We start from the raw sequence: 115,343 nt of genomic DNA, 5'->3' as shown, positions 1-115,343 counted from the left end.
AGAGCCTGACCAGTTCCTGACGGCTCATGCGCGGCCATGCGCGCACGCCGCCGACGTCCATGTGCACGAAAGGAGAGCCGGATTTCGGATAGAAGCCGACGCCGCCGACCTCCATCTTCATGCCGATCGCGCGCAGCGTTGCAAGCTTCACGTCGGGAATGAAGAAGTCCATCGCCTTGCCGAGCATATGCTGGCTCTTTTCCGCAACACCCGAATTGCGGGAACGGCCGCGCAGCATCTCGTTGGTCGCAGGTGAACGGAACCCGCAGACGACATTGATATAATCACGCGATCCGCTCTGACGGTAAACTTCCCAGATCAGGTCGAAAAGGCGCGGATCCATCTTGGTGGGCTGATTGCGCCGCCAGTCGCGCAGGAAACGATTGAGCTGCTCGAGCCCTTTTGGATCGAACTTGCCATTCCGCTTGTAAGTGATGACTGCCTTTTCGCCGGTGTGAATGAAATAGAGCTTGAGGCTGCGGGTTTCTCCGGCCGCCTGCGAAGGGGAACTGACAAATGCCGGAGTGGAGACGGCTATTGCGACCAAGGCGACTACAGTCGTCCTTGCCAATTTTTTGCATAATCCTTCGCCCAAGGAACGCCATCTCAAGCCAGATGGCCCCATCTTTCCATTCAGATTCGGCAATTCGATCCCCGTCCGACAGACTAAGTCGCGCTGTCCCAGATGACTGTCAATTGCGGTCACACGATGGCAAAAATGCCACACGTATTCAACCTCTTCTTATATAGTGAACGGTACACTAACAAGATATTTATGACGGGTAACAAATTATGATTGCCGGCTCGTTAACAGGCGCCGTTATCGGATGCCGGTCATGCGGCATCCTTTTGCGGATTGTCGGGGTCAATGCCGTAGTCCTTGAGTTTCCTATATAATGTCGATCTTCCGATGCCGAGTTTGCGGGCGACCTGGCTCATTTGGCCGCGATAGAACTTGAGTGCGAAGCGGATGAGTTCCTCTTCGACATCGGCAAGTTTGCGCACGTCGCCAGACGGATTTGTGCTTACGATCACATTTTCTGCCGACTCGTTAGCTCGCGTGAGAAGGCCCGCCATTGAGGCGGTAAAGTGGCTGTCGACAGCGGATGCGAACTGTGATTCGGCCTCTTCGAAGGAAACGTTGTCGGCTACCAAAGCCAGATGATCGGTCATCGCATAGTCCGGCATCTGAGCCGCGATCTGCGGGAAATCCGCCTCGGTGAGTTCGTCTCCCTGCGCCAGGACGACCGCGCGGAAGATTGCATTCTCAAGCTGACGGATATTGCCCGGCCAGTCATAGGCGGTCAACAGAGCCATCGCGCCGGGGCTCACCGTCAGGCGATGGCCCGATTTCTGTTCAAGAGCGAAGCGGTCGGCGAAAACCCGCACCAGATGCGGAATATCCTCCTTGCGCTTGCGTAGCGCCGGGATCGTGATCGGAAAGACATTCAGGCGGTAGTAGAGATCCTCGCGGAAATGCCCGCTCTTTACTTCCTCGATCAAATCCTTGTTGGTTGCCGAGATCAATCGCACATTGACCTTCTGTGGAAGGCGGGCGCCGACCGTCTCGATTTCACCATGCTGGACCGCGCGCAGGAGCTTCACCTGAATGTCGAGCGGCAGGTCGCCGATTTCATCGAGGAAAAGCGTGCCGCCGTCGGCCTCCATGAACTTGCCGACGTGACGCTCGGTTGCGCCGGTAAACGCGCCTTTCTCGTGACCGAACAGAATGCTTTCCACGAGATTATGCGGGATGGCGCCGCAGTTGACCGTGACGAACGGACGGTTGGAACGGTCGCCCGCCGCCTGGATGGCGCGCGCCACAAGCTCCTTCCCGACGCCGGATTCGCCCTCCAGCACGACCGGAATGTTGGATTGCGCAGCGCGCTGGGCAAGGTCGATCACGCGTATCATGGCGGGGCTTGCCGAAACGATGTCGTCGAAGCTGACTGCACCCGAGCGAGAGCGGCGGCCAGCGCGCGCTTTGGCTTCCTTGTGATCGACCCTGAGCGCATTGGTGATCGACGTGGCGATCCGCTCAGGCGAGACCGGCTTGACGACAAAATCGAAGGCGCCGGCGCGCATCGCCTGCACGACCGTCTCGATCCCGCCCTGCCCCGTCTGCACGATGACAGGAATTTCAGTACCCATGTCATGCAGCGCCTCGAGGAACTCGATGCCGTTCATTTCGGGCATCATCAGGTCGAGAACGATAACATTGATCTGGCCACTGTTGCGCTTCAGTACCTCGAGACCGATCCGACCGTTTTCGGCCTGATGGACCACGTGACCGATGCGCTCAATGGCATTTTTGAGCAGGCGTCTCTGTATGGGATCGTCTTCGACGACGAGAATCTGTCCAATGCCCTTGAACTCATTTTGACCGGTCATGTGTGCCTCACTTCATGCGAAACCTGAGGCTGGACTTTGGCAGAAAGGCTTGAACATCCAGTTTTGAGAAATAATTGCATTTTAACGATTATGGCGAACAGGGAATCCGTGCCAGACCGGCGCTTTCAACGCTAAATCGCCCCTTGCCGCCGCCTCTTCGCGCGAATAGACACGGAGGTAATGAACGTGTCAGATAAAGAAAAACAGAGGAACAACCGCCATGAGCCCGACCTCGTTCCACGCCCGTCTTAATCTCTCAGCCGGCCCTTCGGCGGCCACGACCGATCCCAAGCTCGGCGAACTGCCGGTCTGGAAGTTGCAGGATCTCTATCCTTCCGCAACCTCGACCGCCTATGTCCTCGACATGGAGAAGGCCGGCAAGGCGGCGGTCGCCTTCGAGGAGAAATGGAAGGGCAAGCTTGCGGATGCCGCAACCAAGACCGGCGAGGAAGGCATAGGGGCTGCTCTGAAGGAATATGAGGCACTGGAGGATCTGATGGGACGTATCGGCTCCTTTGCCGGCCTCACCTATTTCTCGGACACCAGCAACCCGGTCAATGGCAAGCTCTATGGCGACGCTCAGGCGAAGCTGACGGAATTCTCCTCCCATCTCCTCTTTTTCGGGCTGGAGCTGAACCGGATCGACGACGCGGTCATGGATGCCTGCATGGACCGGGATCCGCTCGCCGGCCACTACCGCCCCTGGATTGTCGACCTGCGCAAGGACAAGCCCTATCAGCTCGAAGACAAGCTGGAGCAGCTCTTCCTTGAAAAAACCATGACGAGCTCGGCCGCCTTCAACCGGCTCTTCGATGAGACGATGGCGGAGTTGCGCTTCGAGATCGACGGCGAGAAGGTGCCGCTGGAAGTGGCACTCAACATGCTGCAGGAGCGCGACGGCGAGCTGCGGCGCAAGGCCGCCCTGGCGCTGGCCGAGGTCTTCAAGACCAATATCCGCACCTTCACCCTGATCACCAACACGCTCGCCAAGGACAAGGATATATCCGATCGCTGGCGTGGCTTCGAGGATATCGCCGACAGCCGGCATCTGGCCAACCGCGTCGAGCGCGAGGTGGTCGACGCTTTGGCGTTCGCCGTCAAGGAAGCCTATCCGCGCCTTTCGCACCGCTATTATAAGATGAAGGCGAAGTGGCTCGGTATGGAGCAGATGGAGTTCTGGGATCGCAACGCGCCGCTGCCGGAAACCCCGCATACTCTGATCCCCTGGCCCGAGGCCAAGGAGACGGTGCTTTCGGCCTATCACGCCTTCGCGCCGGAAATGGCAGCGATCGCCAGGCGCTTCTTCGACGAGCAATGGATCGACGCGCCGGTGCGTCTGGGCAAGGCGCCGGGGGCTTTCGCCCATCCGACCGTCCCCTCCGCCCATCCCTATGTGCTCGTCAACTATTTGGGCAAGCCGCGCGACGTGATGACGCTTGCCCATGAGCTCGGTCACGGCGTGCACCAGGTGCTGGCCGCCGGCCAGGGCGCGCTGATGTGCCAGACGCCGCTGACGCTTGCGGAAACCGCCTCGGTCTTCGGCGAAATGCTGACCTTCCGTGCGCTGCTCGACAAGACGACCGACAAACGCGAGCGCAAGTCCATGCTCGCCCAGAAGGTCGAGGACATGATCAACACCGTCGTGCGCCAGATCGCCTTCTATGAATTCGAGCGCAAGGTCCATACCGCTCGCAAGGCCGGCGAGCTGACCTCGGACGATATGGGCGAGCTGTGGCTGTCGGTGCAATCGGAAAGCCTGGGCCCCGCGATCCGGATTTCGGAAGGCTACGAGACTTACTGGGCCTATATCCCGCACTTCATCCACTCGCCCTTCTATGTCTATGCCTATGCTTTCGGCGACTGCCTGGTAAATTCGCTCTATGCCGTCTACCAAAAGTCCGACAAGAGCTTCCAGGACAGATATTTCGAGCTTCTCAAAGCCGGCGGCACCAAGCATCATTCCGAGCTTCTGAAACCCTTCGGCCTCGACGCGACCGATCCGTCGTTCTGGGGCAAGGGCCTGTCGATGATCGAAGGGCTGATCGACGAATTGGAGGCGCTTGATAGGAGTGCTTGACGAGAGTGTGCCCCTCACCCCAGCCCTCTCCCCGCTCGCGGGGAGAGGGAGCGACCAGGCCAAACCTCGATGTCCCCTCTCCCCGCGAGCGGGGTTAGGGTGAGGGTGAGGGGCAATCCAATTGAAGTTTCACCCATGGCGAAAACCAAACCCTATATTCTCTTCCGGGACGACACGACCGGCCAAGTGATGCTCTTCGCCGATCCGGCCGAGATCATCGTCGCCCGCACGCGCGACGAGTTCTTCGACGGCATCGACCGTATGGAAGAGGCGAAAGCCAAGGGTAAATGGCTTGCGGGCTATATGTCCTATGAAGCAGGCCATCTCTTCGAAAAGAAACTGGCGCCCTTCGCCGAAGAACGGCGCGAAACGCCGCTTATGTGTTTCGGCGTCTTCGATGGACCTGCTGACGACACTCATCCGTTTGCCCAGCCGAAACAGCGCAGTGAAAACGCAGAATTCCTGACCGACCCTAAAGCGGCCTGGGATTTCGCTATATATAAAGAGCGGTTCGATCGTCTCCATTGGCACATCAGGCAGGGCGACTGCTACCAGGCGAACCTGACCATGCCGATCACCGCCCGCTGGAGCGGCGATCCCCGCGCCGCTTTCTGGAGCCTGATCGAGCGGCAGCCGGTGAAATATGGCGCATTCGTCGATCTCGGCGGTCCGGTCATCCTGTCCCGCTCACCTGAACTCTTCTTCCATACCGACGAGGATGGTTGGATCGAGACCCATCCGATGAAGGGCACGGCCAAACGCGGCGCTGATGCCGCCGAGGACGCGGCCATCATCGAAGAGATGCGCAACGACATCAAGACGCAGGCCGAAAATCGCATGATCGTTGATCTGTTGCGTAATGACATATCACGCATCACCGAGGTCGGAACGCTGGACGTGCCGAAGCTTTTCGACATCGAGACCTACCCGACCCTCCACCAGATGGTAAGCCATGTGCAGGCAAGGCTCCGGCCCGGCATTTCGATCCGGGATATCTTTGCGGCACTCTTCCCCTGCGGCTCGATCACCGGTGCGCCGAAGATGCGCGCGATGGAAATCCTGTATGATCTGGAAGACGGCCCGCGCGACGCCTATTGCGGCGCCATCGGCATGATCTCGCCGACCGGCGCGATGCGCTTCTCCGTCGCCATCCGCACGATCACGCTTTTCGATGGCGGCCACGCGGTCTTCAATGTCGGCGGTGGCATCGTCTTTGATTCGACCGCCGAGGCGGAATATGACGAATGCCTGCTGAAGGCGCGGTTCGCCGTGGGAGATCAATGGATTTCTCGCTGATAGAAACGCTGCGATGGGAGCCTGAAACGGGCTTCGTGCGCCTGCGGCTGCATCTCGCCCGCCTCAATCGCTCATCCCGCCGCCTCGGCTTCCCGCAGCCGCTTGGTGCCGAGGAGGCGCTGAACGAGGCGGTAAGAGCCGCGACCGGCCCGCTGCGCGTGCGCCTGACCTTCGATCGCCACGGCAGGACCGAGGTGACGACGGCACCCTTTTCAGCCCTGCCTCCGGATACGCTCTGGCGTGTCCGGATCGCAAAAACCCGTCTCGACTCGGCCGATCGGCTGCTGCGTGTCAAGACCACCCGCCGCAATGTCTATGAGGCCGCCCGCGCCGAATTTACGCCGCAGGACGCCGACGAGGTCATCATGCTCAATGAAAGGGGCGAGGTCTGCGAAGGCACGATCACATCGATCTTTCTCGATGACGGCTCCGGCATTCTGCGCACGCCGCCGATCTCCTGCGGCCTGCTCGCGGGCGTGCTGCGCTCCGAGCTCATTTGCCAGCGCAGGGCCCGTGTCGGCCGCATAACGCTTGCCGATCTCGACAGTGCCGATCTCTATGTCGGAAATTCCTTGCGCGGCCTGATACGCGCACAATTGCTAAAGGACTGATCTCAATGCTCATCCTCTCGCTGACTTATCTGAAGGGCAATGAAGAAGCCGACCGCCACATGGAGCCGCATATGGCTTGGCTGAAGGACGGCTATGCCAAGGGTTGGTTCCTCGCCTCCGGCCGCAAGGTGCCGCGCACCGGTGGCGTCATCCTAGCCGTCGGCGACCGAGCCGAGATCGAAGCCTATGTCGTTGCCGATCCCTTCACCATCCACGGGGTGGCCCAATACGAGATCACCGAAGTCGCCGTGACCACGACGTCCGAGGGAATGGAAATTTTGAAGCGCTAGCGCATTTCAGGAAAGGTGTATGCGGTCTTCCACCCGCATCGCGCTCAACCTCTTAGAAAGATCAGCGAATCATGGATGATCTTCATGCGCATTTGAAGGACCTCGAGGAGCGATTGTTCCAACCATCCGTGCGTGGTTCACGCCCGGCATTGGAAGGCCTGCTGTCCCCCGATTTTCGCGAGATCGGCAGATCCGGCAAGCTCTATGATTTCGATGAGGTCGTCGAAGCGCTGCTCGCCGAGCAGCCCGACGATCTCTCACGAGACATCAGTAATTTCGAGACACGGATCCTTGGCAGCGGGATCACGCTCGTCACCTATCAGTCAGAACTGAACCTGCCGGATGGCACGGTCGTCAGGTCGCTCAGAAGCTCCATCTGGCGGCTCGAGGATGACAACCGGTGGCGAATGGTGTTTCATCAGGGCACTTCCATGCGATGAAACCGGGCATGACGCTTCCGACCTACACGCCCTATGACGGCTCCGCCAAACCCTTCACCATCGGCCTGATGCCGCTCGATCCGTCGCGTTGGATCGAGCCGGACGAGGAACTCGGGCGCTATCTGACCGAGAAGCAGCACCTGCTCGCCGGGCATCGCGAGGAAATATTCGTCGCAGGAAGCGATACGGACGCCGCACAGCAGGAATGTCTGGAGCTGCTGGTCGATCACCTTTGCAACCAGCATTCGGATATCTATCAACGCCGCGGCAACATGATCGATGTGTTGGACCATCTGGTCGATCTCTCCGATCCGACGCCGCCGCTTCTCAAAGCCGGATCGCTGATTGCCGACGACCTCGTCCTGATGCGCCGCAAGGAGGCCGGCTGGCATCTCGTCGCCGGCCATGTCGCCTTTCCCTCGTCATGGTCTCTAAGGGAAAAATTCGCGCGGCCGCTGCAGGCGATCCACGCCGATGTTCCAGGCTTCAGCGAAGGAACGCGAAACGCAACGCTCATCACCCGCATCTTCGACAATCTGCAGGTGACACAACCGGTGGAGCGCCTCAACTGGTCGATCAACCGGACGGACGATCTTTTCCTGCCCGTATCGAAGCACAGCCTGCCGGAAGCCCCATCCTCCTTCTCCCTGTCCGAACGCTTCGTCCGGGTCGAGCGACAGACGCTGCGCAAGCTGCCGGTTTCCGGCGACATCGTCTTCACCATCAGGGTTTATGTCGACCCCATCGCCGCCCTCAAGCACCATCCCGAAGCATCGCGCCTTGCCGTCGCATTCGCCGATCAGATCGGGGCGCTGACCGACGATCAACTTGGCTATAAGAATTTGCACAGCCAACGGGACAGGCTGGTTTTTCTGCTTCGCGAGCTGGCGATGACAGCCTCTCCGGCATGATATTTGCCGACTTCGGGTTCAACGCCTCTTTATTGTGACGGGATTTTATGATTAGAGCCGGTCACTTTGCATTTTTGCATCCATTCATTTGAATTCCTCAGGCATTGCGCCTTCGTTCCCTCAACAGGAGAAAAGAATGACGGAACAGAACCATCCGGTATATGCCGAAATTACCGGTCCGATCGTCATGATCGGCTTTGGCTCCATCGGCCGCGGCACCCTGCCCCTGATCGAGCGCCACTTCAAATTCGACAAGAACCGCATGGTCGTCATCGATCCCCGCAGTGACGATGCGCACATCCTTGCCAAACACGGCGTCAAGCATATCCAGGCGCATGTCACCCGCGACAACTACAAGGAGTTGCTGAAGCCGCTGCTGACGGACGGCGACGGACAGGGCTTCTGTGTCAACCTTTCGGTTGACACCTCCTCGCTCGACATCATGAAGTTCTGCCGCAAGCTCAACGTTCTCTATATCGACACGGTCGTTGAGCCCTGGCTCGGTTTCTATTTCGACAAGGACATGGACAACGCTGCGCGCACCAACTACGCGCTGCGCGAAACCGTCCGCAAGGAAAAGACCAAGAATCCCGGCGGCACGACCGCGGTCTCCTGCTGCGGCGCCAATCCCGGCATGGTGTCCTGGTTCGTCAAGCAGGGCCTCGTCAACCTCGCTCGCGAAATCGGCCTGAGATTTGAGGAGCCGGCTCCGGACGACCGTGAAGGCTGGGCCAAGCTGATGAAGAAGGTCGGCGTCAAGGGCATCCACATCGCCGAGCGCGACACCCAGCGCACCAAGCATCCGAAGCCGCTGAACGTCTTTTGGAACACCTGGTCGGTCGAAGGCTTCGTCTCGGAAGGCCTGCAGCCCTCGGAGCTCGGCTGGGGCACCCACGAGAACTGGATGCCGAAGAACGGCAAGAAGCACAAGAAGGGCAACAAGGCGGCCATCTATCTGGAGCAGCCCGGTGCCAATACCCGCGTGCGCACCTGGTGCCCGACGCCCGGCGCGCAATACGGCTTCCTCGTCACCCATAACGAGTCGATCTCGATCGCCGACTACTTCACGGTTCACGACAAGGATGGCCAAGCCGTCTACCGTCCGACCTGCCACTATGCCTATCACCCTGCCAACGACGCCGTCCTCTCGCTGCATGAGATGTTCGGCAACGGCGGCACGTCACAGCCGGTCCACCATGTCCTTGACGAGGACGAGCTCGAGGACGGCATCGATGAACTCGGCGTCCTGCTCTACGGCCACGAAAAGAACGCCTACTGGTTCGGCTCGCGCCTGTCGCTGGAGGAGACCCGTCGCCTGGCACCCTATCAGAACGCGACTGGTCTGCAGGTGACCTCGGCCGTGCTCGCCGGCATGGTCTGGGCGCTGGAAAACCCGAACGCCGGCATCGTCGAGGCCGACGAGATGGACTACAAGCGCTGCCTCGACGTGCAGCTTCCCTATCTCGGACCGGTCGAAGGCCACTATACCGACTGGACGCCGCTCGCCGGCCGTCCCGGCCTCTTCCCCGAGGAGATCGATACCAAGGATCCGTGGCAGTTCAAGAACATCCTCGTCCGCTAAGGCGCAGGACCGTATCTTAAGAACTACGGATTGAAAAATGCCCGCCCCGAAAGGCGGGCATTTTTGTTACGCATCCGGGATAATTCCGCGCGCAATATCCCGAAGCCTTGCTTTCGTGGAATCTGCGCGCCATGTTTCCCGCAAACATTGCGGGTAGATACGGATCCCGAGTCGCGGAGAACAGTATGAAGATCAAAACCAGCCTCGCCCTTGCCGCCGCTGCCGTCATGGCGGCGTCCTGTATGCCACAAGCGCAGCGCCCGATGCCGTTAGCCACCCGCGCGCCCGCAAATACAGTGGAAGGCTCCTGGGCTGATCCAAACGGCATCGTCTCGACGTTCCAGGCCGGCACCTTCACCACGCGTACGACCGACAGCAACCAGCTTCTTGCCTCCGGCACCTATGTCAACGTCTCCCCGACGCTTGTCGAGATCAACATGACCTCGCTCGTGCGCAACACGCAGTCCAAGGTCAATTGCGCGCTTGTCAATCCAAGCCAGCTGAACTGCACCTCCGATGCCGGCTCGCAATTCTCGCTGAGGCGCCGCAGCTGAGGCTAAACCTCATCGGAAAAATCTGAGACGGCCCACCACCTGACCATCAGGTCCGGCTTAGCGATTCTGTCAGACTGGCGACGAGCCAGCCGCCGATTTCGAGCTGGAATTCTCGCTGCAGCCTGAAGCCCAGCCGGCCCGTTGCACTGTTGTTTCTGTCGAGTCAACGACGGAAAACCTGCTCCGGAGGACCCCCGGATTTTACGTAAACAGTTACTTAACTCTTATATGCAAACAATCTAATTCAGCAGGCAAAGTCATGTGGATGAGTTATGGCAGCCCTTAACGCATAGCTCCGCATCTTCCCGATCCCCATCGGTCCGAAATGAGCCGCGAATGCGGGGGCTTTTTTGTCGCCACCCCCTTGGAAACCTGGCCGATTGTGACAGCTTATGCACTGGTTGCCGCGCCAAGAGCGAGACAATTGGCGCAGCTTCCGAGGGGTCCAGGACGGTAGCCGGCCTTTGCCGCAAACCGGGCAGAATAGGAGAGAGAGAATGAGGCACTTTGGATTCGGTCTTTTGACCGTTTCGGCTCTGGCACTCAGCACGGGTGCGGCATTCGCCGACTACCAGCTCAACATTTTGCACATCAATGATTTTCACTCGCGCGATGAATCGATCAATCGCTTCGATTCCACCTGCTCGGCGGAAGAGGAAGGCAAGAAGGAGTGCTTCGGCGGCGCCGCTCGGCTGAAGACTGCGATCGATCAACGCCGCGACGCGCTTAAGGGCCAGAACACCATCCTCCTCGACGCCGGCGACAACTTCCAGGGCTCGCTGTTCTATACGACCTACAAGGGCGCAGCCGAGCTCGAATTCCTGAACGATATCAAGTTCGACGCAATGACCGTCGGCAACCATGAGTTCGACGATGGCGAAGAGGCGCTTGCCCCCTTCCTCGACAAGGTCCAGTTTCCGGTCGTCGCCGCCAACCTGCAGGTCGATGACCAATCGAAACTCGGCGATCACATCAAGCCTTCCGTCGTTCTCGATGTCGGCGGAGAGAAGATCGGCATCATCGGGGCTGTCACGACAGAGACGCCGGAACTCGCCTCACCCGGCCCGCATGTCAAGTTCAACGATGACGTCGCGACGGTCACTGCCGAGGCGCAGCGCCTGAAGGGCGAGGGCGTCAACAAGATCATCGCGCTCACCCATGTCGGCTATCCGCGCGACATCGACGCGATCGCCAAGATCCCCGATGTCGACGTGGTCGTCGGCGGCCATTCGCATACGCTTCTGTCGAATACCGATCCAAAGGCAGCCGGCCCCTATCCGACGATGGTCGACAATCCCGGCGGCTACAAGGTGCCGGTCGTGCAGGCCGCCTCCTATGGGAAATATCTCGGGGATCTCATGGTAACCTTCGACGACAATGGCGTCGTCAAGGAGGCGAAGGGGGATCCGATCCTGCTCGACGCCTCGGTCCAGCCCGATCCCGCCATCGCCGCCCGGATCCAGGAGATGGCCAAGCCTATCGACGAATTGCGCCAGAAGGTGATCGGCTCCACCGAGGCGCCGATCGAGGGCGCGCGCGAGGAATGCCGCGCCCGTGAGTGCACGATGGGCAATCTGGTCGCCGATGCCATGCTCGACCGCGCCAAGAACCAGGGCGTCACCGTCGCCATCCAGAATGGCGGCGGCCTGCGCGCCTCGATCGATGGCGGCGATGTTTCCATGGGCGAGGTTCTGACGGTCTTGCCGTTTCAGAACACGCTTGCGACCTTCCAGCTTGACGGGACCGATATCATCAAGGCTATCGAAAACGGTCTGAGCCAGATCGAGCAGGGCGCCGGCCGTTTCCCGCAGGTGGCTGGCCTCAAATATAGTTTCGATAAGTCCAAACCGGCAGGCAGCCGGGTCGTTTCCGTCGAGGTCAAGGAGGGTGACAGCTTCGTCCCGCTCGATCCCGCCAAGACCTACGGCGTCGTTACCAACAACTACATGCGTGCTGGCGGCGACGGCTACAGCATCTTTTCAACCGCCGGCAAGAACGCCTATGACTATGGCCCGGATCTCGCGGATGTGACCGCGGACTATCTGACCGCCCACAATCCCTACAAACCCTATACCGACGGCCGTGTGACGGAGGTCGCTGCCGCCGGTGCGGCACCGATGCAGACGGCACAGGCACCTGCGCCCGCAGCGCCGCAACCGTCCGAGCCTGCCGCACCTGCTCCCGCAACACCGCAGGCCCAGCCCTCTCCGGCACCTGCCGCGCCGGAAGCGACACCTCCGGCTGCCCCTGCGCCAGCGCCGTCACAGGCCCAACCGGCGCCAAGCCCTGAACCCGCTCCTGCCCCCGCAACACCTGCGGCCCCCGCAGCACCTTCGACCCCCACAACACCCGCGACCCACGTAGTGGCCGCCGGCGACACCTTCTGGGCTCTCGCCAAGCAATTCTATGGCGACGCCACGCTTTGGAGAAAGATCGCCGAGGCTAACGGCAGCCCGAATCCGCGGCACCTGAGGGTCGGCCGCGAACTGCAGATCCCCGCAAAGTAGAGACAATTTATCCGCTTTAGATGACCGGTCCGGGCTTCCCCGGGCCGGCTTTTGTTTTTATACCGATGGATAGATCCGCATAACCAGACAAGGGATGTGCGGACATTTGAGAGCGTTGGGGCATTCGATGACCACAGATAATTCCGCCAGGCCGGCGGACCATCCTTCCGTCAAGACCGGCAAGGTCGGCGTCCTTCTCGTCAATCTCGGCACGCCCGATGGCACTGACTACCAGTCGATGCGACGCTATCTGCGCGAATTCCTGACCGACCGGCGCGTCATCGAATGGTCGCGATGGAAATGGTACCCGATCCTCTTCGGCATCGTGCTGAATACGCGCCCCCAAAAAGTGGGAAAGGCCTATGAGGTAATCTGGAACAAGGAAAAGAACGAGAGCTTCCTGCGCACCTATACCCGCAATCAGTCCAACCTGATGGCAGAGCGACTGAAGGACCTGCCGAGCGTGAAGGTCGATTGGGCGATGCGCTATGGCCAGCCATCGATCGCCTCGCGCATCCAGGCGCTGAAGGACCAAGGCTGCGACCGGATCCTGCTCTTCCCGCTCTATCCGCAATATGCTGCCGCGACGACGGCAACCGTTAATGACAAGGCCTTCGAGAAGCTGATGGCCATGCGCTGGCAACCGGCCCTGCGCACAGTGCCCGACTACCATGACGATCCGACCTATATCGAAGCGCTTGCCAAGTCGGTTACGAAGCATCTTTCGACGCTCGACTGGCAGCCGGACATGCTGCTTGCCTCCTTCCATGGCATCCCGTTATCCTATTCCGAGCAGGGCGATCCCTATTACGACCAGTGCCAGAAGACCGGGCGCCTGCTGCGCGAAAGACTGGGATTGCCCGAAGACAAATTCATGATCACCTTCCAGTCCCGCTTCGGGCCGGAGGAATGGCTGCAGCCCTATACCGACAAGACGGTGGAGAAGCTGGCACAGGACGGCGTCAAGCGCATCGCCGTCATCAACCCCGGCTTCGTCTCCGACTGCCTCGAGACGCTGGAGGAGATCGCCGAGCAGGCCGCTCACTCGTTCCTCCACAATGGCGGCGAGAAATTCACGCATATCCCCTGTCTCAACGACGGCGAAGACGGTATGAATGTCCTGGAAAAGGCCGCGCGACGGGAACTGATGGGCTGGGTCTAATGCATGTCGCGCAAAAGTGTGCAGCGGTTTTGCGGCAACGACATGCATAAAAACAACAAACTAAAGCCCGGTTTGATCATGCAGCCTACTGAAGTCGCCGGTGTATTGACAGTTCAAGACAAGGTCACTGAAGACATGCATATCCGAAGGGCTGTATCCACCGACGCAGAGGAGCTGTGTACTCTCCTGAACGAGATCATCCGGGTCGGTGGGACAACCGCGATCGAGACGCCACTTTCGGCTACCGAATTCGCCGATTGGTTCATTGATGGGGAGTTTGCTCTTGCTTGTCATGTTGCCGAGCACAATCAGTTGCTTGTCGGCTTTCAATCCCTGAGCTCATACGGCGATCTGCCCAAGGGACTCGCCGACATCGCGACCTTTGCCCGCATGCACCCAAAGACACGAGGCGTGGGCAGCGCTCTTTTTCCCGCCACGCTGGCCGCAGCGGAAAAACTCGGGCTCGAATTTATCAATGCGACCATTCGTGCCGACAACGTCAGTGGTCTTGCCTATTACGCGAAGATGGGCTTTGAGCCCTATGACAGACTGGTTCAGGTTCCACTTTTGGATGGAACACCCGTCGATAGAATCAAGAAGCGCTTTAGAGTAGGCGCCAAGCGAGGTTGATCCTAGACTCCCCGCTTGTTGCCCCAGAGCATGACATGGAGCTGCGGCAGGACGCGGGCCTCGAACCATCGGTCCTCAGTCACCCTGTCGACCAGCCAGAGCATCCGCTCCATCACCCCGTCGAGATCGATGTAGGAGTCCTCCTCGTCAGGCGACGGCGGCGTATGATTTCCCGGCTGCAAATAGACCGGCAGCTGCGGATAGCGCGCCGATGCCGCTTTAGCATAGGCATAGTCGGCCTCGTCGAAGACGACGATCTTCAGCACGGTCTGCGGCCTGCCGTCAGACATTCTCAGACAGGCGTCGAAAGCGGCCCAATCCGTCTCCATTGCGCTTGAGGGCGGCTTTGGGCTTAGAACCAGCACGTCGAGATCGGCGAACCACTCCCTCGCGATCGACCCTTGCGTCTCGAGCGCGAAGCGATAGCCCTCCGCATGGCCTCGCTCGATCAGCTCGCCAAAGGGCTGGATCGCCGGATTGCCGCCTGAGAGTGACACCATCACGGGCTTTCCGCCCGAGAGCCGGATGATCTCGGCAAAGACCTGCTCGGTGGACATTGCGCACCATTCGTCGCGGAAGCGGCTGTCGACCGCGTGCAGGCTGTCACACCAAGAGCAGCGGTAATCACAGCCGCCGCTGCGCACGAAAACGGTCGGCAAGCCGATCAGGACGCCCTCGCCCTGGATTGTGGGTCCGAAGATCTCGCTGACGCGGATCTCGGCCGGGCGCGCGCCGCTCATGGCCGGTATTCCGCCCATGTCTTCGCCGTTTCGCTGACGCGCACGGCTGAGGTCTCGGGAAACCGGACACTGCACCAATCGTAGAAATGCTTCGCCAGACATTCTGCCGTTACGCGGTCGTGGCCCAGCACCTCGTTCAGATGGCGATGATCGAAGCTGTCGTCGATGTAGCGCTTGAGGGCGCTGAGCTCCTCGTAATCGCGCACGAAACCATGTTCATTCAGCTCCCGCGCGGAAAGCTCGACCTCGACGATGTAGTTATGCCCGTGCAGCCGCGAGCATTGATGCCCGGGCGGCAGGCTCGTCAATTGATGCGAGGCCGAAAAGTGGAATTCCTTGGTGATACGGTACATTACCTGACCTCCTGCGCGACAAAGCCGCTGGTCGCGGTTCTCCAGAAATCCGAATCCTCGTAATCCGTCGGGTCCTTGATGCCGGCGAGATGAAAGGCCTCGCGCCGCTCGACGCAGGTTCCGCAGCGCCCGCAATGACGAGCCCCACCCTTGTAGCAGGACCATGTCTCGGCAAAGGGCGTGTTGTTCTTCGCTCCGTCTCTGACGATGTCGGCCTTGGAGACATTGACGTAGGGGGCGTAGAGGGTGACGTCAGCATATCCCGCCAGCGCGTGGTTCTGCATGACCTGGAAGGCATCGATGAAGCCAGGTCGACAGTCGGGATAGATGAAATGGTCGCCGCCATGGACGGCGGTCGCGACCGCATCGGCCTTTTGCGCGGCGGCAAGGCCGAAGGCAATGGCAAGCATGATGGCGTTGCGGTTCGGAACCACCGTCGCCTTCATTGTTTCCTCTGCATAGTGCCCCTCAGGCACATCGACGTTGTCAGTCAGTGCCGAGCCGCTCAAGTGACGGCCGATCTCACGGATGTCGATGATCTGGTGCGGTACGCCGAGACGCTTTGCGCAGGCGGCGGCGAAATCGAGTTCCTTCCTGTGGCGCTGTCCGTAATCGAACGACAGAAGTCCGAGAAGCTCGTGCTCGGCTGCGACCTTATGGGCGAGCGAAACCGAATCCAATCCGCCGGAGCAGATAACGATCGTCTTCATGATAGGTGTCCTTGTTTTGACCGGGTAGGCTGCGACCGGATGCTTAATGCGCGCTATCTAGGCCAAAGATTGCCTGTTGTGAATAAAAATCTTGCCCCTTGTCGCTTTGTTCTGAAGCGCTTCGATCGGCCTTGCCGATAACGTTGTCGTGCTTCCTTCAAATCCTCTGGCAAATCCTCTGGCTTCTTGCCGCGTCTTGGCTAAGGTGAGGCGAAATTGCACGTTTTAAGGGAGCGAATTTTTATGCCGTTGGGCGGTTTTGATATTGTCGTGTTCATACTGGTTATTTTCGTCATCCTCGTGCTCTTCGCCGGGGTCAAGACCATACCGCAGGGTTACCGCTATACAATCGAGCGCTTCGGCCGTTACACCCGTACGCTGGAGCCCGGGCTCAACCTCATCGTTCCCTTCATCGAGCGTATCGGCGCCCGCATGAATATGATGGAGCAGGTGCTAGACGTGCCGACGCAGGAGGTCATCACAAAGGACAACGCCTCGGTCTCGGCCGACGCGGTAGCCTTCTATCAGATCCTGAATGCCGCCCAGGCCGCCTATCAGGTCTCCAATCTCGAGAATGCGATCCTCAACCTCACCATGACCAACATCCGCTCGGTCATGGGCTCGATGGATCTCGACGAGCTGCTGTCCAACCGCGATGCCATCAACGACCGCCTGCTGCGTGTCGTGGACGACGCCGTTCATCCCTGGGGCATCAAGGTCACCCGCATCGAGATCAAGGATATCCAGCCGCCCAAGGATCTGGTCGACGCCATGGCCCGACAGATGAAGGCGGAACGCGAAAAGCGCGCTCAGGTCCTGGAAGCTGAAGGTGCCCGCAATGCGCAGATCCTGCGAGCCGAAGGCGCCAAGCAATCGGCAATCCTGCAGGCAGAAGGCCAGCGCGAGGCGGCGTTCCGCGATGCCGAAGCGCGCGAGCGCCTGGCAGAAGCCGAAGCCAAGGCGACCCGTATGGTGTCCGAAGCGATCGCCTCGGGCGATGTCCAGGCCATCAACTATTTCGTCGCCCAGAAATATACCGAGGCGCTGGCTTCGATCGGCTCGGCCTCCAACGCCAAAGTGGTGCTGATGCCGATGGAAGCCTCCTCCATTCTCGGCTCGCTCGGCGGCATCGGCGCGATCGCGCGCGAAGTCTTCGGCGACAACAGCGGCAACGGCCAGTCGCCCGGCCCCCGTCCGCGGCCGGCGCCTCGCTCGACGCCGGCGGTCAATCCCTTAAACGCCGATCGCGAGAGCTAAGCGATGCTCGAACGTCTGATCATCGAGCTCGGACCCTGGAGTTGGTGGGTCCTGGGATTTGTGCTGCTGGCCGCCGAGATGATCGTGCCCGGCTTCTTCCTCGTCTGGATCGGACTTGCCGCCCTTGTCGTCGGCATCCTCTCGCTGCTGCTCTGGGCAAGCAGTTTCTGGGTCTGGGAGGTGCAGCTTCTCATCTTCGCGCTACTCGCAATCGCCGTGACGCTGCTTGGGCGACGCTTCACCATGAGCCACGCCGAAACCGACGAGCCGTTCCTCAATCAGCGCACCGAAAGCCTCGTCGGCCGTACCTCGACACTGCAGGAACCGATCCGGGAGGGCCGCGGTCGAATCCGCCTCGACGACACCTATTGGCCGGTCATGGGACCGGACCTGCCGGCAGGAACGCGCGTCAAGGTCGTCACCGGCAAAAGCGGGATCCTTTCGGTCGAGCCGGCCTGAGAGGCCTATTAGAGCAATTCCAGGAAAAGTGCGCAGCGGTTTTCCGTTCGGAATTGCGTGGAATAAAAGGTTAGAGAGCCAAGCACTCAAACGAACGCGCAAAGCAACGGGTCTCGGGGCTTGTTGTCTGGCGTTGACGCTCCCCCAACCTCCCCTCTTCCCTGTGCTTGTCACAGGGATCCAGCCGCGCCGTGTCCACGGCGCGAATGACTCTCTTCTTCACAATCCCGGCCGGGAAGATTGCGTGTTACGCCGGTATAGAGCGTGCCGCTCCGTTTCGAAGCATATAGATGTAAACCCTTCACGGTTGCATGAGTGGCGGAGGATTGGGCTTCAGGCAATCGGTATGAAGGAGTCTTTTCGCCGTGCGGACGCACGGCGGCTGGATCCCTGTGACGAGCCAGGGAAGAGGGACGTTCGGGAGGCTTTCCAGCCAAACAATTGCCACATGCAGCTTTAAGCCACGCCGATACGCAGAAGATCGTGGAAATGGACGACGCCGATCGGCCGCCGATCCTCGTCTATGACAAGCAGGGCCGAGATATTGTGCTGGTTCAGAAGGGCCATCGCGCTCGTGGTCAGCGTCGTGCTCTGAACGGTTCGCGGATTGCGCGTCATGATGTCGTCGACGGTCAGCTCCGCAAGGTTGCGGGCGAGATTACGGGCGATATCGCCGTCGGTGATGATCCCGCAAAGGCAGCCGTCGTCATCGATAATGCCGACACAGCCGAAGCGCTTTTGCGACAGCATCCGCACGGCATCGGTCATGGACGTTCCAAGCGGAACCAGGGGGACGCTGTCGCCCTTGTGCATGATATCGGTCACATGCATCAGGCTCGCGCCTAGTTTGCCGCCCGGATGGAAGACATGGAAATCGCTGACGGTAAAGCCACGCGCTTCCAACAGCGCGAGGGCAAGAGCATCGCCCATCGCAAGCTGCATCAGTGCCGAGGTGGTCGGCGCCAATCCGTGCGGGCAGGCCTCCTGTTCGTCGGGCATGAGGAGGACGATGTCGGCCTCGCGGGCAAGCGACGATTGCGCGTTCGCGGTCATGGCGATCAGCGGAATAGAGAAGCGGCGCGTATAGGAAATGATACTGCGAAGCTCCGCACTTTCGCCGCCTTTGGAGAGCGCGATCACCGCGTCGTCCTTGGCGATCATGCCGAGATCGCCGTGATTGGCCTCGGCGGCGTGAACGAAGAAGGCGGGCGTGCCGGTCGAGGCGAAGGTGGCCGCCATCTTCGTGCCGATATGGCCGCTCTTGCCGACGCCGGTCACGATGACACGGCCGGCGATACCGCCTATGAGTTCGACGGCTTGTCTAAAGGGTTCCGCAAGGCCGTTTGCAAGCGCCAGTTCGAGCGCCTCCAGACCCCTCTTTTCCGTTTCGATGGTACGCATGGCCGACCCGACCACGTCGACTTCAATCAATTTCAGCGCTCTCTTAATCATGCCCGAGGGTTATCGCGTTTCGCGACTTAAGTCCATCGGCGAATCTTGGGAGGGCCAGAAGTCCTGCGCATCCAGCATCTTTCGCGCTTTTTTCAACGAAGCGTTAACCACATCGCTTTACCGTTAGGTAAGAACTTCAGGGCATGCCAGGCACGGATTTCAATGCACGATAAGGTGGAAAAGAGAAGCGCGACATCGCTCCGCAACGGGGCGATGCGTGCCGTGCCGGCCCTGATGACGGCCGGTGTCTTCGTCTGCTCCACCGTGGCCTATGGCCAGTCGGCCGCAATTCGGCAGCCCCTGCCCGCGTCCGGACAAATGGCGACCCAGCCTGCGGATACGGACGACGCCCTCGACGCCTTCACGCCGTCTGTCGGGACGACAACCGGCACGACCACGACCGCTGCTCCCGCCGATGCCGGGAATGACAGCGCAACCAACACCCCGGATCCCAGGGCAAATGCCGGCCTGCGTCTGGACGGCGCCGAGGTGGATCCTCAGGCGACCGGCTCGGTTCTCGACGAGGATATGCGCCGGCTCAATCTGCGCGAAGCCCCGGTGGACGAACAGACACCGCGGCGGCCGGAAAGAGGCGAGCCGCGGACCGACGGCATCAGGCTGGGCTCATTCATCCTGCGCCCGACCGTAAGCCAGACGGTCAACGTCGAGAAGGAAAAGGGCGGCGGGACGAACGACAACAGGACCTTTCTCGAAACGGGAACGCACACCACGCTGACCTCCGACTGGTCGCTGCACCAGCTGACGGTGACGGCAGACGGCGTCTGGCAACGCAATGTCAGCGGCACGGGATCCGAACAGCCGACTTTCAGTCTCGATGGCGACCTCAGGCTCGATCTCCCCCGCGACACGACCGCCCATATCACCGGCGGCTATAAGTTCTACCGCGAGGATACGGATGATCCGAACGCGATCTCCGGCGCCGACAGGCAATCGGATGTGCAGCGTTTTTCCGGCGGTCTTTCCGTTGGCCGCGATCTGGGCCTGCTGCGCGGTTCGGCCGGTATCGACTTGAGCCGCACCGTCTATTCGGATGCCGAACTTGCCGACGGCACCACGGTTTCGCTCAGCGATCGCAACCAGACCGCTGGAACCTTGCGCGGGCGTATCGGCTACGAACTATCGCCGGCGCTCATTCCTTTCGTGGAAGCCTCGGTGGGCCGCGACTTCTATGACGAGGAACGGGACGCAGCCGGCTTCGCCCGTTCTTCCTACAGCTACGGCGCCAAAGCCGGCATGGAAGTCGATCTCGGCGAAAAGCTGCGCGGCGAACTCGGCGTCGGCTATGAGCAGGTGAATTTCCAAGACGACCGTCTCTCATCGATCGGCACGGCGACCATCGACGGCAGCCTCTTTTGGTCACCGCATAGGGGAACCGACGTGAACATCGGTCTTTCCACCAGCGTCGAGCCCTCGACCACGCCCGACGTCAGCGGCTACGTCGCCTATCAGCTCACCAGCACGGTTACCCACGAGCTGCGCGATAATCTCGTCGCCAGCCTGACCGGCAGCACCATTCTGCGCGATTATCCCTCCGATGGCAGCAGCAGCGACGAGACCGTCTACGCCGCCGGCGCCGGGCTCACCTGGCGCGTCAACCGCTATCTCGATATGATCAGCAATGTCGGCTATGAGCTGACGAAAAGAGACCAGGGCGGCGACACGCGCCAATGGCGTGCCGGCCTCGGATTGCAATTGAAGCGCTAAAGCATGTCGCGCAAAAGTGTGCAGCGGTTTGCGGCAACGACATGCATCAAAATAATAGTCTTTCGGGAGGCTGCCTGTGTTGATGGGCGGGATAGAACTTCCATGAAGGGTGACGCGAGGCTGGCACACAGGGCAAATCCCGCCAATCCATGATCTCAATGGTGGTTGTCTGGCGCGGACGCTTCCCCACACTCCCTCATCAAGTCAGTTTATGCTGGGTGAGAGCCGCCCGTGCTCCGATTACAGCTTGGTCTCTTGGAAACGGCAGAACCTTTATCGAGCCACCCGTATTTCAGAGGCAGTTGTTTGACGGGAAAGCCTCCCCGACCTCCCTCTTCCCTGTGCTCGTCACAGGGATCCAGCCGCCGTGCGTCGGCACGGCGAAAAGACTCCTGCGGGTGCCAATTGTACGAAGACTCATCTTCCGCCACTCTTCAACATGAAGAGTTACGTCTACATCCTTGCCTCGAAGAAGCGAGTCATTCGCGCCGTGGACACGGCGCGGCTGGATCCCTGTGACGGGCACAGGGAAGAGGACAGAGAGAGCCGGGCGATTTACTTCAGGGCAGCAAGAAGCGCCTTGAACCCATCCTCGATGGTCGGCCGGATATCATCGCGGGCAAGCGCAAAAGCGACGTTCGCTAGGATGAAGCCGTCCTTGGAGCCGCAGTCATAGGTCTGACCGCGGAAGTGATAACCTGCGAAAGGCTGCTTCTGTAGGAGCTTCAGCATCCCGTCGGTCAACTGGATCTCATTGCCGGCGCCGCGCTCCTGGTTTTCCAGGATCGAGAAGATTTCCGGCTGGAGAATATAGCGGCCGTTGATGAAGAAGTTCGACGGCGCAGTGCCTCTGGCGGGCTTCTCGACCATTCCTGTGATGCGAAAGCCGTCACCGATACCCTCGCCAACCCCAACAATGCCGTATTTATGCGTCTGTTCTGGATCGCATTCCTCGACGGAGACGATATTGCCGCCGCTATGTTCGTAGAGTTCGATCATGCCCTTCATGCACCCTTTTTCGCCGCGCATGATCATGTCAGGCAGAAGCAGGGCGAACGGCTCGTCGCCGACGATTTCGCGCGCGCACCAGACGGCGTGGCCAAGGCCGAGCGGCTCCTGCTGGCGCGTGAAGCTCGCGGTCCCCGCCTTGGGCAGGAGGCCGGAGAGAAGAGTGAGCTCGGCATTCTTGTTTCGCAGGCGAAGCGTCTGTTCCAACTCGTACTGGATGTCGAAATAATCCTCGATCACGTGCTTGGCTCGCCCGGTCACGAAGACGAAATGCTCAATGCCGGCTTCCATCGCCTCGTCGACCACGTACTGGATGACAGGCTTGTCGACGACCGTCAGCATTTCTTTTGGTACCGCCTTGGTCGCCGGCAAGAAACGGGTACCAAGTCCAGCAACGGGAAATACTGCCTTGCGAACTTTCTTCTGCTGACTCACTCATACCTCCTGGGAAAAGCAATCAATTCAAGCAAATCCATTTTGCGTCACTAGTATAGATTTGCTAGTCTTTTGGAAAGGGTGACAGTCGCGGAACCCATGGTAAAGAATTTGTTGACTTCGTTCCTGTAGCGTCAGGCGTTGCTGGCCCAGAATGGGCCACCGAATCGAAATCCACGAACGATGGACCAGGCTTCGAATGACCCAGAACCGCAAAAAATCTCTTCGCAGTCTTGCGCTGGCGCTCATGGTGGGTGCCACCGCAGGATTCATTCCCTTTAACGCGAATGCCGATGCCGGGTTCCAGAAATGGATCGCCGGTTTCTATCAGACAGCCGCCCAAAGCGGCATCAGCAAAGCAACCTATAATAGAGCTTTCGCCGGCGTAACCGAACCGGATCCGACCGTCCTGGAAAAGGCCGCCTACCAGCCCGAGTTTACCGCGAAGATCTGGGACTATGTCGATTCGCGCGTCAATCCTTATACAGCTGACATCGGTCGCCAGATGGCGGCCAAGCATGCGACGACACTGAGGGCGCTGGAACGCCGATTCGGCGTGGACAAGAACATTCTTCTGGCCATCTGGTCGATGGAATCCAATTATGGCGCAGTCCTCGCAAAGGACGACCGGCTGCACTATGTGCCTCGGGCGCTTGCGACCCTCGCCTATGCCGACCAGAAGCGCAGCAATTTTGCCCGCAAGCAGCTCATTGCTGCACTGAAAATTCTTCAGAACGGCGATATTTCTCCTGCCGGAATGACCGGATCCTGGGCGGGCGCCATGGGACACACACAGTTCATTCCGACGAGCTATCTCCTCTATGCCGTCGATGCCGACGGCAATGGCCACCGCGATATCTGGAATTCCGTCCCCGATGCATTGGCAACCTCCGCCAACCTTCTGGCGAAGAACGGCTGGCAGGCTGGGAAGACCTGGGGTTACGAAGTCGCTGTTCCCGCCGGTGCAGCTGCTCAGGAAGGCAAGACCCGCACGCTGGCGCAATGGTCCGCCCTTGGTTTTCGGCGGCCGAACGGCACCAGTTTCCGCAATGGTGCCGATCGCGCGCAACTGATCCTGCCTGCCGGCCCGAACGGCCCTGGCTTCCTGATGACGAAAAACTTCTTCACCATCAAGCGCTACAACGCCTCCACCAGCTACGCGCTGGCAGTCGGCCTGCTCGCCGACGAGATTGCCGGCTATGGTGGCCTGAAACAGGGCTGGCCGCGCCCCGTCGGAACGCTCGACATTAAGGAGAAATTCGAACTGCAGACGCGTCTCAAGACGCTCGGCTACTATGACGGGGTCGTCGACGGCAATTTCGGCTCCGGATCGAAGGCGGCGATTGCCGCCGTGCAGGCTCGCATCGGCATGGATCCCGACGGAGAACCTTCAAAGAACCTGCTGAACGCGCTCCGCAAATAGGAACGGAACCGCGTGGGATGCCTTCTGCTGCATGGTTCTTTCGGGACCGACTACGGACCATGCAGCAATTCTGGTGTCAGAGCGATTTTTGCTCGCCTTAAAGACGCATGTAATTGAGTGGACGAAACCTTCCCTGTTGTGAGAAGTTGCAGTGGAACGGGAATCGGAAAATGGCATTCGGGCAAACAGGAAAAAGAGTCTCGCGGCTGCGACTGCTGCTCACGAGCCTTATTGTTCTGTCCGTTGCGGTGCCGGTCGTCGCGCCACCTGCGGAAGCCCAGGAAAGGTATTACCAACGGCGTGGGCTGCTGGGATTCCTGTTCGGCTGGCGCGCGCCGCAACGTGAATATATCCCTGTCGAACCTGAGCCGCCGCCTGCGCGCCGCAGGGCCGTACGGCCGCCGCCGCGCAGCAAACAGCGAGCCGCCGCGCCCAAACCGCCGCAGCGGGCAGCCGTGGTGGCGCCCCGCCCGGAACAGCCGGCCGTGCAGAAACTGCAGAATGCCAGAAAGATCCTGGTCGTCGGCGATTTCCTCGCGGGCGGTCTTGGCGACGGTCTCGCTGCGGCATTCGAAAAATCGCCTGGCGTATCCATCGAGACGCGCAGCAACGTGGCTTCCGGTTTGGTACGCGACGACTATTACAATTGGCAGGCGCAGCTTCCCAAATTCATGGACGAGGTGAAGCCGTCAATCGTCGTCGTCGCAATCGGCGCTAACGATCGGCAACAGGTCGTCGCCAATGGCGTCAAGGTGAAGTTCCGCACCGATGAATGGTTCGCGGAATATCAGTCACGGGTGCTGAATTTCGATAAAATCGTAACTGACCGCAACGTGCCTCTACTCTGGGTCGGCCTGCCCGCCTTCGAGCCGCCCGAGATGACGGCGGATGCCGTGCAGATGAACCAGATCTACCGCAAACAGGTCGAAAAGGCCGGCGGCGAGTTCATCGATGTCTGGGATGGCTTCGTCGACGAGAATGGCAAGTTTGTCACCACCGGATCAGATATCAATGGGCAGCAAGTGCGGCTGCGCACCGCCGACGGCATCAACATGACAGACGCCGGTCGGCGCAAGCTCGCCTTCTATGTCGAAAAGTCGGCACGGCGCCTACTCGGCGATCAGGCAAGTCCGGATATCGCCCGCCTCGATCCAGGCAATCTCCCTGACCTCCTCCATCTGCCGCCATCGGAGATGGACGCTATCGTGCGAACGCAACCGATCAATATTTCCGATCCCAATCTCGACGGCGGAACCGAACTTCTTGGCGCAAAGCCCATGCCGACGACCGCCGGCAAATCGCCGCGGGATCTCTTGGTCGAAAGCGGCAAGATGGCCCCAGCGCCTGCGGGACGCGTCGATGACTACCGCCTGCAACGCACGTCAGCCGCGCCCTGAGGACGCCGCATTTAGCAAATGCCGCTATAATAGCTCCTTGGCCCGAATGCGGCAGCGCCTTGGATAATTAGGCGATACAGCAATCAAAGAGACGGGCGAATATAGATACCGCTGAATCGTCCATCAGCCGCAAGCGTGAAGCTCCATTCCAGATGGCCCTTGTCGAAGCGCACATCATAGACATCCCAACCTCCCGCCGTGACCCCCTTGAAGGATATTTCCTGGAGCGTTCCCATGCGCTCTAGATCGGCCTGAATCATTGCGGCTTGCTCGCGCGCGGCCGCGGCGAGCGGGGGCGTCATTTGGTCATAGTCGGGTTCACCGCGCTGGTGCTGGTCGATAATCTGCTGCAACAGGGCCCTGCTGTTTTTCATCGGCCGCTTGTCCTTAACCCGTTCGGCAAGCGCCTCCTCCAGCGCCACCATCGCACTCTCTTCGACGCGCGGCGCGGCCTGTTCATGGCCGTTCTGGTGCAGCACGAGGCCGGACACGGCGCCGTTCCCATCACGGCTAAACGTGAGCTGCGCCTGAACGGCCTTGTAGAAGAAGCGGTCGACGTCTTCGGGAAAAATTTCAAGCTCCGCCTGGCCCGTCAGGCGCGAAAAGAGCCGACCATCCCTCAGGGTGATGACATAGGCGAGCGTATCCAGAAGGTAGTAACCGGCATAATCGGCATACAGGGCAGGATTGATCTTCTGCTCTGTCCGGGGTCTTGCCTGCTCGTAGCGGCGCCATGCGATGGTATCGGATGAGGCATCGGTCATGTTCGTGTCCTTTGCGAGTTTCAGGAGTTCGTCGATCGAGAGGAGTTCTCCTGCGGCAATCTTCGCCCTCAAGGCTTCAACGATGGCGAGGCTGCGCTGAGTACGTCCGAGTTGTTCCTGTAGAGCGAGGTTCTGCATGGCGAGCATGCGGTCGAGATCGGCGGCTTGCCCGGCCAACAGTCGGGCGATGTGCTGCAGGCTGAGGCCCAACCGCTTCAATGCCAGAATCTCGTTCAGCCGCGCGACTTCATTGGCTCCATAGAGCCGCCAATTCTTTCCCGTCCTGCGAGGGCGGATGAGGCCGGTTTGCTCATAGAGTCGGAGCGCTCGGACAGTGAGACCAATGCGCTCGGCACATTGCGAGGCGGTCAACCACGTCTCTTCCTTAATATCATTCCGCATGAAGCCTCCTACGGTGTCACAACCTCTTCTAAGGTATGACGGAGCCTTTTCTGCCGGCCCTTGGTATGCCAGGCCCAGCCGAAGAGTGTTCGAGCGTAATTTTGTGATCGAGCTTAATACCTCAACTTCGCAAACGCGTCCGAGAGCGAGCGCGCCGCTTTGACGCAACACTTCGGTTAGATGCTCAGTTTCTGCTACTCGTGGCAGGGGGTTCGCGATCATACCGACACCTGAGTGTTCTCATGGGCATAAAGTCAGTAAAGGCGTGTCGATTCCGTCAGCCCGCTTTTCGCTTTGCGACTGATTTTCGCGTCGTTGCGGAATAAGTACTTTCGCGACAGGCGCACTCTCCGCTCTTGGTGCGCAAGGTAGCTGTGAAGGTCAGATCGTCATTAATGGCATTTGCAACACAATTCTTGAACTCTGCAGAATGTGCGCTCTGCTGTCGCAGAAGGCTGACAAAAGGCTCGCCAGCGCGAAGCCCTCTGCCAGCAATAATATCGAATATCGCCTTCCCTTATCGCGGCAGAACCGTCGAGCCCATCAGGGCTTCGTCGATCGCGCGGGCTGCCTGGCGGCCTTCACGGATCGCCCAGACCACCAGCGACTGGCCGCGACGTACGTCGCCCGCCGTCCAGAGCTTGTCGACGGAGGTCTTGTAGTCGCTGTCATTGGCGACGACATTGGTCGAGCCGCGCCTGTCGGTGTTAAGCGCGAGCTTGCCCTCCAATTCCTTCAGCACGCTATCGCCGAAGGGGCCGCGGAAGCCGATGGCGATGAAGGCGAGATCGGCCTTGATGATGAAATCCGTGCCGGCGATCGGCTTGCGGCGCTCGTCGACCTCGCAGCATTTGACGCCGGTAAGCTGGCCGTCCTCGCCGATGAATTCGAGCGTTGCAACTTGGAATTCGCGCACGGCTCCTTCTGCCTGAGACGAGGACGTGCGCATCTTCGTGGCCCAGAAGGGCCAGACGGCGAGCTTGTCTTCCTTTTCCGGCGGCTGTGGACGGATGTCGAGCTGGGTGACCTTTACGGCCCCCTGACGGAAGGCCGTGCCGACGCAGTCGGATGCCGTGTCGCCGCCGCCGACGACGACGACATGCTTGCCGCCGGCAAGGATCGGATCCGAAGGCCAGCCGACGCTGTCGACATTCTCGCGGCCAACGCGACGGTTCTGCTGCACGAGATAGGGCATGGCGTCATGGACGCCGGAAAGCTCCGTGCCCGGAATGCCGGCCTCGCGCGGTGTTTCCGAGCCGCCGCAATAAAGAACGGCATCATAATCGGCAAGAAGCTTCTCGACTTCGATGTCGACGCCGACATTGACGCCGCAATGGAAGGTTACGCCCTCGCCCCGCATCTGCTCGATGCGGCGGTCGATGAAGTTCTTCTCCATCTTGAAATCCGGAATGCCGTAGCGCAGCAGGCCGCCCGGCTTGGACTCGCGCTCATAGACATCGACCTCGTATCCGGCGCGGCCGAGCTGCTGGGCTGCCGCCATCCCGGCGGGACCGGACCCGATGACCGCAACCTTCTTGCCGGTCTTGATCGTCGCCGGCTGCGGCCGGATGAAGCCCAGCTCGTAGGCCTTGTCGGCAATCGCCTGCTCGACGGTCTTGATGGCAACAGGTGCATCCTCGAGGTTCAGCGTGCAGGCCTCCTCGCAGGGTGCGGGGCAGACACGGCCGGTGAATTCCGGGAAGTTGTTGGTCGAATGCAGGTTATGGATCGCCGCTTCCCAGTTGTTGCTGTAGACGAGGTCGTTCCAGTCCGGAATCTGGTTGTGCACCGGGCAGCCGGTCGGGCCGTGGCAATAGGGAATGCCACAGTCCATGCAGCGCGCGGCCTGTTTCTGCACTTCCTGGTCCGACATCGGGATCGTGAATTCACGGAAATGACGGATACGATCCGAAGCCGGTTGATACTTCGCAACCTGGCGGTCGATTTCCAGAAATCCTGTAACCTTACCCACTTTGATTTCCTCACTCTAAGTAGGAGAGCCTTGGCTCTCGTGCCGGCCGGCAAGCCCCGTTGCCTCGTGCGGCACTGTAATTTAATTCCGATTCCGCTTTTCGACAGATGCGGCCGCATGGCGGCGACCGCGATCAGGAGCGAAACCTGCGATGGAAGAAGGTCGGCGGCGGATCACTCCGCCGCAATCCCCATACGGCTCCGCTCCATTTCCTCGAGCGCACGACGGTACTCGACCGGCATGACCTTGCGGAATTTCGGGCGATAATCCGCCCAATGATCGAGTATCTGCTTGGCGCGGCTGGAGCCCGTATAATGCAGATGATTGGAGATCAGCTGGTAGAGGCGCTCCTCGTCATGGCGCGTCATGTCGCCCGAGACGTCGACACGTCCCTTGTGCATGAGGTCGCCGCCATGATGATGCAGCTTCTCCAGCATGTCGTCCTCTTCCGGAACCGGCTCGAGCTCGACCATTGCCATGTTGCAGCGCTTCGCAAAATCGCCCTGCTCATCGAGAACATAGGCGACACCGCCCGACATGCCAGCCGCGAAATTGCGGCCCGTTCCGCCGAGCACCACGACAACGCCGCCGGTCATGTATTCGCAGCCATGATCACCGACACCCTCGACGACGGCGATCGCCCCCGAGTTGCGCACGGCGAAGCGCTCGCCGGCCACGCCACGGAAATAGCATTCACCCTCGGTCGCACCGTAAAGCACGGTATTGCCGACGATGATCGATTCCTCCGCGACGATCCTGGAATTTTCCGGCGGACGGATGATGATCTTGCCGCCTGAAAGGCCCTTGCCGACATAGTCGTTGCCGTCGCCGATCAGGTTGAACGTCACGCCGCGCGCCAGGAATGCACCGAAGCTCTGCCCCGCCGTGCCCTTCAGCGTGACATTGATCGTATCTTCCTTGAGTCCGCGATGATTGAAGCGCTTGGCGACCTCGCCCGAAAGCATCGCGCCTGCCGAACGGTCGACGTTCCTGATGCCGATCTCGAAGGCGACCGGCGTCTTGGAGGTCAAAGCGGCCTCAGCCTTCTCGATCAATTTGCGGTCGAGAATATCGTCGATCGGATGCTTCTGGCGGGTCGTCCAATAGGTCTCTTCTTTCGGCGCCTCTATCTTGTGGAAGATGCGCGCGAAATCGAGGCCCTTGGCCTTCCAGTGCGCGAGCATCTCGTCCTTTTCCAGGAGCTCCGAGGCGCCGATGATGTCATCGAGCCTGGTAAAGCCGAGCGAGGCGAGGATTTCGCGCACTTCGTTGGCGACGAAGAAGAAGTAGTTGATGACATGTTCCGGCGTGCCCTTGAAGCGCTTGCGCAGGACGGGATCCTGCGTCGCGACCCCCACCGGACAGGTGTTGAGGTGGCATTTGCGCATCATGACGCAGCCGGCCGCAATCAGCGGCGCGGTCGCGAAGCCGAACTCGTCGGCGCCGAGCAGCGCCCCGACGATGACGTCTCGGCCCGTCTTGAGACCACCGTCCACCTGCAGCGCGACGCGCGAACGCAGGCCGTTCAGCACCAGCGTCTGCTGGGTTTCGGCAAGGCCGATCTCCCAGGGCGAACCGGCGTGCTTCAGCGAGGTGAGCGGCGACGCACCCGTACCGCCATCGAAGCCGGCCACGGTGATGTGGTCCGCGCGCGCCTTGGCGACGCCGGCGGCGACCGTGCCGACGCCGACTTCCGAGACGAGCTTGACCGAAACGTCCGAGGTCGGGTTGACGTTCTTCAGATCGTAGATGAGCTGCGCCAGGTCCTCGATCGAATAGATGTCATGATGCGGCGGCGGCGAGATTAGGCCGACGCCCGGCGTCGAATGCCGGGTCTTGGCGACGGTCGCATCGACCTTGTGACCGGGCAGCTGGCCGCCCTCGCCGGGCTTGGCGCCCTGCGCCACCTTGATCTGCAGCACGTCTGCATTAACAAGATATTCGGTCGTCACCCCGAAGCGGCCAGAAGCGATCTGCTTGATCGCCGAGCGTTCCGGGTTCATCGAGCCGTCCGACAGCGGCATGTAACGGTCGGATTCCTCGCCGCCTTCGCCGGTGTTGGACTTGCCCCCGATCCGGTTCATGGCAATCGCCAGCGTCGTGTGCGCCTCGCGGCTGATCGAGCCGAAGGACATGGCGCCGGTCGAGAAACGCCGAACGATATCGGCTGCGGGCTCGACATCGTCGACCGGGACCGGCTTGCGGCCGAGTGCTTCGGCGCTCTTGATCCTGAAGAGGCCGCGGATCGTGTTCATCCGGAGAGCCGAGGCATTCACCATCTCGGAAAATTCACGGTAGCGATCCTCGGCATTGCCGCGAACGGCATGCTGGAGGGCTGCAACCGCATCCGGCGTCCATGCATGGCTTTCGCCGCGCATGCGATAGGCGTATTCGCCGCCAATATCGAGCGTGCTGGCAAGCAGCGGATCGCGGCCGAAGGCGGCCTTGTGGCGGGCAACCGTTTCCTGCGCGATCGCCTCGAGATCAATGCCCTCGATGGAGGTTGCCGTGCCGAAGAAGTATTTCTCCACCAGCTCCGACTGCAGGCCGACCGCATCGAAGATCTGCGCGCCGCAATAGGACTGGTAGGTCGAAATACCCATTTTCGACATGACCTTGAGGATGCCTTTGCCGACCGCCTTGATATAGCGGTAGACGACTTCGGTGGCGTCCACTTCCTTCGGGAATTCGCCGCGCGCATGCATGTCGAGCAGCGTGTCGAAGGCAAGATAGGGGTTGATCGCCTCGGCGCCGTAACCCGCCAGCAGGCAGAAATGATGCACTTCGCGCGGCTCGCCGGTTTCGACGACGAGACCGACGGAGGTGCGCAACCCCTTGCGGATCAGGTGATGGTGCACGGCCGCCGTCGCGAGCAGCGCCGGGATCGCGATGCGATCCGGCCCGATCTGCCGGTCGGAGAGCACGATGATGTTGTAGCCGCCCTTGACGGCAGCCTCGGCGCGCTCGCAGAGCCTGTCGAGCATTTCGGGCATGCCCTCCGCACCCCGCTCCACGTCATAGGTAAAGTCGAGCGTCTTGGTATCGAAGCGATCTTCCGTATGGCCGATCGAGCGGATCTTTTCGAGATCGCCATTGGTCAGGATCGGCTGGCGTACTTCCAGTCGCTTGGCGTTCGCCATGCCCTCATGATCGAGGATGTTCGGCCGCGGCCCGATGAAGGAGACGAGGCTCATCACCAGCTCTTCGCGGATCGGATCGATCGGCGGGTTCGTCACCTGCGCGAAGTTCTGCTTGAAATAGGTGTAGAGCAGCTTCGGCTTGTCCGACATGGCCGAGATCGGCGTGTCGGTGCCCATGGAGCCGATCGCCTCCTGGCCGGTCGTCGCCATTGGCGACATGAGGATCTTGGTATCCTCGAGCGTATAGCCGAAGGCCTGCTGGCGATCGAGCAGCGACACGTCGCGGCGCAGCGCCCGCGGCTCCACCGGCTTCAGCTCTTCGAGGATGAGCTGGGTGCGATCGAGCCACTTGCGATAGGGATGCTTCGTCGCAAGCTCGGACTTCACCTCGTCGTCGGAGATGATGCGCCCCTTTTCCATGTCGATCAGCAGCATCTTGCCCGGCTGCAGCCGCCACTTTTGGACGATCTTCTCCTCCTCGACCGGCAGAACGCCGGCTTCGGACGCCATGATGACGCGGTCGTCGCTGGTGACGAGATAACGCGCCGGGCGCAGGCCGTTGCGGTCGAGCGTGGCGCCGATCTGCTTGCCGTCGGTGAAGGCGACCGCCGCCGGTCCGTCCCACGGCTCCATCAGGGCGGCATGATATTCGTAGAAGGCCTTGCGCTCGGCGGCCATCGACTGGTTGCCGGCCCAGGCTTCGGGGATCAGCATCATCACGGCATGGGCCATGGAATAACCGCCGCGCACGAGGAATTCGAGCGCGTTGTCGAAGCAGGCCGTATCCGACTGGCCTTCGTAGGAGATCGGCCAGAGCTTGGAGATGTCTTCGCCGAAGAGCGGCGAGGAGACCGAAGCCTGGCGCGCAGCCATCCAGTTGACGTTTCCGCGCAGCGTGTTGATTTCACCGTTATGGGCGACCATGCGATAGGGATGCGCAAGCTTCCAGGATGGGAAGGTGTTGGTCGAGAAGCGCTGGTGGACGAGCGCCACGGCGGTTTCGAAGCGCGGATCGGACAGGTCCTTGTAGTAGGCACCGACCTGATAGGCCAGGAACATGCCCTTGTAGACCACCGTCGCGCTCGAAAGCGACACCGGATAGAAGTTGCTCTCCTCGCCGTCGAATTCGTCATAGATCCGGTTGGAGATCACCTTGCGCAGCGTGAACAGGCGGCGCTCGAACTCGTCGTTCGTTGCGGCTTCGCGGCCGGCACCGATGAAGACCTGCACGTGATGCGGTTCGGTGGCAGCGATGTCAGGCGCCTTGGAAAGCGAGGAATTGTCGACCGGCACGTCACGGAAGCCGAGAAAGACCTGACCTTCTTCGGCGATGACGTCCTTGATCACCTTCTTGAAGTGCTCGATCTGCTTTTCGTCGCGCGGCATGAAGATGTGGCCGACGCCGTATTCGCCAGTCTTCGGCAGGGTGACGCCCTGCGCCGCCATCTCCTCGCGGAAGAAACGGTCCGGGATCTGCACGAGAATGCCCGCGCCGTCACCCATCAGCGGATCGGCGCCGACGGCGCCGCGATGCGTCAGGTTCTCGAGGATAAACAGGCCATCGCGCACGATCTGGTGCGACTTCTGGCCCTTCATATGCGCGACAAAGCCGACACCGCAGGCGTCGTGCTCGTTGCGAGGATCGTAGAGGCCCTGTTTTCGCGGCAGACCGGAGGCGGATTTGAGCGTATTGGCCGTTGCGCGCACGTCTGCTGCGGCAAACCGGTCAAAGCCCAAGGATGGCGTATTCTTCGTCATCGTCTTCCCTCCTGTCAAAACCCGCCTGGCGGGCGCTTCTTCGTCCCGCGCCGCCCCAATGCCGGGCCCGGCGCGCGACTGCGCTGTTGCATTGTGAAGATCCGGTCGCCGACCTTTGCCCGTCGAAAGCAAATCGTCGCGTTCCGCGCCTGCCACTTGCTCCGCACCTTGCCCTCTCGGGCGTGCTCGGAGAAACTATAGCGTCAAACCCTGCTGTCGTCAGGGCTTTTGGCGCCTCTTCGGTGCTTGACACCAAAATAGGACAGCAACCCTGTCCTAATTCAACAGTTCTATGACAGAAAGCGAGCGGCTTCGCAAGAGCGTTAACGCAAAATATCGCGGCTCCACGACGGAAGATTGCGGCATTTTCAAAAACAGCGAAAGAAAGTTTCACCGCAGCGCAGCATTTTGTTTATTGATTGCGTTATTCAATTTTTGTGATGTTTCCCGGGCACTGCTGCCCTTGATCCGCCCGGGCATTGCCTTAATCTCCCGCCGGCCTTTGAAACCCCTCCATCCTTTCAGGTATTTTCCATGTTCTTTGCTTCCGATAACTGGGCCGGTGCCCACAAATCCATTGCCGAGCGTCTCGTGACGGAGGCGACGGGCTTTGCTGCCGCCTATGGCACCAGCGACCTCGACCGGAAGATCGAGGCGCGTTTTGCCGAGATCTTCGAGCGCGACGTCGCCGTCTTCTTCGTCGCGACCGGAACGGCGGCCAATTCGCTCTCGCTCGCGAGTGTCCAGCGGCCGGGCGGCATCGCCTTCTGCCATTCGGAAGCCCATGTGATCGAGGACGAATGCGGAGCGCCGGATTTCTTCAGCGGCATGCGCCTGGCGCCCGTCGATGGCCCGGCCGGCAAGATGAGTGCCGCAGGTCTCGCCGAGAAGATCGCCCGCTTTCCGCAGGATGCCGTGCATCATGGACGCGCCGCCGCGGTCACGATCACCCAGGCGACCGAAATCGGCACCGTCTATTCGCTCGCCGAGATCGATGCCATTTCGGCGACAGCAAAGAAGAATGGTCTGCCGCTGCACATGGACGGCGCACGCTTTGCCAATGCGCTTGTCGCGCTTGATGCGACGCCCGCCGAGATGACCTGGAAACGCGGCGTCGACATCCTGTCCTTCGGCGGCACCAAGAATGGTTGCTGGTGTGCGGAAGCGATCGTCTTCTTCAATCCGGAGCAGGCGAAGGACATGCCCTTCCTGCGCAAGCGCGTCGCCCATCTGTTCTCGAAGTCGCGCTTCATTGCCGCACAGTTCGACGGCTATTTCGAAAACGGCCTCTGGCTGGACCTTGCCCGCCATTCCAACGCGATGGCCGACCGATTGCGCGCAGGCATCGAAGCCGCACCCGCCGCAAAACTCGCCTGGCCGACCGCCTCCAACGAAGTCTTCGCTGTCATTTCCAAAGCCGCTGCGAAGACGGCCGAGGAAAAAGGCGCGAAATTCTACGAATGGCCCATCCCCGTCGCCGCCAGGGATCTCGTCACCGAAAGCGAGACGCTCATCCGCCTCGTCACCAGCTTTGCAACGACCGAGGCCGACGTCGCAGGCTTCCTGGAGTGCCTGACACAGGCCTGAACTTCAGGCGGACCGCAAGCTTCTCACCTTACGAAGGATATCCTCTGAAAGCGCGCTGACCAGAGCCTGGTCGGCGCCCTTGCGGGGAACCAGCACGAACTCGACATCTTCGAGAGCCGGGAGCCTCCCCGGCGCGATTTCCTTGAGGCCGGCCGGCGCCATGCTGCGCGGCTGGACGAGCACGCCCATGCCGGCCCGTGCCGCTGCTGTGAGACCGCTGAGGCTGCCGCAGGTACAGACGATCCGCCACGCCACCTGATGTCGCCCCAGCGCTTCGAGCGCGATGCTGCGCGTGACGCTCGGCGGCGGAAAGGCAATCAGCGGCAGCGGCGCCAGAGACAGGACATGATCCGGATCCCGCGCCAGCCAGATCAGCGGTTCGCGATAGACCAGGCGGCCACGCGCATCGCCCAGCCGCCGCTTGGCAAGCACCAGATCGATCTCGCCGCGATCCTGCATCTCGTAGAGCTCGCCGCTAAGCGCAACGGTGAGCTCGAGATCGACGGAGGGATGCGACCGCACGAACTCCTCCAGCACAGCCGGTAGCTGGCTGGTGACGAAATCCTCCGAAACGCCAAGGCGCAGGTTCCCACGCAGGCTTGTGCCTGTGAAGAGAGAGCGGACCTGTCCCTCGATGGAAAGCATGGCCCGCGCATGGCTGAGCAGCGCCTCGCCGTCACTCGTCAGCACGACCTTGTGCGTGTCGCGGGCAAGCAGCCGCCGTCCGAGCGACGCCTCCAGCCGCTGGATATGCTGGCTGACGGTCGACTGCCCGAGACCAAGCCTTTCGGCGGCAAGCGTGAAGCTGCCCGTCTGCTCCACCGCTACGAAACTGCGCAACTGCGTGAGGTCCAGCACCGCCTTATCCTTTTACGTGATAACTGTTATTTCTTGCATCCTGTATCGCGATAGGGCAAACCACAAGAGAATTTTTTAGCATCCGGACAAAATCACATGCGCCGCTTTCTACCAGACACGTTCACGATCCTGCTCGTCTGCACGGTCATTCTGGCTTCGATCCTGCCGGTTCAGGGCGTCGCCGCCGATTACTTTGGCGTAGCCACGGATATCGCAATCGGCCTGCTCTTTTTTCTCCATGGCGCGCGCCTCTCGCGCGATGTGGTCGTGGCCGGGTTTCTGCACTGGCGGCTCCATGTCGTCATCCTGCTCACCACCTTCGCCCTCTTCCCGGTGCTCGGCCTGGCGCTCGGCTTTCTGTCACCCGCGATCCTGCCGCAGCCGCTCTATCTCGGCATTCTGTTCCTTTGCGTGCTGCCTTCCACGGTGCAGTCTTCGATCGCCTTCACCTCGATTGCAGGCGGCAATGTCCCGGCCGCGATCTGCTCGGCCTCGGCATCAAACATTTTCGGCATGTTCCTGACGCCGCTCCTCGTTGGTGTGCTCTTCTCTGTCGGCGGCCATGGCGGCTTTTCTTGGGACGCACTCGAACAGATCCTGCTGCAGCTTCTGGCGCCGTTCATCGTCGGCCAGATCCTGCAGCCCTGGATCGGCGACTGGATCCGCTCCAGGAAGAAGATCCTTGCGCCGGTTGACCGCGGCTCGATCCTGATGGTCGTCTATCTCGCCTTCAGCACGGCCGTCGTCGAAGGCCTCTGGCATACCTTCTCCATCGCCGATATCGCCGTCGTCATCGTGGCTGACATGGTTCTTCTCGCAGCCGTGCTGTGCATCACCATGTTCGGCAGTCGCTGGTTGGGCTTCAATAAGGCCGACGAGATCACCATCACCTTCTGCGGCTCGAAAAAGAGCCTTGCGAGCGGCGTGCCGATGGCGAACGTCATCTTCGCCGGCCAGAGCATCGGCGCCATCGTCCTGCCGCTCATGCTTTTCCATCAGATCCAGCTCATGGCCTGCGCCGTCATCGCCCAGAAATATGCGGCCGCGGCCGCGCGGCGCCAGGCGACGAAAAAGGAAATCGAACAGGCCACAAGCCCGGCTTAAAATCCAAACTAAAAAGGCGGCGCCCCAACGGAGCGCCGCCTGTCTTTACGATATCCTGGGAGGATTAGTTCTTGATGTGAGCCTCGATGGCCTTCGGAGCCTCGACCGGCTCGGCGGCAATCGCGATCTTGCGCGGCTTCATGGCTTCGGGAATGTTGCGCAGAAGATCAATGTGCAACAGGCCGTTCTTCAGCGAAGCAGCGGTGACTTCGACATGATCGGCGAGCTGGAAGCGGCGCTCGAAAGTGCGCTTGGCGATACCGCGATAGAGGAATTCGCTACCTTCCGCATTCTCATCGCGCTTTTCACCCTTGACCGACAGGACATGGGCATGAGCTTCGATTGCAAGCTCGGTTTCGTCGAAACCGGCAACAGCCATGGTGATGCGATAGGTGTTCTCACCGATGCGCTCGATATTGTAGGGCGGATAGGTCTGCCCCTGGTCCGGCTGAGCCAGGCTGTCGAGCATGGTGAAAAGGCGGTCGAAACCGACCGTGGAACGATAGAGGGGAGAGAAGTCTACGTGACGCATGTTGTCCTCCTTGGGAAGCGACGTTTGCGATAAAAGCCCTGAGACCCCATTCTGGCGGCCTCCGGACGGTTCAGCGGACCCTTTCGGCATCCGCTCAACTGAGATGGTAACGATCTTTGCCGAGTTCAAGACCGATCGGATTTCGCTACCCGGCGCGAAAGATGAACGCAGGATGAACGAACGGTTTGGCAATGGTTCAGCCTGTTTACGGTAAAACTTTAGCTATCGGATGAGAAATCGCCGATGACTGAAGCGTATCGTCCCTTCTTCTTCAGTCCGGAGCGGCTAACCGCTCCATCCCTGGCCGGCTTGCGGTTCCCTCTACAATCCGCAGCGCCGGCCTTTTTTTGCCGGCGGACGCCGGCCTCTTGCAAACGGCGATCATCCATCCCAAGTTTTTGATTGTTGCTTTTCAATCCGCTTGCGCTATCCGTTGAGAAGAAGCTTTCCGGCAGCGAGCGCGACGCCACATGGATCCGATCCTTTTTTCCACGCCCGACAATCCGGCCCCCGAGAACCGTGTCGAAGGCTTCGTCGAGACACATGACGGCCTGAAGCTGCGCTATGGCGTTTTCCGTTCGAGCGAGCCTGTCGCCAAGGGAACTGTCGTCCTGCTGCAAGGGCGCAACGAATATATAGAGAAATATTTCGAGACAATCCGCGATCTGAACGCGAGAGGCTTGTGGGTGGCCACCTTCGACCTGCGCGGCCAGGGCGGATCCTCCCGTCTTTTGAAGAATCCGGCGGTTGGCCATGTCCGCCGTTTCTCCGATTACGAGCGGGATCTTAGCACCTTTCTTGAAAAGATCGTTCTGCCCGACACCCGCCTCCCCTTTTACCTGCTCGGCCATTCCACCGGCGGTCTCATAGCGCTTTCGGCGGCACCTCGCCTTTCGACCCGCATCGAACGCATGGTGCTTTCCGCGCCCTTCGTCGGCCTGACGGGACAGGGAGCCTCGTCGGGCGTCATCCGTTCCCTCGCCGGCACGGCCTGCAGGCTCGGGCTGGGCTCCTTTCCCCTGAGAAGCCGCTTGCCGGAACTGCCCTTCGCGGAAAATCCGCTGACATCGGACGAAGCCCGTTTCAACCGAAATGTCGCGATGATGCAGATCCACCCGGAACTCGGCCTTGGAGCCCCGACCGCACGCTGGCTTTACGAAGCTTTTAAAACCATCGATCGCGTCACGAAACCGGAGCATCTCTTCTCGATCACGATCCCCACGGTTCTGATTGCCCCGGTTCGCGACGGCGTAGTTCCCTACGTCGCACAGGAACGCCTGTCCCGCTATTTCCGGGCCGCCCAGCTCGTCCCTGTCACCGGCGCGCGTCATGAGATATTTCAGGAAAGGGATCTCTATCGAGGAGCCGCACTTGCCGCCCTTCACGCCTTCATACCCGGCAGCGACGCCGAGAAGGAGGTCGAAGTGACCAGTCTTGGAATATAGGGAGTCCGTTTGCACAGGGCGAAGGGGTTTATTCTTGCTCGGTCATCCCCTCGCCCCGCCTGCGGGGAGAGGGCTGGGGTGAGGGGCAACTCTCAGCGAATCCGATAGCTTCCGATCGCAATTCAAATGCCGCGGACGGCCCATTCGCCCTCCCCAAAAGCTCACAGCTACCGCGATAGAATCGCAAGCGCCTCTTCATGCACGGCGCGGCTGCCGGCCGCGATGATCGAGCCGCCCATTTCCGGCCGGCCGCCATCCCAGGTCGTTATGATACCGCCAGCCTGCTCGATGACAGGTATGATGCCGCCGACGTCATAGGGTTTCAGCGAATTCTCGATGACGAGGTCGACATGACCGGCGGCAAGCAGCGCATAGGCGTAGCAGTCGATGCCGTAGCGGAAGAGCCGCACCTGCGTCTCGACCGCGCGATACTTCCTGATCTCGTCTTCGCCGAAGATGTGCGGCGAGGTCGTGAACAGGATCGCGTCGGAGAGACGTCCGCAATCGCGCACCATCAGCCGCCGCTCGCCTTCAGGGCCGGAATAGAGGGAGCCGTTGCCGTCGGCGAAATAGCGCTCTCCCGTGAAGGGCTGGTCTATCATGCCCATGATCGCGCGACCCGCCTTCTGCAGGCCGATCAGCGTTCCCCAGACCGGCAGGCCGGAGATGAAGGCGCGGGTGCCGTCGATCGGATCGATGACCCACACATATTCCCGATCGAGACCGATATCGCCATGCTCCTCGCCGAGGATGCCGTGATCGGGATATTCCCGTTCGATCAGGGCCCTGATCGCCTCTTCCGCGGCCCGGTCGCCTTCCGTCACCGGGTCGAAACCGCCCGCCAGCTTGTTGACGACATCGACGCCGGTGCGAAAACGCGGCAGCGTCTCGGCCTTGGCGACCTCGGCAAGACGATTGAAGAATGCGCGGTCTGGAAGCATGGCGGATCCGGTCGATTGTCGGGAGCGGCAAAGTCATAGCGGAAATTCGGTTGCTTGCAAATGCGCGAGGCTCCTGCCTTTTTCTTTTGCAACGCAATAAAATGCTTGACATTTGTGCATTGCAATAATAGCATCCTCATACAGTCTTTTGACTGTAAATACCCTCCTTGGGTGTTTCCTCCCTAGACTCAGCCGCTCTCCGGAGCGGTTTTTTTTGAAATATGCGGCAATCGCCTATTCGGCTGCCAGCGCCCTGCCGCCGGCGAATTCTTCCACATAATCGGCCATCTGCTGAATGAAGGACGTCATGGCGTTGGCGACCGTGTGAAAATCCGGCCGCTTCTGCAATGTTACCTCGTCCACATAGATCGCGCGGTTGATCTCGATCTGCAGCGCATGCAGGCCGCGGGCGGGCCGGCCATAATGCTCGGTGATGAAGCCGCCGGCATAGGGCTTGTTGCGGATGGCGGCAAAGCCCATCTCCTCAAGGAAATGGATCGCGGCCCGGGAAAGCTCGGCCGAGGCGCTGGTTCCGTAGCGATCGCCGATGATGAAGTCCGGCCGCACGTTGCTGCCGGTAATGCGGATGTTACCAGGCATGGAATGGCAATCGATGAGCACGCCGAAGCCGAACTGCACATGGGTGCGGGCGATCAGCCGCCTGAGCGTTGCGTGATAGGGCTTGTAGATCAACTCGATCCTGTCCAGCGCCTCCTGCACGGGAACGCGGCGCATATAGATCTCCATATTCTCCGCAACGATGCGCGGGATCGTGCCGAGCCCGCCTGCTACGCGAAGCGAATTGATGTTGGCAAAGGGCGGCAGCACGCCGTCGAACATGCGCGGGTCGAGCTCGTAAGGCTCGCGGTTGACGTCGAGATAGGCGCGCGGAAAATTGGCGAACAGAAGTGGCGCCCCAAGCTCGCTCGCCGCCGAAAACAGCTCGTCGACATAATGATCTTCCGAACGCCGGATGGCGGCCCCTTCGAGCCGTGACTGAGCGATGAATTCGGGGGGATAGATGCGACCGCTGTGAGGGGAATTGTAGACGAAGGGAATTGTTTGGGAAACCGGTTCGCGAACCTCAAAGAGCTCGTATTCGCGCATGTGCGGAGACATCTTACCTCTTTACCATGTCGGCAAGTTTACTGCGTCGCCCATGTTGCCAGTTGCTCGCACACAAGTCCATACTATCTGTGGATGGAAACACGCAGCCAATTCCTGGCGAATTCACGGGTTGTTTACTGGGCCGCCTCTAGTGTAAACGGCCGGTAGCTCCGACGGAAATCTTTGTACAACGGGCCGATAATGACTCAGAAAATACTTCTTGCCGAAGACGACAACGACATGCGCCGCTTCCTGGTGAAGGCGCTGGAGAAAGCCGGTTACAAGGTTTCGTCCTTTGACAATGGAGCCAGCGCCTATGACCGGCTGCGGGAGGAACCCTTCTCGTTGCTTCTGACGGACATCGTCATGCCCGAGATGGACGGCATCGAACTTGCGCGCCGCGCGACCGAACTCGATCCGGACCTGAAGGTGATGTTCATCACCGGTTTTGCGGCCGTCGCACTCAACCCCGATTCGAAGGCGCCGAAGGATGCCAAGGTGCTTTCCAAGCCTTTCCACCTGCGCGATCTGGTCGACGAGGTCAACAAACTCCTTGCCGCATAGGGTCTCCGGCGGCATCGTCACAAAACCGAAAAAAGCCTATTGACGGCACAACGGGTTTTGTGGTCTATGCGCCGCCATCGGATGGGCGTGTAGCTCAGCGGGAGAGCACTACGTTGACATCGTAGGGGTCACAAGTTCGATCCTTGTCACGCCCACCATCCTTTCAAGGGCTTAGCGGAACTCGCTGAGCCCTTTGTCATTTCCGGTATCGCGCTGTGCCAAATTCGGGCACCTGGCACCAAGCTCGCGGTCTTGGCACTCCCCGTCGCCACGATGGTTCCGCGTAACACGAAGAAACCACCATGGCGACGGATATTGCGATGCGGGGAATCTCAGCGCCGCCTATGCCGAAGCATCAACGGACGTAGAAGGTCAGGCTGCCGTCGGCGGCCTGTTCTGCGTTGACGACATTGCGGACGCTGACGCCTTGTTGGCTGAGCTCACGGGCGAGCGGCCGGTTGGCGTCGATCGAGGCCTGGATCCCGTCGATTGCCCACATCGAGCGCTCCGGCGCAGAAGCTGGGGCGTTCGTGTCGCCATCCAGGCTGGCGTAGTCGTGGATCGGCTTGATGTTGAAGGCGCTACCCTGGAAGGTTCTGAGCGTTTGCTCGATGTCAGGTGTGGTATTCATGCCAAGGCTCTGCGCCCGGCTGACGCCGGCAAGAGCAAGCGAGGAGAGAGCTGCGGCGATGGCAATTTTAGCAGTGCGGTTCATGATGCTATCCTTTCGTCTCTTGTGACGGTCGGCTGCCATTGCAGGGGGATCGTCTAAGGTTGCGAAAATGGAATTGGCGCACTCCCATGGCGAGTCCAATGGAGTAAACCACTGAAAAGACATCAAAAATTGTTCATGAATCCGGCCTTTGAATTGCCGTTTTCAAGGCATCCGTCAAAGCGCGTTTCACGATCAGGCTCGCAGGCGGCGAGGCTTTTCGCTATCCTATTGCAAATACTTCCGATTTTGGGTCGGGGCAGCGGTAAAGATCTACCGCTAAGAAGGTGTTCCGGGTGCGGTTTGCATGTGCAGAAAGGTCCCGCCTACCCGCCATGGATCATACCAAGGGAAGACTGCTCACCACAATTTTATCTTCGAGATCCGCTTCTGCTGGATCCAGAGAATATTTGAGCGTCTCCAAATTCCAAGTGTCTGTCAGTCCGAACAAATCGGTCCGCCACGCGTTAGCCGGATAACTAAAAAGGCCCCCGTCTGCCGCATCGGTATTGAGGAGCAAACGACACCCATGGATCTCATCATTGCCGACATGTTTCCGGAATCGCGCATCCACTACCCCGTGATCTTCGCTCGCCTTGTCGGCGCGATCGTATTCGGCGGGCTGATCGGCTTCGAGCGGGAGGCCGGGAAGCATTCCGCCGGTCTTCGCACCCATATTCTGGTCAGCCTGGCCGCGGCCCTTTTCGGCATCATCTCGATCGAGGCCGTGCACATGTCGGACTTCGCCAATGTTCAGCAGGTTCGCATCGATCCGATGCGTGTCATCGAGGCTGTGACCGCCGGCGTGGCTTTCCTGGCAGCCGGGATGATCGTCTTCGCCAAGGGGCAGGTTAAGGGGCTGACGACGGGCGCAGGCATGTGGCTTTCCGGCGCGATCGGCCTTGCCATGGGCTTTGGTTACTGGCCCGTCGCGCTGTTCACAACAATTGTCGCCCTCTGCGTTCTTTTCGCGCTCGGCTGGATCGAAAGCAGATTCGGCAAGGAGCACCAGGACACCAATCCTCCCGGCGATTGAAGGGCATTGCCGGTTAAGACGAAAAAGCCGTCACGGCTTACCGGCCTGACGGCTTTTCCTGCATGGCGCTATGCGGGAATTCGATGGGCAATCGCCGGCATCAAGCCGACGCGCGGCCTTGCGGCTCCTGGTCTCTCAATTCTTCATATGTATGTGTGGATTGTTGCGACGAATTTCCCCGCCCTTCGGATGGGAGTTCCGCCTTTGCGGCCTCCTTGAGAGCAAGCCATTCGTTCTCGTGCCGGATGGACAACTCCGGGGACACAAAATCAATAGTCTTCATTCCTCACCCGTTTTTGCTGACGTCATTTGGACCGGGCAGGAAACTCTCTCACCCTGGCGTTGGTTCCACCGCTTGCGAGATTTTTCGGCAGGAGAGATCAGCGCCCTGGCTTGGCTGTGGGTTTCGCATCCTGCTTCCCGGCGCTCGTTCCGCATGGTCCGCCCCTGGATAAGTCGCTGCCATCCACATGGGCCGGCACATGGATATCGTCGGTTACGACCGACGGCAGTGTCAGTTCGACATTATGCGGCGGCAGAACCTGAACCTGGCGCATACGATTGGGACGCGCCCTTTTCATGCGATCAGCCATTTCGGTCCGTTTGTCGGGTGTGTAATTGGTCTGCATGGTCGCCCTCCTTCTTGCCTCTACCTTGGCATAACCGACGGAAGGTCATTTTGTTCCGGATCACCAGCACCGGCCCCTCGGCCTCTTGACTGAAAAGGCAAGTTCATTACCTATGAAAATGTTTCGCGCGCCCTCACAGCGGCGGGCCTTTGGTCGTCGATCTTTGGCCTGGGGTTCTGAAGTCACTGTGGAATTTGGGTGGGCGCATAGGCTTTTACGAAAATCGGGCCGATTTTCGGGCCTTGCGCAACATCGGGCCGCGCGGAAGAAACTTTGGTGCCGGGCCCCTCTGGCGAGAGTTTTTACGGCGCTCTCGTGATGTCGGTACCGCCTGCAAATGAGCCGGCGGATTTTCTTTCTATGAAAAAGCTGACCATGCCTTGCGTGCATGCCCTTTGTGGTATGCCGTTTTTATCCACTTCACCCGTCCCTTCGACATCCATTTTTTCAACCACGGTTTCCGGCTGTGAGGTGCAGCCATGAAACAACCGATCAGTCATAAGTCGAGCCTCGGTTATTTCCGTTGGGCCTTCATTGTTACAGCTCTCGGTCTCATCCTCGGTGCCCTGCTCGGCTGGCAGTCGACCGGCACGATCGGCGGCATGGCGACCGTCTTCTTCATCTGCACGGTCCTGGCCGTGCTGGAGATTTCGCTTTCCTTCGACAATGCCATCGTCAATGCCAACAAGCTGAAGGAAATGACGCCGGTCTGGCAGCATCGCTTCCTGACATGGGGCATCGTCATCGCTGTCTTCGGCATGCGTATCGTCTTCCCGCTGGCGATCGTCGCGATCGCAGCCAATATCGGGCCGATCGAGGCGCTGGTGCTGGCGGCCCGGGAGCCCGGCGAATATGCCCGCATCATGAACGAGGCACACCTGCCGATCGCCGCTTTCGGCGGCACCTTCCTGATGATGGTTGGCCTGACCTACTTCTTCAATCATGAAAAAGAGGTCCATTGGATCGTCTCGCTGGAGAAGATGATGGCGCGCTCCGCCACCATCAAGGGCATCGAGATCGCCTTCGTGCTTCTCCTTGTGCTCCTGTTCTCCTCGTTGCTCGAAGGGGAAGAAGCGACAGTCTTCGTCCATAGCGCCATCTATGGCCTTGTGACCTTTCTTCTGGTGGAAGTCGTCGGCGGGCTGCTCGATGCCTCACAGAAGGCGATGAACGCCGCCGCCCGGGGCGGTCTCGGTGCCTTCATCTATCTCGAGGTACTCGACGCAAGCTTTTCCTTCGACGGCGTCATCGGCGCCTTCGCGCTGACGCAGAACCTTTTCATCATCGCCATCGGCCTCGGCATCGGTGCCATGTATGTCCGTTCCATGACGATCATGCTGGTGGAAAAGGGTACGCTCACCGAATATCGCTATCTGGAGCACGGCGCCTTCTACGCCATCCTGATCCTGTCGGTGATCATGTATGTGCAGACACTCGTGCATATTCCGGAGGTCATTACCGGCCTCGGCGGCGCCGCGCTTATCGGCGTCTCCCTCTGGTCCTCGATCCGCTACAACAGGCGGGAGCAGGCGGAAGAAAGGCACACTGTCGAGCACAAAAGAGCCGAAGCCTGAAGCTTGGGCACAAAACGGGCATCTCGGTGCCCGTCAATTGAGTTCACCCTTCCGCGTGACGACAAAAATAAAGCCCGGCTGTCTGAACTGACCCCCGAAAGTTGGACATCAACTTCGGGGGTCAGTTCAAGCAGCGGGCTTTTTCGTGTGAATGTCTCAGCCTCGGATCAACGACCGTAATGCTCGAAGGACTTGGGATCGATCCCGAGCGTCTCCAGATCGCTGGCGCGCGGCCGGCGCTTGCCTTCGACGGCTGCGCTGACGGCACTTGCGGCACCGATCACGGCAAAAGCGCGACCAAGGAAACCGGCGCTGATCGACTTGCGGAAGGTAGACATCGTCTCTCTCACTTCGTTTCATTATTTACAAGTAAGATGTGATGCACCGCAGCATTTTTCACAAGGAGCGGAATCTCACTCCAGCTATGCAAAAACAAGAGGCCGGCGCGCATCTCTGCGGCCGACCTGCACAAGTTTGGGTCATTTCCTGGTTTTTATTCTTAATCTTAGTCCTCGTTCGCAGCGAGCTGCGAAAGCACTTCACCCCTGCCCCTGATCCTCAGGATGAGCGGAATCAGGAAGGCGGCTGCGGCCACGATCAGGAGGCCGGCTGCGATCGGTGACATGACGAGGGTCGTCACGTCCCCCTGGCTGATCGCCAGCGCCCGCCGCAATTGCTGCTCCGCAAGCGGCCCGAGAATGAGACCGACGACCGTCGGCGCGATCGGATAGCCGAAGAGCCGCATGATGTATCCGAGCAGACCGAAGACGAGCAGCATGCCGAGCTCGAAGACCGACGGATTGGCGCCGATCGTGCCAAGCGTGGCAAAGAGCAGGATGCCGGCATAGAGCCAGGGTTTCGGGATCGTCAGCAGCCGTACCCAGAGCCCGATCAGCGGCAGGTTCAGGACAAGCAGCATCGCATTGGCAATCAGCAGGCTGGCGATGAGCCCCCAGACGAGCTGCGGATTGGTGGCAAAGAGCAGCGGGCCGGGCTGCAGCCCATATTGCTGGAAACCAGCGAGCATGATCGCCGCCGTCGCCGTGGTCGGCAGGCCGAGCGTCAAGAGCGGCACGAGCGTGCCGGCCGCCGATGCATTGTTGGCCGCTTCCGGTCCGGCCACGCCCTCGATCGCGCCCTGCCCGAATTCCTCCGGATATTTGGTGAGACGCTTCTCGGTGGCATAGGAAAGGAAAGTGCCGATTTCGGCGCCGCCGGCAGGCATGGCGCCGATCGGAAAGCCGATCACCGTACCGCGCAGCCAGGCCTTCCAAGACCTGCCCCAGTCCTGGGCGTTCATCCACAGCGATCCCTTGATCGTCTCGACCTTGTCTTCGCCGCGATTGCCCTGCGCGGCGATATAGAGCGTCTCGCCGATTGCGAACATGGCAACGGCGAGCGTCGTCACTTCGACCCCGTCGAGCAGATCCGGTATGCCGAAAGTAAGCCGCGCCTGCCCGGTCAGCTGGTCGATGCCGACCATCGCGAGTGCAAAGCCGATGAAGAGTGAGGTGAGCCCGCGCAGCGCCGAATCGCCGAATGCTGACGAAACGGTGACGAAGGCGAGAACCATCAGCGCGAAATATTCGCGCGGGCCGAAGACCAGCGCCAGCTTGACGATATAGGGGGCGATGAAGGCAAGGCCGAGGGTGGCAATCAGGCCGGCGACGAAGGAGCCGATCGCAGCCGTTGCGAGCGCCGGCCCGCCGCGTCCCGCCCGCGCCATCTTGTTGCCTTCGAGAGCCGTGACGATCGAGGAGCTTTCGCCAGGCGTATTCAGAAGAATGGACGTCGTCGAGCCGCCATACATGCCGCCGTAATAGATGCCGGCGAACATGATGAGCGATCCGCCCGGATCGAGCTTGTAGGTGGCCGGCAGCAGCAGCGCCACCGTCAAGGCCGGGCCGATGCCCGGCAGCACGCCGACGGCGGTTCCAAGTGTCACGCCGATCAGGGCATAGAGCAGGTTCATCGGCTGCATGGCGACCAGGATGCCCTGGAACAGGAATTCGAATGTGCTCATAGGTCTGTCGTCCTAAGGCAATTCCAGGAAAAGTGCGCAGCGGCTTTCCGTTCGGAATTGCGTAAAAACAAAGAAGCGGTTCTGCGATTCCGTGAAACGCTGGACCGCTCTAGAAGAACAGCTGTTCGAGCGGACCGGCCGGCAGGGTGAGCTGCAGCAACTGCGAGAAGATGGTCCAGACGAAAAAGCTGAAGACGATGCCAGCCGGCAGCGAGAGCCAGAGCTTTCGATAGCCGAAAGCGCGCGCGGTCAGTGCAAAGAGCACGCCAGTGGCGATCGAGAAGCCGGCAAGCCTCAGGAGCAGCATCTGGCCGGCAAGCCCGGCGATGACCCAGATGACCGGTGCGATTTCCTGATGTTCACGCTCGGGAAAATCTCCCCGCCAGGCTTCGACCGCAGTCCAGATGCCGAGACCGAAGAGACCGAGTGCGACCACCTCCGGCACGGTGGCAGGGCCGATACGGTCATATTGCGCGATCGCCTTGAGATGCAGAACGTCCCAAAGCATCACGCCGGCGAGAACGAACAGGAAAACGGCGATGATCAGCGCCGCCCAGTCAGGGCGGCGCTTCGTTGCCTGGGGTAGATTACCCCCGCTCATTGAACCAGTCCGATTTCTTTAAGAATGCCCGCGGTAGCCGCGACATCCTTGTCGAGCTGCGCCTTGAAGGCGTCGCCGGTGAGGAAGGTATCGGCCCAGCCCTTGGTCTTCAGGGTCTCCTGCCAGGTTGCCGACTTATGCAGCTTTTCGATGTCGGCATTGATGGCGGCGACCTGCTCGGCCGAGAGGCCCGGTGCGGCAGCAACCATACGCCAGTTCTGGACGACGACATCGGTACCGGCTTCCTTCAGCGTCGGCGCATCGACGCCGTCGATACGCTTCTCGCTGGATACGGCGAGCAGACGGAGCTGCCCGGCCTTCACCTGCGATTCGAATTCGCTGTAGCTGGAGATACCGGCGGTGACCTGGCTGCCAAGGATGGCGGCAAGTGCTTCGCCACCGCCCGAGAAGGCGACGTAGTTGATCTTCGTCGGGTCGACGCCCGATGCCTTGGCGATCAGGCCGGCGGTAATATGGTCGGTGCCGCCTGCCGAGCCGCCGCCCCAGGAGACCGCGCCCGGATCCTTCTTCAGCGCTGCGACGAGATCGGCCATCGTCTTGATGTCCGACGAGGCCGGAACGACGATCGCTTCATATTCGCCGGTCAGCCGTGCGATCGGCGTGACGTCGTTCAGCGTGACCGCCGACTTGTTGGTCAAAAGCGCGCCGACCATGACGTAACCGCCGACGATCAGGGCATTCGGATTGCCCTTCGACTGATTGACGAATTGAGCAAGGCCGATGGAGCCGCCGGCGCCCGGCACGTTCTGAACCTGTACGTTGCCGGCAATGCCTTCCTGCTGGAGGCTTGCCTGCATCGAACGGGCCGTCTGGTCCCAACCGCCGCCTGGGGCCGCCGGAGCGATGATGGTGTAATCTGCAGCATAGGCCGGCAATGCGATCGCGGCCGCAAAGAGAGTTGCGAGGAAAATATGTCTCACGAGGTGTCCTCCGTAGGGATGCAGCACGAAAAGCCGCGTGTTGTTCCGGGTCAGGAGGAAACGAATGCTCCTCTCGAGAGCGATGCTCCCGGCGGGCAACCAAATCCTCCCGGCTCTTCAAGTCTTCGCCTCCACGAAGATGAAGTGCCCAAAGGCACCACAACAAGCTGACATTTAGCTGACATGTGGCCGATATCCAGCCAGGTCGGGCACTTTTTTGCCACAATTTGGGACTTGCGACCTGCATGTCGCGCTAAAGTGCGGAGCGGTCTTGCGGCAATGACATGCATGAAACAACAGGTCTACTGCGTTCGCAGCACCTCATTCCAATGGGCAATCAGCCGTGCACGCTTGACCTGGTCGAGATAGACCATCAGGCCGGGGCTGACCGGGACGGGGCGAAGCTGCGCGCCGAGCAATTCCTGCAGCGTATTTGCCGTGTTCTCGCCGGCCACTTCCGGGCTGACGGCAGGGATCTGCAGCTCCCGGGCCATGATCGTCTGACCTTCCTTCGACATGAAGAAGGCAAGATAGCGCCGTCCGAGATCCGGAGACGCGGCCGCCTGCGGCACGAGGCCGATCCGCGACATCACCACCGTATAGTCCTTCGGCAGAACGATACCGACATCAGGATGCCGCGACGCCCAGTCGGCCGCATAGGAGCCGAGGATATTGTAGCCGAGCACGAAGCGACCGTCGGCGACACGCTCCAGGATGGCGGAGCTGGTCGAATAAAGCTTGACGCCCGCAGCCCCCATGGCGCCCACGACCGACCAGATATCACCGAATTGTTCCTGGTCGCGGGCCATGAACAGAAAGCCGACGCCCGAACGCTCGATGTCGTATGTGCCGATCCGCCCATAGACATCGTTGCCCTTGCGCTTCAGGTACTGGACAAATTCCGCCCGCGAGCTCGGCGGTGGTTCTTTTGCAAAGCTCGGCTTGTGATAGACGAAGACGGCAGGTTCGAAAGTGAGTGCATAGGCGGTATCGCGCCAGTTTGCCCATTTCGGCCATGTTCCGCTCATCGGCAGGTTGCTGACCTGCGCATAGCCGTCGTTGGAGAGCTTCACTTGCAGGTCCATCGCCGAGGAGAAGGCGAAGTCCGCCGTCCTCTCTCCCGCATCGGTCTCATGTACGATCCGGTCATAGATCTCGCCGGTCAGCATGTCCTCGTATTTGACCGCCACATCCGGATTGGCCTCCTGAAACCCCTTGATCATCGGCTGTGCCAGTGGTTCATCCAGCGAGGAATAGACGGTCAGCACCGGCGCATCCGAATTGCCGGATTTCGCGGGATGGAAGACCACGTCTGCCGTCGCGGACAACGGCCAGAAAAGCAGCGGCAGTATGAAAACACTCCTCATGCGAGGGAGAATGCATCAGCCCCAAAGATTGGGCAAGCGCGATGCGGGCGTTCGCCGGCTCGCGTAAATACGGGCGGCGCGGTACGATCGTGCAGGGAAAAATCGCTGATCTCTGGCGCTTTTCGTCGGTTCGAGGCATTCTCACTAGTCCAGATGCGTGCTCATGGCAAAGGGAGGATCGCCGATGCGCTGTTTTTCCGTACTTGGACCCTCGCAGACCGGAAAATCCACACTTGTGGACAAGCTGGCCTCGCTGGAAGGCGTGCCGAAGAAATCGGCCTCTCCGTATGGTTTCAACCTGACTGAGTTCGAGTTTGGAAACGAGGCCTGGTGCGCGCTGGACACGCCGGGCGCCAACGAGGCCCTGGCGCATGCACAGGACGCGCTGCTCGCCAGCGATGCCTGCATCCTCTGTGTTTCACCGGTCCCCGAAGAGGCGGTGCTCGCAGCACCCTATCTGCGGGCGATCGAAGCCTCGGAAACACCATGCATCCTCTTCGTCAACCGGATGGACGAGCCGCGAGGGCGGCTGCGCGATGTGATCGCTTCGCTCCAGGATTATTCCAACCACGCCCTTGTGCTGCGGCAGATACCGATCCGTGAGGGCGACAAGATCGTCGGCAGCTGCGACCTGATTTCGGAGCGTGCCTGGCGCTATCGGGAAGGCCAGACATCGTCGTTGATCGAGCTTCCCGAAAACGCCGTCGAGCGCGAACACGAGGCGCGGTCGGAACTGCTGGAACAGCTTTCCGAATATGACGATTGGCTTCTGGAGGAACTGATCGAGGACCGTGCACCGGCAAGCGACGCCATCTATGCCATTTCCTCCCGGGTTCTGAGGGAGAACAGGATAATTCCGGTTCTTTTCGGCTCCGCAAGCCACAGCAATGGCATACTGCGAGTGATGAAGGCACTCCGCCATGAGGCACCACCGGTCGACGCGCTTCGAAAACGCCTCGCCGCTGCCGGGGGCGTTGACGACGGCACATTGGCCGCCGTCAGTTTTCATGCCCATCATCGCCAGAATGTCGGCAAGACTGTCTTCGTCCGTGCGCTTGCGAACGGACTGAAGCAAGGCTCCTCGCTGGGGGGCGGCGGATTGGGCTCCGTGCAGGAACTCGGAACCGGCAAATCTCCATCCTCGGGCACGCTTGCAGCCGGGTCGGTCTTCGCCGCGGTCAAATCGGACCACCTGTCCATTCCGTCTGTGCTCACATCCGCCGCAGTCATGGCGGCACCCGATTGGACGACGCCGCCGACCCCCATGCTGGAAAGAATCCTCGTGCCGGGCAGCGAGCGCGACGAGACCAAGCTGTCGGCCACACTCGCGAAACTTGCCGATACGGATCACGGCCTGAGGGTGATGCAGGAGGAGGGAACCGGTGCTCAGTTGATCTGCGCCCAGGGACCGCTGCATCTGCGTGATCTCTGCAGGACTTTGTCCGATGTCTTTCGTGTCGAGGTCACCGACCGATCGCCGAGCCCGATCTACCGGGAGACCATATCGAAGCCCGCGAACGTCCACTATCGCCATCGCAAGCAGACCGGCGGCGCCGGCCAGTTTGCGGATGTGCATCTGATCGTCCGCCCCAACGAACGCGGTGAGGGTTTCTCCTTTGCCGAAACCGTCAAGGGCGGCGCCGTTCCGCGCAATTTCATACCGGCGGTCGAGGCGGGCGCCCGCGAGGCGATGGAGAAAGGTCCGCTCGGCTTTCCAGTGATCGATGTCGATGTCACGCTGACTGACGGCCAATATCATTCCGTCGACAGTTCGGAATACGCGTTCCGGACCGCGGGAAAAATGGGCGTGCGGCAGGCGCTTTCGGAAGCATCCACCGTGCTGATGCAGCCGATCATCCGGGTCGAGATCCACATTCCCTCCGTCTATTCGGGCAACCTTGTGCCGATCATTTCGTCCTTGAAGGGCCAGGTTCTCGGTTTCGACCGAGACGAAACCGCGAAGGGTTGGGACATTTTCCGTGCGCTTGTCCCAGGAAGCGCCTTCGACGAGCTTGCCCGCTCGCTGCGTTCGGCGACACAGGGGATCGGCTATTTTTCCAGATCTTTCGACCATTTCGAGGAGCTCTACGGCAAGGAGGCGGATGCGGTCATAGGCGCCTATGGCTCACGCGCGGGCTGAACGACGCCACCGGTCTGATCTCGTGAGGAGGGTTTCATGAGCGAGCCGACGAGTACCGTCGTATCCAAGGTCATCGACGCATCCCCTGAAGCGATCTACGGAGCGTTCCTGGACCACGACGCTCTTGCGGTCTGGCTGCCTCCCGATTCGATGAAAGGCATCGTCCATTCCTTCGAAGGGCATGAAGGAGGAGCCTTCCGGATGTCCCTGATCTATCCGGAGGACGAGCAATCGTGGCAGGGCAAGAGCTCCGAACGCACCGACACGTTTCAGGGTCGTTTTGTGAAGCTGACCCCCAATGAGCGGATCGTCTGGGCGACGGAATTCGAATCCGAGGATCCATCCTTCTCCGGCGAGATGACCATAACTACGACCCTGGAGCCGGCGGACAACGGCACCAAGGTCACTATGACCTGCGAAAACATTCCTCGCGGCGTGCGACCGGAAGACAACGAGACTGGTTGCCGGTCGACGCTGGAGAAACTCGCAGCCTTCCTCCGCGGATGATGCGACATCCCTCTTTCATTTTTTGATTGAGGGATGGATTCAGATTCACGTGGATTCAACCTGAAATCATTCGACTCTAGCCAAAAAGGATGATGAGACACCCGTCCCTCCTATATGTTAGCATATTGTAATATTTAGGAGGGTGCGATGTTGCAGTTGCGTCGTGCCGCAATTGTCGCGCTCTGTCTTACGCTTTGCGGTCCGATCCCGGCAATGGCTGCCGAACAGGTCGGCCAGGCGGTTCTCATCAAGACCGAGGTTACCGGCGCAAGCGGTCCGATTGTGGTCAAGGGTCCGGTCCATCGGGACGAGAGAATCAAGACGTCTCAGTCTGGACTTGGTCAGTTCCTGTTCAGGGACGGCACCAAGCTCGCGGTGGGATGGGGCTCGTCCGTGGTCATCGACAAGTTCGTCTTTGATGACTCCAACTCCCTGCAAAAACTCTCCATCAAGGCGGCCAAAGGAACCTTCCGCTGGGTCAGCGGGAACTCCAGATCCTCGGCTTACGAGATCCTGACGCCGGCCGGGACGATCGGTGTTCGCGGAACCGCCTTCGATTTCTATGTCGGCCCCGACGGGACCACCGCCATTGTCCTGCTCGGCGGAGCAGCGCAGTTCTGCGGCCCAGGTGGGTGCCGTCAGTTGACGCGGCGCTGCGACTGTGTCGTCGCTAGGCCTAACGGCGCCATGACGAATACCCGCCGGGTTGACCGCACCGTCCTCAGTACCATTGGCGGCCCGCGTACGCTGCCATTTCTGGCAGGCGGCCAACGCCTTGGAGGAGGACTGGGTCTACTCGGGTCCGGCTGCAGCCTTGCGGCCCTGCAGGATCGACCCGACCGCTTCCTGCGGCAGCGCACGTTGCAAACCGAGCCCGACCCGACAAGGCCCGAAACGCCAGCTCCGCCCAGCAGGCCTGAAACGCCGAACAACCCCGACAGGCCAGGAAACCCAGGCAAGCCGGACAAGCCCGGGCACGATCATGGACATGGCATGCCCGACAGGCCCGACAAGCCTGGACACGATCATGGCAACGGCAAGCCCGACAGGCCGGACAAGTCCGGACACGATCATGGCCACGGCAACCCCGACAGGCCGGACAAGTCCGGACACGATCATGGATACGGCAAACCCGACAGATCGAACAATCCTGGCGGACATTATGGTCGTCATGACAGGGATGATCATGACAGAGGTCATCGCGACAGGGACCAGCGCGACAGGGATCGCGATGACGGGGATCGCCATGACAGAGGTTTTAACAGCAAGGGGCCTCACGACAGAGATAGATCTTAGAGCAATGCCCTACTGCATGTTTCCTTAAATCGGAACCGATTTAAGGATAAAAACATGCAGCAATTCAAAGTGCTACAGCGACCTTTGTGCGTCTGAAAAGACGCACGGCGCTATAGAGCTTGACGAATGCGGAGCGCAAGCGACGAGAATGCTTATTCGGCCGAACCTAGGTCCCTTGCCACGTGCTCCTCGGCGAAATGATCCGATCGGCGGGAAATCCGGTTGTAGAATTCAGAAAGACCGGCTGTCAGTCCTCCAGCCCTGAGCTTTGCTGCACTGAGGAGCTTGCGGCTCGCCGGCGAGCGCAGACGTAGCGCTTCTATGAGCCGCCGGTGAATGGTCTGCAGTTCGGCGAATTCGGCAGATGCCGCAAGGCGCTCGTCACCGACGACGGCAAAGAGTTTCGTACGCGTGCTCTTACCTTTGAGAGGCAAGGCTCCCGCCTCGAGCAGGGCACAGCCCGGCAGCAGACCGGCCGTGGTTTCGGAGACAAGAATATCGAAGCCGACATTCTTGCAGGACGACTCGATCCTCGCCGCTATGTTGACGGCGTCGCCGACGGCCGAATAGTTGAAGCGCGTCTCTGCCCCCATATTACCGACGTAGGCGACGCCCGTATGGATGCCTATTCCAATCCCGACCTTTTCCTCCTTGCCAAATCCGAAAGCATCCGTGGCATTGAGCCGGGCAAGCGTCTCGCGCATGCCTAAAGCTGCATCGACGGCCTTGCGGCCATGGTCTGTGACATCGACCGGGGCATTCCAGAAAGCCATGATCGAATCGCCGATGAACTTGTCGAGCGTTCCTTCGTTCGCGATCACATGGCGGCTCAGCGCATCGAGAAGCGTGTTCAGAAAACCGACAACTTCCGTGGGCGTCAGCCGTTCGCTGATCTCGGTGAAGTTTCTGACGTCGACGAACATCGTCGTCAATTCGCGGTCATCGCCGCCGAGGCGCAGGGCGTCCCGTGTATGCTCGATGCGATAGAGAAGCGACGGCGAAAGGTAATGGCCGAAGGCGCGCCGCACTTCCCTGCGTTCGCGATCGGTCACCAGGAAGCGGAAGGCCGTCGCGGCGAAATGGGTGATCGATCCGGCGACGATCGGGGCCAGCGGATCGAAAAGAAGTCCTGCGTAAAGGAATGCGAGCCATGAGGCGATAAGGGCAAGCACCGTGATCATGAGCCCGCAGACGAGCGCAATCGCCGGCGTGAGGAACGTAGTCAGGAGGACGAGCAAACTCCCCGCCACCGCGATGGACAGGATCTCCAAACCGTCCGCCCAGTCCGGACGGGAGAGGAACCGGCCCGATAATATCTGCTCGACGGTCTGCGCATGCAACGAGACGCCGGGGACGTTCTGGCCGAGCGCGGTGGTGCGGATGTCCTGCAACCCGGCAGCCGACGTTCCGACGAAGACGATGCTGCCCTCGATGGCTGCCCGCGTCTCTGCGGATGGGCCTGCGGGCGCAAGCACCTGCCTGGCGGAAACATATCTTTCGGCCCGGTCACGGCTCACGTAAAGCCAGAGTTCGCCGGCCGCCGTCACGGGGACGACGAACTCTCCGATCTTGACCAGGGTAATGGTGTCAGGCACGTCGGTCACGCCTGCCAGAACATAGGTGGACGCGCCCTGCGCCACCCGCAACGCCTCGATCGCGAGATTGGGATAAAGCTGCTCGCCGTCACTCAGGAAAAGCGGAACGGTGCGCACGACCGCCGAGGGATCGCCGGGATTAAGGCTGATATGCCCGATGCCGGCGGCATTGGCCTCAAGCTGCGGCCGCAACGGGGTCGCAGCACCGAGATGCGGCGGTGCGCCGACCGGGCTTTCACTCGTGAAAGCAAAGCCGGCCTTAACGGGCGGGCGATAGTTTCCCTCGTTCGACAGACCGAAGCCGAGGATCACGGGCTTGTCGGCGATCGCGCGCGCAAAGATCTCGTCATTGTCCGGCAGCTTCTCGAGAAGCGAAGGGTCGACCCCCGCAACGTCGCGCACGACATTGCGGGGCGACAGGCGATCGGGCTCCGCGAAAAGAATATCGAATGCGATCGCCGAGGCTCCCATCTCCGAAAGCCTGTCGACCATCGCGGCAATCCGATCTCTTGGCCACGGCCACTGTCCGAACTCGCGCAGCGAGGCCTCGTCGATGTCGACGACGCGGACGGGCACGTTTTCGAACGTGCGCGGCGCGATACGCTGATACTCATCAAAGGTCACGTCGCGCGCCTGTTTCAGGAGCGGTGGATCACTAGCGCGCAGGATCGTAAGCGCCGCTACGATCGCCAGGCCGATAATGACGCCAACTAGCTGCGCGCGTGTCATGAAAGCACTGCCAAATCCCTTTTGCTGAACGTCCGCACGGCAAGGATCGGCCCGAAGAATCTCCTCCCCATCCGCTGACCCTGCCGGGAGGGGTATGCTGCATTTTTCCTGTCTCTAATGCAATCGGAACGTCAGATCCGATAGCAGCATCTGCCTCCCAAACACAATTCTCGCCGATGTCCGTTTCATCCACACCTGCCGGGCCGTGACTTCCTTTTCCCGGCCCTGTAATCTCACGCAAAAAAGGGGAAACATCCGTGCGCATCCTTCTGGTCGAAGACAATATCGCGCTGGCCGACGGGCTGTCTGCGATCCTTCGCGGCACCGGCCATGCCGTCGACGTCGTCCATGACGGCGCCTCGGCCAATGCCGTTATCGCCGCCGAGAACTTCGATCTGGTGATCCTCGATCTCAATCTGCCTGAGATGGACGGGCTCGATGTCCTGCGCACGATGCGCGCGAGGCAGAACCAGGCCGCCGTCCTGATTCTGACGGCCCGTGGCACGCCGGAGGAACGCGTCAAAGGACTTGATCTTGGAGCCGACGACTATCTGATCAAGCCCTTCGACATCGCCGAATTCGAGGCGCGCGTCCGCGTACTGCTTCGTCGCCAGGCGGGGCTACGCTCGGCGACCGTAAGCTTCGGCGCCATCTCTCTCGACCTGAAGTCCCGGACCTTTGCGGCCGGCGCAATACCGCTCGACATACCCGCCCGCGAGCTCGGCCTGCTTGAAATCCTCTTCATGCGCGCCGGCAAGGTCGTCGCCAAGGAGGCAATCATGCAGTCGCTGACCGCCTTCGACGACGATCTCTCCAGCAACGCCATCGAACAATATGTCAGCCGTCTGAGGAAACGCCTCTCGCCTCATGGCCTGACGGTCAAGACCGCCCGCGGCATCGGCTATTATCTCGACAAGCTGCCCGAGGGATCATGAAGGCCACCTATTCGCTTCGGCGCCGGCTGCTCTTCTGGCTGCTCGTCTCCACCGCCGTCATCGGCACGCTCGCGCTCGCCGATACCTGGCGCGAAGCGGTCCAGACATCGAACATCGTCTCGGACCGGGTGCTTGCCGGCTCGGCTCTGGCGATCGCTGAGCGCGTCGTCGTCGCCGAGGATGGCTCGCTCGAAGTCGACATCCCCTATGTCGCCCTGGAAATGCTGACATCGGCCGCACAGGACCGCGTCTTCTACCGCGTCGATGGTCCGCCGGGCCAGTTCATTACCGGCTATCAGGCTCTGCCTGTGCTTCAGGTAACCCGCGGCGACGCCGCTTCCTTCGCCGACGGCAGCTTCCGCGGCGAGCCGATCCGCATCGCCACTCTGGGACGCTCGGCCTCCACCGGCATTCGCTCCGTGCCCTTCGTGGTCACCGTTGCGGAGACCACCATCGCCAGAAGGCAGCTCGCCCGGGCGATCCTCTTCCGCTCCGCTTTGCGCCTTTCCATCATGATTGCGGGCGCCGCCCTCATTGTCTGGATCGCCGTCACCGTGGCGCTTCGCCCCCTCTATCGGCTCGGCGATGCCATTGCCGAGCGCAGCCCGGACGATCTGCATCCGATCGAGCAGGCGGTGCCGAGCGAGGTCCAACCGCTCGTCGATACGATCAACGGCTTCATGGTGCGCCTGCAATCGGCCCTCGATGCGCTCCGGAACTTCACCGGCAATGCCAGTCACCAGTTGCGCACGCCGCTTGCGATCATCCGCACGCAACTTGCCCTTTCCACCCGTGCCGCAACGCTTGCCGAAGCGCAGGAATCCGCCGTCAAGGGCGATCAGGCCGTCGCCCACGCCGAACGCATCCTGGCCCAGCTTCTCCTGATGGCGAAGATCGACGCCGCAACATCAAGGGAAGCGTTGACCGCTTCTGCGATCGACCTCGCAACCATCGCCCAGGAGATCACCGGCGAGCAGATTCCCGCGGCTGCCGAAGCGGGCATCGACCTCGGCTTCGAGGCGGAAAGCGCCGCACCTGTTCGCGCCGAACCGCTGCTGATCGGCGAGCTTCTCCGCAATCTGATCGGCAACGCCATCGCCTATGCCGGCAAGGGCGCCGAGGTCACCGTCCGCATCGTGCATGCGCCGGATGCGATCCGTCTCGAGGTCGAGGACAACGGTCCCGGCATTCCCGAGGAAAAGCTTCAGATCGTGCGCGGGCGCTTCTTGCGGGGCAATGATTCCGGTGCGCCGGGCGCCGGCCTCGGCCTGCCGATCGTCGAAGAAATCGCCAATCTTTTCAATGCGCGACTGACGCTTGCGCCGGGCAGCGGCGGCAAGGGACTGAAAGCCTCCGTCACTTTCGCGAGGGCTGTCCAGGCCTGAAAACGCGCCGGCCTTTCAGCCTTGCTTTCTTTCGCTGCATTGCACACTATCGCGGCTGGGAACAGCAACAAGCCGCACGAATATGCGAGCTCGGCAAAAAACAAAGCAAAAGCAAACATGTCGATCAAAGCCAGCATCTATCATCTGACGCACTACAAATATGACAATCCGGTCCGCCTCGGCCCACAGATCATCCGCCTGAAACCGGCGCCGCATTCGAAGACGAGGGTCCTCAGCCATTCGCTGAAGGTCACGCCTTCCAACCATTTCGTGAACCTGCAACAGGATCCCTACGGCAATTACCTCGCCCGTTTCGTTTTCCCGGACCCGGTGACGGAATTCCGGATCGAGGTCGATCTCGTCGCCGATATGACGGTCTACAACCCCTTCGACTTCTTCGTCGAGGAAGAGGCGACCAGATGGCCTTTCGACTATCCGGAAACGATCCGCGAAGATCTCTCCATCTACATGGTGCCGGAGGAGCCTGGGCCGCGCCTCAAGGCCTTCCTCGAAACGCTCGACCGTTCCGAACAGCCGACCGTCGACATGATCGTCGGCCTGAACATGCGCCTGCAGCGGCAGATCGGTTATGTCATCCGCATGGAGACCGGCGTCCAGACACCGGAAGAGACGCTGGAAGCCGCCAAGGGTTCCTGCCGCGACACGAGCTGGCTGCTCGTTCAGATTCTTCGCCATCTCGGGCTCGCCGCCCGCTTCGTCTCCGGCTATTTGATCCAGTTGACGCCCGATCTGAAGGCGCTCGACGGCCCGTCGGGGACCGAATTCGATTTCACCGACCTGCACGCCTGGGCGGAAGTCTATCTTCCGGGCGCCGGCTGGGTCGGCCTCGATCCGACCTCGGGACTACTGACCGGAGAGAGCCATATCCCGCTCGCCGCCACGCCGCACTATCGCAATGCCGCGCCGATCTCCGGCGACTTCTACGGCGAAGCGAAGACCGAATTCGCCTTCGACATGAAGGTTGCCCGCGTCGCCGAGCATCCGCGCATTACGAAACCTTTCTCCGACGACTCCTGGGAAGAGCTGAATGCGCTCGGCGAAGAGATCGACCGCATCCTCAAGGCGGGCGATGTGCGCCTCACCATGGGCGGCGAGCCGACCTTCGTCTCGATCGACGATTTCGAGTCCGACGAATGGAATACCGCCGCCGTCGGCCCGACGAAGCGAGATAAGGCCGATACGCTGATACGCCGTCTCAGGGAACGTTTCGCCCCGAACGGTTTCCTGCATTATGGCCAGGGCAAATGGTATCCCGGCGAGAGCCTGCCGCGCTGGACCTTCTCGCTCTATTGGCGCAAGGACGGCCTTCCAATCTGGTCCGACGCGACGCTGGTCGCCGAGGAAGGCCGCAGCTACGATATCACCGAGGATGATGCCTGCCGCCTGCTGACCGCGATCGCAGGCGAGCTGGATCTTGCAGCGGATTACGTCACCCCCGCCTTCGAGGATCCTGCCGAATGGCTGGTCAAGGAGGCGAACCTGCCGGAAAATGTCGACCCGTCGAATTCGAAACTGGAGGATCCCGAAGAGCGCAGCCGCATGGCCCGCGTCTTCGAGCGTGGCCTGACCCGGCCGACGGGCTATGTTCTGCCGGTGCAGCCCTGGAACTCGCGCGCCGGCGGGCGTCGCTGGATCAGCGAGAAGTGGCGTACCCGCCGCGGCCGGATCTTGCTCGTCCCAGGCGACAGCCCCGCGGGCTATCGCCTGCCGCTCAAGGCTCTGGCGTGGATCGCCCCGGCGCAATATCCCTACATCAATCCGGTAGACCCGACGGTTCCGCGAGAAGCCCTGCCCGATTACCGGCCCGACGACCGGGAAGAGAGAGGGCGGCCCCTGCAGGCCGTGCATTTCCAGCCCGTTACAGGCCGGCAGCCGGTGATGCCGCAATCGACCGACGAGATCGACGGCTATGTCAGAACGGCCATGAGCGTCGAGACGCGCGATGGCCGCCTCTGCGTCTTCATGCCGCCGACGGTCAGCATCGAGGACTATCTCGACCTCATCGCCTCGGTTGAACGCGCCGCCGTCACTCTTGGCCTTCCCGTTCACATCGAAGGCTATCCGCCGCCACAGGACGAGCGCATCAACGTCATCCGCGTCGCTCCGGATCCCGGCGTGATCGAAGTCAACGTGCATCCGGCCGCAAGCTGGGGGGAAGCCGTCGAGATCACCACCGCTCTCTATGAGGAGGCCCGCCAGAGCCGGCTCGGCGCCGATAAATTCATGATCGACGGTCGCCATACCGGCACCGGCGGCGGCAATCATGTCGTTGTCGGCGGCCGCAACACCATGGATAGCCCGTTCCTGCGCCGTCCGGACCTGCTGAAGAGCCTGATCCTGCACTGGCAGCGCCACCCTTCGCTCTCCTATCTCTTCTCGGGCCTCTTCATCGGACCGACCAGCCAGGCACCGCGCATCGACGAAGCCCGTCACGACAGTCTCTACGAACTGGAGATCGCGCTCGCCCAGATCCCCGAGGCCGGCCGCGGCGTCCAGCCCCTGCCCTGGCTGGTCGACCGGCTGCTGCGCAATCTCCTGATCGATGTCACCGGCAACACCCACCGTGCCGAAATCTGCATCGACAAGCTCTTCTCGCCTGATGGCCCGACCGGCCGCCTCGGCCTCATCGAATTCCGCGGCTTCGAAATGCCGCCCGATGCCCGCATGAGCCTCGCGCAGCAGCTGCTGGTTCGGGCGCTGATCGCTAGATTCTGGAAAGATCCCATAGATGGCAAATTCGTGCGCTGGGGTACAAGCCTGCACGACCGCTTCATGCTGCCGCATTTCGTCTGGCAGGATTTCCTCGACGTCCTCGACGATCTCCGCCGGAACGGCTTCGATCTGAAGCCCGAATGGTTCGCGGCCCAGCTCGAATTCCGCTTCCCCTTCTGCGGCGAGGTCGAATACGAGGGCAACAGGCTGGAGCTGCGCCAGGCGCTGGAGCCCTGGCACGTGCTGGGCGAGGAAGGCGTGATCGGCGGCACGGTGCGCTACGTCGATTCCTCCGTCGAGCGCCTGCAGGTGCGGATGGAGACGAACAATGCATCGCGCTACACGGTGAGCTGCAATGGCCGGACAGTACCGCTGACGCCGACCGGCACCTCAGGTGTTTCCGTCGCCGGCGTTCGCTTCAAGGCATGGCAACCGGCAGCCGGCCTGCATCCGGTGCTGCCAGTCAACACGCCTTTGACATTTGATATTTATGATACATGGTCGAAGCGTTCGATTGGCGGCTGCATCTACCATGTTGCCCACCCGGGCGGGCGCAACTATGACACTTTCCCGGTCAACGGCAACGAGGCGGAAGCGCGGCGGCTTGCGCGATTCGAGCCTTGGGGGCATACGGCCGGCGGCTATATTCCGCGCGCCGAGACGGGTTCACCGGAATTTCCGCTGACGCTGGATTTGCGGCGCCCTTCGGGAGTTTAATGCATGTCGCGCAAAAGTGTGCAGCGGTTTTGCGGCAACGACATGCACGAAACAACCGGGCTCCGCCCGGATTGGGATTTAGATATTGATGGGCAAGAAACCCGCGACCGAGCGAAGGAGTGAAAAGAGGACCGGCATCGGAAACGATGCGGCCTTCGGCTATTCCGCGCTACCCGGCGTCGCCGACGAAATGGTGGACAACAAGGGCGCCGTGCGGCCGGCCTGGCAGAAATTCCTCGCCGCGCTGAGCGAATTGCCGGCGGGGGAGCTTGCCGAGCGCTTTGCCCGCGCCGACCGCTATCTGCGCGATGCAGGCGTCTTTTATCGAGCCTATGGCGGCAAGCGCACCGACACGCGCGAATGGCCGATCTCACACATTCCCGTCCTGATCGACGAGCGCGAATGGCAGGCGCTTTCAGCCGGTCTCGTCCAGCGCGCCAATGTTCTCGAAGCCATCGTCGCTGATGTCTATGGCGACAATCGTCTCGTCGCGGAAGGCCGTCTGCCGCCTTCCCTCATTGCCGCCAACCCTGAATTCCAGCGCCCGCTGGTCGGCCTCAAACCGGCAGGAGGTCATTATCTGCACTTCTGCGCCTTCGAGATCGGCCGCGGTCCGGACGGCAACTGGTGGGTGCTCGCAGACCGCACGCAGGCCCCCTCCGGCGCCGGATTCGCGCTCGAAAATCGCGTGGCGACGACCAGGGCCTTTTCCGACATCTATGCCGAGACGCCCGTCCACCGGCTCGCCTCCTTTTTCGGCGCCTTCCGCGATGCGCTGCAGGGCATGAAGCATATCGGCGACGATCGCATCGCGGTGCTGACACCGGGGCCTGCCAACGAGACCTACTACGAACATGCCTATATCGCCCGCTATCTCGGCTTTATGCTGCTCGAAGGCGAGGATCTTGCCGTCGTCAACGGTCGCGTCATGGTGCGCACCGTCGCCGGCCTGAAGCCCATTAGCGTTCTGTGGCGCCGTCTCGACTCGGCCTATGCCGATCCGCTCGAACTCAACCAGAATTCGCATATCGGCACACCCGGTCTGGTCGAGGCCCTGCGCGCCCAGTCCGTCACCATCGTCAACGCGCTCGGCACCGGCATCCTTGAAACCCGCGCGCTGCTCGCCTTCATGCCGGCCATCTGCCGGCAATTGCTTGGCGAGGATCTGCGTCTGCCGTCGATCGCGACCTGGTGGTGCGGCCAGAAGGACGAGCGCGAACACGTCGCCCGCAACATCGAGAAGATGGTGATCGGGCCAGCCTATTCCCGCGCCCCCTTCTTTGACGACAACGGAGAATCCGTGCTCGGCACGACGCTGCGTTCCACCGCCCGCGACTCGATCTCGGAATGGCTTGCGACCGATGGGCAGAAACTCGTCGGCCAGGAGGTCGTCACACTTTCGACGACACCCGCCTGGATCGACGGAAAGCTCCGTCCGAGACCGATGAGCCTGCGTGTCTTCGCCGCCCGCACCCATAACGGCTGGCAGATCATGCCGGGGGGCTTTGCCCGCATCGGCAGCGGTGACGATGTCGCTGCCATCGCCATGCAGGCCGGCGGTTCGGCAGCCGACGTCTGGATCGTCAGCGACAGGCCGGTGGAGCGCCACACGCTGCTGCCCGCCGAGGAAACCTTCACCCGCAACATGCCGGGCAGCCTGCCGAGCCGCGCAGCCGACAATCTGTTCTGGCTCGGCCGCTATATCGAACGTGCCGAAGGGGCGCTGCGTATCCTGCGCGCCTGGCATGGCCGCTACGCGGAGGCCGCCGATCCGAGCCAGCCGCTTCTTGCCGAATTCACCCGTTACCTCGCTGCCGTCGACATCGACACGGCCGAGCCGGTTCCGGAAACGCTGCTGCGCAACATCGACAGCGCCGTCTATTCCGCCAGCAACATCCGCGATCGGTTCTCTCCGGATGGCTGGCTGGCGCTGAACGACCTTGCCAAGACGGCGCGGCGCTTCCACGAAGCCGTGACGTCCGGCGACGATGCCAGCCATGCGATGACGATCCTGCTGCGCAAGCTTGCGGGCTTTGCTGGCCTCGTTCACGAGAACATGTACCGCTTCACCGGCTGGCGTTTCCTCTCGCTCGGCCGGCACATCGAACGCGGCCTGCACATGACCCGGCTACTTGGCCAGATGTCCGGTCCGGACGCCCCGGACGGCGCCCTCGATATGCTGCTCGAGATCGGCGACAGCGTCATGACCCATCGCCGCCGCTACAACGTCAATACCGCGCGACTGACCGTCACCGACCTGCTTGCGCTCGATCCGCTCAATCCGCGTTCGATCCTGTTCCAGATGAACGAGATTCATCGCGAAGTGGAGCAATTGCCGAACGCCTTCGTCAACGGCCAGATGTCACCCTTCTATCGCGAGGCCATGCGCCTGCATTCCGGGCTTGCCGTGATGACGCCGGAAGGCATGAGCCGGGAAATCTATCATCGACTGGAGCGCGAGCTGGAAAATCTCTCCGACCTCCTCGCCCAGACCTATCTCGGATAGACGATGCTCTACGATCTCTCGCTTCACATGGGCTACATCTACGACACGCCGGCCTCCGGTGCGCGCCACGTCATGCGTGTCCTGCCGCTGTCGCTCGCCGATCGGCAGCGGCTGATCGCGGGTTCGATCACGGTGTCGCCATCGCCCGACGAGCAGGCGAATTTCACCGATTTCTTCCGGCATCCGGCGACATCCTTCCTGCTGCGCACGCCCCATGAGACGCTCGACATCCGCATGCAGGCGCGCGTGCAAGTGGAAAGCCAACCGATCACGGCGGATTTCTCGCCGCTTCTTTCGCGCCTGCCGGACGAGATCGCCGGCATCTGGTCGATTGCCCCGGATTCGCCGCATCATTTCCTCGGCGACAGCCCGCGTCTCGGTCAGAACCGCGAGATCGCCGACTATGCCCGCCAATCGGTAGCGCCGGCGATGACGGTGATGCAGATCGCCCATGCCATCTGCGCCCGCATCCATCGCGACTTCACGTATGATGGCGAGGCTACGGCCGTCGACACCACGCCGCTGGAGGCCTTTCAGCTGAAACGCGGCGTCTGCCAAGATTTCGTTCACGTGATGATCGTTGCACTGCGCAGCCTTGGCATTCCCGCGGGCTATGTCAGCGGCTTCATCAGGACGATCCCGCCGCCGGGCAAGGAACGCCTCGAGGGCGCCGACGCCATGCATGCCTGGGTGCGTGTCTGGTGCGGTGAGATGGCAGGATGGATCGAGCTCGATCCGACCAACAATATCCCCGCCGGGACGGATCACATCGTCGTCGCCTACGGCCGGGATTATTCCGATGTCGCGCCCGTCATCGGGGTGCTGAAGAGCTATGGCGGCCACAGGACCGTTCAGGCGGTCGATGTCATCCCGCTGAAATGATCCCAAAACTGGAAAGAAGCGGCTTTTCACTAGAATTTTAGCAGCGCAGGACACCGGAAGCTTAAGGATTTTCCGGCATTTGTTCACCGAATACTCTCGCTTCCAGGTGAACATGATGAACACGCAACTGGCCAAGGATCTCAACCTATTCCGTCTGCTGCGCGACCGCGGCGGCAATTTCGGCATCATAACCGCTCTGCTCCTGCCGGTCGCACTCGGAGCCGGCGGCGTCGCCATCGACCTTGCCAACATCGCCATGTCGCAGCGTCAGTTACAGGAAGCCTCCGATGCCGCCGCTCTCGCCGCCGCCAGTGCGCTGGCATCCGGCAAGGTGGCAAATACAACCGAGGCGCAGGCACTCGCCAAGGACTTCGTCGCTGGCCAGATGGCGAACTATTTGAGCGGTAACGAGGCCGCCGCGAGCTCCATTCGCGATGCGACATCCGTCGACATCAAGACGACCACAACTGGCACCAACGGAAAGACCTATTCGATTACGGTCAATGCATCCTATCCGATGCAGGTCAGCCCCTTCCTGCGAGTTTTCGGCTACAACACCGTCGACATCGCCTCGAGGAGCGGAACTCTGAGCGACAATGGGCAAGGCTCGGAGTCGATGCAGAATGCCCTGTCGATGTATCTCGTGCTGGACCGCTCCGGATCGATGTCCTGGATTACCGACGAGAAAAAGCTCGACTCGCGGGGCAGGGAAACAAGTTGCCCGAACTATACCGAAGAAAACTGGAGCAAATATCCTAAGCTCGCGTCGAGCACGCCGTGCTACATAAAAAAAATCGAAGCTCTCAAAGCTGCAGCGGGAAGCCTGTTCGCCCAACTTGATGCAGCCAATACCACCAACTACTTGGTAAGAACCGGGGCGGTTTCCTATACGCATGAGATGCAGTCGCCGAAAAATCTGGACTGGGGAACGGCAGGCGCAAAAAGTTACGTTCAAGCTCTGCCCGACCTGCCGACTGGGGGAACGGACTCCAGTAACGCGATGAGCACTGCCTATGCGAAATTGACCGATCCCTCCGAGAAGATCGCGCAGGAAGGCAAGGGGAACGGTAAATTCGACAAGTATATCGTCTTCATGACTGACGGCAAAAATACCGGCAACAGCGCTTCCCATCGACCGGATCTGGACACGGCGACGCTCAAGACATGCAAGAGCGCGAGAGATGCAGGGATCACCATCTATTCGGTAGCCTTCATGGCTCCGCAAGAAGGACAGGATCTTCTGCGCAAATGCGCAGACAATGCCGCGAATTACTACGAAGCTGACGACATGGCGGCACTCATTTCCGCCTTCAAATCCATCGGCCAGAAGGCCGCGCAGCAGACCATTCGCCTGACTCAATAATTCTCGCGCTGCTGCTAAATCACGCAACTGCTGCAACAAAAAGCCGTTTCGGAACAAACCGAAGCGGCTTTTCGTTTATAGCAATCCCGGCATCAGAGCGGGAATGGCGATTGAAATCAAGTCCTTTCACATGGCCGAAGGCCAGGTCCTGCTATTATTTTTGCTAGTCCAAATCCCTTGTTGCAAGTGCGTCATAACGGTGCATAAACTGACGATACGGCTCCGCGTGCCAAGTCGATTGAAGAAGTCGCAACATACTGACACGAAAGCAAAATTGGCGAGATCTTGACCATGAACACTCTTTCGAAGCCGAATATTCCCGCCCCCGCGCCCCGCAGTTCCAGACCGGAAATCCTGGCGGAAGAAATTATCGAACGTCTGACCTACCGCATCGGCAAGGACGCCAAGGTGGCCAAGCCGCACGACTGGCTGACGGCCACGATCCTGGTCATTCGCGACCGCATCATCGACAAATGGATGGAGTCGACGCGCAAGGTTTACGAGACCGGCGCCAAGCGCGTCTATTACATGTCGCTCGAATTCCTTATCGGCCGGCTGATGCGCGATGCCGTCTCCAACCTCGGCCTGATGGAAGAGGTCAGGGATGCTCTAGGATCGCTCGGCGTCGATATCAACGTCATCGCCGGACTGGAGCCGGATGCCGCGCTCGGTAATGGCGGCCTTGGACGCCTCGCCGCCTGCTTCATGGAATCGATGGCGACGGTCGACGTTCCGGCCTACGGCTACGGCATTCGCTATGTCCACGGCCTCTTCCGCCAGCAGATGGCGGACGGCTGGCAGGTCGAGCTGCCAGAGACCTGGCTCGCCCATGGCAATCCCTGGGAATTCGAGCGCCGGGAAAGCGCCTATGAAATCGGCTTCGGCGGCTCGGTCGAGTTCGTAACCGCCCATGACGAGCAGCCGCGCTATGTCTGGAAGCCCGCCGAGCGCGTCATCGCCGCCGCCTTCGACACGCCCGTGGTCGGCTGGCGCGGCAAGCGCGTCAATACCCTGCGGCTTTGGTCGGCCCAGCCGATCGACCCGATCCTGCTTGCGGCTTTCAACGCAGGCGACCATATCGGCGCGCTGCGCGAGAGCAACAAGGCTGAAAGCCTGACCCGCGTGCTCTACCCGGCCGATGCCACGCCGGCCGGCCAGGAGCTGCGGCTGCGCCAGGAATATTTCTTCTCCTCGGCCTCACTGCAGGACATCCTGCGCCGCCACCTGCAGCAATATGAAGATTTCACCTCGCTGCCGGACAAGGTCGCCATCCAGCTCAACGATACCCATCCGGCTGTTTCCGTCGCCGAATTGACGCGCCTTCTCTGCGATGTCCACGGGCTGGATTTCGATCAGGCCTGGGACATCACCCGCCGGACCTTCTCCTACACCAACCACACGCTCCTGCCGGAAGCGCTGGAGAGCTGGCCGGTGCCGCTTTTCGAGCGCCTGCTGCCACGCCATATGCAGATCATCTATGCGATCAACGCCAAGATCCTGGTCGAAGCGCGCCGCGAGCGGAGCTTCTCGGATACTGAAATCCGATCGATCTCGCTGATCGACGAAAGCGGTGAGCGGCGCGTGCGCATGGGCAATCTTGCCTTTGTCGGCTCCCATTCGATCAACGGTGTCTCGGCGCTCCACACGGATCTGATGAAGGTCACCGTCTTTGCCGACCTGCACAAGCTTTATCCTGATCGCATCAACAACAAGACCAACGGTATCACGCCGCGCCGCTGGCTGATGCAGTGCAATCCCGGCCTCACCAGCCTCATTCGCGAGACGATCGGCGACGAGTTCCTCGACAATGCCGAAGCGCTGAAGCCACTTGACCTACATGCGACCGATCCGGCGTTCCAGCAGAAATTCGCTGCGGTGAAGCGGGCGAACAAGGTGGCGCTTTCCAATCTCGTGGCAAGCCGCATGGGTGTGAAGCTCGATCCATCGGCAATGTTCGATATCCAGATCAAGCGCATCCACGAATACAAGCGCCAACTCCTGAATATCATCGAGGCTGTCGCACTCTATGATCAGATACGCTCCCATCCGGAACTGGACTGGGTGCCGCGCGTAAAGCTCTTCGCAGGCAAGGCGGCACCGAGCTATCACAACGCCAAGCTGATCATCAAACTGATCAATGATGTCGCCCGAACCATCAATCACGACCCATCCGTACGCGGTCTCCTGAAGGTGGTCTTCGTACCGAACTACAACGTCTCACTCGCCGAGATGATGGTGCCCGCGGCCGATCTTTCCGAACAGATCTCGACGGCTGGCATGGAAGCGTCCGGCACCGGCAACATGAAATTCGCACTCAACGGCGCGCTCACGATCGGCACGCTCGATGGCGCGAACGTGGAAATGCGGGACTGGGTTGGCGAAGAAAACATCGTCATTTTCGGCCTTCGAGCGGATGAAGTCGCCAAGGCCCGCAGCGATGGTCACAATCCGCGCGCCATCATCGAAGGCTCTCGTGAACTGTCGCAGGCGCTTGCCGCGATCGGCTCCGGCGTCTTCTCGCCCGACGATCGTAACCGCTACGCGGATCTCATCGAAGGCATCTACAGCCATGACTGGTTCATGGTCGCCGGCGATTTCGATGCCTATGCACAGGCCCAACGCAGGGTCGACGAGCTCTGGACCAATCAATCCTCCTGGTATGCGAAGACGATCTGCAACACGGCCAGAATGGGTTGGTTCTCCTCCGACCGCACCATCCGGCAATATGCCGACGAAATCTGGAGAGCCGGATGAAAAAGCCGAAGTCAGCCACTGAAGGCGCCCCTTCAGGGGAAATTTCGGCAGACGAAATTGCGGCAATTCTGAATGGCTCGCATTCCGATCCCTTTGCCGTTCTTGGGGTCCACGAGGCTTCCGAGGGATTCGTTGCCCGCTGCTTCATCCCCGGAGCCGAAGCGGTCACCGCGCTGACGCTTGATGGAACGCTTGTGGGCGAACTTGAATTGCTTGATCCCGAGGGTTTCTTTGCCGGCCCCATCTCGATCAGCAGGCGCCAACCGCTGCGCTATCGTGCCCGTCGCGGCGACGCCGAATGGGCGGTGACCGATCCCTACAGCTTCGGTCCGGTGCTCGGACCGATGGATGACTACTACGCCCGCGAGGGCTCTCATCTGCGCCTGTTCGACAAGATGGGTGCGCATCCGATCAAGCACGAAGGCGCCCAAGGCTTTCACTTCGCCGTCTGGGCACCGAATGCGCAGCGTGTTTCCATTGTCGGCGATTTCAACAACTGGGACGGTCGGCGTCATTCGATGCGCTTCCGGACCGATTCCGGGATCTGGGAAATCTTCGCGCCTGATGTCCCGGTCGGGACGCCCTATAAATATGAAATCCGCGGCCACGACGGCATACTCCTGCCGTTGAAGGCCGACCCCTTCGCCCGCCGCAGCGAACTGCGCCCGAAGACCGCCTCCGTGACGGCAGCCGAACTCCTGCCCGATTGGGAGGACGAGGAGCACCGGAAACACTGGTCGGAAGCCGATAAGCGCCGCCAGCCCATCTCGATCTACGAGGTCCATGCGGGCTCCTGGCAGCGCCGCGATGACGGATCGATGCTGAGCTGGGACGAGCTCGCCTCGCGCCTCATCCCCTATTGCGTCGACATGGGGTTCACCCATATCGAATTCCTGCCGATCACCGAGCATCCCTATGACCCCTCCTGGGGCTACCAGACGACGGGTCTCTACGCGCCGACGGCTCGTTTCGGCGAGCCGGAGGGCTTCGCCCGCTTCGTGAATGGCTGCCATAAGGTCGGGATCGGCGTCATTCTCGACTGGGTGCCGGCCCATTTCCCGACCGACGAACACGGGCTGCGCTGGTTCGACGGCACGGCACTTTATGAGCACGAGGATCCGCGCAAGGGTTTCCATCCAGACTGGAACACGGCGATCTACAACTTCGGCCGCACCGAGGTCCTCTCCTATCTCCTTAACAATGCGCTCTATTGGGCTGAGAAATACCACCTCGACGGATTGCGCGTCGACGCCGTCGCCTCGATGCTCTATCTCGATTATTCCCGCAAGCACGGCGAATGGGTCGCCAATGAATATGGCGGCAATGAAAACCTCGAGGCGGTTCGTTTCCTGCAGGCGGTGAATACCCGTCTGTACGGTATCCACAAGGAGGTCATGACCTTCGCCGAGGAATCGACATCCTGGCCGAAGGTCTCGCATCCGGTCCATGAGGGCGGTCTCGGCTTCGGCTTCAAGTGGAACATGGGTTTCATGCACGACACGCTGAGTTATCTCAAGCGTGATCCCGTGCATCGCAAGCATCATCACAACGAGATCACCTTCGGGCTGATCTATGCCTTCGCGGAAAATTTCGTCCTGCCGCTCTCCCATGACGAGGTTGTCCACGGCAAGGGATCGCTGATTGCCAAGATGGCTGGCGACGATTGGCAGAAATTCGCCAATCTGCGTGCCTATTACGCCTTCATGTGGGGCTATCCCGGCAAGAAGCTGCTCTTCATGGGCCAGGAATTCGCCCAATGGAGCGAATGGAGCGAGTCCAGGTCGCTGGACTGGAACCTGCTGCAGTATCGAATGCATGAGGGCATGCGCCGGCTCGTGCGCGATCTCAACTTCACCTACCGCAGCAAGCCGGCGCTGCACGCGCTCGACTGCGAAGGCGAAGGCTTCGAATGGCTCGTCGTCGACGATTACGAAAACTCCGTCTTTGCCTGGCTGCGCAAGGCACCGGACCAGAAGCCGGTTGCCGTGATCACCAATTTCACACCCGTCTATCGTGATGATTATTCGCTCCGGCTGCCCTTTGAGGGCCGCTGGCGCGAGATACTCAATACCGACGCAGACATCTATGGCGGCAGCGGCAAGGGCAACGGCGGACGCGTACAGGCGGTGAATGCAGGGGGTAAAATCGCAGCGACGATAACGTTGCCGCCGCTTGCCACGATCATGCTGGAACCGGAGTTCTAATCTGTAAGGGGAGGAATAAAATGGTAGAAAAACGCGTTCAACCGCTTGCCCGTGATGCCATGGCCTACGTTCTCGCCGGCGGCAGGGGGAGCCGCCTGAAGGAACTGACCGACCGGCGCGCCAAACCTGCAGTCTATTTCGGCGGCAAGGCCAGAATCATCGATTTCGCCCTGTCCAACGCACTCAACTCCGGTATCCGCCGCATCGGTGTCGCCACGCAATACAAGGCGCATTCACTCATTCGCCATCTGCAGCGCGGCTGGAACTTCTTCCGGCCAGAGCGTAATGAGAGTTTCGACATCCTGCCGGCAAGCCAGCGCGTTTCGGAAACGCAATGGTACGAAGGAACGGCTGACGCTGTTTACCAGAACATCGACATCATCGAGCCCTATGGCCCGGAATACATGGTCATCCTCGCCGGCGACCATGTCTACAAGATGGACTATGAATGGATGCTGCAGCAGCATGTCGATTCCGGCGCCGACGTCACGATCGGCTGCCTGGAAGTGCCGCGCATGGAGGCAACCGGCTTCGGCGTCATGCATGTCGACGACAAGGACCGCATCATCGACTTCGTCGAAAAACCGGCAGATCCGCCGGGCATTCCGGACAAGCCGGAATTCGCGTTGGCGTCGATGGGCATCTATGTCTTTCATACCCGCTTTCTGCTCGACTGCCTGCGCCGCGATGCGGCCGATCCCAATTCGAGCCGCGACTTCGGCAAGGATATCATTCCCTACATCGTCAGGAACGGTAAGGCGGTCGCCCATCGCTTCGGCCAGTCCTGCGTCCGCTCCGATTTCGAGCGTGAGCCCTATTGGCGCGATGTCGGCACGGTCGATGCCTACTGGCAGGCCAATATCGACCTGACCGACGTCGTCCCCGATTTCGACATCTATGACAAGTCCTGGCCGATCTGGACCTATGCGGAGATCACACCGCCCGCCAAGTTCGTCCATGACGATGAGGACCGCCGCGGCTCGGCCGTCTCTTCAGTCGTCGCCGGTGATTGCATCATTTCCGGCGCAAGTCTTTATAGAAGCCTTTTGTTTACGGGCGTCCGCGCTAATTCCTATTCCCGGCTCGAGGGCGCTGTCATCCTGCCGGAAGTCAAGATCGGCCGGCGCGCTCAGCTTAAGAATGTGGTGATCGATCACGGCGTCACCATCCCCGAAGGCCTGGTGGTCGGAGAGGATCCCGAGCTCGATGCCAAACGCTTCCGCCGCACTGAAAATGGTATTTGCCTGATTACGCAGACGATGATCGACAAATTGGATACTTAAAATATGAAAGTTCTTTCGGTTTCGTCCGAAGTCTTCCCCCTGATAAAGACAGGGGGCCTAGCCGATGTGGCCGGCGCCCTGCCCGTTGCTCTTAATCCCTATAATATCGAAACGAAGACGCTCATGCCGGGATATCCGCGCGTGCTGCAGGCGCTGCGCAACCCTGTCCCCCGTCTCTTTTTCGATGATCTGCTCGGCGCGCCGGCAACCGTCCTCGAGGCTGAACACGAAGGGCTCGACCTGCTCGTCCTCGACGCGCCGAGCTATTACGACAGACCCGGCGGCCCCTATGTCGACGCACTTGGAAAGGATTACCCCGACAATTGGCGCCGCTTTGCGGCGCTTTCCCTAGCAGGCGCTGAAATCGCCGCCGGCCTGCTGCCGGGCTGGCGGCCGGATCTCGTGCACGTGCACGACTGGCAGACAGCAATGGTGCCGGTCTACATGCGCTACTACCCGACCCCGGAACTGCCGAGCGTGCTGACCATTCACAACATCTCCTTCCAGGGGCAGTTCGGCGCCGACATCTTCCCGGGACTGCGCCTGCCGCCGCATGCCTTCTCGGTGGAAGGCATCGAATATTACGGCGATGTCGGCTTTCTCAAGGGCGGCCTGCAGACATCTCATGTGTTGACCACCGTCAGTCCGTCCTATGCCGAGGAAATCCAGACATCCGCCTTCGGCATGGGGCTCGAAGGCGTGATCGCGAACCGAATCGACAGCCTCTACGGCATCGTCAATGGCATCGATGCCGACATCTGGAATCCCGCCACGGATCAGCACATCCACAACTACAACGGAGGCGCGCTCAGGAACCGGACGCAAAACCGCAAGGATCTGTCCAATCACTTCCACCTGGACGACGACGCAGCGCCGATATTCTGCGTGATCAGCCGCCTGACCTGGCAGAAGGGCATGGACCTCCTAGCCGCAATCGTGGGTGATATCGTTGCCATGGGCGGCAAGCTCGCGATCCTTGGCTCCGGCGACGCCGCCCTGGAGGGCGCCCTGCTTTCCGCCGCTGCGCATCATCCCGGTCGGATCGGGGTTTCGGTCGGCTATAACGAGCCTTTGTCTCATTTGATGCAGGCCGGTTCGGACGCCATCATCATCCCCTCTCGCTTCGAACCCTGCGGGCTGACGCAGCTTTACGGCCTCCGATATGGATGCGTGCCGATCGTCGCCCGCACCGGGGGATTGAACGACACCGTCATTGATGCGAATCACGCGGCCCTTTCGGCAAAGGTGGCGACGGGTATACAATTTGCTCCGGTCACGCAAGAAGCTTTGCTACAGGCCGTTCGCCGTGCAATGCGCCTTTTCGAAGATCAAAAGCTCTGGACCCAGATGCAAAAGCAGGGCATGAAAACGGATGTCTCCTGGGAGAAGAGCGCCGAACGTTATGCCGCCCTCTATTCAAGCCTCGTCTCGAAAGGCATGTGATATCATGATCAAGTCCATCCCAACCAAACCCTATCAGGATCAGAAACCGGGCACTTCGGGCCTCAGGAAGAAGGTTCCGGTATTCCAGCAGGAAAATTACGCCGAGAATTTCATCCAGTCGATCTTCGATTCGCTGGAAGGCTACCAGGGCAAGTGCCTGGTGATCGGTGGTGACGGTCGCTACTACAATCGGGAAGTCATCCAGAAGGCCGTCAAGATGGCCGCGGCCAATGGTTTCGGCAAGGTGATGGTCGGTAGAGGCGGCATTCTCTCGACGCCGGCCGCCTCCCATATCATCCGCAAGTACAAGGCGTTCGGCGGCATCATCCTGTCGGCCAGCCACAATCCCGGCGGCCCCACCGAAGACTTCGGCATCAAGTACAATATCGGCAATGGCGGCCCGGCGCCGGAAAAAATCACCGACGCGATCTTCGCCCGCTCAAAGGTGATCGACAGCTACAAGATCGCCGACTTCCCGGATGTCAACCTCGATCGCATCGGCAAGGAAGAGCTGCCGGGCGGCATGATCCTTTCGGTCATCGATTCGGTCGAGGACTACGCCGCGCTGATGGAAGAACTCTTCGACTTCAGCGCCATCCGCAATCTGATCAGCCTCGGCTTCCGCATCTGTTTCGACGCCATGAGCGCCGTCACCGGCCCCTACGCCAAGGAAATCTTCGAGAACCGCCTTGGCGCCCCTTCCGGTTCCGTGCGCAATTTCATGCCGCTGCCGGATTTCGGCGGCCATCATCCAGATCCCAATCTTGTCCATGCCAAGGAACTCTACGACGAGATGATGGGCGACGATGCCCCGGATTTCGGCGCTGCTTCGGACGGTGACGGCGACCGCAACCTGATTATCGGCAAGGGGATCTACGTGACCCCGTCGGACAGCCTGGCAATCCTTGCGGCCAACGCCAACCTCGCGCCCGGCTATTCCAGCGGCATCGCCGGTATCGCCCGCTCCATGCCGACGAGCGGTGCGGCCGACCGCGTCGCCGAAAAACGCGGCGTTGCGCTTTATGAGACGCCGACGGGCTGGAAGTTCTTCGGCAATCTCCTCGATGCCGGCCTTGCCACCATCTGCGGCGAGGAGAGCGCCGGCACCGGCTCCAACCATGTCCGCGAGAAGGATGGGCTCTGGGCCGTGCTGCTCTGGCTCAACATCCTGGCCATGCGCGGCGAGAGCGTTGCCGACATCGTCAGCCAGCACTGGGCCGCCTATGGCCGCAACTATTATTCCCGTCACGACTACGAGGGTGTCGATACCGATGCTGCAAACGGTCTGATCGCGGCGCTCCGCGCGAAGCTGCCGAGCCTGCCGGGTACCCGTTTCGGTGATCTCACCGTCGCGACCGCCGACGATTTCGCCTATCATGATCCGGTCGACAAATCGGTAAGCGAGCATCAGGGGGTCCGCGTCCTGTTTGAAGGCGGCTCACGTGTCGTCTTCCGCCTTTCCGGCACGGGGACCAGCGGCGCGACGCTGCGCGTCTACATCGAACGATACGAACCGGATTCCACCCGCCATAATCTCGACACGCAGGAAGCGCTCGCCGATCTGATCGCCGCCGCGGAAACGATCGCCGAAATCCGTAGCCGCACCGGCCGTGATGCGCCGACGGTCATAACCTGACCCGGATGCACATGGGAAGGAGCGGGTTGGGACAGGGCGGAGCCACTATTTTTGACACCGGCGTTGATTTCGCCGTGTGGTCGCAGCATGCCACCCAGATCGACCTGTGCCTGTTTGATGAAGCCGGAGACACGGAATACTGCCGCCTGCAGATGGAGCGGGACGACGAACATGTCTACCGGCTCTTCGTCGATGGACTGAAGGAAGGGGCCCGCTACGGCTACCGCGCCGACGGAATCTATGCACCCGATAATGGGTTGTGGTTCGACCCGTCGAAGCTGCTGGTCGACCCCTATGCCAAAGCGTTGGACAGGCCCTTCCGCTACGACCGCCGGCTCGGCATCCATGGAGAAGAGACGGCGGATCTGGTCCCGAAGGCGATCGTCACGCGCGATGCGCCGCTGAAAATCCAAGGCTCGCTCTTCAAGCCCGGTGGCTTTATCTACGAAGTGGCCGTCAGGCCCTTCACCATGCTCCATCCCCATGTGCCGGAGGAAAAACGTGGCACGGTCGCGGCTCTTGCCCATTCGGCCGTTATCGCTCATCTGAAGCATATCGGCGTCGATGCCGTAGAGCTGATGCCGATCATCGCCTGGATCGACGAGCGTCATCTGCCGCCTCTCGGCCTCACCAATGGCTGGGGCTACAATCCGATCGCTTTCATGGCGCTGGATCCGCGCATCGTGCCGGGCGGAATGGCGGAGCTTCGCGACACCGTCGCCGCATTCCACGCCGAAGGCATAGCCGTCATCCTTGATCTCGTTTTCAACCATACCGGCGAAAGCGACCGCTACGGCAGCACCCTCTCCCTACGTGGCCTCGACAATCTCTCCTTCTACCGCCATCAACCCGGCCGCCCGGGAGAGCTCGTCAACGATACCGGCACCGGCAATACGGTTGACTGCGACCACCCCTATATCCGCCGGCTCATCCTCGACAGCCTGCGCCACTTCGTTCTGAATGCCGGCGTCGACGGCTTCCGCTTCGATCTGGCGCCGGTCATCGGCCGTAGAGAGAACGGTTTCGATCCTGACAGCGCGACGCTGCGCGCCATGCTCTCCGACGATATTCTCACCGGCCGCATCATGATCGCCGAGCCTTGGGATATCGGTCCGGGCGGCTATCAGCTTGGCAATTTTCCTTCGCCCTTTCTGGAATGGAACGATCGGGTCCGCGATGATGTTCGCCGATATTGGCGCGGCGACGACTACGGGACCGGACGTCTCGCCACCGCGCTCGCCGGCTCGTCGGACACCTTTTCCAGGCATGGCGCGCAGCAGACCCGCAGCGTCAATTTTCTTGCCGCCCATGACGGCTTCACGCTGAAGGACGTGGTTTCCTACTCCCACAAGCACAACGAGGCCAATGGTGAGGAAAATCGCGACGGACACAATGAAAACTTCACCTGGAACAACGGTGCGGAAGGCCCGACCAGCGATCAGGCCATTTTGAACAAACGGCGAAGTGACGTCATGGCACTGCTTTCCACCCTTTTTGCCACGCGCGGCACGATCATGCTGACAGCCGGCGACGAGGGCGGGCGCACGCAGCGCGGCAACAATAACGCCTATTGCCAGGACAACGACATCACCTGGCTGGATTGGACGGCACTCGACAGAGATCTCGTCGCGCATACGGCATTTCTCTCCGCCGTTCGCCGGCGTTTCTCCGTCTTTTCCGAACTCGGGTTCTTTTCCGGCAATGGCGACATTGAATGGCTCTCGCCCGAAGGCGCGGCGATGACGGTCAGCGAATGGGAAACGCCGTCCCTTTCAGCGCTTGCCATGGTCACGGCAACCGAGGATAGGGATACAGGACGTCGGACGCGTCTCGCCATCCTGTTCAACAGGGCCGATAGGGAACAAGCCTTCAAGCTGCCGCCGTCCAAAACGGCGGGATGGCATCTGCTCGACGCCGCAAAACCCGGAAAGGTTGCTGAGCCGGCCGTTGTGCCGGCCCGCTCCGTCCATTTCCTCATTGAAAATTAATCTTCACCTTCCAACTGTTCCTTTCCTTGTCGCATTCGTCACAAATGCCATGTAAGGCATTGATAGCGACGACTTTTTCAAGAGGGAATCATGGCTGGGGAGATTTCGCTTTCGGATGTGAAGAACCTGGTCGGAACGGAAACCGGCTTGTCCGACTGGATTACTGTCGATCAAACGATGATCGATGCCTTCGCACATGCAACCGACGATCATCAATTCATCCATGTCGACCCCGAGCGCGCCAAGGCGGAATCTCCTTTCGGCGGCACCATCGCCCATGGCTTCCTGACACTCTCGCTGCTGTCGGCGATGAACTACAACGGTCTGCCGAAGATCCGCGAACAGACGATGGGCATCAATTACGGTTTCGACAAGGTCCGCTTCATGTCACCGGTAAAAGCCGGCGCGCGCGTGCGCGGACACTTCATGCTCACGGACGCCCGTTTCCGCGGCGCGGGCATGATGATGCTGACCTACGAAGTCTCGATCGAAATCGAAGGCGAGAAGAAACCGGCTCTCACCGCGACCTGGATTACGATCACGCAATTTGATCCGAAGGATCGCCCCGAGGGGGAATGAGGTCGAGAAGTGTCCCTCATCGATAACGAACAGACGAAGCTCCTCGCCAATGCACTTGATCGCGCTTCGACAGCCTGCTTCACGGTTGGAATTGCCACCCCGATAGCTGGTCTGGTTTATAATATCGGCAATTTCGCAACCCTGTCTGGATTGCAGGTGGGAATTTATATTCTGACTTAGCTTTTAGTCGCCCTTTTCCTACATTATTTGGCGAGACGTACTCTCAAAAGGCTGATCCCATGAACTCATGGTTTTTCGTCTCGGTGGTGCTTCCGGCAATCGTAGCCGCAATCGGCTATCTTGCTGTGCTCTTGCATGAGCGCGAATTGCGTAAACACCGCATCAAACCTGGCAAATAGACAAGCGGGCAGCCTACAGAGCGACTCGACCGCCGATATCGCCCGAAATCGTTGGCACGCCTGATCACCTGCCTTGCGGCAGCAGTTCGTTTATTCCTTCCAACAGCTCTGCAGCATGCCGCGCCGGTCGAGCGAGATGAACCTGGCGCGTTGCTGCTTGCTTCGGAGATAGGGTGCCGAGAACACCGCACTCTTCGGCGCCGAGACTGAAAGCAGGAATGATCTGGCTCGCGAGATTTGGCGAGGCCGCCGTGTCACGCCAAAAGCAAGAACGATCAGTGCGCCGCGTCCTGCGCGGCCTCGGCAAGCAGGCTGAAGGCATAGTCCGAGAAGGACCGCCAGCATTCGACCCGGAACGTGTCATCCTCCGTCCTGAGCAGCACGATCTCCACTTTGCCGAAGACGGTGCGTGAGCAGGCACCGATGGGAAAGACCTCCAGCGAAAGATCCTGCGGGCAGCCGGCCGAAAGCGTTGCTTCCGCACCGGGACCGGAGACGATGATCGCCGTGTTGCGATGGGAAACATCCGTCGCCGAATGCAGCGCGCCGCAACTTGCAAGCATCGCCATCAAGTCGGCGCCCGATTCGTCTATCACCAGCCATTCGTCCGGACCGAGCCAGAGGGCCGAGCGCCCATCGGATCTGCCAGATGTCTTCGGCGTAGCCGGCAATGTCAAGCCGAGCGTTGTCGAAAGGGCGGCGATCGACCCTTCGGGCGCTCTGAGCGAGACCCGGCTCGCCGGGGCGGCGGGCGTGAGGCGCACTGCGACCGAGCCGCCGTGACGGCCCGAAAGCGGCAGAATGCGAATTGCCGAATCAGCCATTGATGCGGCCTCCTTCCTTGTCAAAGAACACGGTGTCAGTCACCTCGACCGCGATCGTCTTGTCGGGCATCGGCACATAGAGCGTCCGGCCAACGCGCGCTCTGCCGTCTGCAATCAGCGCAAAGGCGATCGAACGGCCGAGATTTTCCGACCAATAGGATGACGTGACATGGCCAAGCATGGTCATCGGTTTCGGCTCGCTCGGACTTACGACAATCTGCGCCCCCTCCTCCAGGACCACGTTCGGCTCGCGGGTGACGAGGCCGACGAGTTGCTTGCGCCCCTCCCTGATGAGATCAGGTCGCTTGAGGCCGCGAATGCCGACGAAGTCGGCCTTTTTCTTCGAGACCGCCCAGGAGAGACCGGCATCGTCAGGCGTGACTGTGCCATCCGTATCCTGGCCGACAATGATATAGCCCTTCTCAGCGCGCAGCACATGCATCGTCTCGGTGCCGTAGGCGCAGGCGCCGAGTGGTTCGGCACGCGCCCAAACGGCTTCCCAGACGGACTGGCCATAATCAGCGGGCACGTTGATCTCAAAGCCTATCTCGCCGGTGAAGGAAACACGGAAAAGCCGCGCCGGCACGCCGCAAACCTTGCATTCCGCCACACTCATATGGGGGAAGGACTCATTGGAAATATCCAGTCCCTCAACCAGCGGCGCGACGATCTCGCGCGCCTTCGGCCCCTGAACGGCGATCACCGCCCATTGTTCGGTCGCCGAGGTCAGCCATACCTTCAGATGCGGAAATTCCGTCTGCAGATAGTCTTCCATATGGTTGAGCACACGCGGCGCGCCGCCGGTCGTGGTCGTCACATGGAAGCGATCTTCCGCCAGGCGTCCGACGACGCCGTCGTCATAGACGAATCCATCCTCGCGTAGCATGATACCATAGCGGCAGCGCCCGGGCTTCAGTGTGTCCCAGGCGTTCGTGTAGATCAGATTGAGGAATTCGGCGGCATCCGGCCCGACCACCTCGATCTTGCCGAGCGTGGACGCATCGAAAACCCCGGCAGCCTCGCGCACGGTCCGGCATTCGCGGTTGACCGCCTGATGCATGGTTTCGCCGGCCCTTGGATAGAACCAGGCACGCTTCCAGTTGCCGACATCCTCGAAGACCGCGCCATGCGCCTCTTCCCAAGGATGGATCGGCGTCTTGCGCGCAGGATCAAAGAGCTCGCCGCGCGAATGACTGATCAGCGTGCCGTAAGTTACCGGCGTGTAGGGCGCGCGGAAGGTCGTGAGCCCCACATGCGGAATCTCGCGCCCGAGCATATCGGCGGCGATGGCAAGCCCGTGCATGTTGGAAAGCTTGCCCTGGTCGGACGCCATGCCGTTCGTCGTGAAGCGCTTGATATGTTCGATCGAGTGCATGCCCTCTCGCACGGCAAGCCGGATATCCTTGGCGCAGACATCATGCTGGAAATCGACAAAGGCCTTGGAATTCACCTCTGGCCCTGCGCCTTCACCGCTGCCGATCATGCCCCCGGTCCAGGTGAAAGCCTGTTCACCGGAAAGCGCTATCTTACTGCCCGCGGCCTTTCCGACGGCCTGCGCCGTCAGTTCGCCGGCGGCAAGTGATTCCTCTATCGTCTCCTGCAACCCATCCGTACCATTGCAAGCCCCGACGGAGAGGCAATCCTGCACATAGGTTCCGGGCAGGAAGCGCTGGCTCTCGGCATCGAACTTCACCTTGCCGCGCGATTGCGAGAAGAGATGCACCGACGGCGTCCAGCCCGCCGAAACGAGCATCGCGTCGACCGCGATCTTGCGCGCCGAACCGCCGCCGTTGCGGACAACACTCATCGAGGAGATCCGCAGCCGGCCGGCGGTGTTGATCACCGAATGACCGGCGAGCACCTCGATCCCAAGCGAGCGGGCTTCTGCAAAGACCGCCTCGCCCGGCTTCTGGCGGCAATCAACGATCGCGGCAATCGCCACACCCGCCCTCTTCAGATCGAAAGCGGCCTCATAGGCCGAGTCATGAGCGGTATAGACGCCGACCTTGGCGCCGACGGCAACGCCATAATGATTGAGATACATCCGCGCGGCCGAGGCGAGCATGATGCCTGGGCGGTCATTGTTCGGGAACACCATATGGCGCTCGATAGCACCGGTCGCGAGAATCACCCGTTTGGCGCGGACCTGCCACAGCCGTTCGCGCGGGAGATCGCGGCCGGGCCTTGCCAGATGATCGGTGACGCGCTCGGCGAGTCCGATAAAATTGTGATTGTAGTAGCCGAAGGCGGTCGTGCGGATCAGCACCTGCACATTGGTCATCGCCTTCAGCCTGGTGACCGTCTTCTGAACCCAGTCATAGCCATCGATGCCGTCGATCCTCACGCCGGCGTCAAAGCGTAGCGCGCCGCCCGCCTCCGATTGCTCATCGCAGAGGATGACCTTGGCGCCTGCTTCGGCTGCTGCGAGTGCCGCGCAGAGGCCGGAAATGCCGGCGCCGACGACAAGCACGTCACAATGGGCGAAACGGCTGGCATAATGGTCGGGATCGTCCTCCGTCGGAGCTACGCCGAGACCGGCGGCCCGGCGGATGAAGGGTTCGTAGACATGTTTCCACGCCTTTCTCGGCCACATGAAGGTCTTGTAGTAGAAGCCGGCGGCGAAAAAGGGCGAGAGCAGATCGTTGACGCTGCCGGCATCGAAAGCGAGCGTCGGCCAACGGTTCTGCGATTTTACGATCATGCCATCGAAGACCTCCTGCACGGTCGCGCGCACATTCGGCTGCTTGCGCGCGGAATCGCGGGAAATATCGAGCAGCGCATTCGGCTCTTCGGCACCGGCGGAAAGGATTCCGCGCGGCCGGTGATACTTGAACGAACGGCCGACAAGGTGAATGCCGTTGGCAAGCAGTGCTGAGGCGACGGTATCGCCCTCGAGCGCCGTATAGCTCTTGCCGTCAAAGGTGAACCGGGCGGTCCGGGCGGGCGTCAGGCGTCCCTTGCCGGCGATACGATTTGCGCCGCTCATTGCGCCTCTCCTTCCAGAGCCTCATAGGTCTCGATTTCGGCGCTCGTCACGGGACTGGGATTGAGATCGGGTTTCGGCTCGCCCGCCTTGTATGTCGAAAGAAATTTGTCACTGACTGTATCGCGCGCGGCGTTGAAGAAGCGTCCGCAGCCGTGGATATGGCGCCAGCGCTCGAAGATTAGCCCCTTGGGGTTGTCGCGCAGGAAGAAGAATTCCTCAAACGCCTCATCCGAGATCGAAGCGATGTCCGCGGGCCGCACAATGTGAGCGTCCCCGGCATTGCGGAATTCGAGCTCGGAGCGCTCTTCCTGGCAGTATGGGCAATAGATCAGCAGCATGTCTTACCCGTCTTGGAACTCTGATCCGGTGACATCCGTCCCGGAAGGTTGATCATGAGGAGAACGGCCGCAAGCATCAGTGCGCCACCGCCGCAGCCGCTGCCTCGTCGATCAGACGGCCGGTCCGGAAGCGCTCCAGCGTCAGACCCGCATTGAATTTGTGCGGCTCGTCGCGGGCGATCAGATGCGCGAAGAGATTTGCCGAACCCGGCGTTGCCTTGAAGCCGCCCGTTCCCCAGCCGCAATTGACATAGAGGCCCGGAACCGGTGTTTTCGACTGGATCGCCGAACGGTCCGGCGTATTGTCGACGATGCCGCCCCAGGAGCGCATCATCTTGACGCGCCGGAACATCGGGAAGAGTTCGCAGATGGCATCGAGCGTATGCGTGATGATCTGCAGCCCTCCGGTCTGGGAATAGGAATTGTATTGATCCGTTCCGGCGCCGATAACGAGTTCGCCCTTGTCGGACTGCGAGATATAGGCATGCACCGTGTTCGACATGACGACGCAGGGAAAGATCGGCTTCAGCGGCTCGGAAACGAGCGCCTGCAACGGGCTCGATTGCAGCGGCACGCGCACACCCGCCATCTGCATGATGACGCTGGTGTGGCCGGCGGCCGACACGCCGATCTTTTTCGCGCCGATGAAGCCGCGCGTGGTGTCGACGCCGGTCACACGCCCGTCCGGCCCGCGGCGGATGCCCGTCACCTCACAATTCTGGATGATATGCACGCCGCGGTCCGAGGCTGCCCGGGCAAAACCCCAGGCGACGGCGTCGTGCCGTGCCGTGCCGCCGCGCCGCTGCAGGGCCGCGCCGTTGATCGGGTATCGTGCCGTTTTTGAAATGTCGAGCGGCGGGCAATAGGCTTTCGCCTGTTCCGGCGTCAGCCACTCATTGTCGATGCCGTAGAGCCGGTTGGCGTGAATGTGCCGCTTCAGCGACTGCTGGTCGTGAATATTGTGCGAGAGCATCATCACGCCGCGCGGCGAATACATGACATTGTAGTTGAGATCCTGTGACAGCCCTTCCCAGAGCTTCATGGAATGCTCATAGATGTGCATGCTCTCTTCATAGAGATAGTTCGACCGGATGATGGTCGTGTTTCGGCCGGTATTGCCACCGCCGAGCCAGCCCCTTTCCAGGACGGCGACATTGGTGATGCCGTGTTCCTTGGCAAGGTAATAGGCAGCACCCAGCCCGTGCCCGCCGGCCCCGACAATGATGACATCATATTCTTTCCGGGGTTCGGGCGAGGTCCATTGGAGCTCCCAGCCCTTATGGCCACGCATGGCCTCGCGGACCACAGCAAAGACCGAGTATTTGCGCATTCGCCTTCAACTCCTCAAGGAAAGCCTCATCGGATGGGGCAATACAAATCGCAAATCGATTTCCGACACAACGTTTCTTTTGCGACGCATTGAAGCGCGTCTTTCGACACTGAATAGATAGACGGCGGCGAGCGCACTTTTCTCCCCCAAAGGCAAACTCCGATATGGACTTTGACGAGCCGATCTGTTATCCCGCTCTACCAATCGCAAGGTCACAGGCCTCGCGAACGTTATTCTTTTCGCCTCTGACCGCTTGTTTCCGGAGGCGAGGACAACTCAAAACCAAAGGAACGGGATTCACGTGCAGGTACTAGTCCGCGATAACAATGTCGACCAGGCTCTCCGCGCTCTCAAGAAGAAGATGCAGCGCGAAGGTATTTTCCGCGAAATGAAGATGCGCGACTACTATGAAAAGCCGTCGCAGAAGCGTGCGCGCGAAAAGGCGGAAGCTGTTCGACGTGTTCGCAAGCTGGCTCGCAAGCGCGCACAGCGCGAAGGCCTGGTTGCACGCTAATCGCGATCCGTCGTTTTTTCGACGTTTTCGGATGTATGTCTGGCGGGGGCGAGTCGTTCGCCGCCGCCTTTTTTGATTTGCCGCGCAGCTTGGCGGGTGGCGAAATCAGACATGATGCATGGGGAAGCAAGCCCGAATGGCCGTCACGACATTTCAATCCACGCACTCTTCGAACATGACCCCTTATCGTGCGAAGAGCCGCATTGCCGTTCTTCCGGTTCTGGCCGTACTTACCGCCTTCAGTCTGGCGGGATGCCAGAGCAATACGACCGATGCCGTGATCCGCATCGACAAGGCTCAGGGCTCGGAAGAGAATATTGCGTCCCTGACCTCGGTCATTAACGCCAATCCGCAGAATCCCGAAGGCTACAACGTCCGCGGCTCGGCTTATGGCCGCGCCGGTGAGTTCAGCCGCGCACTTGCGGATTTCAATCAGGCGATTCAACTCAATCCGCGCTTCTATCAGGCCTATGCCAACCGTGCCCTCGTCTATCGCAACATGGGCAAGCAGAACGAAGCCGTCGCCGACTACAATGCAGCACTGCAGATCAATCCGAACTACGATGTTGCCTATATCGGCCGCGGCAATGTCTATCGCCTTGCCGGCCGCGACAACGATGCCTTCAACGATTTCAGCAAGGCTATCCAACTCGGAACGACGGATGGCCGCGCCTATCACAATCGCGGCCTGCTCTATCAGAAGCGCAACCAGCAGGCGCAGGCGATCGACGACTTCTCCAAGGCGATCTCCCTCTCGCCGAATTCGCCCGAACCCTATAACGGCCGCGGTATCTCCTATATCGCCACGAACGACGATGAGAACGCCTTCGCTGACTTCAATCACGCGATCGAGCTGAACGACAAGATTGCCGAATCCTGGGCCAACCAGGCGCTCGTCTATGAACGGCGCGGCGACATGGCAAAGGCTGCGCGCTCCTATGCGCATGCCGTCGGCCTTGATCCGAAATATCAGCCGGCAAAGGACGGCCTCGCCCGCACGCGCGGCGCCGCTCCGACCACCAATACTGCCAGCGTCAACGCCGGCTGACCGGGAAAGGCGGACACCGACCGTGTCCGTCCAACGGGAACTCTCCGGTCATCGGCATTTCGTTCGACCTGCGATCACAAGCCGCGATCCACCGCCTGCAAGGGCAGACATGCAACAATGACTATGAATTGGCGGCGCGTGAAATTTTCAGATATTGCAAGTGTTTGCAGCGATCCCTAACATATCTGACATCAATAGCAGGCTATCTTGAGTTATGTGGGGGCGTTCGGCATGACGGCGAAAACTCTTCCTCTTGGCTTTGTTGATGCCGGCGAAAGCCGGCTGCCGCGGCCGCATTCCGTCTGTCGCGCACACTGAAGGTGCGGATGAAAAGACTGCGGCTATTTCCCAAGGCGCCGATCGGCGCATATCTGATCGCGATGGCTGTTGCCATCGCGCTGCCGATCTTTGCCTTCGTTGCCCTGCTCCTGCTGCAGCTCGAGAACAACCAGCGCGATGCGCTGAAAGGGGACACGGTGCAGGATGCCGTAGCACTTGCCCGCGGCGTCGACAGGCAGCTCCAGGACATGGCGACGACGCTGCGCCTGCTTTCCACGTCTCCCGAACTGGAGCAGGGAGACATGGCCGGCTTTCATGCGCGAACGGAAACGGTGCTGAGATCGGATTCACTCTTTGTCCTCCTGGTCGATGAGGACGGCAATCAGAAGCTGAACACAAGGCTTCCTTATGGAAGCCCGCTCGGCAAGATGGCGAACATTCCCGCACTGCAGTCGGCATTGAAGTCGGGCAGGATCGAAGCTTCCGACGTCTTTGTCGACACCATCGGCAAGAGGTGGGTTTTCAACGTCGCGCTTCCGATGGGTTCGTCTCCCGCCGGTGCTGCGCTGATCGTGACCCAGGACGCACAGCAGCTCAGTTCGATCGTCGCGAACGAGAACCTGGCACCGGGATGGTCCGCGGCGATTCTCGACAGCTCCGGCCACGTGGTGGCCGCAAGCGGCCCCGCGACGATGGAGCAGGGTGCCCCTTTTAACCCGCAAATCCTCCCACATCTGATCGCCTCGCGCGGTGTCTTCGAAGATCAGAAGATCCTGCCCCAGGGTTTGCTGGCCTATGCTCAAATCCCCGGCTGGTCGTGGAAGACGGTCGTCTGGGGACCGGTTGCTTCCGCCCAGGCATCGATCATGAGCACATGGCGCTTCCTGATCTATGGCGGTCTTGCGCTGCTGGCCATCGCGATCTTCGCCGCCTATATCGTCGCCCGACAGGTGCGCTCGACCATCCGCAGCATCGCCGACATGGCCGACCGGCTCGGCCAGGGCGAGATTGTCGCACCGATCGAAACGAGCGTTATCGAGGCCAACCAGGTGGCGGTGGCGCTTTCCAATGCGTCATTCGATCGAAGCCAGACTGAAGATCGCCTGCATTTCGTCATGCACGAACTCGTGCATCGGACAAAGAACCTTTTGACCCTCGCCCAGGCCATGACCCGTCAGCTCGGTAAGCAGGCCGAAACCGTCGATCAGTTTCAGGCTGCCGTCACCGATCGCCTTGAAGGACTGGCGCGCTCCATCGAGATTCTGACCCGTGAACAGTGGGCTGGCGCCTCGCTCTGTCGCGTCATAGACATCCATCTCGCAGCCTTTCCGGAATCGGCCGAACAGATAGAAATCGAAGGTCGCGATTTCCTGCTCAAGCCGGAGGCAGTCCAAAATCTCGGACTGGCGCTGCACGAATTGGCAACGAATTCGATCAAATACGGCGCCCTCTCCGTGTCCGAAGGACGTGTCCGCATCACCTGGCAGGATGTTCAGGAAGACGGCAGCGAACCGATGATCCGATTGAGTTGGACGGAAAGCAACGGACCACTGGTCGAGACGCCGTCGCGCACCGGTTTTGGTACCACCGTCATCAAGACCCATGCGGCCGCCGCCTTCAGCGGAACCGTGCAGATCGACTTTCTGCCGGAAGGACTCGTATGGATTCTGACGGCGCCACGCAGCGCGCTCGGGAAAAAGTAGCCCGGAAAGTTGTTGAAATTCCTCTTTTTCGGCATGTCTCAGCCTCGTTCGGCAGGCGTTCTTCGATCGCGCGCCGGAACATTCAAAGAGGGCGCCCGTTTCCGATAGAGACACCAAAGGAGGAAAGATCATGCTGAAACACTCGATGATCGCGGCGACCGTCGCGGCCGCAGCAGCGTGGGCTTCGCCGGCGGGCGCGGACAATTACGTGGCCCTTGGTCGGCTTGTCTGCGGATCGGAAGGCGGCACCGGGTTCGTCTTCACCTCTCAGAAGAACCTTACCTGCACCTATACGCCGGCAGGCGGCGGACCGGTCGCTATCTATGCCGGCAAGGTCGAAAAGTTCGGTCTCGATATCGGTCAGACGGGCAAGAGCGTCATGATATGGCAGGTTCTCGCCAAGACTGGAACGCCGGTCAGCGAATATGCGCTCGCCGGAGAATATTTCGGTGTCGGTGCCGATGCCAGCTTCGCGGCCGGCGCCGGTGCCAAGGTGATCGCAGGCGGCACCAACAAGGCCTTCATGCTGCAGCCGCTCAATGTACAGATACAGGAAGGCCTCAACATCGCCGTCGGCGTCGACAAGATGACGCTGGCACCGGGCGAAATCTGATCCGATCGTGACGCCTGCGGATCGATGGAAGCATTCGATCGGTAAGCCTCAAAAGAAATCCGTCCCGGCCAACGGCCGGGACGTAAGGAATGTGGCTCTGGAGCGAGACGCTTAATCCGCCATCGCCTTGACGATTTCCTCGGTCATCTTCTTGGCGTCGCCAAGCAGCATCATCGTGCCATCCTTGTAGAAGAGCGTATTGTCGATGCCGGCATAGCCGGAACCGAGCGAACGCTTGACGAAGAGGCAGGTCTTTGCCCTGTCGACGTCGAGGATTGGCATGCCGTAGATCGGCGAGGTCTTGTCGTCACGTGCCGCAGGATTGGTGACGTCGTTGGCGCCGATGACATAGGCGACGTCGGCCTGCGCGAACTCCGAATTGATGTCCTCGAGCTCGAAGACCTCGTCATAGGGCACGTTCGCCTCGGCGAGCAGCACGTTCATATGACCCGGCATGCGGCCCGCCACGGGATGGATCGCATATTTCACCTCGACGCCGTGCGCCTTCAGCCTGTCGGCCATCTCGCGCACCGCATGCTGCGCCTGCGCCACCGCCATGCCGTACCCTGGCACGATGACCACCTTCGAGGCATTGGCCATCAGATAGGCGGCGTCCTCCGCCGAACCGAGCTTGACCGTGCGGTCGACATGATCGGCAGGCCCGGAAGAGATCTCGCCGCCAAAGCCGCCAAGAATGACCGAAATGAAGGATCGGTTCATCCCCTTGCACATGATGTAGGAGAGAATGGCACCCGAAGAGCCGACCAGCGCGCCGGTGATGATCAGCGCCAGATTGCCGAGCGTAAAGCCGATGCCTGCGGCCGCCCAGCCGGAGTAGGAATTCAGCATCGACACGACGACCGGCATGTCCGCGCCGCCGATCGGGACGATCAACAGGACACCGAGAGCAAGCGCAAGCACCACGACGGCCCAGAAGTCGAAGTGGCTTTCTGTCACCGCGAGCCCGGCGATGAAAAGCACGATCAGCGCCAGCAGGGCGATATTGATGAAGTGCCGGTAGGGCAGCAGGATCGGCTTGCCGGACATGCGCCCGTCGAGCTTCAGGAAGGCGATGATCGAACCGGTGAAGGTCAGGGCGCCGATCGCGACCCCGATGGCCATTTCTATGCGCGCTTCGGTGTGGATCGATCCGTTCTGACCGATGCCGAAGGAGGCCGGCGCATAGAGTGCGGCCGCCGCGACCAGCACGGCAGCAAGGCCGACCAGAGAATGAAATCCGGCGACGAGCTGCGGCATGGAGGTCATCGGGATGACGCGGGCGATATAGGCCCCCGCCCCGCCTCCGATGGCGAGCCCGAGGATGATCAGCACGAGGCCGCCGAAAGAGGGCGTTCCCAGCATCAGGGTCGTGGCGATGGCGATGGCCATGCCGATCATGCCGTAGAGATTGCCCCTGCGGCTGGTGGCCGGATGCGACAATCCACGCAACGCCAGGATGAAAAGCACGCCTGAAACAAGATAAAGGAAAGCAGCGATATTGGTCATGATGCGGCCGTTCTCACTTTTCCTTCTTCCGGTACATCGCCAGCATGCGCTGGGTGACGAGGAAGCCGCCGAAGATGTTGACCGAGACGAGCACGAGCGCGAAGAAGCCGAAGCCGGTGGCGATCCCGCTTGCCGAAATGCCGACGGCGAGGAGCGCGCCGACCACGATGACGGAGGAAATCGCGTTGGTGACCGCCATCAGTGGCGTATGCAAAGCTGGCGTCACCGACCAGACGACGTAATAGCCGACGAAGATCGACAGCACGAAGATTGCAAGCTGAAATACGAAGGGATCGATCGCGCCGGCCGTCGCCGCACCCGCGGCTTCCGGTGCCTGTGCTGCAGCGCTCATGACGGCCGTCACCGCCTGATCGAGCTGTTGCAGCGCTTTGTCCATTGCCTCACTTGCCATCAGTTATCCCCCTTCTTCGCACCGCCAAAGGCCGGATGCACGACATTGCCCGCGTGGGTAAGCATCGTCGCCTTGATCAACTCATCCTCGAGATTGAGGGCGAGTGCTTTCGTCTCCTTGTTCACCATCGTCTCCAGGAAGGTGACGAGGTTCTTGGCGTAGAGCAACGAAGCGCTCGCGGCAACGCGACCCGGCAGATTGGCGTAACCGATGACCTTGACACCATCGACATCGGCAATTTTGCCGGCTTTGACGCCCTCGATATTGCCGCCGCGCTCGACGGCAAGATCGACCGCAACCGCTCCCGGCTTCATTGATCTCAGCATCTCGCGGGAGACGAGCCTCGGCGCCGGCCGGCCCGGAATGAGCGCCGTCGTGATGACGATGTCCTGCTTGGAGATGTGCTCGGCGACCAGCGCCGCCTGCTTCGCCTGGTATTCCCTGGACATTTCCTTGGCGTACCCGCCGGCCGTCTCGGCAGCCCTGAACTCCTCGTCCTCGACGGCGATGAACTTGGCGCCCAGCGAGGCAACCTGCTCCTTGGCGGCGGGTCGCACATCGGTCGCCGAAACCGCCGCCCCGAGGCGACGGGCGGTTGCGATCGCCTGCAGGCCGGCAACGCCGGCGCCCATGACGAAGACCTTTGCTGCGGGAACAGTGCCGGCGGCCGTCATCATCATCGGCATGGCGCGGTCATAGGCTTCGGCAGCCTCGATTACCGCTTGGTACCCTGCGAGATTTGCCTGCGAAGAAAGAACATCCATGGACTGCGCGCGCGTGATGCGCGGCATCAGTTCCATCGCGAAGCTCGACAATCCCGCCTGGGCCATGGCGGCGATGGCATCGTCATTGCCGTAGGGATCCATGGTGGCAATGACGATCGCGCCATTCTTATAGTGAGCGATCTCGGCCTCCGTCGGACGGCGCACCTTGAGGATCGCATCGGCGGATGCCAAATCCTCGGTCGCACCGATCCGAGCTCCCGCAGCCTCGTATTCCGTGTCCGGAATGCGCGACAGCTTACCCGCACCCGCCTCAACGACGACCTCGAGGCCGAGGCCTCTCATTTTCCTGACGGTTTCCACGGAAGCGGCAACGCGCGTCTCGTCGGCGACCGTTTCCTTCGCGATAAAAACAATATTACCCAACTGCCCCTCCCTGGGTCAGACAAAAACCACGACGGGAATATTCCCGGAATGGCGCCCGCTTGTGGGATTACTGTCCGTTTCCCAAGCGGAAACGGCTAAAGCGGGAAGCCGAAAAGTGTGCGCGGCTTTCGGCTGACATCCCGCTCTAACTTTTGATTAGTGACGGATTCAGATTTGAGGTCGAATCGACCTGAAATCACCCCGCTCTAGCGCAGCAGGAAGAAGCCAATGATGGAAAAGACGATGAAGAGAAGTAAGCCGCCTAAAAAGCCGGCGCCGCCAAAAAAGCCCGCCGTCATGGCAAGGAGCAGCGCGGCAAGGATTGCTGACCCGTATTTGGCGCCGTTGATGAACATGTTATAGGTCTTTTCATGTTCCCTGTAGTCCATCGGCGCGCCGGTCTCGACGGGTCCGGTAGGCGGATGTTCGGCCATAGATCTGTCTCCCCTGAATTACCCTCGGCCGATCGCGGCAATACCGCCCGGCCACCCTGAATCCCTACGGAAAACCTTCGATCCCCGAAGGCGATTTCCATAGTGCACGACTTACACAAAGCGGCGCAAAAGCGCAATGCACGACGATGCCGCAGCTCTCGACGGCCAGTGATCGGCCGCCCCAAGCGGCGCCATTGCACCAGGAACTCATCCGGCTTCTCAACGGCAGGAAGGCCAAGCCGGATGCCGGCGCCCATACGCTTCCGAGCTGTGAGGCCGACACGAGACTGATTCGGACCGGCGCCTACCGACGGATCCGAAGAATGGTTGCTCGCGTGTCCAGAAAACAGCTTGCGCGAGAATTCCTGTAGCGCTACAGCGCTAACCTCGCTGGGGTCACTTCATGAAATATATGATTATATTAGCATTATTCGCTATTTTGTTTATTACTACCTATAATTTCCTTGGGCTCGATATAAAGTATATCGTCTATGTGATCCTTCTTGTCCTCGTGTGCATCTTGGGCATGTTCGTCCGCTCGGCCTGGCGCGAAGACGACTGATCTTGATCTTCGCCCGCGAGTGTCGTGGATACGGCATTGAAGTGACATCACTTGGACGCAGGAATATGCTCTTAAATTATAGAGTTCGATGGTCCTCTGCGTGTCCGATTGAAAGCTCACAGCTAAGCAATTTCAGGAAAAGTGCGAAGCGGTTTTCCGTCCGGAGTTGCGTAAAAACAAAAAGTTAGAGCGGTTTAGCGTTTCCATGAAAGCTGAAACGCTTTAGGTCTAAAGAGGTAGCTCTACACCGAGGCTACCGGCCGGAACAAAACGCGCAGTCGGAACGATCGTCAGTGGCGGCAATGTATCGTTCTGCTTACGGGAGAACATCAGGCGCCGCTCGCTGGCATTGGAGATGAAGAAGGGAAAGCGCGTAAGAAGCGTGCGGCCGACCTCTTTCGTATTGGTTGCCATCAGCGTCAATTCGATATTGTATTTGCCGCGATTCTTCTGCGGCGGCACGAGCACCTGCGCGTAGAAAACGCGCCGGTAGAAGGCGGCATGCTGGGGGCTGACGAGTTGCAGCACCCGGTCAGAATCGAAATAGGCCGCTGCCATGATAGCGATCCTGAGCGTCAGGTAGGGAATCGCAGGCATTTCCCGCATGATTTCAGGATCGGCGGCAAAGCGCACCGGATCGATCAGCGACAGGCCGGCATCGAGCAAGGCATCGATCTCGTTCGGAAATATGGAGCGGGTCGAGCTGACGCGATGGTCGGGCGTTATATTGTGGATGCGCACCGTACTGATCAGCCGTTCGTCATAGTAGACGCCGAAGACATAGGCATGGTCATCGAAATCGATATCATCGATAAGCTTGGACCCGCTGAGCGGCAGAATATCGGCGAGTTTGTAGGCCTTGTATCGGATGCGCGCGACATCCTCCATATCCTCGCCACTCTCGATCCGTCGATATTCCACATGGTCGAGCACTGACATTAATTTGTCTGAAAAGCTGCTTTGTAAATTTTCTGAATAACTCATACCCGCCGTCCGTTACGGTTAATGAATTATTAATGCGTCGCCCATTTGGGGTAGGCAATATTTCTTGAGGACTTTACTCAAAAACCTTCTGTTAAGGTTAATGGCATGCCGTTGTGCGTTTCAAAGCACTCGCTGGCAGCAGCTTTGCGGCAACGGCATGCATGAAACAACAGCCTGAAGCCTGTCGCGTGAATCCGTTTTACGCGACAGGCTTCAGGGCGACATTCCTGCGCCGGCGTGGAGGCTGCTTCTTGCTCAAGGTTTCCGCCATCTCCAGGATTTTCTGAGACGCGACCGGCGGCGAAAAGACGTAACCCTGAATGTAATCGGCGCAGTCATATTTGTTGATCAGCGCCAGTTGGTCCTGCGTTTCCACGCCCTCGACGACGATCTGCAGGCCGAGTTCGCGCGAGAGGTTCACCGTGCCGCGCAGCAGCTTGAACCGGCGCGCATCCTCGACGATGTCACGGACGAAGGACCGGTCGATCTTGACGATGTCGACGGGCAGCGAATCGAGATAGCTGAGACTGGAGAATCCTGTCCCGAAATCGTCGATGGCGATGGTGATACCCCGGGAACGCAAATCTGCCAGGATCGCACGGACCGCGACGAATTCATCGACTAGGCAGCTTTCCGTCACCTCGAGATGCAGCCGCGACGGCTCCAGTCCGGAAACCTCGAGCGCGGCGACCACCGTGGCGACGATGTCGGGATTGCGCAGGTCTTGCGCCGACAGGTTCACCGAAACTGCCAGCGGCAGGGGCCATGTGGCGCAGTCCCGGCATGCCTTGTTGATCATGAAACGGGTGATGCCGGAAACGATGCCCATTTCCTCGGCGATCGGAATGAAGACATTTGGCGGTATTGTTCCCTTCTGGGGATGCGTCCAGCGTGAAAGTGCCTCGCAGCATTCGATGCGCGATCCGTCCGGCTTGAACATCGGCTGATAAACTGGATGCAGGCCACCGTTCTCTACGGCGTCGCGCAGATCGTCCTTGAGCTTCTGGCGTTCGACATAGCGCGCATCCATCTCCGCCTCGAAAGCGGTGCAGCTTCCCCTCATGCGCGACTTTGCCTCGAACAGTGCAAGGTCCGCCTTGATCTGCCATTCTTCCAGGCGCGCCTCGCCGGCGTCGTCGATCAAATAACCGCAGCTGAAGGAAACTCTGAAGGTATTGCCGTCGACCGCGTAGCTGCCGGCCATGCCTCCGTGAACGGCGCGCATCCTTTCATCAAGGGCCGCCTCGCCTTCCGCCGGGAAAAACAGGACGAACTGGTCACCCATGAGCCTTGCGATGAGCACGCCGTCACCGGCCTGTCCTTTGAGCCGGTCTGCGATCTTGACGAGAAGGCGATCTCCCGTGATGTGGCCCTTCATGTCGTTGACATGCTTGAAGCCGTCGATATCGAGAACCATGAACCCGATTGAGTCACCGCCGGCGCGCGTGGCCAAGCTCTCCTTTACCAGCTCGGCGAAATACTCTCGGTTCGGCAGACCGGTCAGGGCATCGTATCGCGCCATGTGCAAAATCTTGCGCTCCGCATCAATGCGGCTCGTCACGTCCTCGAAGATAAGGACGACGGAGCCGTCCGCGCGCCGATTGGCGGAAAACTCCAGGAAGAGATCGTCCCTGAACTGGATAAGCGAACGCGAAAGCGTACCATCCACCAACTGTGTCAGCTGCCGTTGGATGAGGCCGGAATCATGAATGAAGGCATGGCGCGCGCCATAACGCAGGACGACATCGAGATCGCAGTCCTTCAACCGGTCCTGATCGGATAGATCCAGGAGCTCGCAGGCCCGCCGGTTCACGACCACGATCCGGTTGTTGGCATCGAGCATGAATAGGCCATGCGTCATATTGTTGAGTGCGGTGTCGAACCGGTCGGCGATAATGCCGATCTCCCGGGACACGAGCACCTTGTTGTAGAGGAACTCCCGCACGCCATTTGCCATCGTCCGCGTCGTCAGCACGAAAGGCACGAGCAGGACCGAAAGCAGCGTCATGTAGAAGTCGCCGAGCAGCAGACAGCCGAGGATGATCGGCACACTCGCCGAAATCGTCTGGAGATTGACTGCGATGGGCGAACCGAAATTGCGGCCGACAACCGAGACCATGGAGGCCATCGTCACCGAAATGCAGACGAGCTCGGCGAACGGATCCTGAAGGACAAAGATCGCATAGCCGCTTCCGATGCCGAGAACGCTCGTGGTCGCGACACCGCCGTAGAGATAACGCCGTTCCCACCGCGCGATCTCTTGGCGTTCCATCGTCTCCTTGTCAGCGACGTCGAACCGGTGGAACCAGTAGATCCGATAGCCGCAGATGGCGCAGAAGACGGCCGTAAGATAAAGATAGAAGAACGCACCCGATTTTGAGTAAACCGCTATATAGGTAATGATATGGACGATCATTCCCGTAAAGAGAGTCTTACGGTTACCATATAGAGAACTCACGAACGACAGATAGACGTCTGTCGGAACCGTGCTAGAGTTCGGCGGCTTCATCCATCGTTTCCCTTGTGCGGGCAGTACGATAAAAGAAACTCTTTAAAAATTGATTTCTTGATTCCTATACATTCGGCCGAATTTTCTAGAATTTTCCCGTAATCCTGAGGTATTTATTGCGCTTTTTGCATCTTTTCGCTGCAAAAAAGAACGAAGCCATTTCAGCGTGCATCACCGATGGCCGTGCCACCGTCGACAACAGAGAGGCGAATAAGACTAAGATCGTAGAAGGCCGATTCATTCTTCCAATTTCGGGGACGCTGTTCTACATCCTCTGCAAGGGGAACAAAAAATAAAATAAGGGGAGGAGAATGCCGGTTTTTTTGACCGTCAGCCGGCTGATCGACTCGATCAGCCAATTCGTGGGTAAGCTTTCCGAATATATGGTCTTGCTCTGCTGTCTGATCAGCGCCGGAAACGCAATCGTCCGCTATTCCTTTAATTACAGTTCGAACGGCTGGCTTGAGATCCAATGGTATCTCTTCGCCTTCGTCGTCGTCCTGGGCGCCTCGCACGCGCTCCGGATGAACGAGCATGTTCGCGTCGATCTGGTCTATGGTTCGGTTTCCGAAAAAGCCAGGATCTGGATCGACATCATTGGCCTCCTTGTCTTCCTGCTTCCCGCCTGTATCTATCTGACCTGGCTTTGCTGGCCCTATTTCATCACTTCCTTCCATCAGCATGAAATGTCGGGCAATGCCGGCGGCCTCATCCGCTGGCCGGTAAAGCTCATCCTCGTCCTCGGCTTCGCGCTGCTTTCGCTTCAAGGTGTCTCCGAACTGATCAAGCGCATCGCTGCCCTGACCGGCCATATCGAGCTGAACACGAATTACGAAAAGCCTCTGCAGTAAGCCGGCGGGGAGGATCTGCCTTTGTTTGACTTCGGTATCATTCCGCCGGCGATGTTCCTGGGCATGGTCATTTTCATGCTCTACGGATTTCCGGTCGCCTTCTCTCTTGCGGCCGTCGGGCTGTTCTTCGGCCTCATCGGCATTGCCACAGGCCATTTCAGCGAGGTTTTCCTGCAGGCGCTGCCGCTCAGGATCTTCGGTATCGTCTCGAACGATCTCCTGCTAGCCATCCCCTTTTTCACCTTCATGGGCGCCATACTCGAACGTTGCGGACTTGCCGAGGATCTGCTCGAAGGCACCGGCAAGCTCTTTGGGGCCGTTCCCGGAGGCCTCGCCTATGCGGTGATCCTCGTCGGCGCCGTACTCGGTGCCATCACCGGAACGGTTGCGGCGTCCGTCATCACCATGGGCGTGATTTCATTGCCCATCATGTTGCGCTACGGTTACAGTCCCCGTCTTGCCACCGGCGTCATTGCGGCGTCCGGAACGATTACCCAGCTCATTCCGCCGTCACTTGTCCTCGTCGTGCTCGCCGACCAGCTCGGGCGTTCGGTTGGCGACATGTATCTCGGCGCTATCGGCCCGTCGATCATCCAGGTCGCGATCTTCCTGCTCTACGTGCTGGGGCTTTCGATCATGAAGCCGGGCTCGATGCCGCCGCTGCCGAAGGAGGTGCGCGGCGAATTAAGCATGGTCCTGCTGATGAAGGTTCTGGCCGGGATAATTCCCTCCATCGTTCTCATCTTCCTCGTTCTTGGCACCATCTTCATGGGCCTTGCCACGCCGACGGAAGCCGGAGCGCTTGGCGTCGTCGGTGCCATGCTGCTCGCCGCCCTGCACGGGCGCCTGACCTGGCCGCTCGTCCGCGAGGCGATGCGTTCGACAACGCACATTACATCGATGGTAGTGATGATCCTGATTGGCTCGACCTGTTTCAGCCTGGTCTTCCAGGGCATGGATGGTTCGCGCTGGATCGAGCACATGCTGTCCGGTATTCCCGGCGGCCCCGTCGGGTTCCTGATCTTCGTCAATATCTTCATCTTCGTCCTGGCCTTCTTTCTCGATTTCTTCGAGATCGCCTTCATCGTCATTCCGATGCTGGTGCCGGTCGCTTCCAATCTCGGCATCGACCTGATCTGGTTCGGCGTTTTGATCTGTGTGAACATGCAGACGAGCTTCATGCATCCGCCCTTCGGCTTTGCACTCTTCTATCTGCGCAGCATCGCCAGCCGCGACGTGAGGACCTCCGATATCTACATGGGCGCCCTTCCCTGGGTCGCCATGCAGCTTCTGCTGGTTGCGATCGTGATCTTCTGGCCGCAATCGGTAACCTACTGGCTTGACAGGGGTCCGAAGGTGGATCCGAACTCCATCAAGATCGAAGTCCCCGGCTTCGGCAACGGGCTTTCCTTGCCGCCGCCTGGTGGCAGCGCCGCGCCTCAGATCCCCGGCTTGACGCTGCCTTCACTGAACGGCCTGCCAGGCCCGGCGCCGGCTCCAAACGCTGCGCCGCCCGATCTCAGTCAGCCACCAGCGACCAGGTGACGGAAAACAAAAAGCCCTGGACCGAAATCTAATGCATGTCGCGCAAGAGTGTGCAGCGGTCTTGCGGCAACGACATGCATGAAAAAATAACCCTAAAGCCTTCGACAGGCTTTAGGGCTCTCCTTTTACGATTGGACCGCGAAGAGTTAGATCTTGCCCGCGCGCTGCTGGATCATCATGAAGGTATCGAACGTATATTCCGAAAGCTGCATCCAGAGGTAGGCATCGCGCTTGAAGGCCGTCTGATCCTCGTAGATCTTCTTGAAATAGGGGTTCGTGCCGGAAATCTCGCCATAAATGCCAAGAGAAGTCTGGAAGCAGGCCTCCATGATTTCCTGGCTGAAGGGTCTGAGCGTCGCTCCCTCGGCGACCAATTGCTTCAGCGCCTGCGGGTTCCTCATGTCGTACTTCGCCATCATGTTCGTGTTGGCGTAGGTGCAGGCATCGGCAAAAATGGACTGATAGTGCTTCGGCAGGCTGTTCCATTTTTCCAGATTGACGAAGGCGTGAATCGCCGGGCCGCCTTCCCACCAGCCCGGGTAATAGTAATAGCGCGCGACCTTGTGCAGGCCGAGCTTCAGATCGTCATAGGGCCCGACCCATTCCGATGCGTCGATCGTGCCTTTTTCCAGTGCCGGATAGATATCGCCGCCGGCAATCTGCTGCGGGATGACGCCGAGTTTTTCGACCACCCGCCCCGCGAGGCCGGCGATGCGCATCTTCACGCCCTTGAGGTCGTCCAGCGTATTGATTTCCTTGCGGAACCAGCCGCCCATCTGCGCGCCGGTATTTCCGGCGGGCAGGCCGTACATGCCCTGTGTGGCATAGAATTCGTTCATCAGGCTGATGCCGTTGCCCTCGAAGAACCAGGCGTTGGTCAGCCGCGCATTGAGACCGAAGGGGATAGCCGTTCCGATCGCATAGGTCGGATCCTTGCCGACGAAATAATAGGAACAGGTATGGCAGCATTCCACGGTTCCGGCGCTGACGGCATCGGCAGCCTGCAGGCCCGGCACGATTTCACCCGCGGCGAAGGGCTGGATGGTAAAATTGCCCTCGGTCGCCACTGAAACACGTTGCGCGATGTCCTCGGCGCCGCCAAAGATCGTATCCAGGCTTTTTGGAAAAGAAGAGGTCATGCGCCACGTGATCTTTGGATTCTGCTGCGCAATCGCCGGTGCCGCCAAAGCCGAGGCGGTTACGACGCCTGCCCCCGCAGTCCCTGCTTTTTTTATAAATGAACGACGATCCATCAAAAACCTCCCGCATAGATGGCACTGCGTGGTGCTTGATCCCTCACCCTACCCGCAGCATCGACGCTCGAAGGTAATCACGGTGAGAAGATGCTTTCAAGCTTTAGTCCATTATTCTTTGGCATCAATAAGGTGCCCTGGGGGTGAGGAAGTCTGCCATGTGAAATTCGACCTTTCGACGTTCCGCAGGCTGGGGTAGAAGAACTCTAATGACTTGCGCCGGAAGCACAAATGGCGCAAGGCCGTGGAAACCGCCGGAGCCGAAACCCACTTGGATTCGACCCCGAGGCTCCTGAACGGTATGATCTCACATAAGCCTTCACCGGAGTTTTTCATGACGAAGCCGATCGTCGCAGTTCCCGCTGATATCCGCACCTTGGACCGCGCGGATTGGCACGCGGTCCAGCATCAATATGTCCGCGCTGCACTGAACGCCGCCGGCGTAATGGCCTTCATCATCCCCGCCTTCGAAACCGGATACGATGCGGATGCTATCCTCGACCGGGTCGACGGGCTGCTCGTTTCCGGCTCGGCGAGCAACGTGCATCCCTCGCTCTACGGCAAGCAGGCGACGGAAGCCGATGGCCCCTTCGATCCGGCGCGCGACGCCACGAGCCTGCCGCTCATCCGCCGCGCCCTCGACCGGGCGATCCCGCTTCTTGCGATCTGCCGTGGTCTCCAGGAACTGAATGTAGCGCTCGGCGGAACGCTTGCCAGTGAGATCCATGAACAGCCGGGCATCTGGGACCACCGCAAGCCGGCCGATGTCGATCGTGATGGCATGTATGCCATCCGCCAGAGCGTATTCGTCAAGGAGGGCTCCTGCATCGCCCGCCTCATCGGCTCCGGCGAAGTGCGGGTCAATTCACTGCACCGACAGGCGATCGCCGAGACCGCCCCGCGCCTGCAGGTGGAAGCGCTTGCCGAAGATGGCACGATCGAGGCCGTTTCCGTCATCGATGCCAAGGCCTTCGCCGTCGGGGTCCAGTGGCATCCGGAATATTGGGCGGAGACCGACCAGCCGTCCCGCAAGCTGTTTGGCGCCTTCGGTGACGCCGTACGCGCCTATGCCGATGGCCGGTCGCCCGCCGCTTTTGCTTCAAGCCTGTGAGGGCGTCTCCGGGACGGGCGTCAGCGGGTGCCCTTCACCAAACCATGAGGTGATGTTGTCTACCACAAGATCCGCCATCGCGTTGCGCGTCGGCACCGACGCCGAGGCGACGTGCGGCAGCAGCGTAACATTCTGGAAGCGCATCAGCGCTGCCGGCACGTTGGGCTCGTCATAGAAGACATCGAGGCCCGCGCCGCCGAGGGTCCCGGCCTCGATAGCTGCAATCAGTGCTTCTTCATCGACTGTCCATCCCCGCCCGACATTGATGAGAATGCCTTGCGGTCCGAGGGCGGAAAGGATTTCGGCATCGATGGTCTTGTGGGTCTGCGGCGTCTTCGGCACGATCGCAATCAGTGTGTCGACGGCTTCGGCCATGGCCCGGAGACTCGGGAAATAGTCATAGCTGACGCCTTCGTGACGCGAGCGGGTATGATAGCTGATCTTGACTTTGAAGGGTTCGAGGCGCCTGGCAATCTCCTGGCCGATGCGGCCCAGGCCATAAAGCCCGACATGCCGGCCTTTCAGCGAAAAGGGCGAAAGCGCAAAGGCGCCCTCGCGGACCCAACGCCCTTCCCGAAGCCAGGTTTCGGCGGCCGGAAACTGGCGAGCTGCATTCAGCAAGAGCGCGATGGCTGTATCGGCCACCTCATCGTTCAGGACGTCTGGCGTATTGGTGACGACGATATTCCTGGACGCGGCGTGACCCACATCGATATTGTCATAGCCGACGCCGAAACTGGCGATGATTTCGAGATTCGGGAGGGCATCCATTGCGGCGCCGGAAAAGCTGCCGGAAACCGCGACACCGCGTATGCGCCCGGCCGTCTCCGCATCGAGGTCCTCGCTTCGCTCTGCCGTGATCAGTTCGACGCGGCTTTTTAGTCTCTCCAGGACACGATTGTGCATCTTCCCCGGGACGAGGACGGCGGCTTGTGGCACGGACATGATCTTTCCTTTGTTAGCGCGGACGATAGGGCGTGGTCGATTGACGGATCCGCATTTCCGGCTTGATGAGATGGATGCCGTCGGGCTCGTGACTGCCCGCCAGTCTATCGAGAAGAGCGCGCGCCGCAAGCCGGCCCACTTCCGCCTGACCGTTCCAGACGGTGGTGAGCGCCGGGGTTGCGATGGACGCCTCCTCGAGATCATCATAGCCGGTAACGGAAATGTCTCTGCCGGGCAGCAAGCCCGCGCGGGCGATGCCGTTCATCAGGCCGATGGCGACAAGATCGTTCCAGCAGACGGCAGCGGTCGGCTTCTGCGGCAGCGACAGAAAATGAACAGCGGCCTCGAACCCGCCCTGCTTCGAGCGCGGACCGGGAATGCGCAGATTGGGATCGACCTCGATGCCGGCTTTGCGCAATGCATTTACATAGCCCTGGTAACGGTCGCGGCCAGTGGAAGTCTGGTCGGTACCTCCGATCATCGCGATGGTTCGATGACCGAGACCGATGAGGTGATTGGTGGCGAGCGAAATGCCATAGCTGTCATCGCCGCGATAGGTCGGCAGGTCCATTGCCTCCATGGAGCGGGCAACAAGGATAGCCGGCATGCCGTTTTCCTCGGCGAGCTGCACATCTTCCGGCGGCGTGCCGATAGCCGGCGACATGATGACGCCGTCTCCCCCGAGCTGAAGAAGCGTTTCGATGAAGGTCCGCTGCTTGTCGACCGAATCGTAATGATTGGAAAGAATGAAAGTGTGACGACTCCTGTCGAGCTCGCTCTCTATCGCCTTGAGGATTTCGCCGTAAAACGGATTCATGATGTCGTGCACGACAACGCCGATGATGCCTGAACGCGAGGTTCTGAGGCTGGCCGCGCGGCGATTGTAGATATAGCCGAGCGCACGTGCCTGTTCCTTGATCTTTTCCCGCGTCATGCCGGCAACGAGCGGGCTGTCGCGTAAGGCCAGAGAAACGGTCGCCGTTGAAATTCCAAGCGTTTCGGCGATGGTCGAAAGCTTTATCTTTTGAGCCACGTGTCCCTCCGCAGGCAACTCATTCGACGTCAGCTCATTCCCGATGGAATAAAGAGCAAACTTTAAAAAGTTTAATTAAAAGATTTAACCGCTTTGCGCAATTCTCCTTTTCGAGAGAATTTCAAATTTCCTCCGCCTCGATGTCGGCAGCCGCCTGCAGGTTTCCGTCGATAGCCTTGAGGAGCCGGACGAGTGTGCGGATCTCCTTGTCGGAGAAGCCTTGCGTCGCCATCTGGTCGCAGGAGGCCGCCGACGTCGTGATGCGGTCGATGGTGTTACGTCCGACCTCCGTCAGATAGACCTTGGTCAGGCGGGCGTCATCGGCATCGGGCCGACGTTCCAGGAAGCCTTGCGCCTCCATGCGACCGATCGTCCGCGTCATCGTCGGCGCCTTCACGCCAAGGCGTTGCGCAAGCGCACCGGCAGTCATCCCGTCGGTCTCCGCGAGTGCGGCAATTACCCCGTCCTGGCCCGCATAAAGCCCGCTATCGAGAAGATTGCGCGAAAGTACGGTGCGCATCGAACGTGCAGCTTGAACGAGCGCGGGCGAAAGATCCTCAAGTTTATAGTCGGCCTGATCTTTCTTCTTACCCGACTTATGCTTCTTGCCTTCCTTATGCTTCTTGCCCATCTCCACCCCATCGATCTTTCGGCCGCGCCCAGGCCACGCTATGACATTGCGCAGGATCACGACATAAACAAGAGGCAACCATCAGATGGCACGGCCTTACGCTGATTTCAAAGACAACGACCCCGCACTTTCGCCCGCCGAGCGGAAGGATTGGATCGCCGTCCTGCCGCTCGGCGCCTATGAACAGCATGGACCGCACCTGCCTTTCGAAACTGATACACTGATTGCCGCAGGCATAGTTGAACGTTTGAAGGATGACCTGCCGGGCGACCTGCCCGTTACCTTCCTTGCCGTGCAACCCGTCGGCTATTCGGTCGAACACATGGATATCGAAGGCACGGCAACCCTCTCCTTCGAAGAGGCGGTTCATCGCTGGCTGGACGTGGCGCGGGAATTGAACAGGCAAGGCATTCGCAAGCTGGTGCTGCTGAACGCCCATGGTGGCAACTCGCCGCTGATGACGATCGTCGCCACCGAGGCGCGCGTGCGCCTCAATATGCTGGTGGTGGCGACCAGTTGGACACGTTTCGGCGTGCCGGAGGGCATCATCTCTCCCGAGGAAAAGGCGATCGACATCCACGGCGGCGATATCGAGACCTCGGTGATGCTGGCCCTGCATCCCGATCTGGTGGATATGGACCGCGCCGCAAACTTCCCTTCGCGCCAGACGCAGTACATGCAACGCTTCAGATATCTGCGCGCTTACGGTCCGCACGCCTTCGGATGGAAAATGTCCGACCTGAGCGATCAAGGCGTCGCCGGCAATGCAGCCGCAGCAACCGCTGAAAAGGGCGACGCGCTGATCGCGCATGCCGTCAAGGGGCTCGCCGAACTGCTTGAGGACGTGAATGCGTTCGACCTCAAATCCTTGACTTGAGTGCCGGCAATGGAGCTTCTCTGTGAGAGAGCCCAGGAGGCAATTGCCGCCGACGCAATGTGATCTTATAACATACAAATTCCTTTGAACTGGCCGCGCCAAGCGCCTATATGAAACCGACCGATTTCAAGTCCCCGACTTCTTAACCCTCGGGGCAAACCCCATTTTCGAGGTTCTCATGACCGAAACAGCCATGCAAAAGCCAATCCCCGTCACTGTGCTCACCGGCTATCTCGGCGCCGGCAAGACGACGCTCCTGAACCGTATATTGTCCGAAAACCACGGCAAGAAATATGCGGTCATCGTCAATGAATTCGGCGAGATCGGCATCGACAACGACCTGATCGTCGAGTCGGACGAGGAAATCTACGAGATGAACAACGGCTGCGTCTGCTGCACGGTGCGCGGCGACCTGATCCGCGTGGTCGAGGGCCTGATGCGCCGTCCCGGCCGCTTCGACGGCATCATCGTCGAGACCACCGGCCTTGCCGATCCGGTCCCCGTCGCTCAGACCTTCTTCATGGATGACGATGTTCGTTCGAAAACGGAGCTCGACGCCGTCGTCGCACTCGTCGATGCCAAGCATCTGCCGCTGCGCCTGAAGGACAGCCGCGAAGCGGAAGATCAGATTGCCTTCGCCGATGTCGTCGTCATCAACAAGATCGACCTCGTCTCCGCCGAAGAACTGGCGCAGATCGAGGACATCGTCCACGCCATCAATCCCGCCGCCCGCGTCTACAAGACCAGCCGCTCCGGCGTCGACCTCGCCCGTGTGCTTGACCAGGGCGCCTTCAATCTCGAACGTGCCCTTGAGAACGACCCGCAATTCCTGGAACATGGTCACGAGGACCATGTCTGCGGTCCGAATTGCGATCACGATCACCACCATCATGATCATGATCACCACGACCACGACCATGATCACCACCATCACCACGGCCATAACCACGGTATGTCGCCGATCCATGACGTTACCGTCCAGTCCGTTTCGCTGCGGGGCGGCGAGATGAACCCGGAACGCTTTTTCCCCTGGATCCAGAGGATCACGCAGACGCAGGGCCCGAACATTCTGCGCCTGAAGGGCATTATCGCATTCAAGGGCGATGCGGAGCGTTACGTCGTCCAGGGCGTGCACATGATCGTCGAAGGCGATCACCAGCGTCCGTGGAAGGACGGCGAAAAGCATGAGACGCGCCTTGTCTTCATCGGCCGCGAGCTCGACCGCGAAAAGCTGGAAGCCTCCTTCAAGGCCTGCGAGGCGGCTGCCTGATGCCGACTGTCGCGCCGCTTGATCTCGACGGCCACGTCCTGGCCGTCGAATTTTTAGGTGACGTCCCCTTCTTTGCCAGTGCGAGTGGCTCCATCCACCGTCTCGAAGGCGGCGATAAGATCTCTGAAGCCCATCAGGGCATGCTGACTTGCATCCGCGATCCCTATAGCGATAGCCTGATTTCCGGCGGCGAGGACGGCAAGGTCATCCGCACCGCCGCCGACGGCAGCGTCAGCGAACTGGCGCATGCCCCGCGCAAATGGATCGGCCAGGTCGCCGCCGGTCCGCAGGGCGCGGTCGCCTACGCTCATGGCAAGAGCACGCTGGTGCGTTTGGCTGACGGCACGACGAAGGAATTCGCGGAGGAGCGCACGGTCGAGGGAATTGCCTTTGCGCCGAAGGGATTGCGGATCGCCGTCGCACGTTACAACGGCGTATCGCTGCATTGGGTCGGCATGAGCGCCAAGCCCGTCGATCTCGAATGGAAGGGAGCCCATACCGGCGTCACCTTCTCACCCGACGGCCAGTTTCTCGTCACCACCATGCAGGAGAACGCGCTGCACGGCTGGAAGCTCGATGCCAAGCCCGGCTCCGAGACGCGACATATGCGCATGACCGGCTATCCGGCCAAGGTCAAATCGCTCTCCTGGTCGGTCAAGGGCAAATGGCTCGCCTCCTCGGGCGCGCCGGCCGCCATCGTCTGGCCCTTCCAGGGCAAGGACGGTCCGATGGGCAAGGCACCGCTCGAACTCGGCACGCGCGCCAATATCATGGCGACCTCGGTGAAGTTTCATCCGGCGGAGGATATTCTGGCGATCGGCTTCATCGACGGCATGATTCTCGCCGTCCGCCTCGCCGATAGCAAGGAAGCCCTGTTGCGCCGCCCCGGCAAGGGCGCGATCACCGGCATGAGCTGGAGCAAGTCGGGCAAGCTGCTTGCCTTCGCTTCCGAAGCCGGCGACTGCGGGGTCATCGATATATCGGGCTGATTCAACACGCCATCCGCGCGGAGAATTCTCCGCGCGGGCTGAAGTTGCGGCAGCCTCCTGACGGATGATATGGTATTGGCTGCGACAAGGTGCCCTGCGTGGCATAAGGTAGCAAGCGAATTGCCCTCCGTTGCCGGCATCCAGGCTGAGACCCGAATTTTCGAATTCTTTTAAAGTACTTAACCCGGCTGTGGCTGGACCTCAGCCCGGCTGTTTCGCTCGTCCGCATTCACGCAGGCGACACATGGCCTTGCTACCCGGTGGCTGTTCCGACCCCGCCCGCTTCACTTCAGAAGCCTGTTTTCGCGCGGTCGTCACTTCTCGTAAAAAGGATATGACAATGGTTCGATACTCGCGTCGTACCGCCTTTGCCGCTGGCAGCGCATTGACCCTGATTTCCCTCTGTTCCACCGCGACCGCCGACACGGCGGTCGCGAATACGGCAACGCCGATTAAGCACCTGGTCGTCATCTTCCAGGAGAACGTCTCCTTCGACCATTATTTTGCGACCTATCCGAAGGCTGCGAACATCGAAGGCGAGCCGCAGTTCACTGCCGCCCCCAATACCCCGACGGATATCAACACGCTCGCCAATGCCGGGCTCCTCGACAACAACCCCAACAAGACCAATACGGCCAACGGCGCCGACGCGGCCGCCCCCTTCCGCCTCGACCGCACGCAGGCCGCCACCCAGTCACAGAACCACGGCTACACCGCCGAACAGGCCGCCTACAACAATCTCGCCATGGACCTTTTCCCCGCCAATACCGGCCGCGCCACTAAGGGTGGTGCTGGCGCCTTCGGCACCAAGGGGCAGGTCATGGGCTATTATGACGGCAACACAGTCACCGCGCTCTGGAACTACGCCCAGCACTTCGCGCTCAACGACAAATCCTTCTCAACCAATTTCGGCCCGTCGACGCCCGGCGCGATCAATCTCATTTCCGGCCAGACCAATGGCGTCATCCTGCCCCCCGGCTACACGCTGGAAAAGGACGGCACCTATTCCAAGGGCCGGATCGTTCCCGACGGCAATGGCGGTTGGACAGCCATCAGTGACTTCGATCCGACCGGCGATATCTGTTCGGCCGGCCAGACGGCATTGATGTACGGCAAGAACATCGGCGATCTGCTGAATGCGCACGGCATAAGCTGGGGCTTCTTCGAAGGCGGATTCGATCTGACTGCCACCAATGCCGACGGTACAACGGGGTGCAAACGCGCCACGACCTCGGGCGTGACGAAGATGAACAGCGCCGACTACATCCCGCATCATCAGCCGTTCCAGTACTATGCCTCGACGGCAAATCCGCAGCACACCCGGCCTTCCTCTGTCGATGCCATCGGCACGAGCAACGACGGCGGTGCCAATCACCAGTACGACATGTCCGATTTCTACGCAGCACTCAAGAACGGCAACATGCCGGCGGTCAGCTTCCTGAAGGCTCCGGCCTATCAGGATGGACATGCCGGTTATTCGGATCCTCTCGACGAGCAGGAATTCGTCACCGAGGCCGTCAACGCGGTCGAGAACTCTCCGGAATGGAAGGATACCGCTGTTGTCATTCTCTATGACGATTCCGATGGCTGGTACGATCACGCCCATGCCGTGATCAATCCGTCCAATATTCCGGTCAAGGGCTATGACGTATTGAATGGTGAAACCTGCAGCAACGGCACACCTTTGCCAGGGATCACCGGTCAGCCGGCCCAGGGCCGTTGCGGCTACGGCACGCGCCAGCCGCTGCTGGTCATCTCGCCCTATGCCAAGGCCAATCACGTCGACCATACATTGACCGACCAGACCTCGGTCATCCGCTTCATCGAGGACAACTGGATGGGCGGCGAGCGCATCGGCGGCGGCTCCTTCGATGCCGTTGCCGGCACCCTCAACAGCATGTTCGACTGGTCGAAGGGTGAAACGCCGAAGCTGATCCTCGATCCGAAGACCGGCCAGCCGGCCTGATCCGGAGAGGGGATGGCCATGCCCAGGAAATCCCATCGGCACGTCATTCCCCTGGCGGCACTCGCGAGCCTTTCGCTCGTGGGTGCGTCCATTGGCATGGCAAGCCAGGAGCTGAAGCCCAGGATAAAGTCCGAGACGACAGCGCCGTTGAGCGCGGTCGCCGCGCTCGGGCGGAAAATGTTTTACGATCCGGCGCTGTCGGGAAGTGGCCGAATGTCCTGCGGCACTTGCCACGATCCCGGCAATCACTACGCGCCGGCTAACGATTTAGCCGTGCAGCTTGGCGGCCCGGATCTCGACCAGCCGGGCCTGCGTGCGACGCCAAGCCTCACCTACAAGATGGCGACTCCGGCCTTTTCAGTCGGCGCCGAAAGTGCCGCCGACGAAGCGGCCGAGGCCGCGCCGATGACCGAAGCCTCGGGGGCTTCGCTTGCCAGCGTAGCCGTTGCCGCCGTCGGCCCCATGACGGCGCAGGCCGGCGTCAAGGCCAATTCGGCGGCGCCCGACCTCGTACCGATGGGTGGCATGTTCTGGGACGGTCGAGCCGATTCGCTTGAGGAACAGGCGATTCAACCCATGATCTCGCCCTTCGAGATGGCCAATGCAAATGCGGCCGCCATCTATCAGAAACTCAAGGAGCACTACGGCAAGGACCTATCCGATCTCTTCGGTCCGGCTATTCTGCAGGATCGGGAGATGACGGTTGCCGAGGCAAGCTTCGCCCTTGCCCGCTACCAGATCGAGGATCCCTCCTTCCATCCCTATAGCAGCAAGTACGATGCCTATCTTCGCGGCGAGGTAACGCTTTCCGATGCAGAGATGCGCGGCCTGAAGCTCTTTGACGATCCGAAGAAGGGCAACTGCGCTTCCTGCCATCTTGACCAGGTCACGCAGGACGGCCGGCTTCCGGATTTTACCGATTTCGAATTCGAGGCGCTTGGCGTACCGCGAAATCCCGCCATACCGACCAATGCCGACCCACATTACGTCGACCTCGGCATCTGTAGTCCGCTGCGCCACGACGATTATTCCGCCCAGCCGGGCAATTGCGGCCTGTTCAAGACGCCGACGCTGCGCAATGTCGCGACACGCCGGGTTTTCTTTCACAACGGTGTCTACCGCACGCTGGAGGATGTGCTTCGCTTCTATGTCAGGCGCGACACCAATCCGGAAGAGATCTATCCGAGAGGCGCCGATGGCAGCCCGCGGAAGTTCGATGATCTGCCGGAGCAATACAGAATGAATGTTGATGTCATCGATGCACCATTCGACCGCAAGCCCGGTCAGCCGCCCGCGCTGAACGACGCGGAAATGGAGGATGTTATCACCTTCCTGAAGACGCTGACCGACGGCTACGATACCGAGACGCGAAAAGCATCGAAATAATGCATGTCGCGCAAAAGTGTGCAGCGGTTTTGCGGCAACGACATGCATGAAAAACAATGAGCTGAAGCCTGTCGCGTGAATCTCATTTCACGCGTCAGGCTTTAGCGAAAGGTGGCTGTGCGTTACGCCGCCTTTTCCGTTTGATAGTAGATCTCGACGCGGTTGCGGCCTTCGCGTTTCGACCTATAGAGGGCCTCGTCCGCCTTGTGCATGATGGCCGCGAGGCCCTCGGCACCGGCATCCCCTTCGGCAACGCCGATGCTGAGCGTAGGCCGCACCTTGAGGCTTGCCGCGGCGATCCTCTCCTCGAAGGATTTCCTGATCCCCTCTGCCGTAGCGGCGGCTTCTTCCAGGCTGACATTCTTCAGGACGGCAACGAACTCGTCGCCACCCTGGCGTGCCAGAATGTCGCCTACTCCGAGCTGCCCTCTCGCCAGTTCGGCAAAGACGCGCAGAATCCGGTCGCCGGCAGCATGCCCATGCGTATCGTTTAGGGCCTTGAAGCGGTCGACGTCGATCAGGATCACGACAAGCTTTCCGGAAGCGCCATGGCCGGCGGCATGTTCCTCGAGCATCTGCTGCAGTCCCATCCGGTTCATGACACCCGTCAAGGGATCATGATGTGCCAGTTCGAGCAGCATGTTGCGTCCCCGTTCCGAGGCCATGAGTACGATGGTGATGCCGCGGAGCGCGACGAAGACCGCGGCTGTTATTGCCATCCATTGGTGCAGACCGCCGGCATTATCGAGAATATCATTGCCACCGAGATTACCTATGGCAGCCAGGAACGCTCGGCCGGCAAACATGACGGCCGTCGGCGCGAAAAGTCCGACGAGGATCCAGGCAGAAACCAGCTTCTCGCGCTTGGCAAGGCGTACACCCTCCAGCATCACCGCAATATCGCAGCAGGCGAAAATGCCGGAGAGATAGGCAATGCGGGTCAGGTAGGCGGAAGGATCGTTCAGGGTGAAGACGATCGGCAGAGAGCCGACGAAGGCAACCAGCCCATAGGGCGCGAGGCTTACCCTGGTGCCGGAAAAGACACGGATGGCAATCAGCAGTGCGATATAGCCGCAAAGTGTCGCTATATTGCCGAGCTCGACCGAGACCACATCCGGGCCGATGCCGCGCATGGCAATTGCGAGCGAGCCAAGCCCGAGCAGGAGGTTGCTGATGCCCCACCATTTCGGCCAGCGCTCGAAGCGGCCGGTCGCATAGGCCAAAAGCTGCAGGGCGCCGAGCACAAGGCACGTGACCGCGCAAACAAGATAAATCGTCCGCATATCCAGGATCATCGCGCTTCGGCCCCCGCCATCATCAACAGGTGAAGGATAGCAGCGCTCTATTGGGGTTCCGTTCCGGATTTAGCGAAAATTTGAACGATCACGCGATCATCCGGCAATTGCCGAATCGATTCAGGCCTGAACCGCGGTGATGATGTCGGCAAGCACGCCATGGAGGGCGTCGCGATAGCCCGTGCGGGCGGAGGGCGCATTCTCCTCGGACGTCATCACCACGGTGAGGTCCAGGGCCGGAACGATATAGAGCATCTGCCCGCCATATCCCCAGGCATAGTGCACCTCTTGTCCGCCGATCTCGCGCTCGAACCATCCATAGCCATAGCCGTCTCCCGAAAAGCGGGAATTGGTGCGGGACTGCCATGAAAGCCTGATCCATTCCGGCGAGACGACCTGACGGCCGTCCGACGTCCTGCCGTCATTGCGATAGAGTTCGCCGAAGGCAAGCAACGAGCGGGCACTCATGGCCATCTGATTGCCGCCGAGATAGATGCCCTGCGGATCGCGCTCCCAGGCACCGATGCGAAAGCCATCGATCGGGCCGAGCCATTCGCGGGCGAGTGCGAGCGTGGATTTGCCGCTGACCTTGGTGAGTATGGCGGAGAGCAGATGGGTTGAAGCCGTCGAATAGAGCATCTGCCCACCCGGCACATCATCGAAGGGTTGGGAGAGAGCGAAGCGCACCCAGTTGCGGCTGGAAACCCAGCGACCATAATTCGGGCCCGACATGCGGCCCAGGCCCGCCTGCATGGACAAGAGATTGCCGATGGTGATGTCTGAGAGGCGTGGGTCGGGCGAGGCTGGCAGATCGGCTTTCAACAGGGGAGCGATCTTCTGATCCGGTCCTTCGAGCAAGCCCTTGTCGATGGCGATCCCCACGAGGGCGGAGATGATCGACTTGGAGGCCGATTTGATATTGGTCGATTCCGACGCGGTATGACCGCGATAGCCATGCTCCGCGATGATCTTGCCGTCCTGGGCGGCAAGCACGGTCTTCAAAGGCTTCAAATCGTCGCGACCGCCGAGATTTTCGAGAAGCGGTGCAAGATCGACCGGCTGCACCGGCTCTTGCGCAAAAGCCGGAAAGGAGAAAATCAGCAAGGAAAGGACTGCGACAGCAAGCTTCGTCATGGCTCGAAGCTAGCGCGAGCAAGCGATGAAATCATCCGCGCAGCGACAGCCTCACGTTGAAGTGACCTCGGCTTTACCGCATTCGAACGCGAAAGGCCGCTCCCGTAAAGCGATTCCAGAAAAAGTGAGAAGCGGTTCTGCGCTTCCATCAAGAGCAGAACCGCTTCGGATGCGGGAGGGCGGTTGCCAGCTCAGGCTGCGCTGCGTGCAGAGGCGCCGGCCAGCATCCGTCCCGTGGGAACAAGGATGCCGGCCGCGCCGTGCAGCCAGCCGTCCTTCAGCTCAAGCGCCAGGAAGCGCGAACGTTCGAAGGGGCCAGGCATGACCAGATGATGAGCCTTTTCGGCAAAGAATCCGAAACGCTCGTAATAGGCTGCGTCGCCGACGAGAAGAATGGCGCCGTGACCACGCTGTCTGGCCTCCAGGATGGCGGCGCGCATCAGCGCCGAGCCGATCCCCTTGCCGCCATGGCTGGGATCGACGGCAAGCGGGCCGAGCAGCAGCGCATCGACCGGGTTGCCGTCGCGGTTTATGCCGGCCTCGACGTTCCAGAGCCGGACCGTGCCGATGACGTGACCCTTGCGATCGCGGGCGACGAACGCGAGCCCATCGGCCGGGATACGGCCGCGGCGGATTTTCTCCGAGGACTTCTTACGGCGATCCGGCCCCATGGCACGGTCGAGCAGGTTTTCGCGCGCGACGACGTCGCCGGCGTTCTCAAAGTCGATAGTAAATGTGGCAGGCGCAAAAAATGCGCGAACAGAATCAAGAACAGCGGCCATCTTGGCCTCCCGTGCCCAATACCGTTATCAGCGGTGGTTCAAAGGAAATTGTGAAATTGCCGCCCCGGCTGGCTACGGGGCTGGCGAGAGCAACCTTAGATGACGTAGGCCTTCAGCGGCTCGAAGCCGTTGAATGCGACCGCCGAATAGGTCGTCGTGTAGGCGCCGGTGCCTTCGATCAGAACCTCGTCGCCGATGGTCAGCGAGACCGGCAGCGGATAGAGGTTCTTTTCATAGAGCACGTCGGCCGAATCGCAGGTCGGGCCGGCGATGACGCAAGGCTCCATCTCGTCGCCGTCGCGCTCCGTGCGGATCGGGTAGCGGATGGCCTCGTCCATGGTTTCGGCAAGACCGCCGAACTTGCCGATGTCGAGGAAGACCCAACGCGCGTCGTCATTGTCCGATTTCTTGGAAATCAGGACGACCTCAGCCTTGATGACGCCGGCGTTGCCCACCATGCCGCGGCCCGGCTCGATGATCGTCTGCGGAATCTGGTTGCCGAAATGGGCGCGCAGGCTCTGGTAGATCGACTTGCCGTAGGCTTCGGCGGACGGAACGTCGCGCAGGTACTTCGTCGGGAAGCCGCCGCCCATGTTGACCATCTGCAGATGAATGCCCTGCTTGGCGAGCGAAACGAAGACCCGCTTGGCATCGGCAAGCGCCGAATCCCAGGCATCGACTTTCGTCATCTGCGAACCGACGTGGAACGAGACGCCGTAGGACTGCAGACCGAGCTGGTGGGCGTAGACGAGAACGTCAACGGCCATCTGCGGAACGCAGCCGAACTTGCGCGACAGCGGCCATTCCGCGCCTTCGCCATCGGTGAGCACTCGGCAGAAAACACGGGCGCCCGGAGCGGCACGGGAAATCTTTTCGACTTCCTCATGGCTGTCGACTGCGAAGAGGCTGACGCCGAGCGCGTGGGCTCGGGCGATATCGCGTTCCTTCTTGATCGTGTTGCCGTAGGAAATGCGCGCTGCCGTCGCACCCGCTTCAAGCGCCATTTCGATTTCTGCGACGGAGGCGCAGTCGAAATTGGAGCCGAGGCCGGCGAGCAGCTTCAGGACTTCCGGGGCCGGATTGGCCTTGACGGCATAGTAGATCGCGCTGTCCGGCATCGCATGACGGAAGGCGTTGAAGTTGTCGCGCACGACGTCGAGATCGACGACGAGGCAGGGACCGTCCGGACGTCGGGATGCGAGAAAATCGCGAATACGCTGGGTGGTCATGTCAATTCCCTCTTGCAGTTCCAAAGCTCCGGGCGACCGGAGGACAAAGGGCATGCGATAGCCTGCTCAGGAACCAGCCGGTGGAGACCCCGGAACCTTGCAAGCGCTCGATGCGCGAATGGTGAACCAACGCCACGAAATGGCATAAGTTCGGCTTTGTCTGCCATGGATTGGAGGGACATATCCCAACCGCACTTCCGGCAATGAAGGTGTGCCTCTTCAGTAACCCCGGCTGTTGGAGAGCCGGCAGACACCAGAAAGGCCCGCACCGTCGTTGCTTCAAGATGTCCTCGCATTTCCCGGTTGGCCGGAATAGCGACTGGAGCGGTTAGTTCCAGGTACCTTACCGATGATC

Annotated in this window: 92 protein-coding genes, 1 tRNA gene and 2 pseudogenes (1 of these 95 cut by a window edge); 52 read left to right on the top strand and 43 right to left on the bottom strand. The window is 60.4% G+C overall.

Features of this window, described 5'->3' with window-relative positions; all coding sequences use genetic code 11:
- The 3 genes and pseudogenes from AAE029_RS12370 to AAE029_RS12360 all read right to left on the bottom strand — a co-directional run.
- Positions 1–646, bottom strand: partial view of a DUF882 domain-containing protein gene (locus tag AAE029_RS12370; RefSeq protein ID WP_371073136.1) — the start only. 1,211 nt of this gene lie to the left of the window's left edge; the window shows 646 of its 1,857 coding nt (coding positions 1–646); the start codon lies at positions 644–646; the stop codon falls past the left edge of the window.
- Between the two features lie 188 nt (positions 647–834).
- Positions 835–1,047: pseudogene (locus AAE029_RS12365) on the bottom strand (helix-turn-helix domain-containing protein); the annotation flags it as partial.
- 89 nt (positions 1,048–1,136) lie between these two features.
- A pseudogene (locus tag AAE029_RS12360) lies at positions 1,137–2,391 on the bottom strand (sigma-54-dependent transcriptional regulator); the annotation flags it as partial.
- Positions 2,392–2,611: 220 nt separating this feature from the next.
- Between AAE029_RS12360 and AAE029_RS12355 the strand changes: the two are divergent.
- The 11 genes from AAE029_RS12355 (at position 2,612) to AAE029_RS12305 (ending at position 14,451) form a co-directional block, all read left to right on the top strand.
- The gene (locus AAE029_RS12355; protein WP_371073135.1) at positions 2,612–4,468 is read left to right on the top strand and encodes a M3 family oligoendopeptidase; all 1,857 of its coding nucleotides are present in this window, start codon (positions 2,612–2,614) and stop codon (positions 4,466–4,468) included.
- Between the two features lie 135 nt (positions 4,469–4,603).
- Positions 4,604–5,764, top strand: coding sequence for an aminodeoxychorismate synthase component I (locus AAE029_RS12350; protein ID WP_371073134.1), 1,161 nt, complete (start codon positions 4,604–4,606; stop codon positions 5,762–5,764).
- Entirely contained in the window at positions 5,749–6,375 is a 627-nt protein-coding gene (locus AAE029_RS12345; protein ID WP_371073133.1) for an aminotransferase class IV family protein, read from the top strand. Before AAE029_RS12350 ends, AAE029_RS12345 begins: the two co-directional genes overlap by 16 nt.
- A 5-nt stretch (positions 6,376–6,380) precedes the next feature.
- On the top strand, positions 6,381–6,665 hold the full coding sequence (locus AAE029_RS12340) for a YciI family protein (RefSeq protein ID WP_371073132.1): 285 nt from the start codon (positions 6,381–6,383) through the stop codon (positions 6,663–6,665).
- 71 nt (positions 6,666–6,736) lie between these two features.
- Entirely contained in the window at positions 6,737–7,105 is a 369-nt protein-coding gene (locus AAE029_RS12335; RefSeq protein ID WP_371073131.1) for a DUF4440 domain-containing protein, read from the top strand.
- Between the two features lie 8 nt (positions 7,106–7,113).
- Positions 7,114–8,016, top strand: a complete 903-nt coding sequence (locus AAE029_RS12330) for a DUF3445 domain-containing protein (protein WP_371073130.1) — start codon at positions 7,114–7,116, stop codon at positions 8,014–8,016.
- A gap of 136 nt (positions 8,017–8,152) precedes the next feature.
- On the top strand, positions 8,153–9,598 hold the full coding sequence (locus AAE029_RS12325) for a homospermidine synthase (RefSeq protein ID WP_371073129.1): 1,446 nt from the start codon (positions 8,153–8,155) through the stop codon (positions 9,596–9,598).
- Between the two features lie 185 nt (positions 9,599–9,783).
- Entirely contained in the window at positions 9,784–10,152 is a 369-nt protein-coding gene (gene omp10 / locus AAE029_RS12320) for an outer membrane lipoprotein Omp10 (RefSeq protein ID WP_371073128.1), read from the top strand.
- Between the two features lie 497 nt (positions 10,153–10,649).
- Positions 10,650–12,659, top strand: coding sequence for a 5'-nucleotidase C-terminal domain-containing protein (locus AAE029_RS12315; RefSeq protein ID WP_371073127.1), 2,010 nt, complete (start codon positions 10,650–10,652; stop codon positions 12,657–12,659).
- 127 nt (positions 12,660–12,786) lie between these two features.
- Positions 12,787–13,821: a ferrochelatase gene (gene hemH / locus AAE029_RS12310; protein ID WP_371073126.1), complete on the top strand. Its 1,035-nt coding sequence runs from the start codon at positions 12,787–12,789 to the stop codon at positions 13,819–13,821.
- Between the two features lie 135 nt (positions 13,822–13,956).
- Complete coding sequence (locus tag AAE029_RS12305; protein WP_371073175.1) at positions 13,957–14,451, top strand: N-acetyltransferase family protein; 495 nt, start codon at positions 13,957–13,959, stop codon at positions 14,449–14,451.
- 2 nt (positions 14,452–14,453) lie between these two features.
- Here AAE029_RS12305 and queE read toward each other — a convergent pair whose 3' ends face one another.
- From queE to queC, 3 genes are read right to left on the bottom strand one after another with little or no spacing between them, the layout of a single operon-like run.
- On the bottom strand, positions 14,454–15,191 hold the full coding sequence (gene queE / locus AAE029_RS12300) for a 7-carboxy-7-deazaguanine synthase QueE (protein WP_371073125.1): 738 nt from the start codon (positions 15,189–15,191) through the stop codon (positions 14,454–14,456).
- A complete protein-coding gene (queD, locus tag AAE029_RS12295) occupies positions 15,188–15,544 on the bottom strand; it encodes a 6-carboxytetrahydropterin synthase QueD (protein WP_371073124.1) in 357 nt (118 codons plus the stop codon). The genes queE and queD overlap by 4 nt, the downstream gene beginning before the upstream one ends.
- On the bottom strand, positions 15,544–16,254 hold the full coding sequence (gene queC / locus AAE029_RS12290; RefSeq protein ID WP_371073123.1) for a 7-cyano-7-deazaguanine synthase QueC: 711 nt from the start codon (positions 16,252–16,254) through the stop codon (positions 15,544–15,546). Before queC ends, queD begins: the two co-directional genes overlap by 1 nt.
- Positions 16,255–16,497: 243 nt before the next feature.
- Between queC and AAE029_RS12285 the strand changes: the two genes are divergently transcribed.
- Both AAE029_RS12285 and AAE029_RS12280 read left to right on the top strand, forming a co-directional pair.
- Positions 16,498–17,511 carry an SPFH domain-containing protein gene (locus tag AAE029_RS12285; RefSeq protein ID WP_371073122.1) on the top strand — a complete coding sequence of 338 codons (1,014 nt, stop codon included), beginning with the start codon at positions 16,498–16,500 and terminating at the stop codon, positions 17,509–17,511.
- 3 nt (positions 17,512–17,514) lie between these two features.
- The gene (locus AAE029_RS12280; RefSeq protein ID WP_371073121.1) at positions 17,515–17,970 is read left to right on the top strand and encodes an NfeD family protein; all 456 of its coding nucleotides are present in this window, start codon (positions 17,515–17,517) and stop codon (positions 17,968–17,970) included.
- A gap of 456 nt (positions 17,971–18,426) precedes the next feature.
- Here the strand turns inward: AAE029_RS12280 and AAE029_RS12275 are convergent, their stop codons facing one another.
- Positions 18,427–19,422 (bottom strand): SIS domain-containing protein, encoded by a 996-nt coding sequence (locus tag AAE029_RS12275; protein WP_371073120.1) that lies wholly within the window; start codon positions 19,420–19,422, stop codon positions 18,427–18,429.
- 162 nt (positions 19,423–19,584) lie between these two features.
- Here AAE029_RS12275 and AAE029_RS12270 point away from each other — a divergent pair, with 162 nt between their 5' ends.
- The gene (locus AAE029_RS12270; protein WP_371073119.1) at positions 19,585–21,147 is read left to right on the top strand and encodes an outer membrane beta-barrel protein; all 1,563 of its coding nucleotides are present in this window, start codon (positions 19,585–19,587) and stop codon (positions 21,145–21,147) included.
- 555 nt (positions 21,148–21,702) lie between these two features.
- On the opposite strand, the gene galU is transcribed toward AAE029_RS12270, so the two are convergent.
- The gene (gene galU, locus AAE029_RS12265; protein ID WP_371073118.1) at positions 21,703–22,590 is read right to left on the bottom strand and encodes a UTP--glucose-1-phosphate uridylyltransferase GalU; all 888 of its coding nucleotides are present in this window, start codon (positions 22,588–22,590) and stop codon (positions 21,703–21,705) included.
- A 199-nt stretch (positions 22,591–22,789) separates the two neighbouring features.
- On the opposite strand from galU, the gene AAE029_RS12260 reads away from it, so the two are divergent.
- Positions 22,790–24,013 carry a lytic murein transglycosylase gene (locus tag AAE029_RS12260; protein ID WP_371073117.1) on the top strand — a complete coding sequence of 408 codons (1,224 nt, stop codon included), beginning with the start codon at positions 22,790–22,792 and terminating at the stop codon, positions 24,011–24,013.
- Positions 24,014–24,183: 170 nt separating this feature from the next.
- The gene (locus AAE029_RS12255; RefSeq protein WP_371073116.1) at positions 24,184–25,410 is read left to right on the top strand and encodes a DUF459 domain-containing protein; all 1,227 of its coding nucleotides are present in this window, start codon (positions 24,184–24,186) and stop codon (positions 25,408–25,410) included.
- An 83-nt stretch (positions 25,411–25,493) separates the two neighbouring features.
- Here the strand turns inward: AAE029_RS12255 and AAE029_RS12250 are convergent, their stop codons facing one another.
- The 3 genes from AAE029_RS12250 to gltB all read right to left on the bottom strand — a co-directional run bounded on the left by AAE029_RS12250 (position 25,494) and on the right by gltB (position 33,446).
- A complete protein-coding gene (locus AAE029_RS12250) occupies positions 25,494–26,576 on the bottom strand; it encodes a MerR family transcriptional regulator (protein WP_371073115.1) in 1,083 nt (360 codons plus the stop codon).
- Positions 26,577–27,093: 517 nt separating this feature from the next.
- Positions 27,094–28,548: a glutamate synthase subunit beta gene (locus AAE029_RS12245; protein ID WP_371073114.1), complete on the bottom strand. Its 1,455-nt coding sequence runs from the start codon at positions 28,546–28,548 to the stop codon at positions 27,094–27,096.
- 173 nt (positions 28,549–28,721) lie between these two features.
- The gene (gene gltB, locus AAE029_RS12240; protein WP_371073113.1) at positions 28,722–33,446 is read right to left on the bottom strand and encodes a glutamate synthase large subunit; all 4,725 of its coding nucleotides are present in this window, start codon (positions 33,444–33,446) and stop codon (positions 28,722–28,724) included.
- A gap of 534 nt (positions 33,447–33,980) precedes the next feature.
- On the opposite strand from gltB, the gene AAE029_RS12235 reads away from it, so the two are divergent.
- Positions 33,981–35,033 (top strand): low specificity L-threonine aldolase, encoded by a 1,053-nt coding sequence (locus AAE029_RS12235; RefSeq protein ID WP_371073112.1) that lies wholly within the window; start codon positions 33,981–33,983, stop codon positions 35,031–35,033.
- Positions 35,034–35,036: 3 nt separating this feature from the next.
- On the opposite strand, the gene AAE029_RS12230 is transcribed toward AAE029_RS12235, so the two are convergent.
- Positions 35,037–35,891: a LysR family transcriptional regulator gene (locus AAE029_RS12230; RefSeq protein WP_371073111.1), complete on the bottom strand. Its 855-nt coding sequence runs from the start codon at positions 35,889–35,891 to the stop codon at positions 35,037–35,039.
- A 96-nt stretch (positions 35,892–35,987) separates the two neighbouring features.
- Between AAE029_RS12230 and AAE029_RS12225 the strand changes: the two genes are divergently transcribed.
- A complete protein-coding gene (locus AAE029_RS12225) occupies positions 35,988–36,995 on the top strand; it encodes a bile acid:sodium symporter family protein (protein ID WP_371073110.1) in 1,008 nt (335 codons plus the stop codon).
- A gap of 64 nt (positions 36,996–37,059) precedes the next feature.
- Here AAE029_RS12225 and AAE029_RS12220 read toward each other — a convergent pair whose 3' ends face one another.
- Entirely contained in the window at positions 37,060–37,527 is a 468-nt protein-coding gene (locus tag AAE029_RS12220) for an Hsp20 family protein (protein WP_371073109.1), read from the bottom strand.
- A gap of 218 nt (positions 37,528–37,745) precedes the next feature.
- A complete protein-coding gene (locus tag AAE029_RS12215) occupies positions 37,746–37,997 on the bottom strand; it encodes a hypothetical protein (RefSeq protein ID WP_371073108.1) in 252 nt (83 codons plus the stop codon).
- Here AAE029_RS12215 and AAE029_RS12210 point away from each other — a divergent pair, their 5' ends adjacent.
- Positions 37,998–38,972, top strand: a complete 975-nt coding sequence (locus tag AAE029_RS12210) for an alpha/beta fold hydrolase (protein WP_371073107.1) — start codon at positions 37,998–38,000, stop codon at positions 38,970–38,972.
- Between the two features lie 167 nt (positions 38,973–39,139).
- Here the strand turns inward: AAE029_RS12210 and hisN are convergent, their stop codons facing one another.
- Both hisN and AAE029_RS12200 read right to left on the bottom strand, forming a co-directional pair.
- The gene (gene hisN / locus AAE029_RS12205; RefSeq protein ID WP_371073106.1) at positions 39,140–39,913 is read right to left on the bottom strand and encodes a histidinol-phosphatase; all 774 of its coding nucleotides are present in this window, start codon (positions 39,911–39,913) and stop codon (positions 39,140–39,142) included.
- 234 nt (positions 39,914–40,147) lie between these two features.
- Positions 40,148–41,032, bottom strand: coding sequence for an N-formylglutamate amidohydrolase (locus AAE029_RS12200; RefSeq protein ID WP_371073105.1), 885 nt, complete (start codon positions 41,030–41,032; stop codon positions 40,148–40,150).
- 189 nt (positions 41,033–41,221) lie between these two features.
- Between AAE029_RS12200 and cpdR1 the strand changes: the two genes are divergently transcribed.
- Positions 41,222–41,584 carry a response regulator CpdR1 gene (gene cpdR1, locus AAE029_RS12195; RefSeq protein ID WP_371073104.1) on the top strand — a complete coding sequence of 121 codons (363 nt, stop codon included), beginning with the start codon at positions 41,222–41,224 and terminating at the stop codon, positions 41,582–41,584.
- Positions 41,585–41,667: 83 nt separating this feature from the next.
- A tRNA-Val gene (locus AAE029_RS12190) sits at positions 41,668–41,742 on the top strand.
- 197 nt (positions 41,743–41,939) lie between these two features.
- On the opposite strand, the gene AAE029_RS12185 is transcribed toward AAE029_RS12190, so the two are convergent.
- Complete coding sequence (locus AAE029_RS12185) at positions 41,940–42,299, bottom strand: hypothetical protein (RefSeq protein ID WP_371073103.1); 360 nt, start codon at positions 42,297–42,299, stop codon at positions 41,940–41,942.
- A gap of 526 nt (positions 42,300–42,825) precedes the next feature.
- Here AAE029_RS12185 and AAE029_RS12180 point away from each other — a divergent pair.
- On the top strand, positions 42,826–43,332 hold the full coding sequence (locus AAE029_RS12180; RefSeq protein ID WP_371073102.1) for an MgtC/SapB family protein: 507 nt from the start codon (positions 42,826–42,828) through the stop codon (positions 43,330–43,332).
- 380 nt (positions 43,333–43,712) lie between these two features.
- On the opposite strand, the gene AAE029_RS12175 is transcribed toward AAE029_RS12180, so the two are convergent.
- Positions 43,713–43,961 (bottom strand): hypothetical protein, encoded by a 249-nt coding sequence (locus AAE029_RS12175; protein ID WP_371073101.1) that lies wholly within the window; start codon positions 43,959–43,961, stop codon positions 43,713–43,715.
- A gap of 302 nt (positions 43,962–44,263) precedes the next feature.
- Entirely contained in the window at positions 44,264–44,461 is a 198-nt protein-coding gene (locus AAE029_RS12170; RefSeq protein ID WP_371073100.1) for a hypothetical protein, read from the bottom strand.
- Between AAE029_RS12170 and AAE029_RS12165 the strand changes: the two genes are divergently transcribed.
- Positions 44,441–45,535 carry a DUF475 domain-containing protein gene (locus tag AAE029_RS12165; RefSeq protein WP_371073099.1) on the top strand — a complete coding sequence of 365 codons (1,095 nt, stop codon included), beginning with the start codon at positions 44,441–44,443 and terminating at the stop codon, positions 45,533–45,535. The genes AAE029_RS12170 and AAE029_RS12165 overlap by 21 nt on opposite strands.
- Positions 45,536–45,702: 167 nt before the next feature.
- On the opposite strand, the gene AAE029_RS12160 is transcribed toward AAE029_RS12165, so the two are convergent.
- From AAE029_RS12160 to AAE029_RS12140, 5 genes are all read right to left on the bottom strand, one after another.
- On the bottom strand, positions 45,703–45,873 hold the full coding sequence (locus tag AAE029_RS12160; RefSeq protein ID WP_371073098.1) for a hypothetical protein: 171 nt from the start codon (positions 45,871–45,873) through the stop codon (positions 45,703–45,705).
- A gap of 167 nt (positions 45,874–46,040) precedes the next feature.
- On the bottom strand, positions 46,041–47,558 hold the full coding sequence (locus tag AAE029_RS12155; protein ID WP_371073097.1) for a tripartite tricarboxylate transporter permease: 1,518 nt from the start codon (positions 47,556–47,558) through the stop codon (positions 46,041–46,043).
- 109 nt (positions 47,559–47,667) lie between these two features.
- Positions 47,668–48,159, bottom strand: a complete 492-nt coding sequence (locus AAE029_RS12150; RefSeq protein ID WP_371073096.1) for a tripartite tricarboxylate transporter TctB family protein — start codon at positions 48,157–48,159, stop codon at positions 47,668–47,670.
- A complete protein-coding gene (locus AAE029_RS12145) occupies positions 48,156–49,100 on the bottom strand; it encodes a Bug family tripartite tricarboxylate transporter substrate binding protein (protein WP_371073095.1) in 945 nt (314 codons plus the stop codon). Before AAE029_RS12145 ends, AAE029_RS12150 begins: the two co-directional genes overlap by 4 nt.
- A gap of 302 nt (positions 49,101–49,402) precedes the next feature.
- A complete protein-coding gene (locus AAE029_RS12140) occupies positions 49,403–50,449 on the bottom strand; it encodes an ABC transporter substrate-binding protein (RefSeq protein WP_371073174.1) in 1,047 nt (348 codons plus the stop codon).
- A gap of 202 nt (positions 50,450–50,651) precedes the next feature.
- Between AAE029_RS12140 and AAE029_RS12135 the strand changes: the two genes are divergently transcribed.
- The 3 genes from AAE029_RS12135 to AAE029_RS12125 all read left to right on the top strand — a co-directional run bounded on the left by AAE029_RS12135 (position 50,652) and on the right by AAE029_RS12125 (position 54,410).
- On the top strand, positions 50,652–52,607 hold the full coding sequence (locus AAE029_RS12135) for an elongation factor G (protein ID WP_371073094.1): 1,956 nt from the start codon (positions 50,652–50,654) through the stop codon (positions 52,605–52,607).
- A gap of 36 nt (positions 52,608–52,643) precedes the next feature.
- Positions 52,644–53,114 (top strand): SRPBCC family protein, encoded by a 471-nt coding sequence (locus AAE029_RS12130; protein WP_371073093.1) that lies wholly within the window; start codon positions 52,644–52,646, stop codon positions 53,112–53,114.
- 147 nt (positions 53,115–53,261) lie between these two features.
- Positions 53,262–54,410 carry a FecR domain-containing protein gene (locus tag AAE029_RS12125; protein ID WP_371073092.1) on the top strand — a complete coding sequence of 383 codons (1,149 nt, stop codon included), beginning with the start codon at positions 53,262–53,264 and terminating at the stop codon, positions 54,408–54,410.
- Positions 54,411–54,562: 152 nt separating this feature from the next.
- Here AAE029_RS12125 and AAE029_RS12120 read toward each other — a convergent pair whose 3' ends face one another.
- Positions 54,563–56,734 carry a CHASE2 domain-containing protein gene (locus AAE029_RS12120; RefSeq protein WP_371073091.1) on the bottom strand — a complete coding sequence of 724 codons (2,172 nt, stop codon included), beginning with the start codon at positions 56,732–56,734 and terminating at the stop codon, positions 54,563–54,565.
- Positions 56,735–56,991: 257 nt separating this feature from the next.
- On the opposite strand from AAE029_RS12120, the gene AAE029_RS12115 reads away from it, so the two are divergent.
- The 14 genes from AAE029_RS12115 to AAE029_RS12050 all read left to right on the top strand — a co-directional run bounded on the left by AAE029_RS12115 (position 56,992) and on the right by AAE029_RS12050 (position 79,322).
- Positions 56,992–57,669 (top strand): response regulator, encoded by a 678-nt coding sequence (locus AAE029_RS12115; RefSeq protein ID WP_371073090.1) that lies wholly within the window; start codon positions 56,992–56,994, stop codon positions 57,667–57,669.
- Entirely contained in the window at positions 57,666–59,054 is a 1,389-nt protein-coding gene (locus tag AAE029_RS12110) for a sensor histidine kinase N-terminal domain-containing protein (RefSeq protein ID WP_371073089.1), read from the top strand. The genes AAE029_RS12115 and AAE029_RS12110 overlap by 4 nt, the downstream gene beginning before the upstream one ends.
- Before the next feature lie 117 nt (positions 59,055–59,171).
- The gene (locus tag AAE029_RS12105; RefSeq protein ID WP_371073088.1) at positions 59,172–62,504 is read left to right on the top strand and encodes a DUF2126 domain-containing protein; all 3,333 of its coding nucleotides are present in this window, start codon (positions 59,172–59,174) and stop codon (positions 62,502–62,504) included.
- 88 nt (positions 62,505–62,592) lie between these two features.
- Complete coding sequence (locus AAE029_RS12100; protein ID WP_371073087.1) at positions 62,593–65,010, top strand: circularly permuted type 2 ATP-grasp protein; 2,418 nt, start codon at positions 62,593–62,595, stop codon at positions 65,008–65,010.
- 3 nt (positions 65,011–65,013) lie between these two features.
- The gene (locus AAE029_RS12095; RefSeq protein ID WP_371073086.1) at positions 65,014–65,892 is read left to right on the top strand and encodes a transglutaminase domain-containing protein; all 879 of its coding nucleotides are present in this window, start codon (positions 65,014–65,016) and stop codon (positions 65,890–65,892) included.
- A gap of 112 nt (positions 65,893–66,004) precedes the next feature.
- The gene (locus AAE029_RS12090) at positions 66,005–67,255 is read left to right on the top strand and encodes a VWA domain-containing protein (RefSeq protein WP_371073085.1); all 1,251 of its coding nucleotides are present in this window, start codon (positions 66,005–66,007) and stop codon (positions 67,253–67,255) included.
- Positions 67,256–67,546: 291 nt separating this feature from the next.
- The gene (locus AAE029_RS12085) at positions 67,547–70,009 is read left to right on the top strand and encodes a glycogen/starch/alpha-glucan phosphorylase (protein WP_371073084.1); all 2,463 of its coding nucleotides are present in this window, start codon (positions 67,547–67,549) and stop codon (positions 70,007–70,009) included.
- Positions 70,006–72,213 (top strand): 1,4-alpha-glucan branching protein GlgB, encoded by a 2,208-nt coding sequence (glgB, locus tag AAE029_RS12080; protein WP_371073083.1) that lies wholly within the window; start codon positions 70,006–70,008, stop codon positions 72,211–72,213. The genes AAE029_RS12085 and glgB overlap by 4 nt, the downstream gene beginning before the upstream one ends.
- Positions 72,214–72,233: 20 nt before the next feature.
- Positions 72,234–73,496, top strand: coding sequence for a glucose-1-phosphate adenylyltransferase (glgC, locus tag AAE029_RS12075; RefSeq protein ID WP_371073082.1), 1,263 nt, complete (start codon positions 72,234–72,236; stop codon positions 73,494–73,496).
- 3 nt (positions 73,497–73,499) lie between these two features.
- Positions 73,500–74,939: a glycogen synthase GlgA gene (gene glgA / locus AAE029_RS12070; protein ID WP_371073081.1), complete on the top strand. Its 1,440-nt coding sequence runs from the start codon at positions 73,500–73,502 to the stop codon at positions 74,937–74,939.
- A gap of 4 nt (positions 74,940–74,943) precedes the next feature.
- On the top strand, positions 74,944–76,575 hold the full coding sequence (locus tag AAE029_RS12065; protein WP_371073080.1) for an alpha-D-glucose phosphate-specific phosphoglucomutase: 1,632 nt from the start codon (positions 74,944–74,946) through the stop codon (positions 76,573–76,575).
- An 11-nt stretch (positions 76,576–76,586) separates the two neighbouring features.
- The gene (gene glgX, locus AAE029_RS12060; RefSeq protein ID WP_371073079.1) at positions 76,587–78,563 is read left to right on the top strand and encodes a glycogen debranching protein GlgX; all 1,977 of its coding nucleotides are present in this window, start codon (positions 76,587–76,589) and stop codon (positions 78,561–78,563) included.
- 90 nt (positions 78,564–78,653) lie between these two features.
- Complete coding sequence (locus tag AAE029_RS12055) at positions 78,654–79,142, top strand: MaoC family dehydratase (RefSeq protein WP_371073078.1); 489 nt, start codon at positions 78,654–78,656, stop codon at positions 79,140–79,142.
- Between the two features lie 9 nt (positions 79,143–79,151).
- The gene (locus tag AAE029_RS12050) at positions 79,152–79,322 is read left to right on the top strand and encodes a hypothetical protein (RefSeq protein WP_371073077.1); all 171 of its coding nucleotides are present in this window, start codon (positions 79,152–79,154) and stop codon (positions 79,320–79,322) included.
- Between the two features lie 454 nt (positions 79,323–79,776).
- Here the strand turns inward: AAE029_RS12050 and AAE029_RS12045 are convergent, their stop codons facing one another.
- From AAE029_RS12045 to AAE029_RS12030, 4 genes are all read right to left on the bottom strand, one after another.
- Positions 79,777–80,325, bottom strand: coding sequence for a sarcosine oxidase subunit gamma (locus AAE029_RS12045; RefSeq protein WP_371073076.1), 549 nt, complete (start codon positions 80,323–80,325; stop codon positions 79,777–79,779).
- Positions 80,318–83,311 (bottom strand): sarcosine oxidase subunit alpha, encoded by a 2,994-nt coding sequence (locus AAE029_RS12040; RefSeq protein WP_371073075.1) that lies wholly within the window; start codon positions 83,309–83,311, stop codon positions 80,318–80,320. The genes AAE029_RS12045 and AAE029_RS12040 overlap by 8 nt, the downstream gene beginning before the upstream one ends.
- Positions 83,308–83,649 carry a sarcosine oxidase subunit delta gene (locus tag AAE029_RS12035; protein WP_371073074.1) on the bottom strand — a complete coding sequence of 114 codons (342 nt, stop codon included), beginning with the start codon at positions 83,647–83,649 and terminating at the stop codon, positions 83,308–83,310. Before AAE029_RS12035 ends, AAE029_RS12040 begins: the two co-directional genes overlap by 4 nt.
- A gap of 76 nt (positions 83,650–83,725) precedes the next feature.
- Positions 83,726–84,979: a sarcosine oxidase subunit beta family protein gene (locus AAE029_RS12030; RefSeq protein WP_371073073.1), complete on the bottom strand. Its 1,254-nt coding sequence runs from the start codon at positions 84,977–84,979 to the stop codon at positions 83,726–83,728.
- Between the two features lie 301 nt (positions 84,980–85,280).
- Between AAE029_RS12030 and rpsU the strand changes: the two genes are divergently transcribed.
- From rpsU to AAE029_RS12010, 4 genes are all read left to right on the top strand, one after another.
- Positions 85,281–85,493 (top strand): 30S ribosomal protein S21, encoded by a 213-nt coding sequence (rpsU, locus tag AAE029_RS12025; protein WP_003585885.1) that lies wholly within the window; start codon positions 85,281–85,283, stop codon positions 85,491–85,493.
- Positions 85,494–85,629: 136 nt separating this feature from the next.
- Positions 85,630–86,541, top strand: coding sequence for a tetratricopeptide repeat protein (locus AAE029_RS12020; protein ID WP_371073072.1), 912 nt, complete (start codon positions 85,630–85,632; stop codon positions 86,539–86,541).
- Positions 86,542–86,867: 326 nt separating this feature from the next.
- Positions 86,868–88,523, top strand: a complete 1,656-nt coding sequence (locus AAE029_RS12015; RefSeq protein ID WP_371073071.1) for a sensor histidine kinase — start codon at positions 86,868–86,870, stop codon at positions 88,521–88,523.
- Between the two features lie 130 nt (positions 88,524–88,653).
- Entirely contained in the window at positions 88,654–89,136 is a 483-nt protein-coding gene (locus AAE029_RS12010) for a DUF992 domain-containing protein (RefSeq protein ID WP_371073070.1), read from the top strand.
- A 111-nt stretch (positions 89,137–89,247) separates the two neighbouring features.
- On the opposite strand, the gene AAE029_RS12005 is transcribed toward AAE029_RS12010, so the two are convergent.
- From AAE029_RS12005 to AAE029_RS11980, 6 genes are all read right to left on the bottom strand, one after another.
- Entirely contained in the window at positions 89,248–90,642 is a 1,395-nt protein-coding gene (locus AAE029_RS12005; RefSeq protein ID WP_371073069.1) for an NAD(P)(+) transhydrogenase (Re/Si-specific) subunit beta, read from the bottom strand.
- Between the two features lie 13 nt (positions 90,643–90,655).
- Positions 90,656–91,054 carry a proton-translocating transhydrogenase family protein gene (locus AAE029_RS12000; protein ID WP_371073068.1) on the bottom strand — a complete coding sequence of 133 codons (399 nt, stop codon included), beginning with the start codon at positions 91,052–91,054 and terminating at the stop codon, positions 90,656–90,658.
- Positions 91,054–92,202, bottom strand: coding sequence for a Re/Si-specific NAD(P)(+) transhydrogenase subunit alpha (locus AAE029_RS11995; protein ID WP_371073067.1), 1,149 nt, complete (start codon positions 92,200–92,202; stop codon positions 91,054–91,056). The genes AAE029_RS12000 and AAE029_RS11995 overlap by 1 nt, the downstream gene beginning before the upstream one ends.
- A gap of 206 nt (positions 92,203–92,408) precedes the next feature.
- Entirely contained in the window at positions 92,409–92,636 is a 228-nt protein-coding gene (locus AAE029_RS11990; protein ID WP_371073066.1) for an aa3-type cytochrome c oxidase subunit IV, read from the bottom strand.
- 790 nt (positions 92,637–93,426) lie between these two features.
- Positions 93,427–94,182, bottom strand: a complete 756-nt coding sequence (locus tag AAE029_RS11985; RefSeq protein WP_371073065.1) for a hypothetical protein — start codon at positions 94,180–94,182, stop codon at positions 93,427–93,429.
- Between the two features lie 199 nt (positions 94,183–94,381).
- Entirely contained in the window at positions 94,382–96,691 is a 2,310-nt protein-coding gene (locus AAE029_RS11980) for a putative bifunctional diguanylate cyclase/phosphodiesterase (RefSeq protein ID WP_371073064.1), read from the bottom strand.
- Positions 96,692–97,002: 311 nt separating this feature from the next.
- Here AAE029_RS11980 and AAE029_RS11975 point away from each other — a divergent pair, with 311 nt between their 5' ends.
- Together AAE029_RS11975 and AAE029_RS11970 are read left to right on the top strand one after the other, a co-directional pair.
- Complete coding sequence (locus tag AAE029_RS11975) at positions 97,003–97,542, top strand: TRAP transporter small permease subunit (RefSeq protein WP_371073063.1); 540 nt, start codon at positions 97,003–97,005, stop codon at positions 97,540–97,542.
- 21 nt (positions 97,543–97,563) lie between these two features.
- Positions 97,564–99,087 (top strand): TRAP transporter large permease subunit, encoded by a 1,524-nt coding sequence (locus AAE029_RS11970; protein ID WP_371073062.1) that lies wholly within the window; start codon positions 97,564–97,566, stop codon positions 99,085–99,087.
- Between the two features lie 146 nt (positions 99,088–99,233).
- Here the strand turns inward: AAE029_RS11970 and AAE029_RS11965 are convergent, their stop codons facing one another.
- The gene (locus AAE029_RS11965; RefSeq protein ID WP_371073061.1) at positions 99,234–100,340 is read right to left on the bottom strand and encodes a TRAP transporter substrate-binding protein; all 1,107 of its coding nucleotides are present in this window, start codon (positions 100,338–100,340) and stop codon (positions 99,234–99,236) included.
- Positions 100,341–100,674: 334 nt separating this feature from the next.
- Between AAE029_RS11965 and AAE029_RS11960 the strand changes: the two genes are divergently transcribed.
- On the top strand, positions 100,675–101,451 hold the full coding sequence (locus AAE029_RS11960) for a gamma-glutamyl-gamma-aminobutyrate hydrolase family protein (protein WP_371073060.1): 777 nt from the start codon (positions 100,675–100,677) through the stop codon (positions 101,449–101,451).
- On the opposite strand, the gene AAE029_RS11955 is transcribed toward AAE029_RS11960, so the two are convergent.
- The 3 genes from AAE029_RS11955 to AAE029_RS11945 all read right to left on the bottom strand — a co-directional run bounded on the left by AAE029_RS11955 (position 101,440) and on the right by AAE029_RS11945 (position 104,060).
- The gene (locus tag AAE029_RS11955) at positions 101,440–102,396 is read right to left on the bottom strand and encodes a 2-hydroxyacid dehydrogenase (RefSeq protein ID WP_371073059.1); all 957 of its coding nucleotides are present in this window, start codon (positions 102,394–102,396) and stop codon (positions 101,440–101,442) included. The genes AAE029_RS11960 and AAE029_RS11955 overlap by 12 nt on opposite strands.
- A gap of 13 nt (positions 102,397–102,409) precedes the next feature.
- A complete protein-coding gene (locus tag AAE029_RS11950) occupies positions 102,410–103,429 on the bottom strand; it encodes a LacI family DNA-binding transcriptional regulator (protein ID WP_371073058.1) in 1,020 nt (339 codons plus the stop codon).
- Between the two features lie 121 nt (positions 103,430–103,550).
- The gene (locus AAE029_RS11945) at positions 103,551–104,060 is read right to left on the bottom strand and encodes a MarR family winged helix-turn-helix transcriptional regulator (protein ID WP_371073057.1); all 510 of its coding nucleotides are present in this window, start codon (positions 104,058–104,060) and stop codon (positions 103,551–103,553) included.
- Positions 104,061–104,145: 85 nt separating this feature from the next.
- On the opposite strand from AAE029_RS11945, the gene AAE029_RS11940 reads away from it, so the two are divergent.
- From AAE029_RS11940 to AAE029_RS11920, 5 genes are all read left to right on the top strand, one after another.
- Positions 104,146–104,937 (top strand): creatininase family protein, encoded by a 792-nt coding sequence (locus AAE029_RS11940; RefSeq protein WP_371073056.1) that lies wholly within the window; start codon positions 104,146–104,148, stop codon positions 104,935–104,937.
- A 178-nt stretch (positions 104,938–105,115) separates the two neighbouring features.
- Positions 105,116–106,207, top strand: coding sequence for a GTP-binding protein (locus tag AAE029_RS11935; RefSeq protein ID WP_371073055.1), 1,092 nt, complete (start codon positions 105,116–105,118; stop codon positions 106,205–106,207).
- The gene (locus AAE029_RS11930) at positions 106,207–107,196 is read left to right on the top strand and encodes a WD40 repeat domain-containing protein (RefSeq protein ID WP_371073054.1); all 990 of its coding nucleotides are present in this window, start codon (positions 106,207–106,209) and stop codon (positions 107,194–107,196) included. The genes AAE029_RS11935 and AAE029_RS11930 overlap by 1 nt, the downstream gene beginning before the upstream one ends.
- Before the next feature lie 340 nt (positions 107,197–107,536).
- The gene (locus AAE029_RS11925; protein ID WP_371073053.1) at positions 107,537–109,162 is read left to right on the top strand and encodes a phospholipase C; all 1,626 of its coding nucleotides are present in this window, start codon (positions 107,537–107,539) and stop codon (positions 109,160–109,162) included.
- An 18-nt stretch (positions 109,163–109,180) separates the two neighbouring features.
- On the top strand, positions 109,181–110,548 hold the full coding sequence (locus AAE029_RS11920; protein WP_371073052.1) for a cytochrome-c peroxidase: 1,368 nt from the start codon (positions 109,181–109,183) through the stop codon (positions 110,546–110,548).
- Between the two features lie 122 nt (positions 110,549–110,670).
- On the opposite strand, the gene AAE029_RS11915 is transcribed toward AAE029_RS11920, so the two are convergent.
- From AAE029_RS11915 to odc2, 4 genes are all read right to left on the bottom strand, one after another.
- Entirely contained in the window at positions 110,671–111,831 is a 1,161-nt protein-coding gene (locus AAE029_RS11915) for a diguanylate cyclase (protein WP_371073051.1), read from the bottom strand.
- Positions 111,832–111,963: 132 nt separating this feature from the next.
- On the bottom strand, positions 111,964–112,977 hold the full coding sequence (locus tag AAE029_RS11910; RefSeq protein ID WP_371073050.1) for a serine hydrolase domain-containing protein: 1,014 nt from the start codon (positions 112,975–112,977) through the stop codon (positions 111,964–111,966).
- 191 nt (positions 112,978–113,168) lie between these two features.
- Positions 113,169–113,759 carry a GNAT family N-acetyltransferase gene (locus AAE029_RS11905; RefSeq protein ID WP_371073049.1) on the bottom strand — a complete coding sequence of 197 codons (591 nt, stop codon included), beginning with the start codon at positions 113,757–113,759 and terminating at the stop codon, positions 113,169–113,171.
- Positions 113,760–113,854: 95 nt separating this feature from the next.
- Complete coding sequence (odc2, locus tag AAE029_RS11900) at positions 113,855–114,988, bottom strand: ornithine/lysine decarboxylase (protein ID WP_371073048.1); 1,134 nt, start codon at positions 114,986–114,988, stop codon at positions 113,855–113,857.
- Positions 114,989–115,343 lie beyond the last annotated feature (355 nt).

This window comes from Sinorhizobium sp. CB7 (genome assembly GCF_041357635.1).
GTDB lineage: Bacteria > Pseudomonadota > Alphaproteobacteria > Rhizobiales > Rhizobiaceae > Rhizobium.
Note: the sequence above shows the minus strand (reverse complement) of the source record. Positions and strands in the feature narration are given on the sequence as shown.

What these genes read in the sequence shown, in the direction of transcription:
- glgA (WP_371073081.1), top strand. Translation starts at nt 73,500, where the DNA reads ATGAAAGTTCTTTCGGTTTCGTCCGAAGTCTTCCCCCTGATAAAGACA.
- AAE029_RS11975 (WP_371073063.1), top strand. Translation starts at nt 97,003, where the DNA reads ATGCCGGTTTTTTTGACCGTCAGCCGGCTGATCGACTCGATCAGCCAA.
- AAE029_RS11955 (WP_371073059.1), bottom strand. Translation starts at nt 102,396, where the DNA reads ATGTCCGTGCCACAAGCCGCCGTCCTCGTCCCGGGGAAGATGCACAAT.
- AAE029_RS12165 (WP_371073099.1), top strand. Translation starts at nt 44,441, where the DNA reads ATGAAACAACCGATCAGTCATAAGTCGAGCCTCGGTTATTTCCGTTGG.
- queE (WP_371073125.1), bottom strand. Translation starts at nt 15,191, where the DNA reads ATGAGCGGCGCGCGCCCGGCCGAGATCCGCGTCAGCGAGATCTTCGGA.
- AAE029_RS12235 (WP_371073112.1), top strand. Translation starts at nt 33,981, where the DNA reads ATGTTCTTTGCTTCCGATAACTGGGCCGGTGCCCACAAATCCATTGCC.
- AAE029_RS11910 (WP_371073050.1), bottom strand. Translation starts at nt 112,977, where the DNA reads ATGACGAAGCTTGCTGTCGCAGTCCTTTCCTTGCTGATTTTCTCCTTT.
- hemH (WP_371073126.1), top strand. Translation starts at nt 12,787, where the DNA reads ATGACCACAGATAATTCCGCCAGGCCGGCGGACCATCCTTCCGTCAAG.
- AAE029_RS12325 (WP_371073129.1), top strand. Translation starts at nt 8,153, where the DNA reads ATGACGGAACAGAACCATCCGGTATATGCCGAAATTACCGGTCCGATC.
- AAE029_RS12030 (WP_371073073.1), bottom strand. Translation starts at nt 84,979, where the DNA reads ATGCGCAAATACTCGGTCTTTGCTGTGGTCCGCGAGGCCATGCGTGGC.
- AAE029_RS12200 (WP_371073105.1), bottom strand. Translation starts at nt 41,032, where the DNA reads ATGTCTCCGCACATGCGCGAATACGAGCTCTTTGAGGTTCGCGAACCG.
- AAE029_RS12340 (WP_371073132.1), top strand. Translation starts at nt 6,381, where the DNA reads ATGCTCATCCTCTCGCTGACTTATCTGAAGGGCAATGAAGAAGCCGAC.
- AAE029_RS12100 (WP_371073087.1), top strand. Translation starts at nt 62,593, where the DNA reads ATGGGCAAGAAACCCGCGACCGAGCGAAGGAGTGAAAAGAGGACCGGC.
- AAE029_RS12110 (WP_371073089.1), top strand. Translation starts at nt 57,666, where the DNA reads ATGAAGGCCACCTATTCGCTTCGGCGCCGGCTGCTCTTCTGGCTGCTC.
- AAE029_RS11915 (WP_371073051.1), bottom strand. Translation starts at nt 111,831, where the DNA reads ATGCGGACGATTTATCTTGTTTGCGCGGTCACGTGCCTTGTGCTCGGC.
- AAE029_RS11990 (WP_371073066.1), bottom strand. Translation starts at nt 92,636, where the DNA reads ATGGCCGAACATCCGCCTACCGGACCCGTCGAGACCGGCGCGCCGATG.
- AAE029_RS12210 (WP_371073107.1), top strand. Translation starts at nt 37,998, where the DNA reads ATGGATCCGATCCTTTTTTCCACGCCCGACAATCCGGCCCCCGAGAAC.
- AAE029_RS12185 (WP_371073103.1), bottom strand. Translation starts at nt 42,299, where the DNA reads ATGAACCGCACTGCTAAAATTGCCATCGCCGCAGCTCTCTCCTCGCTT.
- queD (WP_371073124.1), bottom strand. Translation starts at nt 15,544, where the DNA reads ATGTACCGTATCACCAAGGAATTCCACTTTTCGGCCTCGCATCAATTG.
- queC (WP_371073123.1), bottom strand. Translation starts at nt 16,254, where the DNA reads ATGAAGACGATCGTTATCTGCTCCGGCGGATTGGATTCGGTTTCGCTC.
- omp10 (WP_371073128.1), top strand. Translation starts at nt 9,784, where the DNA reads ATGAAGATCAAAACCAGCCTCGCCCTTGCCGCCGCTGCCGTCATGGCG.
- AAE029_RS12135 (WP_371073094.1), top strand. Translation starts at nt 50,652, where the DNA reads ATGCGCTGTTTTTCCGTACTTGGACCCTCGCAGACCGGAAAATCCACA.
- AAE029_RS12280 (WP_371073121.1), top strand. Translation starts at nt 17,515, where the DNA reads ATGCTCGAACGTCTGATCATCGAGCTCGGACCCTGGAGTTGGTGGGTC.
- AAE029_RS12250 (WP_371073115.1), bottom strand. Translation starts at nt 26,576, where the DNA reads ATGCGGAATGATATTAAGGAAGAGACGTGGTTGACCGCCTCGCAATGT.
- glgB (WP_371073083.1), top strand. Translation starts at nt 70,006, where the DNA reads ATGAAAAAGCCGAAGTCAGCCACTGAAGGCGCCCCTTCAGGGGAAATT.
- AAE029_RS12170 (WP_371073100.1), bottom strand. Translation starts at nt 44,461, where the DNA reads ATGACTGATCGGTTGTTTCATGGCTGCACCTCACAGCCGGAAACCGTG.
- AAE029_RS11980 (WP_371073064.1), bottom strand. Translation starts at nt 96,691, where the DNA reads ATGAAGCCGCCGAACTCTAGCACGGTTCCGACAGACGTCTATCTGTCG.
- AAE029_RS11925 (WP_371073053.1), top strand. Translation starts at nt 107,537, where the DNA reads ATGGTTCGATACTCGCGTCGTACCGCCTTTGCCGCTGGCAGCGCATTG.
- AAE029_RS12175 (WP_371073101.1), bottom strand. Translation starts at nt 43,961, where the DNA reads ATGCAGACCAATTACACACCCGACAAACGGACCGAAATGGCTGATCGC.
- AAE029_RS12155 (WP_371073097.1), bottom strand. Translation starts at nt 47,558, where the DNA reads ATGAGCACATTCGAATTCCTGTTCCAGGGCATCCTGGTCGCCATGCAG.
- AAE029_RS12120 (WP_371073091.1), bottom strand. Translation starts at nt 56,734, where the DNA reads ATGACACGCGCGCAGCTAGTTGGCGTCATTATCGGCCTGGCGATCGTA.
- AAE029_RS12055 (WP_371073078.1), top strand. Translation starts at nt 78,654, where the DNA reads ATGGCTGGGGAGATTTCGCTTTCGGATGTGAAGAACCTGGTCGGAACG.
- AAE029_RS12160 (WP_371073098.1), bottom strand. Translation starts at nt 45,873, where the DNA reads ATGTCTACCTTCCGCAAGTCGATCAGCGCCGGTTTCCTTGGTCGCGCT.
- AAE029_RS11935 (WP_371073055.1), top strand. Translation starts at nt 105,116, where the DNA reads ATGACCGAAACAGCCATGCAAAAGCCAATCCCCGTCACTGTGCTCACC.
- AAE029_RS12260 (WP_371073117.1), top strand. Translation starts at nt 22,790, where the DNA reads ATGACCCAGAACCGCAAAAAATCTCTTCGCAGTCTTGCGCTGGCGCTC.
- AAE029_RS12035 (WP_371073074.1), bottom strand. Translation starts at nt 83,649, where the DNA reads ATGCTGCTGATCTATTGCCCATACTGCCAGGAAGAGCGCTCCGAGCTC.
- AAE029_RS12010 (WP_371073070.1), top strand. Translation starts at nt 88,654, where the DNA reads ATGCTGAAACACTCGATGATCGCGGCGACCGTCGCGGCCGCAGCAGCG.
- AAE029_RS12255 (WP_371073116.1), top strand. Translation starts at nt 24,184, where the DNA reads ATGGCATTCGGGCAAACAGGAAAAAGAGTCTCGCGGCTGCGACTGCTG.
- AAE029_RS12270 (WP_371073119.1), top strand. Translation starts at nt 19,585, where the DNA reads ATGCACGATAAGGTGGAAAAGAGAAGCGCGACATCGCTCCGCAACGGG.
- AAE029_RS11930 (WP_371073054.1), top strand. Translation starts at nt 106,207, where the DNA reads ATGCCGACTGTCGCGCCGCTTGATCTCGACGGCCACGTCCTGGCCGTC.
- AAE029_RS12305 (WP_371073175.1), top strand. Translation starts at nt 13,957, where the DNA reads ATGCATATCCGAAGGGCTGTATCCACCGACGCAGAGGAGCTGTGTACT.
- AAE029_RS12005 (WP_371073069.1), bottom strand. Translation starts at nt 90,642, where the DNA reads ATGACCAATATCGCTGCTTTCCTTTATCTTGTTTCAGGCGTGCTTTTC.
- glgC (WP_371073082.1), top strand. Translation starts at nt 72,234, where the DNA reads ATGGTAGAAAAACGCGTTCAACCGCTTGCCCGTGATGCCATGGCCTAC.
- AAE029_RS12350 (WP_371073134.1), top strand. Translation starts at nt 4,604, where the DNA reads ATGGCGAAAACCAAACCCTATATTCTCTTCCGGGACGACACGACCGGC.
- AAE029_RS12085 (WP_371073084.1), top strand. Translation starts at nt 67,547, where the DNA reads ATGAACACTCTTTCGAAGCCGAATATTCCCGCCCCCGCGCCCCGCAGT.
- AAE029_RS12000 (WP_371073068.1), bottom strand. Translation starts at nt 91,054, where the DNA reads ATGGCAAGTGAGGCAATGGACAAAGCGCTGCAACAGCTCGATCAGGCG.
- AAE029_RS12355 (WP_371073135.1), top strand. Translation starts at nt 2,612, where the DNA reads ATGAGCCCGACCTCGTTCCACGCCCGTCTTAATCTCTCAGCCGGCCCT.
- AAE029_RS12040 (WP_371073075.1), bottom strand. Translation starts at nt 83,311, where the DNA reads ATGAGCGGCGCAAATCGTATCGCCGGCAAGGGACGCCTGACGCCCGCC.
- AAE029_RS12150 (WP_371073096.1), bottom strand. Translation starts at nt 48,159, where the DNA reads ATGAGCGGGGGTAATCTACCCCAGGCAACGAAGCGCCGCCCTGACTGG.
- AAE029_RS12275 (WP_371073120.1), bottom strand. Translation starts at nt 19,422, where the DNA reads ATGATTAAGAGAGCGCTGAAATTGATTGAAGTCGACGTGGTCGGGTCG.
- odc2 (WP_371073048.1), bottom strand. Translation starts at nt 114,988, where the DNA reads ATGACCACCCAGCGTATTCGCGATTTTCTCGCATCCCGACGTCCGGAC.
- AAE029_RS12045 (WP_371073076.1), bottom strand. Translation starts at nt 80,325, where the DNA reads ATGGCTGATTCGGCAATTCGCATTCTGCCGCTTTCGGGCCGTCACGGC.
- AAE029_RS12180 (WP_371073102.1), top strand. Translation starts at nt 42,826, where the DNA reads ATGGATCTCATCATTGCCGACATGTTTCCGGAATCGCGCATCCACTAC.
- AAE029_RS11920 (WP_371073052.1), top strand. Translation starts at nt 109,181, where the DNA reads ATGCCCAGGAAATCCCATCGGCACGTCATTCCCCTGGCGGCACTCGCG.
- AAE029_RS12105 (WP_371073088.1), top strand. Translation starts at nt 59,172, where the DNA reads ATGTCGATCAAAGCCAGCATCTATCATCTGACGCACTACAAATATGAC.
- AAE029_RS11945 (WP_371073057.1), bottom strand. Translation starts at nt 104,060, where the DNA reads ATGGGCAAGAAGCATAAGGAAGGCAAGAAGCATAAGTCGGGTAAGAAG.
- AAE029_RS12285 (WP_371073122.1), top strand. Translation starts at nt 16,498, where the DNA reads ATGCCGTTGGGCGGTTTTGATATTGTCGTGTTCATACTGGTTATTTTC.
- AAE029_RS12090 (WP_371073085.1), top strand. Translation starts at nt 66,005, where the DNA reads ATGATGAACACGCAACTGGCCAAGGATCTCAACCTATTCCGTCTGCTG.
- AAE029_RS12125 (WP_371073092.1), top strand. Translation starts at nt 53,262, where the DNA reads ATGTTGCAGTTGCGTCGTGCCGCAATTGTCGCGCTCTGTCTTACGCTT.
- cpdR1 (WP_371073104.1), top strand. Translation starts at nt 41,222, where the DNA reads ATGACTCAGAAAATACTTCTTGCCGAAGACGACAACGACATGCGCCGC.
- AAE029_RS12130 (WP_371073093.1), top strand. Translation starts at nt 52,644, where the DNA reads ATGAGCGAGCCGACGAGTACCGTCGTATCCAAGGTCATCGACGCATCC.
- gltB (WP_371073113.1), bottom strand. Translation starts at nt 33,446, where the DNA reads ATGACGAAGAATACGCCATCCTTGGGCTTTGACCGGTTTGCCGCAGCA.
- hisN (WP_371073106.1), bottom strand. Translation starts at nt 39,913, where the DNA reads ATGCTTCCAGACCGCGCATTCTTCAATCGTCTTGCCGAGGTCGCCAAG.
- AAE029_RS12065 (WP_371073080.1), top strand. Translation starts at nt 74,944, where the DNA reads ATGATCAAGTCCATCCCAACCAAACCCTATCAGGATCAGAAACCGGGC.
- AAE029_RS11960 (WP_371073060.1), top strand. Translation starts at nt 100,675, where the DNA reads ATGACGAAGCCGATCGTCGCAGTTCCCGCTGATATCCGCACCTTGGAC.
- AAE029_RS12225 (WP_371073110.1), top strand. Translation starts at nt 35,988, where the DNA reads ATGCGCCGCTTTCTACCAGACACGTTCACGATCCTGCTCGTCTGCACG.
- AAE029_RS12315 (WP_371073127.1), top strand. Translation starts at nt 10,650, where the DNA reads ATGAGGCACTTTGGATTCGGTCTTTTGACCGTTTCGGCTCTGGCACTC.
- AAE029_RS11965 (WP_371073061.1), bottom strand. Translation starts at nt 100,340, where the DNA reads ATGGATCGTCGTTCATTTATAAAAAAAGCAGGGACTGCGGGGGCAGGC.
- glgX (WP_371073079.1), top strand. Translation starts at nt 76,587, where the DNA reads ATGGGAAGGAGCGGGTTGGGACAGGGCGGAGCCACTATTTTTGACACC.
- AAE029_RS11905 (WP_371073049.1), bottom strand. Translation starts at nt 113,759, where the DNA reads ATGGCCGCTGTTCTTGATTCTGTTCGCGCATTTTTTGCGCCTGCCACA.
- AAE029_RS12220 (WP_371073109.1), bottom strand. Translation starts at nt 37,527, where the DNA reads ATGCGTCACGTAGACTTCTCTCCCCTCTATCGTTCCACGGTCGGTTTC.
- AAE029_RS11940 (WP_371073056.1), top strand. Translation starts at nt 104,146, where the DNA reads ATGGCACGGCCTTACGCTGATTTCAAAGACAACGACCCCGCACTTTCG.
- AAE029_RS12335 (WP_371073131.1), top strand. Translation starts at nt 6,737, where the DNA reads ATGGATGATCTTCATGCGCATTTGAAGGACCTCGAGGAGCGATTGTTC.
- AAE029_RS12345 (WP_371073133.1), top strand. Translation starts at nt 5,749, where the DNA reads ATGGATTTCTCGCTGATAGAAACGCTGCGATGGGAGCCTGAAACGGGC.
- AAE029_RS12095 (WP_371073086.1), top strand. Translation starts at nt 65,014, where the DNA reads ATGCTCTACGATCTCTCGCTTCACATGGGCTACATCTACGACACGCCG.
- AAE029_RS12330 (WP_371073130.1), top strand. Translation starts at nt 7,114, where the DNA reads ATGACGCTTCCGACCTACACGCCCTATGACGGCTCCGCCAAACCCTTC.
- AAE029_RS12020 (WP_371073072.1), top strand. Translation starts at nt 85,630, where the DNA reads ATGGCCGTCACGACATTTCAATCCACGCACTCTTCGAACATGACCCCT.
- AAE029_RS11985 (WP_371073065.1), bottom strand. Translation starts at nt 94,182, where the DNA reads ATGAGTTATTCAGAAAATTTACAAAGCAGCTTTTCAGACAAATTAATG.
- AAE029_RS12015 (WP_371073071.1), top strand. Translation starts at nt 86,868, where the DNA reads ATGAAAAGACTGCGGCTATTTCCCAAGGCGCCGATCGGCGCATATCTG.